The 115,343-nt window shown below is 61.7% G+C and carries 96 protein-coding genes (2 of these 96 running past the window's edge); 31 read left to right on the top strand and 65 right to left on the bottom strand.

The window, feature by feature from the left end:
- The 4 genes from P3T17_RS04755 to P3T17_RS04740 all read left to right on the top strand — a co-directional run.
- On the top strand, window positions 1–637 hold the 3' portion of the coding sequence (locus tag P3T17_RS04755; protein ID WP_429405009.1) for an HvfC/BufC family peptide modification chaperone. Its footprint begins 143 nt before the window's first position; 637 of the gene's 780 nt are visible here — the last part of the coding sequence; its start codon lies beyond the left edge, outside the window; its stop codon occupies window positions 635–637.
- A 68-nt stretch (window positions 638–705) separates the two neighbouring features.
- Complete coding sequence (locus P3T17_RS04750) at window positions 706–1,149, top strand: DoxX family protein (RefSeq protein ID WP_429405510.1); 444 nt, start codon at window positions 706–708, stop codon at window positions 1,147–1,149.
- A 45-nt stretch (window positions 1,150–1,194) separates the two neighbouring features.
- Window positions 1,195–1,836, top strand: a complete 642-nt coding sequence (locus tag P3T17_RS04745) for a DUF1109 domain-containing protein (protein WP_429405007.1) — start codon at window positions 1,195–1,197, stop codon at window positions 1,834–1,836.
- Between the two features lie 121 nt (window positions 1,837–1,957).
- Window positions 1,958–3,544 carry a methyl-accepting chemotaxis protein gene (locus P3T17_RS04740; RefSeq protein WP_429405004.1) on the top strand — a complete coding sequence of 529 codons (1,587 nt, stop codon included), beginning with the start codon at window positions 1,958–1,960 and terminating at the stop codon, window positions 3,542–3,544.
- 42 nt (window positions 3,545–3,586) lie between these two features.
- Here the strand turns inward: P3T17_RS04740 and P3T17_RS04735 are convergent, their stop codons facing one another.
- The 4 genes from P3T17_RS04735 to P3T17_RS04720 all read right to left on the bottom strand — a co-directional run bounded on the left by P3T17_RS04735 (window position 3,587) and on the right by P3T17_RS04720 (window position 9,801).
- Window positions 3,587–4,999, bottom strand: a complete 1,413-nt coding sequence (locus P3T17_RS04735) for an efflux transporter outer membrane subunit (protein WP_429405002.1) — start codon at window positions 4,997–4,999, stop codon at window positions 3,587–3,589.
- Window positions 4,996–8,172, bottom strand: a complete 3,177-nt coding sequence (locus P3T17_RS04730) for an efflux RND transporter permease subunit (RefSeq protein WP_429405000.1) — start codon at window positions 8,170–8,172, stop codon at window positions 4,996–4,998. The genes P3T17_RS04735 and P3T17_RS04730 overlap by 4 nt, the downstream gene beginning before the upstream one ends.
- Before the next feature lie 11 nt (window positions 8,173–8,183).
- Complete coding sequence (locus P3T17_RS04725) at window positions 8,184–9,329, bottom strand: efflux RND transporter periplasmic adaptor subunit (protein ID WP_429404998.1); 1,146 nt, start codon at window positions 9,327–9,329, stop codon at window positions 8,184–8,186.
- Between the two features lie 163 nt (window positions 9,330–9,492).
- On the bottom strand, window positions 9,493–9,801 hold the full coding sequence (locus tag P3T17_RS04720) for a PadR family transcriptional regulator (RefSeq protein ID WP_429404997.1): 309 nt from the start codon (window positions 9,799–9,801) through the stop codon (window positions 9,493–9,495).
- 337 nt (window positions 9,802–10,138) lie between these two features.
- Here P3T17_RS04720 and ampC point away from each other — a divergent pair, with 337 nt between their 5' ends.
- Together ampC and P3T17_RS04710 are read left to right on the top strand one after the other, a co-directional pair.
- Window positions 10,139–11,308: a class C beta-lactamase gene (gene ampC, locus P3T17_RS04715; protein WP_429404995.1), complete on the top strand. Its 1,170-nt coding sequence runs from the start codon at window positions 10,139–10,141 to the stop codon at window positions 11,306–11,308.
- A gap of 38 nt (window positions 11,309–11,346) precedes the next feature.
- Window positions 11,347–11,934 carry a hypothetical protein gene (locus P3T17_RS04710; protein ID WP_429404993.1) on the top strand — a complete coding sequence of 196 codons (588 nt, stop codon included), beginning with the start codon at window positions 11,347–11,349 and terminating at the stop codon, window positions 11,932–11,934.
- Here P3T17_RS04710 and P3T17_RS04705 read toward each other — a convergent pair.
- Window positions 11,925–12,809, bottom strand: coding sequence for an SDR family oxidoreductase (locus tag P3T17_RS04705; RefSeq protein ID WP_429404991.1), 885 nt, complete (start codon window positions 12,807–12,809; stop codon window positions 11,925–11,927). The two genes, P3T17_RS04710 and P3T17_RS04705, sit on opposite strands and share 10 nt — an antisense overlap.
- 114 nt (window positions 12,810–12,923) lie before the next feature.
- Between P3T17_RS04705 and P3T17_RS04700 the strand changes: the two genes are divergently transcribed.
- Window positions 12,924–13,568 (top strand): TetR/AcrR family transcriptional regulator, encoded by a 645-nt coding sequence (locus P3T17_RS04700; protein WP_429404989.1) that lies wholly within the window; start codon window positions 12,924–12,926, stop codon window positions 13,566–13,568.
- Between the two features lie 77 nt (window positions 13,569–13,645).
- Here P3T17_RS04700 and P3T17_RS04695 read toward each other — a convergent pair whose 3' ends face one another.
- From P3T17_RS04695 to P3T17_RS04680, 4 genes are all read right to left on the bottom strand, one after another.
- Window positions 13,646–15,940, bottom strand: coding sequence for a phosphocholine-specific phospholipase C (locus P3T17_RS04695; protein WP_429404987.1), 2,295 nt, complete (start codon window positions 15,938–15,940; stop codon window positions 13,646–13,648).
- Between the two features lie 243 nt (window positions 15,941–16,183).
- Window positions 16,184–17,065 (bottom strand): MurR/RpiR family transcriptional regulator, encoded by an 882-nt coding sequence (locus P3T17_RS04690; protein ID WP_429286998.1) that lies wholly within the window; start codon window positions 17,063–17,065, stop codon window positions 16,184–16,186.
- Window positions 17,066–17,122: 57 nt separating this feature from the next.
- Entirely contained in the window at window positions 17,123–18,568 is a 1,446-nt protein-coding gene (locus P3T17_RS04685; RefSeq protein WP_083611408.1) for a cytochrome c peroxidase, read from the bottom strand.
- A 137-nt stretch (window positions 18,569–18,705) separates the two neighbouring features.
- Entirely contained in the window at window positions 18,706–20,487 is a 1,782-nt protein-coding gene (locus P3T17_RS04680; protein ID WP_429404985.1) for a phospholipase C, read from the bottom strand.
- A gap of 461 nt (window positions 20,488–20,948) precedes the next feature.
- Between P3T17_RS04680 and P3T17_RS04675 the strand changes: the two genes are divergently transcribed.
- Window positions 20,949–21,341 (top strand): NUDIX hydrolase, encoded by a 393-nt coding sequence (locus P3T17_RS04675; protein WP_429404983.1) that lies wholly within the window; start codon window positions 20,949–20,951, stop codon window positions 21,339–21,341.
- 2 nt (window positions 21,342–21,343) lie between these two features.
- On the opposite strand, the gene P3T17_RS04670 is transcribed toward P3T17_RS04675, so the two are convergent.
- The 32 genes from P3T17_RS04670 to P3T17_RS04515 form a co-directional block, all read right to left on the bottom strand.
- Window positions 21,344–21,745: a transposase gene (locus P3T17_RS04670; protein WP_429404982.1), complete on the bottom strand. Its 402-nt coding sequence runs from the start codon at window positions 21,743–21,745 to the stop codon at window positions 21,344–21,346.
- Window positions 21,746–21,750: 5 nt separating this feature from the next.
- Window positions 21,751–23,415: an ABC transporter substrate-binding protein gene (locus P3T17_RS04665; protein ID WP_429404980.1), complete on the bottom strand. Its 1,665-nt coding sequence runs from the start codon at window positions 23,413–23,415 to the stop codon at window positions 21,751–21,753.
- 21 nt (window positions 23,416–23,436) lie between these two features.
- Window positions 23,437–23,880, bottom strand: a complete 444-nt coding sequence (locus P3T17_RS04660; protein WP_429404978.1) for a GNAT family N-acetyltransferase — start codon at window positions 23,878–23,880, stop codon at window positions 23,437–23,439.
- A gap of 132 nt (window positions 23,881–24,012) precedes the next feature.
- A complete protein-coding gene (locus P3T17_RS04655) occupies window positions 24,013–25,053 on the bottom strand; it encodes an LLM class flavin-dependent oxidoreductase (protein WP_429404976.1) in 1,041 nt (346 codons plus the stop codon).
- A 41-nt stretch (window positions 25,054–25,094) separates the two neighbouring features.
- Window positions 25,095–26,036: a transporter substrate-binding domain-containing protein gene (locus P3T17_RS04650; protein WP_429404974.1), complete on the bottom strand. Its 942-nt coding sequence runs from the start codon at window positions 26,034–26,036 to the stop codon at window positions 25,095–25,097.
- Between the two features lie 40 nt (window positions 26,037–26,076).
- Entirely contained in the window at window positions 26,077–27,909 is a 1,833-nt protein-coding gene (locus tag P3T17_RS04645; RefSeq protein WP_429404972.1) for an amino acid ABC transporter permease/ATP-binding protein, read from the bottom strand.
- Between the two features lie 31 nt (window positions 27,910–27,940).
- Window positions 27,941–29,263 carry an LLM class flavin-dependent oxidoreductase gene (locus P3T17_RS04640; protein ID WP_429404970.1) on the bottom strand — a complete coding sequence of 441 codons (1,323 nt, stop codon included), beginning with the start codon at window positions 29,261–29,263 and terminating at the stop codon, window positions 27,941–27,943.
- A gap of 43 nt (window positions 29,264–29,306) precedes the next feature.
- Window positions 29,307–30,308, bottom strand: a complete 1,002-nt coding sequence (locus P3T17_RS04635) for an LLM class flavin-dependent oxidoreductase (protein ID WP_429404968.1) — start codon at window positions 30,306–30,308, stop codon at window positions 29,307–29,309.
- A gap of 140 nt (window positions 30,309–30,448) precedes the next feature.
- Complete coding sequence (locus P3T17_RS04630) at window positions 30,449–32,977, bottom strand: TonB-dependent receptor plug domain-containing protein (RefSeq protein ID WP_429404966.1); 2,529 nt, start codon at window positions 32,975–32,977, stop codon at window positions 30,449–30,451.
- 157 nt (window positions 32,978–33,134) lie between these two features.
- Window positions 33,135–34,076 carry an ABC transporter substrate-binding protein gene (locus P3T17_RS04625; RefSeq protein ID WP_429404965.1) on the bottom strand — a complete coding sequence of 314 codons (942 nt, stop codon included), beginning with the start codon at window positions 34,074–34,076 and terminating at the stop codon, window positions 33,135–33,137.
- Window positions 34,077–34,134: 58 nt separating this feature from the next.
- Window positions 34,135–34,683, bottom strand: coding sequence for a GNAT family N-acetyltransferase (locus P3T17_RS04620; RefSeq protein WP_429404964.1), 549 nt, complete (start codon window positions 34,681–34,683; stop codon window positions 34,135–34,137).
- Window positions 34,684–34,922: 239 nt separating this feature from the next.
- Window positions 34,923–35,915, bottom strand: coding sequence for a succinylglutamate desuccinylase/aspartoacylase family protein (locus P3T17_RS04615; RefSeq protein ID WP_429404963.1), 993 nt, complete (start codon window positions 35,913–35,915; stop codon window positions 34,923–34,925).
- Window positions 35,916–35,932: 17 nt separating this feature from the next.
- Window positions 35,933–37,279, bottom strand: a complete 1,347-nt coding sequence (locus P3T17_RS04610) for an LLM class flavin-dependent oxidoreductase (RefSeq protein WP_429404961.1) — start codon at window positions 37,277–37,279, stop codon at window positions 35,933–35,935.
- Between the two features lie 38 nt (window positions 37,280–37,317).
- Window positions 37,318–38,667 (bottom strand): LLM class flavin-dependent oxidoreductase, encoded by a 1,350-nt coding sequence (locus tag P3T17_RS04605; RefSeq protein WP_429404960.1) that lies wholly within the window; start codon window positions 38,665–38,667, stop codon window positions 37,318–37,320.
- A 121-nt stretch (window positions 38,668–38,788) separates the two neighbouring features.
- The gene (locus P3T17_RS04600; protein ID WP_074266061.1) at window positions 38,789–39,133 is read right to left on the bottom strand and encodes a DUF3088 domain-containing protein; all 345 of its coding nucleotides are present in this window, start codon (window positions 39,131–39,133) and stop codon (window positions 38,789–38,791) included.
- A 129-nt stretch (window positions 39,134–39,262) separates the two neighbouring features.
- Window positions 39,263–40,480: an acyl-CoA dehydrogenase family protein gene (locus P3T17_RS04595; RefSeq protein WP_429404958.1), complete on the bottom strand. Its 1,218-nt coding sequence runs from the start codon at window positions 40,478–40,480 to the stop codon at window positions 39,263–39,265.
- A gap of 189 nt (window positions 40,481–40,669) precedes the next feature.
- Window positions 40,670–41,392 carry a GntR family transcriptional regulator gene (locus P3T17_RS04590; RefSeq protein ID WP_217272807.1) on the bottom strand — a complete coding sequence of 241 codons (723 nt, stop codon included), beginning with the start codon at window positions 41,390–41,392 and terminating at the stop codon, window positions 40,670–40,672.
- Between the two features lie 131 nt (window positions 41,393–41,523).
- Window positions 41,524–42,288, bottom strand: coding sequence for an SDR family NAD(P)-dependent oxidoreductase (locus tag P3T17_RS04585; RefSeq protein WP_429404956.1), 765 nt, complete (start codon window positions 42,286–42,288; stop codon window positions 41,524–41,526).
- A gap of 33 nt (window positions 42,289–42,321) precedes the next feature.
- On the bottom strand, window positions 42,322–43,416 hold the full coding sequence (locus tag P3T17_RS04580; RefSeq protein ID WP_429404954.1) for an LLM class flavin-dependent oxidoreductase: 1,095 nt from the start codon (window positions 43,414–43,416) through the stop codon (window positions 42,322–42,324).
- A gap of 40 nt (window positions 43,417–43,456) precedes the next feature.
- Complete coding sequence (locus tag P3T17_RS04575) at window positions 43,457–43,963, bottom strand: flavin reductase family protein (protein WP_074264506.1); 507 nt, start codon at window positions 43,961–43,963, stop codon at window positions 43,457–43,459.
- Between the two features lie 98 nt (window positions 43,964–44,061).
- On the bottom strand, window positions 44,062–44,823 hold the full coding sequence (locus tag P3T17_RS04570; protein WP_429404952.1) for an SDR family NAD(P)-dependent oxidoreductase: 762 nt from the start codon (window positions 44,821–44,823) through the stop codon (window positions 44,062–44,064).
- An 82-nt stretch (window positions 44,824–44,905) separates the two neighbouring features.
- Complete coding sequence (locus P3T17_RS04565) at window positions 44,906–45,634, bottom strand: amino acid ABC transporter ATP-binding protein (protein ID WP_074264504.1); 729 nt, start codon at window positions 45,632–45,634, stop codon at window positions 44,906–44,908.
- Complete coding sequence (locus P3T17_RS04560) at window positions 45,631–46,287, bottom strand: amino acid ABC transporter permease (RefSeq protein ID WP_429287000.1); 657 nt, start codon at window positions 46,285–46,287, stop codon at window positions 45,631–45,633. The genes P3T17_RS04565 and P3T17_RS04560 overlap by 4 nt, the downstream gene beginning before the upstream one ends.
- A 3-nt stretch (window positions 46,288–46,290) precedes the next feature.
- Complete coding sequence (locus P3T17_RS04555; RefSeq protein WP_074264502.1) at window positions 46,291–46,953, bottom strand: amino acid ABC transporter permease; 663 nt, start codon at window positions 46,951–46,953, stop codon at window positions 46,291–46,293.
- Window positions 46,954–46,999: 46 nt separating this feature from the next.
- Window positions 47,000–47,821 carry a transporter substrate-binding domain-containing protein gene (locus P3T17_RS04550; RefSeq protein WP_074264501.1) on the bottom strand — a complete coding sequence of 274 codons (822 nt, stop codon included), beginning with the start codon at window positions 47,819–47,821 and terminating at the stop codon, window positions 47,000–47,002.
- Window positions 47,822–48,007: 186 nt separating this feature from the next.
- Window positions 48,008–48,427, bottom strand: coding sequence for a DUF1801 domain-containing protein (locus P3T17_RS04545; protein ID WP_074264500.1), 420 nt, complete (start codon window positions 48,425–48,427; stop codon window positions 48,008–48,010).
- 116 nt (window positions 48,428–48,543) lie between these two features.
- Window positions 48,544–48,879, bottom strand: coding sequence for an L-rhamnose mutarotase (locus tag P3T17_RS04540; RefSeq protein WP_429404950.1), 336 nt, complete (start codon window positions 48,877–48,879; stop codon window positions 48,544–48,546).
- A gap of 43 nt (window positions 48,880–48,922) precedes the next feature.
- The gene (locus tag P3T17_RS04535; RefSeq protein WP_074264498.1) at window positions 48,923–50,041 is read right to left on the bottom strand and encodes a mandelate racemase/muconate lactonizing enzyme family protein; all 1,119 of its coding nucleotides are present in this window, start codon (window positions 50,039–50,041) and stop codon (window positions 48,923–48,925) included.
- 7 nt (window positions 50,042–50,048) lie between these two features.
- Complete coding sequence (locus P3T17_RS04530; protein ID WP_429404948.1) at window positions 50,049–50,930, bottom strand: carbohydrate ABC transporter permease; 882 nt, start codon at window positions 50,928–50,930, stop codon at window positions 50,049–50,051.
- Window positions 50,931–50,935: 5 nt separating this feature from the next.
- The gene (locus tag P3T17_RS04525; RefSeq protein WP_083611514.1) at window positions 50,936–51,877 is read right to left on the bottom strand and encodes a carbohydrate ABC transporter permease; all 942 of its coding nucleotides are present in this window, start codon (window positions 51,875–51,877) and stop codon (window positions 50,936–50,938) included.
- A 75-nt stretch (window positions 51,878–51,952) separates the two neighbouring features.
- Window positions 51,953–53,284 carry an ABC transporter substrate-binding protein gene (locus P3T17_RS04520; RefSeq protein WP_429404946.1) on the bottom strand — a complete coding sequence of 444 codons (1,332 nt, stop codon included), beginning with the start codon at window positions 53,282–53,284 and terminating at the stop codon, window positions 51,953–51,955.
- Window positions 53,285–53,380: 96 nt separating this feature from the next.
- Entirely contained in the window at window positions 53,381–54,445 is a 1,065-nt protein-coding gene (locus P3T17_RS04515; RefSeq protein WP_429404944.1) for an ABC transporter ATP-binding protein, read from the bottom strand.
- Window positions 54,446–54,690: 245 nt separating this feature from the next.
- Between P3T17_RS04515 and P3T17_RS04510 the strand changes: the two genes are divergently transcribed.
- Window positions 54,691–55,482: an IclR family transcriptional regulator gene (locus tag P3T17_RS04510; RefSeq protein WP_083611406.1), complete on the top strand. Its 792-nt coding sequence runs from the start codon at window positions 54,691–54,693 to the stop codon at window positions 55,480–55,482.
- 48 nt (window positions 55,483–55,530) lie between these two features.
- Here the strand turns inward: P3T17_RS04510 and pgm are convergent, their stop codons facing one another.
- Window positions 55,531–57,189 carry a phosphoglucomutase (alpha-D-glucose-1,6-bisphosphate-dependent) gene (gene pgm / locus P3T17_RS04505; RefSeq protein ID WP_429404942.1) on the bottom strand — a complete coding sequence of 553 codons (1,659 nt, stop codon included), beginning with the start codon at window positions 57,187–57,189 and terminating at the stop codon, window positions 55,531–55,533.
- A 61-nt stretch (window positions 57,190–57,250) separates the two neighbouring features.
- Entirely contained in the window at window positions 57,251–58,546 is a 1,296-nt protein-coding gene (locus P3T17_RS04500; protein ID WP_429404941.1) for an MFS transporter, read from the bottom strand.
- Window positions 58,547–58,960: 414 nt separating this feature from the next.
- On the opposite strand from P3T17_RS04500, the gene P3T17_RS04495 reads away from it, so the two are divergent.
- From P3T17_RS04495 to P3T17_RS04475, 5 genes are all read left to right on the top strand, one after another.
- Window positions 58,961–62,128, top strand: coding sequence for an efflux RND transporter permease subunit (locus P3T17_RS04495; RefSeq protein WP_074264493.1), 3,168 nt, complete (start codon window positions 58,961–58,963; stop codon window positions 62,126–62,128).
- Window positions 62,125–63,405, top strand: a complete 1,281-nt coding sequence (locus tag P3T17_RS04490) for an efflux RND transporter periplasmic adaptor subunit (RefSeq protein ID WP_429404939.1) — start codon at window positions 62,125–62,127, stop codon at window positions 63,403–63,405. Before P3T17_RS04495 ends, P3T17_RS04490 begins: the two co-directional genes overlap by 4 nt.
- Window positions 63,402–64,952 carry an efflux transporter outer membrane subunit gene (locus P3T17_RS04485; protein WP_429404938.1) on the top strand — a complete coding sequence of 517 codons (1,551 nt, stop codon included), beginning with the start codon at window positions 63,402–63,404 and terminating at the stop codon, window positions 64,950–64,952. Before P3T17_RS04490 ends, P3T17_RS04485 begins: the two co-directional genes overlap by 4 nt.
- Before the next feature lie 229 nt (window positions 64,953–65,181).
- Window positions 65,182–65,454, top strand: a complete 273-nt coding sequence (locus tag P3T17_RS04480; protein WP_074264490.1) for a DUF4148 domain-containing protein — start codon at window positions 65,182–65,184, stop codon at window positions 65,452–65,454.
- A gap of 90 nt (window positions 65,455–65,544) precedes the next feature.
- Window positions 65,545–65,703 carry a hypothetical protein gene (locus P3T17_RS04475; protein ID WP_167379385.1) on the top strand — a complete coding sequence of 53 codons (159 nt, stop codon included), beginning with the start codon at window positions 65,545–65,547 and terminating at the stop codon, window positions 65,701–65,703.
- 51 nt (window positions 65,704–65,754) lie between these two features.
- Here the strand turns inward: P3T17_RS04475 and P3T17_RS04470 are convergent, their stop codons facing one another.
- The 15 genes from P3T17_RS04470 to P3T17_RS04400 all read right to left on the bottom strand — a co-directional run bounded on the left by P3T17_RS04470 (window position 65,755) and on the right by P3T17_RS04400 (window position 89,160).
- Entirely contained in the window at window positions 65,755–66,054 is a 300-nt protein-coding gene (locus P3T17_RS04470; protein ID WP_429404936.1) for a DUF4148 domain-containing protein, read from the bottom strand.
- Window positions 66,055–66,238: 184 nt separating this feature from the next.
- Window positions 66,239–67,078, bottom strand: a complete 840-nt coding sequence (locus P3T17_RS04465; RefSeq protein ID WP_429404934.1) for a heavy metal-binding domain-containing protein — start codon at window positions 67,076–67,078, stop codon at window positions 66,239–66,241.
- A gap of 24 nt (window positions 67,079–67,102) precedes the next feature.
- Entirely contained in the window at window positions 67,103–67,987 is an 885-nt protein-coding gene (locus P3T17_RS04460) for a heavy metal-binding domain-containing protein (RefSeq protein WP_429404932.1), read from the bottom strand.
- Window positions 67,988–68,017: 30 nt separating this feature from the next.
- On the bottom strand, window positions 68,018–68,440 hold the full coding sequence (locus P3T17_RS04455) for a hypothetical protein (RefSeq protein WP_429404931.1): 423 nt from the start codon (window positions 68,438–68,440) through the stop codon (window positions 68,018–68,020).
- Window position 68,441: 1 nt separating this feature from the next.
- Window positions 68,442–70,010 (bottom strand): toxic anion resistance protein, encoded by a 1,569-nt coding sequence (locus P3T17_RS04450; protein ID WP_429404929.1) that lies wholly within the window; start codon window positions 70,008–70,010, stop codon window positions 68,442–68,444.
- Window positions 69,977–71,254 (bottom strand): SEL1-like repeat protein, encoded by a 1,278-nt coding sequence (locus P3T17_RS04445; protein ID WP_429404927.1) that lies wholly within the window; start codon window positions 71,252–71,254, stop codon window positions 69,977–69,979. The genes P3T17_RS04450 and P3T17_RS04445 overlap by 34 nt, the downstream gene beginning before the upstream one ends.
- Window positions 71,255–71,414: 160 nt before the next feature.
- Window positions 71,415–71,723, bottom strand: a complete 309-nt coding sequence (locus P3T17_RS04440; protein WP_429404925.1) for a hypothetical protein — start codon at window positions 71,721–71,723, stop codon at window positions 71,415–71,417.
- 292 nt (window positions 71,724–72,015) lie between these two features.
- Complete coding sequence (locus tag P3T17_RS04435; protein ID WP_429404923.1) at window positions 72,016–73,296, bottom strand: SEL1-like repeat protein; 1,281 nt, start codon at window positions 73,294–73,296, stop codon at window positions 72,016–72,018.
- 3 nt (window positions 73,297–73,299) lie between these two features.
- Window positions 73,300–75,306, bottom strand: coding sequence for a phospholipase D-like domain-containing protein (locus P3T17_RS04430; protein WP_429404921.1), 2,007 nt, complete (start codon window positions 75,304–75,306; stop codon window positions 73,300–73,302).
- A gap of 2 nt (window positions 75,307–75,308) precedes the next feature.
- Window positions 75,309–77,951 (bottom strand): type VI secretion system Vgr family protein, encoded by a 2,643-nt coding sequence (locus P3T17_RS04425; RefSeq protein WP_429404920.1) that lies wholly within the window; start codon window positions 77,949–77,951, stop codon window positions 75,309–75,311.
- A gap of 397 nt (window positions 77,952–78,348) precedes the next feature.
- The gene (locus P3T17_RS04420; RefSeq protein ID WP_429404919.1) at window positions 78,349–80,400 is read right to left on the bottom strand and encodes a S9 family peptidase; all 2,052 of its coding nucleotides are present in this window, start codon (window positions 80,398–80,400) and stop codon (window positions 78,349–78,351) included.
- A 62-nt stretch (window positions 80,401–80,462) separates the two neighbouring features.
- Window positions 80,463–84,671 (bottom strand): molybdopterin-dependent oxidoreductase, encoded by a 4,209-nt coding sequence (locus P3T17_RS04415; protein ID WP_429404917.1) that lies wholly within the window; start codon window positions 84,669–84,671, stop codon window positions 80,463–80,465.
- A 22-nt stretch (window positions 84,672–84,693) separates the two neighbouring features.
- Complete coding sequence (gene nirD, locus P3T17_RS04410) at window positions 84,694–85,041, bottom strand: nitrite reductase small subunit NirD (RefSeq protein WP_074264479.1); 348 nt, start codon at window positions 85,039–85,041, stop codon at window positions 84,694–84,696.
- Window positions 85,042–85,072: 31 nt separating this feature from the next.
- On the bottom strand, window positions 85,073–87,616 hold the full coding sequence (gene nirB / locus P3T17_RS04405; RefSeq protein WP_429405508.1) for a nitrite reductase large subunit NirB: 2,544 nt from the start codon (window positions 87,614–87,616) through the stop codon (window positions 85,073–85,075).
- 140 nt (window positions 87,617–87,756) lie between these two features.
- Window positions 87,757–89,160: an MFS transporter gene (locus P3T17_RS04400; RefSeq protein WP_429404915.1), complete on the bottom strand. Its 1,404-nt coding sequence runs from the start codon at window positions 89,158–89,160 to the stop codon at window positions 87,757–87,759.
- Window positions 89,161–89,383: 223 nt separating this feature from the next.
- Between P3T17_RS04400 and P3T17_RS04395 the strand changes: the two genes are divergently transcribed.
- From P3T17_RS04395 to P3T17_RS04345, 11 genes are all read left to right on the top strand, one after another.
- Window positions 89,384–89,506 carry a hypothetical protein gene (locus P3T17_RS04395; protein WP_429404914.1) on the top strand — a complete coding sequence of 41 codons (123 nt, stop codon included), beginning with the start codon at window positions 89,384–89,386 and terminating at the stop codon, window positions 89,504–89,506.
- Window positions 89,507–89,856: 350 nt separating this feature from the next.
- A complete protein-coding gene (locus tag P3T17_RS04390) occupies window positions 89,857–91,329 on the top strand; it encodes an MDR family MFS transporter (protein ID WP_074264476.1) in 1,473 nt (490 codons plus the stop codon).
- A 498-nt stretch (window positions 91,330–91,827) separates the two neighbouring features.
- Window positions 91,828–92,394, top strand: coding sequence for an acyloxyacyl hydrolase (locus tag P3T17_RS04385; protein ID WP_074264475.1), 567 nt, complete (start codon window positions 91,828–91,830; stop codon window positions 92,392–92,394).
- 142 nt (window positions 92,395–92,536) lie between these two features.
- Entirely contained in the window at window positions 92,537–92,902 is a 366-nt protein-coding gene (locus P3T17_RS04380; protein WP_074266053.1) for a hypothetical protein, read from the top strand.
- Window positions 92,903–93,352: 450 nt separating this feature from the next.
- Entirely contained in the window at window positions 93,353–94,579 is a 1,227-nt protein-coding gene (locus P3T17_RS04375) for a Crp/Fnr family transcriptional regulator (RefSeq protein WP_429404912.1), read from the top strand.
- A 63-nt stretch (window positions 94,580–94,642) separates the two neighbouring features.
- Window positions 94,643–95,407, top strand: coding sequence for a flagellar motor protein (locus tag P3T17_RS04370; RefSeq protein WP_074264473.1), 765 nt, complete (start codon window positions 94,643–94,645; stop codon window positions 95,405–95,407).
- 5 nt (window positions 95,408–95,412) lie between these two features.
- Window positions 95,413–96,096 (top strand): OmpA family protein, encoded by a 684-nt coding sequence (locus tag P3T17_RS04365; protein WP_429404910.1) that lies wholly within the window; start codon window positions 95,413–95,415, stop codon window positions 96,094–96,096.
- Between the two features lie 142 nt (window positions 96,097–96,238).
- The gene (locus tag P3T17_RS04360) at window positions 96,239–97,576 is read left to right on the top strand and encodes a TAXI family TRAP transporter solute-binding subunit (RefSeq protein ID WP_429404908.1); all 1,338 of its coding nucleotides are present in this window, start codon (window positions 96,239–96,241) and stop codon (window positions 97,574–97,576) included.
- Window positions 97,577–97,717: 141 nt separating this feature from the next.
- Window positions 97,718–99,106, top strand: a complete 1,389-nt coding sequence (locus tag P3T17_RS04355) for a cytochrome ubiquinol oxidase subunit I (protein WP_429405506.1) — start codon at window positions 97,718–97,720, stop codon at window positions 99,104–99,106.
- 82 nt (window positions 99,107–99,188) lie between these two features.
- Complete coding sequence (gene cydB / locus P3T17_RS04350; RefSeq protein ID WP_429287025.1) at window positions 99,189–100,187, top strand: cytochrome d ubiquinol oxidase subunit II; 999 nt, start codon at window positions 99,189–99,191, stop codon at window positions 100,185–100,187.
- A 21-nt stretch (window positions 100,188–100,208) separates the two neighbouring features.
- Window positions 100,209–100,403 carry a hypothetical protein gene (locus tag P3T17_RS04345; RefSeq protein ID WP_429404907.1) on the top strand — a complete coding sequence of 65 codons (195 nt, stop codon included), beginning with the start codon at window positions 100,209–100,211 and terminating at the stop codon, window positions 100,401–100,403.
- Window positions 100,404–100,468: 65 nt separating this feature from the next.
- Here P3T17_RS04345 and P3T17_RS04340 read toward each other — a convergent pair whose 3' ends face one another.
- Window positions 100,469–101,392 carry a LysR family transcriptional regulator gene (locus P3T17_RS04340; protein ID WP_429404905.1) on the bottom strand — a complete coding sequence of 308 codons (924 nt, stop codon included), beginning with the start codon at window positions 101,390–101,392 and terminating at the stop codon, window positions 100,469–100,471.
- A 155-nt stretch (window positions 101,393–101,547) separates the two neighbouring features.
- Between P3T17_RS04340 and P3T17_RS04335 the strand changes: the two genes are divergently transcribed.
- The 4 genes from P3T17_RS04335 to P3T17_RS04320 all read left to right on the top strand — a co-directional run bounded on the left by P3T17_RS04335 (window position 101,548) and on the right by P3T17_RS04320 (window position 107,607).
- Window positions 101,548–102,762: an MFS transporter gene (locus P3T17_RS04335; RefSeq protein WP_074264467.1), complete on the top strand. Its 1,215-nt coding sequence runs from the start codon at window positions 101,548–101,550 to the stop codon at window positions 102,760–102,762.
- A gap of 296 nt (window positions 102,763–103,058) precedes the next feature.
- On the top strand, window positions 103,059–106,196 hold the full coding sequence (locus tag P3T17_RS04330; RefSeq protein WP_429404903.1) for a CheR family methyltransferase: 3,138 nt from the start codon (window positions 103,059–103,061) through the stop codon (window positions 106,194–106,196).
- Window positions 106,197–106,213: 17 nt separating this feature from the next.
- Entirely contained in the window at window positions 106,214–106,582 is a 369-nt protein-coding gene (locus P3T17_RS04325; RefSeq protein WP_074264465.1) for a response regulator, read from the top strand.
- A gap of 149 nt (window positions 106,583–106,731) precedes the next feature.
- Window positions 106,732–107,607 carry a DUF3667 domain-containing protein gene (locus P3T17_RS04320; protein ID WP_429404901.1) on the top strand — a complete coding sequence of 292 codons (876 nt, stop codon included), beginning with the start codon at window positions 106,732–106,734 and terminating at the stop codon, window positions 107,605–107,607.
- Window positions 107,608–107,646: 39 nt separating this feature from the next.
- On the opposite strand, the gene P3T17_RS04315 is transcribed toward P3T17_RS04320, so the two are convergent.
- From P3T17_RS04315 to P3T17_RS04305, 3 genes are read right to left on the bottom strand one after another with little or no spacing between them, the layout of a single operon-like run.
- Window positions 107,647–109,020 carry an ATP-binding protein gene (locus P3T17_RS04315; RefSeq protein WP_429404899.1) on the bottom strand — a complete coding sequence of 458 codons (1,374 nt, stop codon included), beginning with the start codon at window positions 109,018–109,020 and terminating at the stop codon, window positions 107,647–107,649.
- 15 nt (window positions 109,021–109,035) lie between these two features.
- Window positions 109,036–109,740, bottom strand: coding sequence for a response regulator transcription factor (locus P3T17_RS04310; protein ID WP_429404897.1), 705 nt, complete (start codon window positions 109,738–109,740; stop codon window positions 109,036–109,038).
- Between the two features lie 10 nt (window positions 109,741–109,750).
- The gene (locus P3T17_RS04305) at window positions 109,751–110,569 is read right to left on the bottom strand and encodes a MipA/OmpV family protein (RefSeq protein WP_429404896.1); all 819 of its coding nucleotides are present in this window, start codon (window positions 110,567–110,569) and stop codon (window positions 109,751–109,753) included.
- A gap of 244 nt (window positions 110,570–110,813) precedes the next feature.
- Here P3T17_RS04305 and P3T17_RS04300 point away from each other — a divergent pair, with 244 nt between their 5' ends.
- Both P3T17_RS04300 and P3T17_RS04295 read left to right on the top strand, forming a co-directional pair.
- Window positions 110,814–111,161, top strand: a complete 348-nt coding sequence (locus P3T17_RS04300; protein ID WP_429404895.1) for a hypothetical protein — start codon at window positions 110,814–110,816, stop codon at window positions 111,159–111,161.
- A 252-nt stretch (window positions 111,162–111,413) separates the two neighbouring features.
- The gene (locus tag P3T17_RS04295) at window positions 111,414–111,713 is read left to right on the top strand and encodes a hypothetical protein (protein WP_074264460.1); all 300 of its coding nucleotides are present in this window, start codon (window positions 111,414–111,416) and stop codon (window positions 111,711–111,713) included.
- Between the two features lie 314 nt (window positions 111,714–112,027).
- Here P3T17_RS04295 and P3T17_RS04290 read toward each other — a convergent pair whose 3' ends face one another.
- The 3 genes in view from P3T17_RS04290 to P3T17_RS04280 are tightly spaced (at most 4 nt apart) and all read right to left on the bottom strand, a layout consistent with a single transcriptional unit that may run on beyond the window.
- Complete coding sequence (locus P3T17_RS04290) at window positions 112,028–112,222, bottom strand: hypothetical protein (protein WP_429404893.1); 195 nt, start codon at window positions 112,220–112,222, stop codon at window positions 112,028–112,030.
- Window positions 112,223–112,226: 4 nt separating this feature from the next.
- Window positions 112,227–113,507 carry an SEL1-like repeat protein gene (locus tag P3T17_RS04285; protein WP_429404891.1) on the bottom strand — a complete coding sequence of 427 codons (1,281 nt, stop codon included), beginning with the start codon at window positions 113,505–113,507 and terminating at the stop codon, window positions 112,227–112,229.
- A gap of 3 nt (window positions 113,508–113,510) precedes the next feature.
- On the bottom strand, window positions 113,511–115,343 hold the 3' portion of the coding sequence (locus tag P3T17_RS04280; RefSeq protein ID WP_429404890.1) for a phospholipase D-like domain-containing protein. 174 nt of this gene lie beyond the right edge of the window; only the last 1,833 of its 2,007 coding nucleotides appear in the window; its start codon lies beyond the right edge, outside the window; it ends in the stop codon at window positions 113,511–113,513.

Here is a 115,343-nt window from a genome sequence, read left to right as displayed (position 1 = left end):
GACGGTCAGCCTTATCGATGCATTGGCCGCCGTCTACCCCGCTGTGCAGAGAATTACCGGCGTCGACTTCTTCAGGGCCATGGCCCGTTTCCATATCCGCGCGACGCCTCCCGCTTCGCCGCTACTGTTCGAGTATGGGCGCGACTTTCCTGCGTTCATCGAATCGTACGAATACGCCCGTGACATGCCGTGGCTTGCAGACACGGCGCGCATCGAGCGCGCGTGGCTTGATGCCTATCACGCGGCCGACCTGCCTGCACTCGCTACCGAGGCGTTCGGAAGTATCGAGCCCGCGGCGCTGGCCGGGTTGCGTTTCAGGCCGCATCCCGCGGCGCAGATCGTGCGTTCGGTCTATCCAGCCGTCGCGATCTTCGCGATGAATCGCACTGACGGTCCTGTTTCTGCGGTGCATTCGAGCGAACCTGAAGATGCGCTCGTGACGCGGCCGGGATACGACGTCATCGTTTCCCGCCTGCCGGCGGGAGGTGCCGCGTTCCTGATCGCTCTTCTCGCGGGCGAGTCACTCGGCGAAGCAGTCACGTCTGCGTTTGAAGAAGCCCCTTCCTTCGATCTCCATGCCAACCTGGCAGGGATGATCTCGGCGGGCGTATTTTCCGCCGTTCAACATGGAGATTGACCCAAATGACGTCCGACACCCAACAGGCAAAACCGCCATTTCCAGGTGCGGTGATATCCGCGATTGTCATGGCGAAGAGGTTCATACAACATCTCGCGCAACCGTGGCTCGTGCAGCTCGTGCTTCGGATTGCGCTCGCCGTTCCTTTCTGGAAGTCAGGCATCCTTAAGTGGCACGGCTTCCTGCAACTGAACGACACGGCAATCGACCTGTTCACGCAGGAGTTCCAGTTGCATCTCCCTGGCGGCCCCTATCCGTTTCCCGCCCCTGCGGTTTTTGCGTTCCTGTCGGGCTGCGGCGAGGTAACGTTCCCGGTATTGCTCGTGCTGGGCTTCGGAACCCGGTTCGCCGCCGCCGGCCTGATACTGATGACATGCATCATCGAACTGACCGTCCCGGAAGGCTGGCCGATCCATCTCACGTGGGTGGCCATGGCACTGGCCATCGCCGCCTGGGGACCGGGCCGCATATCCATCGACTATCTGCTGGGTGACAGGTCGTTCAGGCCCTGACCCGAAGTTTTCATCGAATCGTTGGGCTGTTCTCCATTGGACACCATGAGAACTTCAGATCTGATACTCAGGCTGACCGAGCGTCTGACGACGATCGATCCGGACGCCGTTTCGAAACGGCTCAACCGGTCGCTGAGCGTGGGTCTTGCCGGCAGCACGGCTTTGCTGGTGGTCATTTACGGCATCCGCAGCGACATGCCGCAATTGCTGTTGACGACGATGTTCTGGATAAGACTCGCGTTTCCGGTCGCGATACTCATCACCGCGTTGAAACTCGCCGGGCGTCTTGGACACCCCGGCGTACCCGTCAAGCTGGCGTGGTTCGCGGTTGCGCTGCCCTTCGTTGCTGTGCTGCTCGTTGCTTCGTTCATGCTGCTCGCGACTCCGCGCGGCTATCGGCTGGAACTGATGCTGGGCACAACATGGCGAGTCACCACGGCCAATATCGTTCTGCTTTCCTTGCCTCCGCTTGCAGCCGTGATGCACGCCATGAAGGGGCTGGCCCCGACCCGCCTGGCACTTGCGGGCGCCGGCGCTGGGCTGCTCGCCGGCGCGCAGGGTTCGCTGGTGTATTGCCTTTATTCCTCGGAGATGTCCGTGCCGTTCTGGGGTATCTGGTACGTACTAGGTGTTGTATTAACCGCAGGCATGGGTGCTGTATTTGCTCCGTTCTACTTACGGTGGTAGCGGGGCAAGCCTAAGGCCAAGCCACGCCACAGGAAAGCAGGTCTCGAGATCAATACGGGTTGCACGCGCTGACCGGATAAGGAGTCAACGCCTGTTGCAGCCCATACGCAAAGGATAAATCGTGAAGGCTATTGGTCACCTCAGGATAGGCGTTCGCCTTGGAATCGGATTTGGCGCGACGCTCGCCCTGCTATGCCTCGTAGGCGCGCTTGGACTCGCGCAGGCTTCCCGCATTTACGACGGCACGCAGGAGCTCGCAACCGATCTCCTTCCCAGTGTCCAGCGGCTGGGCGATATCCGGGCGCTCGCCGACGAGGTCCGCCAGGCTTCCCTTAGTTATCTGATCGCCACCAGTTCCGCCGAGCGTCAGTCGCAGCGGTCGAAACACGACGCCGCGCTGAAAGAACTTTCGCAGGTGTGGCCCCTGTACGAGGCGGTGGTCGGATCTGCCGAGGAACTGCAACTCTCGAACCAGATCAAGGCAGCATGGACCTCCTACCTTGGGCTGGACAAACGGTTAAACGAGCTCTCCGACAGCGGAGATGAACATTTCAGCGACGCCCGCTCATTCGCCGGGGGCGAGTCTTCGAGCGCATTCAGCAAGGTCACCGCACTCATCGCGCAGGATATTGCCCTGAATAGTCAGGGCGCAAGCGACTCCAGTGAGCAGGCTGCGGACGCCTTCCACAGCGCCTCGCTGTTTACCGGCGCGCTGACCGGAATAGCGATCCTGTTGAGCCTCGTGATTGCGTTCGTCATTACCCGCTCCATTACGGTTCCCATTGGCTCGTCCGTGAAGATTGCCCAGACGGTCGCGCAAGGCGATCTCACCTCGCAAATCGAAGTGAGCGGCAAGGACGAAACGAGCCAGCTACTGCGAGCGCTCAAACACATGAACGAAAGACTCGCTGAACTGGTAGGCCAGGTGCGTTCGGGCAGTGACAGCATTGCGACGGGCGCTGCGCAAATCGCAGCGGGCAATGCCGATCTGAGCCAGCGGACCGAAGAACAGGCTGCGTCGCTCGAGGAAACCGCAGCAAGCATGGAGGAACTGGCTTCCACCGTCCGGCAAAACACCGAAAGCGCCCGGCAAGGCAACGCACTCGCGGCAAACGCGTCCGATATCGCGCAGCGTGGTGGCGACGTCATGGGCCGCGTAATCGGCACCATGCAGACGATATCCGAAAGCTCGGCCAAGGTGACCGATATCATCGCGGTGATCGAGGGTATCGCCTTTCAGACCAACATCCTCGCGCTCAACGCATCGGTCGAGGCGGCGCGTGCGGGGGACCAGGGGCGCGGTTTTGCCGTTGTCGCTGCAGAAGTGCGGACCCTCGCACAACGAAGTGCCCATGCTGCCAAGGAGATCAAGGAGCTCATTACACACTCGGTCGAGCGTGTGAAGGCTGGTTCGAATCTCGTCAACGAAGCCGGCGCGACCATGGACGAAGTCGTCCAGGCGGTCAAGCGTGTCTCCGACCTGATGGGAGAGATTACTGCGGCATCGCTAGAGCAGGATGCCGGTATCGAACAGGTCAATATCGCCGTGGCTCAGATGGACCAGGTGACGCAGCAGAACGCTGCGCTGGTTGAAGAAGCTTCGGCCGCCGCGCAGTCGGTGTCGGCACAATCCAGCACACTGCGCGAGGTCGTGTCGATCTTCAGGCTGGAAGCGGAGCCTGCGGTGAACAGCGCGTCGCTCGCGTAGCAGCACTCGTCCCGCGTTTGCGCGGTTGGTCCCGAACTGTATCTACGCCTTCCAGCCTCCACCCAGGGCCTTGTATAGTGTGATCAGATTGCTCAGTTCTGCAAAGCGGTCGTTGACCAGTTGCTGCCTTGCCGTATACAACGTGCGTTCGGCATCCAGCAGGACCAGAAAACTATCGGTCCCCGTGCGATAACGGGCTTGCGCCAGATCGTCGTAGTGCGTCGAAGCCGCCACGTACTCGCGATCCGCCGCCACCTGGTCCACGTAGGTGGCGCGCCCGGCCAGCGCGTTCGCCACTTCCTTGAAGGCAGTCTGAATCGCCTTTTCGTAGTTGGCGACTTCGATCTGTGTCTCTATCTTCGCCGCGTCGAGCGTAGCCCGATTGTTCCCGTAATCGAAGATGGGCAGCGTCACCGTAGGTGCGAAGGTCCATGCGCCGGTCGCTGCCTTGAACAGGCCTGACAGCGCGGTGCTGGACGTCCCTGCCGCCGTCGTCAGCTGGATGGATGGAAAGAAGGCCGCGCGGGCCGCGCCTACGTTCGCGTTAGCGGCCTTCAGCGTATGTTCCGCTTCGACGATGTCGGGGCGCCGGGTCAGCAGGTCGGACGGCACACCGGCACTCACCGGCGGCAACTGCGAGGCTTCCAGCGCTTCGCTGTGAAGCAGTCCGTCCGGAATCGGGCAGCCGATCACCGCCACCAGATTGTTGAAGTCCTGCGCCACTGCACGCTGGTCGGCGATCAGGCTCGAACGCACGCTTGCATACTCGGACTCAGCCTGCCGCACATCCTGCATTGAGGCCGTACCGATCCGCTCGCTTTGCAGATTCACCTGATAGGTTTGCCGGTCGGCTTCGGCTGTTGCTGTCGCCACCTCGAGCAGCGATTGATCGGTCAGCCACTGAAAATAATCGGTTGCGACGGTCGCAATCAGGCTGATGCGTGTGCTGGTCTGCGAGGCGTCTGTCGCCAGATATTGCTCGAGCGCCTGATGCTTGAGGCTGCGTAAACGCCCGAAGAAATCGACCTCCCAGGAAGTCTCGCCAAGCGTCACGCTGCTGTCTTTCGTGGTGACGCCGATCTCGCGATAGTTGTCCACCGCTCCTGTTGCATCGATTGTCGGCAGGAGTGCCGAACGAGCGATGCGGTATTGTGCCTCGTATTGGGCCACCTTCAGCGCAGCCACCCGCATGTCGCGATTGTTTTCAAGCGCCAGCGCGATCAGATTCTGCAGCGCGGGATCCTGGAAGAAGGTGTGCCAATCCACGTCTGCTGCGAGAGGCGCAGGGGATTGCGCAGCCACGCCGGCCCCGGAGGCTGACGCACTAGCCGCCACGCCCGCCGCGTCCGTCCAGGCCGCCGCCACTGGCGAAGGCGGGCGCGTGTAGGCGGGCTCCAGGGTGCAGGAGCACAGGCTGATGACGCATAACACGCTGCCAAGAATATGCCGCTTCATTGCTCGGTCTCCGCCGGGTTCGTCGTGTCGGGATGCAACTTGCGCTCCTTGAATACCTTGCGCACCAGAATAAAGAAGAGCGGCACGTAAAAGACTGCCAGCAGCGTCGCGCCAAGCATGCCGCCCGTCACTGCCGTGCCGATCGCGCGCCGGCTCTCGGCGCCGGCACCGCCACTGAAAACCAGCGGCAATACGCCGAACACGAATGCAATCGAGGTCATCAGGATCGGCTTGACCCGCAAGCGCGCCGCTTCGAGTGCCGCATCCATCAGATCGCGGCCCTGTTCATGCAGCTCCTTGGCGAATTCGATGATCAGAATTGCATTCTTGGTGGCGAGGCCTATCGTCGTGAGCAGTCCTACCTTGAAGTAAATATCGTTGGGCATGCCCCGCAGCGTCACGGCAAGCACTGCGCCCAATGCGCCGAGCGGCACCACCAGCAGGACCGCGAATGGCATGCCCCAGCTTTCATACAGGCCGGCCAGACACAGGAACACGATCACGATCGAAATGCCGTAGAGATACAGCGACTGCGAGTTGGACAGGACCTCCTGATAGGATTGGCCGGTCCATTCCACGGAAAACCCCTTGGGTAGTTGCGTGGCAATTTTCCCGATCGCCTTCATCGCGTCGCCGGTACTTGCGCCCGGCCCTGTCTGCGCGGTCATTTCCATCGCCAGCATATGGTTGTAGCGCTCGATCTGCGGCGACCCGAAAGTCCAGCGGGTGGTCGAGAAGGCAGAAAACGGCACCATCTGGCCATCGAAATTGCTCGGTCCGGAACCGGAGACCAAAACAGCTCCGTCCGCCGCGGCGGTACGCACATACCATTGCCCGATATCGTCCGGCATCATCCGGTACGGTGCATCAGCCTGCACGAACACGCGCTGGATTCGCCCCGTGTCGATGTAGTTGTTCACGTAGGACGAACCGAAGGCGATTTCGAGCGTGTTGTTGATGTCGGCGATCGACAGACCAAGCGCGCTGGCCTTCTCACGATCGATATCGACATGGAACTGCGGCGTGTCATCCAGTCCGGCCGGATGCGTCATCGCCAGTGCGGAATTTTTTGCGGCGAGACCCATCAACATGTTGCGAGCCTGAAGCAGCCGCTCGTGTCCCAGCCCCGCCCGATCCTCGACCTCGAAATCGAGGCCGCTCTGGTTGCCGAGGCTAGGAATCGCCGGCAGGTTCACAGCAAATACCTGTGCGTCGCGCAAAGAGGCGAAATGGGCATTTGCGCGGTTCAGGATTGCATGCGCCTGCTGATCGGCGCCGTCACGCTGACTCCAGTCCTTCAGGCTGACAAACAGGATCGCATTGTTCTGGCCTTGTCCATTGAAGCTGAATCCGTCGATCGCCAGTACCTTGTCGGTGCCTGGTTCATGATGCAGAAAGTAGTCCTCAGCGAGCCTGACCGTGCGGTCCGTCACGGACAGCGGCGTGCCGACCGGCGTCGACACCAGCACCACCACGACCCCTTGATCCTCGTCGGGCAGATAGGATGTGGGCAGCCCACTCATGAGCCAGGCGAGCGCCGCGACGATCACGACGAAAAGAAACAGGAAGCGCAGCGGGCGCGCGAGAAAAGCAGCCAGCCAGCCGCGGTAACGTTCGATGCCATGCTCGATAAAGCGGGCAATCCGCCCGCTGTGAGCGGCATCGCCGGCACTGACCGGCTTGAGCAACGTGGCGCATAAGGCGGGCGTCAAGGTGAGCGCCAGCAGCAACGAAAGCACCATCGCCGCTACGATCGTGACGGAGAACTGACGGTAAATGCCTCCGGTCGCCCCGGAGAAAAAGGCCATCGGAATAAACACCGCGGTCAGCACGGTCGTGATCCCAATCAGTGCGCCGGTGATCTGCTTCATGGCCTTGCGTGTCGCTTCGCGCGGCCCCAGACCTTCCTCGCGCATCATCCGGTCGACGTTCTCGACCACCACGATGGCGTCGTCCACCAGCAAGCCGATCGCAAGCACCACGGCGAACATCGAGAGCACGTTGAGCGACATGCCGGCGACCCAAAGCACGATACAGGTGCCAAGCAGCGCAATCGGAATCACCACGGCCGGAATCAGCGTGGTGCGCACACTGCGCAGGAAAACCAGCATGACGAGAAACACGAGGACCACCGATTCGATCAGGGTCTTCATGACGTCCACAATCGAGATCTTCACGAACGGTGTCGTGTCGAACGGGTAGTCGACGTCGACGTCCGCGGGTAGTTGCGGTTTCAGCTCGTCCACGCGTGCGCGCACGGCCGTCGCCACCGCCATCGCGTTGGCGCCTGTGGCCAGCTCGATGGCAAGCGCTGCGGCCGGCCTGCCGCCCATGCGGGACACGATGTCGTAGGTGTCGCCGCCAACCTCGACGCGGGCAACGTCCTTCAACCGCACCTTGGCGCCGCTGCTATTGACGCGCAGCAGGATGTCGCCGAACTGGTCAGCAGTGCGCATCAGGCTCGATGCGGTGATCGTCGCGTTGATCGCCTGGGACGCGGTCGCCGGCGTCCCGCCCAGTTCGCCAACCGAGGTCTCGACGTTCTGGTTGGCGATCGCGGTCGTCACATCGCTCGCCGTCAAACCGAAGCTATGCAGCTTGATCGGGTTCAGCCAGATGCGCATCGCGTGCTGCGGGGAGAACAGGTTCACACCGCCGACGCCGTTGATTTCGGTGATAGGGTCCTGCAACTGACTCGCCAGCAGATTGCCGAGTTCGATCGAGTTTAGCCGTCCGCTTCGCGAAGACAGCGACACCACCATCAGGAAACTGCTGCTTGCCTTGGAAATGTTGATGCCCTGCTGCTCGACCACCAGCGGCAACAACGCGGACACCTGGCTCACCTTGTTTTGCACCTGCATCTGCGCGATGTCGGGGTTGGCCCCCGGATCGAGCGTCAGTGAGATCGTGGCCTGGCCCGCATTGCTGCTGGTGGACGACATATAGAGCAGATGGTCGATGCCGCTCAGACTCTGCTCGATCACCTGCGTGACGTTGGCCGCCACCGTATCGGCCGAGGCGCCCGGATAGGTCGCCACGATCTGGATCACGGGAGGAGCGACCGACGGATATTGTTCGATCGGCATCGTGCGCAGCGCCAGCACGCCAGCGATCATGATGACGAGCGCGATGACCCAGGCCAGTACCGGCCTATCGATGAAAAAACGTGCCATTTCGTCCCCGCTTAACTGTGTACGGCTGCACTGCTAGCCGCGGGAGCGTTAGAAGCCTGGGTGTCGGTCACCTTGACCGGCGCGCCATCCTGAAGCTGGCTGGCTCCGCTAATCACCACCCGATCGCCGGCCTTCAGGCCCTGCGAAACGATCCACCGGTCGCCGTAGGCCGTATCGGCCTTGACGGGCGCCTCATAGGCCTTGCCATCGTGACCGGCCACCCACACCGTCGCCCGGCCGTCCGCGGTCCGCGTGACGGCCAGTTGCGGAACCAGCATGGCCTGCTCGTCGACGCCCTCTTCCAGCTCGGCCCGCACGAACATGCCCGGCAACAGTTCGTGCTCCGGATTGGGCACGACCACACGCAAAATGACCGAGCCGGTAGTCTGATCGACGGTGATGTCCGAGAAGGCCAGCGTCCCCGGCTGCGGATAGTCGGAACCGTCCTCCATGACGATATGCACGGTTGCGCCCTGGTTACCCGCCTGCTTGAGACGGCCAGCATTGAACTCCTTTCGGAGTCTTAACCAGTCGACGCTCGGACGGGTCACGTCGAGATACATGCGGTCGATTGTCTGGACCGTGGCGAGCGCCGTAGTTTGCTCCGCGGTGACGAGGGCGCCGGCGGTCACGCTGGACACGCCGATCTGTCCCGAGATCGGACTCGTGATGCGCGTATAGCCGAGATTGATGCGCGCGGATTCGAGCGACGCGCGATCAGCCAGCACGTCAGCCTGATCTTCGTTGACGACGGCGATGGCGTCGTCGTAATCCTGCTTGCTGACGCCGTTAATCTTGACCAGTTCCGCAAAGCGGCTCGACTTCGCCTTGGCGTCCGACAACGTGGCCTCGGCTTTCGCGAGTACACCCCGGGCCTGATCATAGGTGGCCTGATACATCGCCGGATCGATCTGATAGAGCGGCTGGCCAGCCGTTACCTCAGCGCCTTCGGTAAACAGACGCTTTTGCACGATGCCGGAAATCTGCGGACGCACGTCGGCCACATTGAGGGCAGACAGGCGTCCTGACAACTCGGTCCGCTCGACGATTTTTTGCGGCGTCATGACCAGAACGCCGACTTCGGTTGCAGATGCGGCGTCGCCCGCGCCGCCGGCCAGATGTTTGCCGCAGCCACCTAACGCCAACAGGAGCAGCATCGCAGCGAGGCATGAAGCTGGGCGCAGCGAAACTCGCCCGTACTTATCAGAACACGCGAAAAGAACCATATCACCTGCTCGCTTTTACTTTTTTTGACTGAATGAAAAACGACCGGATCCCGATACCCAGGATCCTTTAACCGTTCTCCGCTACCGCGCCGCCTTACTGCCCCAGGACGCCTTGAACCTCGTCGACAAAACTGCGCCATTCCGCCCGCATTTCGAGTAACCGGCGACGGCCGATGCCGGTCAGCGAGTAATACTTGCGCGGCGGTCCCGAGGCCGATTCGACCGTATAGGTCGACACCCACGCCTCGGCCTGCAGACGCCGCATCAACGGATAGATCGTGCCCTCGCCCACCTCCATCGCAAGCGAGAGTGTCGATGCCAGTTCATAGGCGTAACTATCCCCGCGGGCCAGAACAGCCAGCACGCACATATCGAGCGCCCCTTTCTTCAACTGCGTTTTCATCTATGTCCGGAGGAATAATGCATAACAAGGAACCTTGCTATGCATAATACATGAGCCGGGCCGAAACGCCTGTTGCAACTGGGCGTGACAGTATCAGCCTCTATTTGTTTATGCAAGGTACCGATCAAAAATCATGCATACGATGTGCTTACGGAAGATTAACAGGACCTTCGGGCGATGGCGTATCCGCTCATGCTCCTCCGAGGATAGTTGGGGACGCTAACCATCCCATCCGAAAGTTTTTCTATTTCCTAAGGCAAGATTTGCTCGATAGTCGATGAACGGCAGAGGCGTCATACTCCGTCGTCAAAACACGCCCCACTCAAGGACCAGGCAAATGAATCGACGAGCCGTAAGCCTCATGACGATCACCGCTATTGCATGCACGATCGCGACCGCCAGCCACGCAGCGGACGATCAGAAAGACAGAATAAAAACCGCGGTCGACCACGCCATGGCACCCGTCATCGCGCACAACGGCATTCGCGGTATGGCGGTCGGCATCGTCGATGGCGATGAGCACTACGTGTTCAACTATGGCGTGGCCTCGACGGAGACAGGAAAACCGGTGACGAACGAAACCTTGTTCGAGCTCGGTTCGGTCAGCAAGACGTTGACGGCGACATTAGCGTCGTATGCGCAGGTTCGCGGCTATCTGTCTCTGTCTGACCCGACGAGCAGGTTCCTGCCGTCGCTGCAGAACAGCCCCTTCGGCAACGTGACGCTCCTCAATCTGGGCACGCACACTCCCGGCGGCCTCCCCTTGCAGGTGCCCGACAACATCAGCAACAATGAACAGTTGATGCAGTATTTCAAGGCGTGGCAACCGGCCTACGCGCCTGGTACCCATCGGACTTACGCCAATCCCAGCATCGGAACACTCGGTTTGATCGCGGCAAAAAGCATGGGGCAAGATTTTGACGGGCTGATGCAAGGTCAACTGTTCCCCGCGCTCGGCATGAAAGACACCTACATCAAGGTACCTGCGGCGAAAATGCCCGACTACGCGCAGGGCTACACAAAAGATGGCGCGCCGATCAGGATGGCGCCAGGCGTGCTGTCTTCTGAGGCATACGGTATCAAGACGACCGCCGCAGATATGAATCGCTTTGTCGAAGCCAACATGAATCTGATTCGTGTGAACGAAAAACTGCAACACGCGATTGCCAATACGCACATCGGCTACTTCAAGGCAGGGCCCATGACACAGGATCTGATCTGGGAACAGTATCCGTACCCGGTCACGCTCGAGTCGCTTCTGTCCGGCAATTCGCCGGCGATGATCTTTAACGCAACGCCGGTTACCGAAATAAAGCCACCGCAAGAACCACAAAACAATGTCTGGATCAACAAAACCGGCTCGACGAACGGCTTTGGCGCCTACATTGCCTTCATTCCGCAGAAGCGACTGGGGATCGTGATTCTCGCCAACAAGAACTTCCCGATTGATGAACGAGTCACCGCCGCATACCGGATTCTCACGTCGCTGGAGAACAGCGAACATTAAGAGCTGTCGCCGCGGCCTTCTCATCCTGACGAGACACCATGAATTCAACCATAGCATTCAAGGCGGCTGAGCAAACCATGTGGCGACTAGTGCAGCGCTACACAGGTCGGGTGGGATATCGGCGCGGCGTGAAATCCGAAGGGCTATCGCTGAGTCCGCCGGTCATTGACTGCTCGGGATGGACCACCCTGCTCCTGACGCAGGCCATGCAGGCGGAAAACGAAGCGACCGGCCGGGCAGTGTTCAACGCAGACGACATGCTGGCGTTGCATGCCTGGTCGGATCGGATCATCGAGGAGATTGGCACACGCACGGGGTTCATTCTTGAGGCGAGCAAGATCACAGCCGACACCTTCCCTCGATACGCCACGATTGGGCTGAAAATGGGTGAGCCCGCGTGGGCGAACAACCATCCCCGCTCACGCGGAATCACCCACATCGTTCAGGTGGTGTGCAGCCCGGAGGACGGTGCGCAGTTCGTTTCGGAGTCCTACGGCGGATCCGTCTCTCCGGGGATAAGCCTCACGCCGCTGACGGAGTGGCTTGCTTCATCAGAAAACCATCTCCGGGCCGGCGAAATGTGGGTTGTCGACCCTTTCCGGCTGGCCTCGGAAGCTCAAGGCTGAAAGACGGCGATGTTGTCCTTCAACCACTCCGTCAACGATCGCGGCGCTTTTCCCGTGAGTTCCTCGACCGTCGACGTCGTCTCTCCCAGCACAGACTCGCGGAACATCTGATCAAGGCCCAGCAGCAGATCGACCGCGAAAGGAGGATGCCCCGCGGCGAGCAAGACCTCTCGTTGTTGTGCAGGAGTGCGATTAATGTAGGTAACCGATCTATCGAGCAGGCGCGACAACTCCTCGGCAACCTGCGCCATCGTCCATGCCCGAGGACCGGTCAGGTGGTACGCCCGCTGCGATTCGGGTTCGATATCTTCCAGCAGGGCAACGCGCGCGACGTCGGCTATGTCGCGCGTATCGATGAAATTCGCACGCCCTTCCTTTGCCGCGCCGCCCCACGAACCGGCGGCCACACCCGCGCCCGCATACTTGAGAAGATAAGCAAAAGCACTGGGGCGCAAAACAGTAGACGCTACCGGTTGATGCGCCAGGTGCGCCTCGATCTGCATGTGCCAGGCAAACGGGATCAGTCGGCTGGCGGGCCCAAGGGCGGACAGCTTGACGATATGCCGGACACCCGCGGCAACGGCGGCATCGATCAATGCAATCTCGTTGTCGACCTGCCGGCCCGAGGTGCCTTGCGAGATGAACAACCGGTCGACACCACGCAACGCTTCCCGCAGGGTGTCCGGGCGTTCAAAGTCGACACCAACCGCCGTCGCACCGGCAGGCAATCGTGCGCCATCGGGCTGGCGCGTGAGCGCCACGAGTTCAACCGGATCGGCGGCGAGCAACGTGCTCAACGCCAAACCAACGCGACCTGTGGCCCCGGCAATGGCGATCCGCGGCTTCTGTGTATTCGGGACTGGATGACTGGACATATCGGTGCCTTTTGGAGGTATCATGGAACGAACGATCCAAATATCCTGGAACGATCGTTCCCATAATGGAATGATCGTTCCTGATTGTCAACCTGTTTTGTCAACGAGGACCGAGTGAGCGGAAAACCGCAATATGACGAAGCCGCAGTCATCGACGCGGCACTGGAAGTTTTCTGGCGCCACGGCTATGCGGCTGCGTCGATCAATGATCTTTCGGAAGCCACGGGTCTGTCCCGATCGAGCCTTTATCAACGCTTCCAGGACAAGGACGGCCTGTTCCAGGTGGTGCTTGCGACCTACACGGACCGGGTGCTAAGGAGGATGAATTCGACCGAGGGCAGCACAGGACGCGCTCGCCTCGAAGCATTGCTGCGTGGACTTCTGCCGGGCGTCCGGCAACGCCCTCCGGGCTGCCTGCTGGCGAGGAGTTGTGCCGAACTCGTCGACCTGTCCGAAGCAGGACAACAGGCAGCCGTCGTCGGGATGAACGCGCAGCGCGAGATGTTGGCGAATCTGTTGCGCGAAGCAATAGCGAATGGCGAATTGCAAGCCGACGCGGATGTCGATGCCCTGGCCTGGCACTTTCTCGGTGTTTCCCAAGCAGTGCTTAACCTGCCTCAGGCGGGCGCAAGTGCAGACACCCTGGACCGCATGATCGACCTCGCCATGCTGGCGTGGCCGAGCGCGCGCGTAGCCAGAAAGCAAGCCGCAGCTCGAGGCAAAAACAAACCTCGAACAGCGCCTCGCCGACCCAGTTGAACGCAGGGCAATCCGGCGTAAAAAGCTGGCCACCAGTATGCCTCACAGCACACCGGTGGCCTTCGTCTTTACTACGGCTACGCTAGTTCACGATCGGACATGGCACCCAGCGCCGGATCGCTAGTGCCTGCGGCGGCGCTCTGGTGAGCGAGACCGCTGCCCATCGCCGGATCGCTGATGCTCGGCCGGCCGGTTTCGACGCGGCCCGCGAAGCGCCGCGTGAAACCGCTCGCGGTGGCCGTGAAGTCGTACCAGCCGCCGAGTGCCGCCATTTCCCAACGCTGCACGGTCGACCGGCGGGGCGACACGAATAGCGTCTGCGGACGCAGGAACGCGCTCGCATAGGCATTGGCCGCCAGCGTGACCTGCACGTCTTTCGAACCGTTGTTGGTGAAAGTCGCCGACACCGCCCCGGTCAGCGCCTCGTAGCCAACCTCGATTTCCACCTGTGCGCCCGTGAGCGCGTTGCCGCTGAACTGGCGCACGAAGCCGTTCGGCCCATACACCCACAGGTTGTAATTGCCGCTCGTGCTGGCGGTCCATGCGCTGTCGTGCAACTGCTTGCCGGCTTCGACGGTATAGCGCCGCGGGATCGTACTGAGATTGTTCTGGTCATAGACATGGAATACCGCGCCCTGCTTGCCGGTATTGCTGAACAACAGCTCGATCGTGCCGTTCGGCGACACGCGCGCGCTGGTGTGCAACTCATAGGGCAGCGCACGCGACGGCCGGAACCCGGGTTCCTGGAACAGCGGCTCGGGCGAGCTCGGCGGCGTGACCGCCGGCAGCGCCTGCTGCGCAGCGTCGAAGGCCGCGGTGTTGGCGGTGCTCGGCAGCCGCGAATAGGTAGAAGCATTCGCGTCCGGACGCCGGAAGTCGAAGCAGCCGGTCAGATCGCCTGTGATCGCGCGGTTCCACGGGCTCACGCTCGATACCGTAATACCGAAGCGCTTCTCCAGGAACATCGCCATCGACGTGTGCGAGAACACTTGCGAATTGACCCAACCGCCGGCGCTCCACGGGGAGATGACGAACATCGGTACGCGTCCACCGAGGCCCCACGGGCGCACCGAACCGCTGATCGTGTCGGCGGATTCCAGATAGGTCGAATACAGTGCGGGTGTCGTTGCAAAATACTCACCGGCTAGCGGCAGCGTCGAGCCACCCATGACGTTGCCGCTCGCGTCGTAAGACGGCACCGCTGGGCGCAGCGCGTGATCGAAGACGCCGTCTTCCTCGTCGTAGGTGATGAAGAACGCGGTCTGGCTCCAGACGGCCGGATTGGCCGTCAGCGCGTCCAGCACCTGCGAGATGAAATTCGCGCCGTCGCTCGGGAAGTAGCTCGGGTGCTCGGAGACGTTCGGCGTCGGCAGGATCCACGAGACCTGCGGCAGCGAGCCGCTCTTCACGTCGTTCGCGAACGACGTCACAAAATCGGGGCTGCCGGTCATGCCATTGTTGTAGATGGTCGAGCCCGGCTGTGCAGTACGGAAGCTTTCGAATGCGAGGCAGCCGTGCAGCAGCCCGCCCCAGTTGTTGTTCGGATCCTGATAGATCTTCCACGTCACGCCGGCCTGCTGCAACAGTTCCGGCAGCGTCGGCCACGTGAATGCCGTGCCGCCATAGGTGTACTGATACGGCGGGGTCGTGGCCGAAATCGTGCCGCCGACCGAGCAGCGCACGTTGGTCGCTTCGGCGTTCGCATCGGTCGAATTGACGCCGCTGCTGCCAAGCTGCGGATTGAAGTTCGAGCCAGAAAAAAACGCGATGCGGTTCGGATCGGTCGGCGCAGTCAGCTGGCAGTGGTACGCGTCGCACAGCGTGAAGGCTTCGGCCAACGCAAAGTGAAACGGAATATCGGCCCGCTCGTAATAGCCCATCGAGTACTGCGACTTCCAGTACGGCCAGTGGCCAAATTGCCCCTGGCTCCACGCCGCCTGCCCGGTGCCGTAGTCATGCGGACAATCGGCGACACCCATCGCGTTCATCGTCGCCGTGTTGAGGTGAAACGGCGGGATCACGGTGGTCGTGCTTGCACCAGGCGCTGACGACGCCTCCTGCCACACCGTCTGGCCGTTCGGCAGCGTGACCGGGAAGCGATCGCCAAAACCGCGCACGCCCTTGAGCGTGCCGAAGTAGTGATCGAAGGAGCGGTTCTCCTGCATCAGGATCACCACATGCTTGATGTCCTCGATCGTGCCGGAACCATAATTGGCCGGAATCGCAAGCGCCTTGCGAATCGATGCCGGCAGGATCGTGGTGGCCGCCAGTGCGCCAGCGGTGTTCACCGAGCGGCGCAGAAAGTTGCGGCGGGAGTCGTTGTGCTGGGTGGACGGGGTCGGGGTGTCGTCGTTCTGTTCGATTTCGCTCATCACGTGTCTCGACGTAGTAGGGACGGGCAGCACCCGGCACTCCGGGCCAGCGTGGCTTGCCGGCGGATTACGGGGCGCAGTCAGGACCGGGAGCGCTGTCGTGCTCGACGCTGGGTGGAAAGGCTGCCGCGCCCGATCTCCTGTTCAGGTTACGAGGCCTTCGTGACAGACGAGTGAAGTTTATTTATCGAATATGTTTCCACTTTTGAACATTATTCAATTTTGCTTCCACCGCCCTTCCCTTCAGTAACGCTTCAGCGAGAGGACGTCGAAGGTGTGGCGAATGGTATCCACCGAGCGCTCGTAATCCGCTAGCGCGAGGCAGGCGATCAGCGTGTCGACGATCGCGAGTTGCGCGATCCGGCTTGCCATCGCCTCGGTACGAAAGTGCGTCTCGCGCGCCATGGTCGTGAGCACGATGTCGGAATACGCGTGGATGGGCGAGCGCCCGAAGTTGGTGATGCAGATCGTGCGCGCGCCCGCTTCCTTCGCCAGCCGGGTGCTGGCGACCGTCTCGTGGGTGGCGCCTGAATGCGAGATGGTCAGCGTGGCAACACTCGAATCGCATAGCGACGCACTCACCGCCTGGATATGCGGGTCGACCGCGACGCGCGCATCGAGACCGATGCGCAGCAGCCGGTAATGCGCGTCCTCGGCGATCGGCGCCGAGCTGCCGACACCGTAGATTTCGACGCGCTTCGCACTGCGAATCGCCATGACGGCCTGCTCGAGCGCATGCACGTCGAGAGTCGCTTCGGTTTCGTGCAACGCCTGGACGTTCGAACTGAAGATCTTCGCAACCACGGCCGCCGTGCTATCGCCGCGCGCCACGTCCTCGTGAATCAGTTGCACCGGCTGCACGATTTCCTGCGCGAGCACGATTTTCAGCTGCAGGAAACCCTTTGCACCGAGCGTCTTGCAGAAACCTACCACGCTGCCTTCGCTCGCGCCGACGCGCTCGGCCACTTCGCTGACCGACATATGCACGACTTCGTGCGGGTATTCGCGGATGAAATCCGCAATGCGCCGGCTCGCGGCGCCATAGGTCGGATAAAGCTGTTCGATGCGCGACAGGATGGCCGACACGGTGATCGCGTCGGCCCGCGCTGCTGGGTTGTTTGCCACACGGTTTCCTTGCAGGGGGCGTCGATAGTGCAAGTATGCCCCCGACAATACAACGCATCACTTCGGGTGGTAGCCGTCGTTTAACGTGCCGATAAACGCGATGATGTCCTGGATATCCTGATCCGTCATCGCAGGCTTGTCGGTCGGCTTGACATCGAATGGCGCGTCGGCGAAGTCGATGTTGGGCTGGTATTGCTTGGGCACATCGTCGAACATCACCACCTTGCCCGACGCATCGTGCGAGTAGATCTTCTCGGGATTGGTATTGCGCAGGTTGTAGAAGTCCATCACGTGCTTCAGGTCGTGATAGACGCCGTTGTGGAAGTAGATGTGGCGTGCTGCACTATTGCGTAGCGTCGGCGTGAGGAACATCGAGCAATACTGCGTTTGCTGCGCCAGATCCTTGCGGATCGGACCGCACAAGCCGATGTCGAAGGCCTTCGGATCGCGGTTCTGCGCCAGCTCAGGGTTGCGCGGTACAGCAAGCGCTTCGTATTGCGTGTCGGTGAAAAGCGGCGGCAGGTTGTCCGCAGTCGGCGCACTCAGGTGGCAGCCGGCGCAGTTGGCCTTCTTCGGATCGTTGAACAGATGCAGGCCTCGCAGTTCCGTTTGCGTCAGACGTGCCTTGCCTTGCAGCCAGTAGTCATACTTGCTGGTGAACGCGTGGAACGACGGTTCCTCGAACTGATAGCGGCCCACTGCGAACATGGCTTCTGCCGTGAAGCGTTGCGGATCCTTGAGGATCTGCGGACCGAAAAGCTTTTCGAATGTTTTGACGTAAGGCGCCTTGGCAAGTTTGGCGGCCACGTCCTCCACGTTTGTATTGGCCATTTCGTTCGGATCGAGCAGCGGTCCGATGGCCTGTTTTTGCAACGTATCGGCACGGCCATCCCAGAACAGGCCGCCCTGCGGCACCATCGCCGGAGCAGCGGGCGCGAGGCCCGCGACCTTGTCCGCACGCTGCACGCCCTTCGCGGCCGAGGCAAGCGCAGCGAAATCGGGCGGCGCCTCGGCATCCGCCGCATCAGGCCCGATGCTGAAAACCGCCTGACGGTACAGGTAGGCGAGCGAAGGCGGCGGACGGTAGCCCGGCCGGTCCAGATGCGGACCGCCCAGCTGCACGGACAGATCGTTTGGCGGTCCGTACGAATGCGCCGGGCTGTGGCACGACGCACACGACTGCTTGCCGGACGCGGACAACGACGTGTCGTAGAAAATCTGCTGGCCCAGTTGGGCGACAGCACTCAGAGGAGCAGACGGCGGCAAAACCAGTTGCACCGGATGCGGGTTCGCGCCGGTGATACCTCCCACGAATTCACCTACGGTGTCGGGCATCTGCTCGGGGTAGGCGAACGCGTAGCCGACCAGGCCCGCGACGGCTAGCAGCACGACCACACATCCTGCCAACAGGGGCCCGCGGCCGCGTGGCCTGCTTTGTCCGGGTGGCTGGGGGGCAATGGTTGATCCGGCTGATGGCGAAGTGGACTGTGGACTCGTAGACATGTGAATGTAGTGAGAAACGCAGAGGTATCAAAAACGCATAGGGCCCGGCCTAAGCCGGGCCTCTCCAAAAACACTCGTCCCGGTAGCGTGAGCTACCGGGACGTGAACCGGCTATGAAGCGTGCCGGCTGATGCTGCTTAGACTGCCGGTGCCACTGAGGAAGCGGCCGCCGGCGGCGTGGCAACCTTCGTACCCAGGTTCTGGTCGAGGAACAGCGTCGGATTCGGCGTCGTCGTCGAGAAGTTGAACAGGCTCATGATGCTGCCTGCGCTGGCATCGTTCGAACCCTGGCCGATACGCGTACCATTCAACCAGTTGTCCTCGATGAAGCGCACCACCGATGCCTGTGTGATCAGCGTATGGTCGACGTAGTTCGGCTTGGCATACGGCGAGATCACGAGCAACGGAATGCGCGTACCCGGGCCGCAGCGGCCGTTCACTGCACCACCGTTGACACCCACGCCCTGCACCGCGCCCGTCGCGTTACATACACCGGCGCTGACGATCTGGTCGGCACCCGTCACACTACGTTCGTTGTCCGAGCTATTGCCGGCGCTTTCCACCGTGGTGCTGTCGAACGACGAGGTCGTCGGCGTAGCGAACTGGTGGTCGTACCAGCCGTCCGAATCGTCATAGGTCACGATAACGGCGGTGTTCTTCCAGTCCGGCTGCTGCTCGAGGAAGTTCACCACGCTGGTCACGAAAGCCTGCTCGTCGAGCGGATCGGAATTACCCGGGTGCGCATCGGCAATCGAAGGCGCCTTCAGGAAGCTGACCGACGGATAGTTGCCGGCGTTCACAGCGGCAAAGAAGTCGTCCACGTCGTACTGGTGGTGCACCGGCGTCGCCGTGCTATCCAGCGGATCGGTATGACCGATCACCGAAACCGAACTCGGGCGGGTGTGTGCCAGGTTCTGCGTGCTCGCGTAGTACTGGAACCACGCGTGATGCTGAACATAGTCGGCTTCGTTCGCGCCCAGCACGCCCGAGAAGGTCGAGCGCTTGCAGCCCGTCGTGCCGTTCGGGTTGACTCGCGTCAAGTCGAAGCCGCCCATGAAGCCGCCCCAAGTGATGTTGGCCGAATTCAACAGATCGCCAATGTTCTTCGAGGTCATCGTTGCCGTCGCCGTCGAAGCCGAATCGGCCGCGACTGTACAGGCATCACCAGTCGGATCCAGGTCGCCGATCAGCGTCCAGCCGCCCTGCAGGTCATAGACCACGTTGGACGACGGATTGGCCGACGCGCTGGCCGCTACCACCGCGCCGTTTTTCGTAACCACGGCACCATTGTGCTGGCCCGACACCACGGCAATCGCGCCCGGCGTCGAAGGACCGTACGTGTCCGTGTACATGTTGTCGCTCATCGCGAAGTTCTGCGCGTAGTTCCACAGAGCCGTCACGGTATTGCCGTCGTAGTAACCCATTACGAGGCCGAGCGTGCCGAATTCACCAGTCGTGCCCGTCGCGTTGTTACCCGTGTTGAGCGGGAACAGGTCCATCTTGCCGTTGTCGGAAGCGAGCTGTTCCGCCGTGTAGCCGTGGTTCTGACCTTCCGTGCCGGCCTGGGTACGGTCGAGGCGGAACGGATTGATATTGGTGCCAGCCGGGTTCGCCGTGTTGGAGACCGTGGGATTCGCAGTGAGCAGCGCCGTCGTCAGACCGTTGACCGTCGGCGTGCCGGCTGCCGCGGTGAACGTCGGTTCGCCCGAGGGGTTCGTTGCGTTCGGGTAAGTGCCGAAGTAGTGGTCGAAGGATTCGTTCTCACCGAAGATCACGACGACGTGCTTGATCGGCGTCGCGGTATTCAGTGCATCCTCTGCCGACGGCGCTGGCGTGTTGTGGCTGCTGCTGCCGCAAGCCGCCAGCGTCAGCATCGTCACCGCCAACGAAATCGGCAACAGGGGTTTTCTACGTAACATATGGGGCGCTCCGGATATTCTGCGACGGATCCATCGTTTGGGGATAGGAAGCCGCTTTGTTAAAGGAGTACAGCGTGTTATCAGCTCGATTACGCCGACGCATTGGAGCATTCGAATATGAAGGTTTTATAAACGCACTGAAAGATACGGACTTGAAGCGGACGATTGGCTGAAATCACAGGTAATCGGAAGTTCGTCGAAAGCATTTTGTATTATTTCTGTTGTGCGAACCGGCTGGGCCTTGATTCACCTGCATCGCAAGCACAGGCTGCGTGCACTCGCAAAGGCAACCGGATACAGGGCAGCGGCCCGCTCTTTTTTAAGGCGCGTTTTAGCCTGGTTTATTACGAAATTGTGATCGACAGATCCGGATTAATCGAAGACAGTATTTCGTCAATTCCGTGAATCGCCGGTGCTGGCCGGTCAACGAACGCGCCGCCGCGCGACATGGCATACCGCAGATGAACAACGACCGCTTTCCGGTATCAGTTAAAGGCGTGGCATTCAGCGCGCCCGGCCAGGTCATCCTGCTGCTGAACGAGCGGCAGGAGTGGGAGCTGCCCGGCGGCCGGCTTGAAGTGGGCGAAACTCCCGAGCAGGCCGTTGCCCGGGAGTTCGAAGAAGAGCTGGCGGCAACCGTCACGCCCTGCAGGATTCTCGATAGCTACCTGTTCGAAGTGATCCCCGAGCGCTTTGTATTTATCGTGACGTATGGATGCCGGATCGACGGGACGTTCTCGCCTTCGATCAGCGAAGAGCATTTGCAGGTGGGGACATTCGACGTGGATGCATTGCCGGAGCCGCTTCCCTCGGGATACCGCCGCTCGATTCTTGCGTGGCACGCGCAAATCTAGTTTCAGATCACGTCGACCGGCGCGCGCCACGTTTGCGGACTGCTCCACGACAGACGTTTCAGACGAGCGTGATCCGGGTTCGCCGCACGATGTTTGAACGCATCGCCAATTGCACCACGCGGCGACACTGTCCGGCCGCCGGCATTGAGCCGTCTGACGATTTCGGCAAGCGTGCCGTCGGCCTGCCACTCGTCAAAGCGACGCACGCAGGTCGGGCGTGATGGATACCGGCCGGGCAACCTGGACCAGCCATGCCCGGTCGATAGTCCCCACAGCACCGCATTGACCACGGTGCGCGGCTCCACTCGCCGTCTTCCTGAGCGCTCGGGCGGCGCCACTTCGTTGCAGAACAATCCCTCGATCAGGGCCCATTCGCTGTCGGTCAACTCCTCAAACTGGCTCATGTCGTTTACTCCAGCCAGACGCCGTCGAACCGGTGACTTCCGAGCGGCGAAAATACGAGCCCTTTCACGCGCTTCGATGCAGGCAACGACACGATCGAATGTGCGATCGGCGTATAAGGCACCTGCTGCTTGAAGATTACCTGGGCCTGCTCATAAAGCGTCGTGCGTACTGCGGTGTCGGAGCTCGAGCGTGCCTTGACGATCAAGGCATCGAAGCTGGGATCGCACCACTTCGACACGTTGCTGCCATGCACCGCATCGCAACCGAGCAAGGTGCCGAGCCAGTTGTCGGGGTCGCCATTGTCGCCCGACCAGCCGTAGAGGATCGCGTCGTGCTCACCGCCCTGCTTCGCGCGGCGATTGTATTCACCCCACTCGTAGCTGACGATTCTGGCGCGCACGCCGATGTTCGCCCAATCCTGCTGGATGAGTTGCGCCATCAACTGCGCATTCGGGTTGTAGGGACGCTGCACCGGCATCGCCCACAGCGAGATGTCGAAACCGTTCGGGAAGCCCGCCTGCGCCAGCAATGTCTTCGCCTTCGCGGGATCGTACGGCGCATCCTTTAACTGTTTGTCGTACGACCATTGGGACGGCGGCATCGGATTGGTCGCGATGGTCGCGTTGCCTGCGAAAACGGCCTTGATAATGGCGGGCTTATCGATCGCCATATCGAGCGCGCGCCGCACTTCGACGCGGTCCAGCGGCGTGTGCTGCGTGTTGTACGCAACAAAGCCTACATTGAAGCCCACGCCTGTAATCAAGGTCAGGTCGGGGTTGCGTTTGATCACCTCCAGATCCGCGGGACGTGGGTACACCGACACCTGGCATTCGCCGCTCGCGAGCTTCTGGGCCCGCACACCTGGGTCGGGCGTAATGGCAAAGATCAGGTGCGCGAGTTTCACGTCTTCCGGGCGCCAATAGTCGGGATTGGCGTCGTAACGGATCAGGGCATCCTTCTGATAGGAACGGAACACGAACGGACCAGTGCCGACCGGCAACTGGTTGATATCGGCCTCGCGATGCGCAGCGCTCAGTTGTGCTGCGTATTGCGCGGACAGGATCGATGCAAAGCTCATCGCGACATTGCGCACGAAGATCACGTCCGGCTGTTTTAGCTGGAAGCGCACCGTGTAGTCGTCCACTTTGTCGATCCGCTCGAGGTTCTTGTCGAAGCCCAGATCGCTGAAATACGGGAAACTCGTCGGATAAGCCCGGCGAAACGGATCGTCGGGATTGAGCATGCGGTTGAAAGTGAACAGCACGTCATCCGCGTCGAAATCGCGAGTGGGCTTGAACCACGCCGTCGTATGAAACTTCACACCATGCCGCAGATGAAACGTGTACGTCCGCTGATCTTCGGACACCTCCCAGCTCGTCGCGAGCGCTGGCTCGAGGTCGAGCGTGCCGGGGCGAAATTCCACCAGTTCGTTGTAGACCGCGCTGCTGCTGGCGTCGAAATCGGTACCGGTTGTGTGCTGACCCGGGTCGAACCCGGCCGGACTGCCCTCAGTGCAGAACACCAGGGTCTTGCCGCTGGCTGCATACGCCGGCGTGGCAACCGGCAGTGTAGCCGTCAACAGGCTGAACGATGCGACGCAGAGGGATATGGACGCAAGCGCAACGCGCCGCACAGCAAGCGCTGATTTTTTCAAGGAACGGTTGATCATTGATAGGTTGGGTAGAAAACGCTACAGGTACTTCTCGAACAGATATCCCGGCGGCTGGTCCTCACCGAAGTCGTGTGCGGACATCAAGGTATAGCCATTGGTCTGATACAGGGCAATGGCCTCTGGCTGACGCGGTCCGGTACTGAGGAACACGCGCGTATAACCCAGACGAACCGCATGCGCCTCCAGTTCGATGAGAATGCGCCGTGCGAGACCCTGACGCCGATGCTTGCGGCTCGCCCAGATGCGTTTGAACTCGGTAGTGCCCGGGTCGGCATGGCGCATGAACGCGCCACCCGCTATGGCCTGCCCGTCTCGCAGCAAAAGCAGGAACGCACCGTGCGGCGGCGCGAAAGCCTCCACCGGATAGCGCCGCATCTCTCTCGCGATCTCGTCGGTGTCGATCAGGCCCGCGTAACGACTGCTGTATTCGTAGGCGAGCTCTTCAAAAAGAGGACGCGCCAACGGGTCGTTCCCCAAAACATAAATGAGGCGGTCGTCGGGCACGGTGTGAATCTGTGTCGGAACAGTGGAAACGGATGTGGCTTCGGCTTGTGTCATAAGGTCAATCAATCGATACGGCAATATGTGTGGCTGCTACGCCGCGACAGGTTCTCGTGCGGCCTCGGGCCGCCAGCCCAGTTCAGGTGCGATGCGTGTCACGAAGTCCTCGAGAATCTGCTGATAGTTCTCAAACGGAAGGTCGTAGGGCAGTTCGAGGCGCAGTTCGCGAACCTGTCCAACGACCGGATCTTCAAGCAGGCGCGCGACAATCTCGTCTGCAGTACCAACCAGATCGGGCGCAAACAAGGTGCGGCGCTCGCCATGCGCAGTCAAAGTGCGTGCGTGGCGTCCCTCGGCGAACTCTCGATATCGTTGCCGCGTCCTGGCATCGGCGCCATCGGTCGGCACGATCACGCGGCCCAGCGCGATACGCGGCGAGCGCGCTTCGCGCCAGTGCGAGTGGAACAGTTCGAGCTGGCGCAGCTGCGCTTCGCGGTAATCGTCAGTTCCCTCACCGGTTGTGATGTTGCCGATCAGCAGATTGAAGCCATTGCGGCCGGCCCATTCGATCGAGCGTCGCGAACCGCCGCCATACCAGAGCCGCTCGGTGAGACCCGCCGCATAGGGCGTCACGCGAGGCCGCACGCGGCCCGCCGCCGATTCGATGAAGGTGTCTTCCGCGCCGAGCCATTCACCGGCGAGATTGCGGCGCAGACGCTCGACTCGCGCATGTGAGAAGTCGATCAGTTCGGGATTCGCATCGAAAAGCCGTTCACCGAGCAGGATGCCGTGCGCCGGGGCACCTGCGCTGAGCCCGATGTTGAGGCGGCCGCGCGACAGCACATCGACGGTGGCAAGGTCCTCGGCAAGACGAAATGGATTCTCGTAGCCCATCTGGATGACCGCGGTGCCGAGGCCGATCCGCGTCGTACGCTGGCTGGCAGCCGCGAGGAACGTCGCCGACGAGGAGACCGCTCGTTCCAGGTGGCGCTGACGCACCCACGCGCTGTCGTAGCCAAGCGCCTCGCCGACGCCAAACAGTTCCAGCGTCCGCTCGAATCCGGCGAGCGGCGCATCGTCGGCATAGTTGCCCGGCGTGAGGAAAGCAAGGTGATCAATGCGGACCGCACACATAAATGCCCTCTCTGGTTGTTCTGGCTCGTAAGCGCCTTCGATCACGCATCCGGAAAGCCGGCAGGATTGGTCTCGGAGTGCTCGACGGCCTCTGTTTGCAGGCCCCAGCGCGCGAGCGCCGCGCGATACTGGCCGCCGCGGATCAGCCCATTGGTCGCCGCCGTCAGCGCCGCCGCAAGGCCACTGCCCTTGCGGCTCGCGATCGCGACGTCCGCGTTGTTCGGCCAGCCCGCGTTGACCGTGCCTACCTGGCGGATCTGTCCTTGCGTCGCGGCCTCATAGGCGAGCGTCGGATCTGGATTGAAGATGGCATCGGCGCGGCCCGACAGCAGCGCCAGCCGGTTAGCGGCGCTGTCGTCGTAGTACTGCAGGCTCGCCTCTTTCAGCCCATGTGCGGTGTTCCTCTGATTCCATTCGAGCAGGATCCGCTCCTGGATCGTCCCGGAACTGGTGATGATGCGCAGCCCCGCGATATCCTTCGGTTCGCGGATCGACCTGATGGCGCTGTCCGACTTCACATAGAACCCATGCAGACCCAGCCTGTACGTCGTAAAGTCGAACTTCTGCTTGCGTTTCCCGGTGACGCCGACGTTCGAGATCACCGCGTCGTATTTACCTGACACGAGACCCAGCGGCCAGTCGGGCCACGCGACAGGCACCAGCAGCAGACGCAGGCCGAGCGCATCGGCGACGAGCTGCGCGTAATCGGGATCGGAGCCCACGATGCTACGGGCGTCGGTCGCGTACGACGCGATGGGCGGATCGAACGGCGCTATCGCCACCGTGAGCACGCCTGGCGTCACGAAACGATAGCCTGCCAGCAGGCGCTGCGCGTCCAGATCCCTGGGCGCGCGGATACGCTCTTTCTGCTCAGGGCTGAAGTCGTAAACCTGTGTTGCCGCATACGCTGGTTCGGCAGACCATGCAAACGGCAACGCAGCCAGCGCGGCCATCTCCATCATGAACGTCCGTCGGCCGGTCATCAGTGATCCTAAGCCGTTGTGTTTCATTCGTCGCATCCGCTCACAGCACCTTCGAGAGGAATTCACGCGTGCGAGCCTGCGCCGGATCGCCAAGCACGCGCGACGGCGGCCCCGCTTCGACTATGCGTCCACCGTCCATGAATACGATCGTGTCGGCGACCTCGCGCGCGAAGCCAATTTCATGCGTGACAATGATCAGCGTCGTGCCCGAACGTGCAAGCTGGCGGATCACGTCAAGCACCTCGTTGACCAGTTCCGGATCGAGTGCGGACGTTGGCTCGTCAAACAGTAGTACTTTCGGTTTCAGTGCAAGTGCACGCGCAATCGCCACACGTTGTTGCTGACCGCCCGATAGCTGGCGCGGCCATGCATCGGCCTTGTCGCCGAGTCCTACGCGCGCGAGCAGTGTGCGCGCCTCAGCCTGGGCCTGCGCGCGCGGCACACCTGAGGCCAGCGGCGCCTCGATGACGTTGTCGAGCACGCTCAGGTGCGGAAACAGGTTGAAGCTCTGAAACACCATGCCGACATCCGCGCGTCGCCGCTGCAGGATGTCCTTCTCCTTGAGCTCGTAGAGCGTGCGTCCGTCGCGGCGATAGCCGATCAGCTCGCCGTCGATATCAATGAAGCCATCGTCCACGCGTTCGAGGTGGTTGATCGAGCGCAGCAGCGTCGACTTGCCCGAGCCCGACTGACCGAGAATCACGGTGACGCTGCCCGAAGGAAACGCCAGCGAAATGTTATCGAGAACCTTTAGGGTGCCGAAGCTCTTCGAGACATTATGGATGCCCACCCTGCCGCCGATCCGTCGCTGCGCCCAGCCGGCCTTGCCCGCTTCGCTGCTGGATTCGCTGCTGGTTTCTGCCCCCACGCCAGATCGGCTCCCACGCTCGCCTGCGCTTTCACCAGGTGCAGCGCGCGCATTACGCCACCGGCCGAACAATGCAGTCAATGGCGACAACGCCACCTGCTCGCGCGTCGCACCGCGGGCATAGTACCGTTCGATGTGAACCTGAATCGCCGACAACACCGTGAGGATGATCAGATACCAGATCGTCGCGACCATCAGCAGCGGAATGACTTCCAGATTGCGGTGATAAATGATCTGCACCGTATAGAACAGATCCGGCATCGCGAGGATGTAGACGACGGAGGTGCCTTTCGCGAGACCGATTACATCGTTGAACGCTGTCGGCAGAATGGCGCGCATCGCCTGTGGCAACACGATACGACGCACCTGGCGGCCACCCGGCAGACCCAGCGCCGCACCGGCCTCACGCTGCCCGTGGTCGACGGAGAGAATCCCACCACGGATAGCCTCGGCCGAAAACGCCGCGTGGTTCAGCGTGAGTCCAAGCACGGCCGCGAAAAACGGACTGATCAGATCGGTGGTCGATTCATTCAGTAGTGCAATATGCGTAAACGGAACCCCGATCCAGATCGTCTCGTACAGATAGCCAAGGTTGTTTAACAGTAGCAACAGCACGATCGGCGGGATCGAACGGAATAGCCAGATAAACGCCCACGCACAGCCGGCCAGTAACGGCGAACGCGATACTCTCGCCAGCGCAAGCGGTACCGCGAGCGTGAAGCCGAACAACGCGCCGAGCCCCGTCAGCACCAGCGTACGCCCTAGCCCCTCGAGCACGGGCCCAGCAAAAAGCCACTGCGCGAAGACGCCCCAGCCCCAACGCGGATTGCCGAGTACCGAATTCGCCACGATCGCGATCAGCGCGATCGCCAGCACGGTTCCTGCCGTGCGCGCATGGTGCCTTGCGGGAACGATCCGATAGTGCGCGTATTCGGGACCTGCTGCGTCGTCGCTTGCGTGGCCTGCGTGAGCCGTGCCGGGAAACCGCTGGGTGGTGTCGCTCATGATTCTGCCCTCCTGCCTCGCGCTACGTCAGTCATGCCGTTTCCGCGGCAGCGTAGCGGCTTTCGCGTCGCGGCAACCCAAGATGATCACGCAGCGTTTGGCCGGCCAGCGTTCGGCTATAGCGGCCACGCGCCTCCAGCGCCGGGATCACGTAGCGCACAAAGTCGTCGAAACCTTCGGCCTGCACCGGAAAACCAAGGATGAAACCATCGGACGCACCGGCGTCGAACCAGCGAATCAGTTCGTCCACGATCTGCTCGCCTGTGCCGATGAATTGCGGCTTCGGTGTCGTCACTTCCAATGCGACCTCGCGCAAGGTCGAGCCATTCTTCTTCGCTTCGGCCTTGATGCGGTCGGTGGTCGAACGGAAGCTGTTTTTGCCGAGGTCACCGAGTTCGGGGAACGGCTCGTCAAGCGGGTATTGCGTGAAGTCGTGATGTTCGAAGAAACGGCCCAGATAGGCGAGCGCCTCCTCTATCGAGATCAGGTCGCGGATCACGCGGTACTTCGCTTCCGCCTCCTCTGCGCTCGCGCCGACGATCGGCCCAATGCCCGGGAATATCTTGACGTCGCTCGCCGCGCGCCCGTGCTCGACTGCGCTCTGCCTCACGCTCTCCGCGAACGCCCGCGTTTCTTCGAGCGATGGCGAATGGGTAAACACCGCATCCGCATACTTGCCGGCAAGCGCAATGCCGGAATCCGATGAGCCTGCCTGGAAAATCACCGGCTGTCCCTGAGGTGAACGCTGGATATTGATCGGGCCCGCCACCTCGAAGAAACGGCCCTTATGGTTGAGCGTATGCAACTTCTCGCGATCGAAGAAACGTCCGCTCTCGCGGTCGCGCACGAATGCATCGTCATCCCAACTGTCCCATAGTCCCTGCACCGCCTCCAGATATTCGTCGGCGATCTGATAACGCAGTTCGTGATCGGGATGCTCGCCGCCATAGTTCTTCGCGGAGCCTTCGAGCGGCGAGGTCACGACGTTCCATCCCGCGCGTCCGCCGCTAATCAGGTCAAGCGAAGCGAACTGCCGTGCCACCGTAAACGGATGGCTGTACGAAGTCGAGAGCGTGCCCGCCAAACCGATCTTCGAGGTGGCGGTCGCCAGGGCCGACAGGATCGAAATCGGCTCGAAACGGTTCAGGAAATGGGGAATCGACTTCTCGTTGATATAAAGGCCATCGGCTACGAAAGCAAATGCAACGCCGTTGGCCTCCGCCTTCTGCGCGATACCCGTGATGAAATCGAGGTTGACGCTGGCATCGGCGGGGCCAGCCGGATGCTTCCAGGAATTCATATGGCCGCCTGCGCCATGTAGCATGATGCCGAAAGTAAGATTTCGCTGGGTCATGATTGGATCCGGTAAACGAAAATGAGCGTGAATGTAGGAACGGTCAGACGCGCGCGGCCTGTTCTACAGGGGATAGTGCTTCGAACGAAGCGAGTCGCAGCGCATAGTCCGCTACGGGGGTGTCGATCACGAATTCCTCGATGCCGAAGCGCTCGTGCAATGCGTCGAGTTCCTGATGCACATCGTCTGCGGTACCGGTCACGACGTGCGGATGCAGTTCGTCGAGGCGGTAATCGCTCACGCCGGTTTGCCGCGCGAACTCCGCTGCGGCCTCGGGGCTGGGAAGATTCACGCTCTGCCCGGTGGCGAGCCGCAGTTTGAAAATACGCAATGGACCAACATGACGTTGAGCCTCTGCTTTGGACTCCGCAGCAAACGCGTAGAGCGCGAGCAGCGGCGTACGTCCTGTTGCATCGCGGTACGTATCAATGGAGCGGCCGATGCTGTCGCTATCGCCGTTAAAGTGACCGGCATAGCAGAATTGCCAGCCGTGTTTCGCGGCAAGCGCAGCACTTTCCGGGCTGCCGCCTAGCAGGATGCCTTGCGGCGCTTCGGGCGGCTGGGGCAACGCGATTGCTCCAGCCAAAGGATGATCGACGTCCATGCCCGCTTTGAGGAACGCGTCCAGTTCGGCAAGCTGATGGGCGAAGTCAGGCTTCTTTGCCTTGTCGTGAAACCATTGAAGCGCGCGCGTCGTCAGCGGCAAGCCGCCCGGCGCCTTGCCGACGCCCAGGTCGACGCGGCCCGGCGCCAGAGAGGCGAGCACGCGGAACGCTTCGGCCACCTTAAAAGGGCTGTAATGCTGCAGCATCACGCCACCGGAACCCACGCGGATGCGCGACGTATGTGCGAGCAGATGGGACACCACAATCTCAGGCGCGGAACTGGCGAGCCCTGGCGCGCCATGATGCTCTGCAATCCAGTAACGCTTGTAACCCAACGCTTCCGCACGTTGCGCGAGCCGGACGGTAAAGCGCAGCGCGTCGTGAGCATTCGTTCCGTCGGCAATCGGACTTTTGTCGAGAATCGAAAGGGAATAGGACATATCGATACCTCCCCGCGCACTAAAACTCGCGCGGGAACAGAGTTACGGGAAACTTGCCGGGCGACATCCGCTTGTTCCATTATCGCCATCGCAAGCCGATGTCGTTCGAGCAAATTTTGCTATGCATATGACGAATTACGTCAGAACGTGTAGCGGGCACGCAGATAATAGAAACCGCCGTCCTCGCCGATCGTCGAAGCAAACGCGTCGTATTGCGCGCCTTCGAGCTGAGCCTGGTACGGGAGCTTCGACGGATAGACGTTGAACAGGTTGTTCGCCCCCGCCGCTATCTGGAATCGCTTCGTCACGTCGTACCGGACCTCGAGGTCGGTGACGTATCGCGCTGCGTTCTCGAAGTGGATGAACTGCGTCGTCGAGAACGCATTAGGCCCCACGATGTAGGTTTCCTCGCTCGAGGTCGACCCAAAGCGCGTCTCGTGCAGACTCACGCCCCACTTGTCGAGATGCCAGGTGCCGCCGATGATGATCTTGTTCTTCGGCGTCGCCGTGGTCAGCCACGCGATCTGCTGCGCGTTGAGTTCTGGTTGACCATTCGCCCCGTTCGCCACGTGCGTGACCGACGTTGTATTCAGGTTCACACCGAGATCCCAGTCCACCTGTCCATATGCACCAAAGCTGGTGTGCCAGGTGCCGGACAGGTCGAGGCCACGGGTACGCGTACTCGCACCGTTCGTGAAGTAGCTCGCAGACACCGCTGACGCTGGCACCGAACTTGGCACCGACAACCCTGCGGCCTCCATTGCTGCGATCGCCGCCGCGCCAGAGGCCGTGCCGCCTTCGACGATCCGGTTGCGAATGTCGATCTGGTAAGCGTCGATCGTCACATTGAGGTTCTTGACGGGCGTCAGCACGAGGCCGATGTTGTAGTTGGTCGACTCCTCTGGCTTCAACGGCTGCGCGCCGATCAGCTTCGCCGCTACCGAATTGGCCGCCAGAAGGCCGCTAACCGATGCCGGCGATTCGTTGACGTTGCTGTAGTACTCCTCAGCGAGAGACGGCGCCCTGAATCCGGTACTGACACTGCCGCGCACTGCAATCTGCGGCGTGAAGTCGTAACGCGTCGAGATCTTGCCGTTCGTCGTGTCGCCGACATCGCTGTAATGCTCGAAGCGTCCCGCCAGATCGACCGTCCACTTCTGCGTCAGGTGGGTAGAGAGGTCGATATACGTGCCGAGCACGTTGCGCGAGTTGTCGCTGGCGCTAACGGGCGCAAGCCCCGGCAACGCCTGTGCCCCACCTAACAGATAGGAATACTCATCGCCGGGCCCCACGCTGTAGGTCTCACGCCGCTGTTCAAGACCAAACGACACGTTGACCGGCGCCGGCAGCAGCGGCAATTGGAACGCCCGCGAAAAATCCAGATTGTTCGTCAGTTGCGTGTTGCTGACGGTGGCAAGGTGGAAACTGGTCGGCGTAAATCCATCCGCCGCGTACAGTGCGGTGTTGGCCGAGTTGACCAGGCCTATGCCTTCATTGTCGCCGCCGTAGGTCGTGCTCAGATCCCAGGACCAGCCGAACAGATTCTGGCCTTTGGCGCCCGCGGTGACGGAATAGTCGTTTTCGTTGACCGTCTCAGTGGGCACGAAGCCGCCGGGATACACCTGCGGCAACACTGAACGCGGACGATAGTTCTGGTAAGCCTCGGCATCGCGGTGAGCGTAGGTGCCAAAGCCATACAGTTCGACGTCGTCGCCGAGGTAATACCCCGCATTGAAGCCCACTGACTCCCGTGTGCTGGCCGGGTCGCCCTCGATCGGGTTGTAGTAGCCATGCCCCGGCTGGAAGGTTCCGAAATAATCGTCGGGACCGGTGCGGACCGTATGATTCTGGCGATCGTATTCTGCTGCGAGGTCGAGAAAGCCATGATCGCCGAGATTCAGGCCGATATTGGCGGACTCGCCGTTCTTGAAGCCGTCGCCGTCGTAAGTCTGGCCGCTTGTCGTCTGCAGCGAGCCCCCGTGCGAGGCCGACTTCAGGATGATGTTGATCACACCGGCAATCGCGTCCGATCCGTACTGCGCCGAAGCACCGTCACGCAGGATTTCGATGTGATCGATCAGCGCGACCGGGATCATGTCAATGTCGACGCCCGTCGAACCCTGGTTGAGACCACCGTCGAGTGCGATATTGGCTGTCGTATGGCGACGTTTGCCGTTCACCAGCACGAGCACGTGGTCCGGCGTCAGGCCGTGCAGCGACAGCGCATCGGTCAACTGCGCCGTATCCCCAGCGTAGGTTTCCCGTGTAATCGACGGCGACAGTTTGACGAGTGCGTCCCGCAGGTTGCTCTGCCCGGTAGACTGCAACTGCGCACCGCTGATCACGTCGATCGGGGTCAGGCTCTGGCTCGCCTTCGTACTCGTGCGTGTGCCGGTCACGACGACGGTGTCCTGCTGCACGGTACCGTTAGCGACAGCGTGTTTCGCTGCCGGAGCTGTTTTCTCGGACTGCGCCGCGTTAGGGACTGTTGCCGCGGGCTGGGCTCCGGCCGCGGTCGCTGCGGCATCGCTCGCCTGCGCCGGCGCAGTTGCGCCCTGTGCCCATGCCGCGCCGTTGCATGTAATCGCCAGAACGGCGGCCGAGAGCAACTTTATGCGAACTCCGGTGGCTGCCTCGGCAGCGTTATTTTTCCTGTTTTTCTTGCGCATCGAACTGTCCGTTGGTGGTAGGCGAAGACAACGCTCCGCCACACCGGCTGATTTCAGCAGTGTGAGGAGCAATCTATTAGTTCTTAGCAATACTGATGAGATACGGCGAAGAGATAAAGCAGAGCTTCATCCGGGCAGCTCGCGCTGCCCGTCCAAGCTAGCTTTTCGGCAGACCTGGCGGATTCGTCCGGGCCTTGTCGATCGCTTCGGAGCCCAGACTCCAGCGGTCGAGAGCCTGTGTGTATTTCCCGCTGCTAATGAGGTCGTTCAGCAGCAGCGTGAGCGGCGCAGCGAGTCCGCTACCCTTGCGGGTGGTAATCGCGACATCGGCCAGGATCGGCCAGCCGCCGCTGATAGTACCCACCGCCCGTATGCCGCCCTTCTGCGCGGCCTCGTAGGCGAGTGCCGAGTTGACGCTCAGAATCACATCGGCACGTCCCGAGCGCAGCGCCACATCGCGCACGGCGATGTCGTCGTAGTACTGAACCTGGACCGGCTTCAGACCATGCGCGACATTTTCCTTGTCCCACGCGAGCAGGATCTTTTCCTGGTTCGTTCCAGAATCGGTAATGACGCGCAGTCCTGCGACGTCCTTCGGTTCACGGATCACCTTGATCGGGCTCGAATCCGCTACGTAGAACCCGAGCACATCGCGACGATAGGTCGAGAAGTCGAATTTCTCCTTGCGCTCTTCGGTCACGGTCACGTTCGATAAAACTGCATCGACCTTGCCCGACTGCAAGGCGAGCGGCCAGTCTTCCCAGGCAAGCACGACGATTTTCAGCTTGCGGCCGAGGCCGTCAGCCACCAGTTGCGCGAGGTCCGGGTCGAATCCGACCACCGTCTTTTCGTCCGTTGCGTAAGCGCCAAGCGGCGGCCACGCGACTGCCATACCGATCACCAGTTCGTCCTTCGAGGCGAACTGAAACGAAGGCGGCACGGCCTTGATCGCCGCCGCATCAGGCGTGGCCCGGACACGATCGTGCTGATCCGGGCTCAGATTGAACGTGCTCGCGGCCCACGCCGTACCGGCCACGCCCAGTGCCAAAGCGAAGAACGTTCCGGCCACTGCCAATAAGACTTTCCGACTTTGCTTCATGACTTGATATGCCTTGTTGAAATAGACGATCTGATCGACGGGTAATACGCGTGCTTTCCTACCGGCGGCCGAGCGGCCCAGGGTGGATCAGATCGCGTAGCGAATCGGTGCGGCCCGGCTCCAGCAAATCCTTGCCGAACGGAAGACGAAAATGGATCTCCGGTGCGATCGAACGATCGAACAGGGGTTCGTAGCCAGCATGGGTATAGAGTCCAGCAGCCTCCGGCTGCCGGAAACCAGTAGTCAGATACACGCGGCGATAACCCTGGCGTATCGCACGTGTTTCGAGCTCCTGAACGACGCGGCGCGCGAGGCCCTGACGCCGCTGACTCGCATGGGTCCAGATGCGCTTGAGTTCCGCAGTCGTCGCGTCATAGCGCTTGAAAGCACCGCCGCCGACCGTCTCTCCGTTGCGCAGGATCACAATGAACGCCCCTTCGGGCGGCACGAACAGTTCGGCCGGATAGCGTGCGAGCTCTTCGCTCACCGTGGCAGACCCGGCGGCCCGAAACTCGCTATAGCGGGTGGTGTACTCGACATTCAACGCATCCAGCAAAGGCTGCGCAACGGGATCCAGCAATGTGGTATCGATGATTTCGTATGTCATAGCAGACAGGGGAATCGTGTTTCCCCTTTTTTGTTGAATCTTTTTTCCGTCCGACCTTGATGTCCGTCGAATTAAAAAGAAGATAACAGGCTGCTATTGAGGATCGAACCAAACAATTTACGTATGGTTATTCCAGGGAGTCCATATATATAATTCGCGCTGCATTAACGGATTATTCGATCGAGAATAAAGCGTTAGAATTGCCGCAATATTGGCGGACTATTTATTTCGGATTGCTTTCAAACGGGTTCGGCGAGATGGAATAGACAGTCGCCACGCTCTACTGCGGCCGGCACGCGCTTGCAGACAACCTCGCCCGCTGCCGCGAAGAACGTCGTGACCGGCTCACGCAGCGGCGTATCCGGGAAATGAATGCGTGCCGCGGGCTGGCCGGCCACGACCTGGTCGCCGAGTTCGACGAGCGGCTCGTACACGCCGCGATCGTAGGCATACACGTAATGACGTGAGCCGGACACAGTAAAGAAGCGTGTTTGTGCGGGTGGCCCGTCGGGCACGAGCGGGCCGCTCAGCAGTCCGATGAAACCCAGCAGACTCAGCAGGCCTTGCCGCGCATCGCGCAGCAGCCTGGCCTGCACGGTACCGCCGCCTCCGAGTTCAGTGAGAATGGAGATGGCGCCCTGGCGGCGCGCTGCGGTCGCTGCATGGACGGGATTCGGCCGATGCAAAAACGCTCGCGGTAAGCCGAAAGCGGCGAGCAACGCTTTGAGCCGCTCCTCTTCCTCAGGATCGCGCGGCTCGATGGCCAGCATATTGGCGCCGTCGTAGAGCAGCGAACTGCCGCCCGAATGCACGTCGATCAGATATTGCGAGCGCGCTAGCAGCGTGTGCTCGATGTAATCGGCGATCGCCGCCGTTGGCGAACCTTGGGCATCACCTGGAAAACTGCGGTTCAGATTGCCGCCATCGAGCGGCGAAGTCCTGAGACCCGCCGCAGCCGCCGGAAAATTCGCCATCGGCAGGAAAATCAGTTGACCGCGCACCCACTGAGGCTCGATCTCGCGAATCAGGCTGGAAACGAGTACCTGTCCTTCGTATTCGTCGCCGTGGTTGCCACCCATGAGCAGCACGACGGGGCCATCGCCGTTGCGCACCGACGCGATCGGAATCGGCACCCATCCGTACGCGGAGCGATGCACCGAATAAGGCAGGCGCAGATAACCGACATGACGTCCATCGGCATCGAGATCGACTTCATTGTGGATGGTGCTCATCGGGTTCCCTCGTTGCATCACGCGGCTCGAGCATGGCGGTTGACCGGTCGTCGAAGTCCCAGATTGTCGCGCAACGTGCGGCCCTCGTATTCGCTGCGGAACAGGCCGCGTCGTCTGAGTTCGGGGATCACGAGTTCGACAAAATCGTCCAGCCCGGCCGGCAGGACCGGCGGCATGACGTTGTAACCGTCGGCACCGCCTTTCACGAAGCGCTCCTCGAGCTGATCGACAATCTGCGCCGGCGTACCGACGAGTTGCCAGTGCCCTCGGGCACCTGCTACCCGCAGATACAACTGCCGGATCGTCAGATTCTCGCGCCTCGCCAACTCAAGCGTCAACAACTGACGGCTCTTGCTCGCATTCGTCTCGGGCAATTCGGGGATCGGACCGTCGAGCGGATAGCCGGATAGATCAAAGCCGCCAGTCAGCCCTGACACCAGTGCAAGGCCCACCTTTGGATCGATCAGCGCCTGCAACTGCTCGAATTTCTCCCGCGCCTCGCTTTCACTGCGGCCCACGATGGGAAACACGCCAGGCATGATTTTCAGGTCGTCCGGGTGCCGGCCATATTGTGCGAGGCGTCCCTTGACGTCCGAATAGAAATCGATGGCGTCCTCGAGCGTCTGCTGCGCTGTGAAGATAACCTCCGCCGTGCGGGCTGCAAGGTCGCGCCCCGCCTCCGACGATCCAGCCTGCACGACGACCGGATGCCCCTGCGGCGAACGGGCTACATTCAGCGGGCCCCTGACCTGGAAAAAGCGCCCCTTGTGATCAAGGACGTGCCGCCGCTCCGGATCGAAGAAGCGTCCTTGATCCTTGTCGCGCAGGAATGCATCGTCCTCCCAACTGTCCCACAGACCCTCTACTACCTCGGCAAATTCGATTGCGCGCTCATAGCGCTCCGCGTGTTCGAAATGCTTGTCGCGGTTGAAGTTCTTTGCCTCATGCTCATTGGACGAAGTGACCAGGTTCCATCCCGCGCGCCCGCCGCTGATGTGATCGAGCGACGCGAATTTGCGGGCGACGTGGTACGGCTCGTTGAAGCTGGTGGAGGCCGTTGCGACCAGACCCACATGTTCCGTCACGGCCGCCAACGCGGATAGCAAGGTAATAGGTTCGAACTGCGCGACGTAGCTATGCGCCGTGCGGCTGAGAAACTCCACATTGTCGCCACGCGTACCGACACCATCCGCGAGAAACACCAGATCGAATTTTGCCGCTTCCGCCGCCTGGGCCAGCTTCACGTAGTGCCTGAAATTGACGCCAGCATCGGCCTGCGCTTCGGGATGACGCCACGCTGCGATATGGTGTCCTGAGGGATAGAGAAAAGCGCCGAGGCGCAATTGGCCAGTGCGTTGGGTCATGGTGATGGACGGAGAAAATGAGGAATCGACGGGCGGCCCTAGGCGCTCTCTTGCCAGACACGTCCGTTATCGGGGCGCGCGAGCCCGAGGTGCTCGCGCAGCGTGCGGCCTTCATAGTCGGGGCGAAAAATGCCGCGCTGTTGCAGGAGCGGCACGACGCCATCGGCAAAATCCTGCAGGCCGCCCGGCAGAACGTCGGGCATCAGGTTAAAGCCATCGGCGGCGCCGGCGTTGAACCAATGCTCGATGTCATCGGCGATCTGCTCTGGAGTCCCGACGATCACGCGATGCCCACCGCCGCCCGCAAGCGAACGGATCAGCTCTCGCACCGTATAGCCATGCCGCCGGGCCTGCGCGATGGTTGCGTGAAAGAAGGTATGGTTACCATTGCCGCCACCCGGTAGCGTGAGATTGTCGGGTAGTTGCTCGTCGAGCTTGAGTTTGTCCGCGGGAATACCTAGTGTGCCGGCGAGGCGCGTCACACTGTAGCTCCAGGGAATCAGATCGACCAGTTCGTCGCGTCGCCGCAAGGCTTCGCTTTCCGTGGCGCCGATAATGGTCGTCAGGCCTGCCAACACCTTCACTGCATTGCGCCCGTAGCTTGCTGCGCGGGCCTTTAGCTCGCGGCCATAGGCGAGCGACTCTTCAAACGACTGTGAGGCAGAGAATACTGCTTCAGCATGGCGTGCCGCGAGATCGCGGCCATCCGGCGATGCTCCGGCCTGCACGAGTACCGGATGCCCCTGCGGCGAGCGCGGCAGGTTCAACGGCCCTTGCACATCGAAATATTTTCCGCGGTGGGCGACGGGATGAACCTTGCCGGTATCGACGAAATGTCCACTGGTTTTATCGCCGATGAACGCGTCGTCTTCCCAGCTATCCCAGAGCGCCTTGACCACCTCGGTGAACTCGGCCGCGCGCGCGTAGCGCTCGGTGTGGTCGGGCACCGCCTCGCGGCCGAAATTGCGCGCCGAGGCCAGGTCGGCGGTCGTGACGACGTTCCAGCCGGCGCGCCCTGCGCTGACGTGATCGAGCGTCGCGAAACGCCGCGCAATGTTATACGGCTCGTTGTAGCTGGTCGATGCCGTCCCGATCACACCGATGCGCGAAGTAGCAGCCGCGATGCTCGCCAGCAGCACCGTCGGTTCGAGCGCGGTGATCGGACGAAAGTTAATCTGATCGGCAATCGAAGCGTTATCGGCGAGGAACACGGCATCGAATTTCGCTGCCTCGGCAATCTGCGCGACACGGACGTAGTGACCGGCATCGATGAACGCATGCGGATCCGCCTCCGCGATTCGCCACGCTGACGGGACGAAACCGGAGTGCAGGATATTGATGTTCAGATGCAACTGGCGCGGCGCTTGCCGGCCGGCAGCGTGGCTCATGAGAAAGTCTCCGTAGCGGGATCGTCTTCGCTCGCCTCGCGAGCGCAAGTGCAAGCGGCGTGTAACGCAGCCCCGCAACCGGCTCGACTGCGCGGACCGGTGGAGGGCCCGCCAGACAGCGTCAATGGACCTTCGGGAAGCCGTGACGTTCGGCGAGCAGCGCAAGAATGCGGTTGGTGTCGGTGACGAAACGCTTGCTGCCTAGCGTCTGCGCGTCGTCGGGCACCGGCGCCTCGTCGCCGAGGATCAGCACGGGCAGGCCCTGATGATCCGCATCGAGCGCCTGGATCGCCACCTCGCGTGGACGCGCAAACGGCAAACGCTGGATGTCGAGGCTGGCGCTCTTCGATGGGTCGCTTGCAAGAAGCCCTTCGATGGGCGCGCCATGGGGGCAAATGAAGCGCTCGCCAGGATGCTTCGGATCGGTAAAGCCCGGTTCGAGGAGTAAGAGAAGGTCTCGGCTCATGATGTGCGGCGGATCCATAGGGGATGAGTCGAACGATTCTCAACCCTCGAACGGCATCACGCCACGAATAAATCTGCACAAGGATATGCGGCCAGCAACTTAAGGAAATCAGAACCGATTTGCAAGCAGCTAGAACACCCGCCCTTCAGTCAGATGAGTGGTCACGCCATTCAACTCGTAATCGCCGATCACGCGCGCCTTGTGCAGCAGTGGGTTGTGACTGAAAATCGTGCGCAGGTTGCGCCAGTGACGGTCGAAGTTATGCGAGCGCGCCGTGGCTGACGCTCCGCCGACTTCGAACAGACGTTCGCCTGTATAGAGCGCGAGTTTGCTCACCACCAGTTGGGTCTTGGCCGTGGCGAGCGCACCTTCGAGCACCAGTTCTTCGGCATTGCTCACGCCTTTGCGGATCGCGTTCGCCGAGCGGTCCAGCGTGCGCGCATTTTGCTGCACCAGGGCGTCGATTGACAGACTATGCGCTGCGAGGTCGCCGATCACCTGTTGCACGAAACCATCCTCGCGCGCCGAGGGCGCAGGGCTATGCAACACGGGCCGGCCGAACTGCGTCACGTAGCGTCGCGCATCGGCCACGATGTTGCGCACAATCCCGGCAGCCACTGCCACCAGATGCAACTGCCGCAACGCGCCGCCGTGCCGTCCTGCCAGCGTGGTGCTCCCACGTGCGGCGATTTCATGCGTATAGACGCGCACATTGTCGAGCACGAGACCGCCGCTTGCCGTCATGCGCTGGCCCATGCCATCCCAGTCATCGAGAACCTGCAGACCTTCACGTGTCACCGGAATCACGATCTGCATGGTCTCGTCATTCTCATCCTGCACGTTGATGCGCGCATAGTCGGAAAACGCGGTTCCCGTCGAATAGTATTTGCGACCCGACACGCGATAATGTCCGCCGTCGCGTACCAGTCTGGTGGCGATTTCGCCAGGACGTGCGGTTCCGAGTTCAGTAGATGCTCCGCCAAAGATCGCACCCTTCTGCAGGCGTTCGATCTGAATATCGTTGAACGTAGAGCGCGGCGAGAGCACCAGCGACTCGGTCAGGTCGTAATGAATCCGCAAGGCGTGCGCCACATTGGACTCATGCGCAGCCAGAGTGGTGACGACATGAAACAGGTCTTCCAGCGTCCCGCCTAAACCGCCCCACTCCAGCGGAAGACGCAAGACACCCAGCCCCGACTCGCGAAACAGCGTGAATGCGTCAAACGGCAACTCACGCCTGGCTTCACGCTGCGCGGCGTCTTCGCCGATCGCTTCAGCCAAAGCCGGCAACGCGGATAAAGCCGCCTGAAGCCGCGACTGTGCGGCGGTGTCGTTGGAGACCTGCATGCCTTCATTCCTTTTTGAAAACGCACGGACCGGGCGTGTCCGGCTGCAAGGCGGCGATCGAAACGATCGAGCCGCGGATTCAGTTTGCCGAAGCAACGGGTCAGTATAGGAATGTGATGCGCAGCGCAGAACCACAGATTTGAGCTATGGATATGCGTGAGTATGGATTGGAGGGCGTTGCAGGTGCCGTCAGCTCGCGTTCGGCGCTTTGGCGTGATCGTCGCCCATGCGTTCAATGAACCGCTCGGCCGCTAACGTGAACGAGTGTTGCCAGATCTGCTCAGCCAAAACGAAATCCTTGTCCTTGATTGCCTTTGCGAGCGCCTCGATCCTCTCGAGCGCGTCCTTCTCGCGATCTGTATAGGTCATGCTCAACAGATTGTTGAAGCGCACCACCTCGGCCGTCAACTCCTCGAAATAGCGCGCGGTCTTCTCCAACTGGCTCGCCTTGACAATAGCGTCCTGAAACTCAAGGTGATTGTTGATCGAGGCGTTCTGGTCCGGCTCCTTGGCAAAGCGCAATGCGTTGCGCGTGAGCCGCTCGAGATCGCGGATGACGCTGCCCGTGAGCAGTTCAGGTTTCGATGCCAGCGCGCGCAGTGCAATCGTCCCTAACGCCGAGCGGATTGCATACACCTCGAGAATGTTTTCCGGATTGATCTCGGCGACGATTGCACCACGGTTGGGCCGTACCTCGACGAAGCCCTCCCGGCTAAGACGCTTCAGCGCCTCCCGCACCGGGTGCCGCGAAACGTTTAGCTGGTCTGTCAACCGGCTTTCAATCAGCCGGGTGCCTGGCGCAAAACGCCCCGAGACGATCGCGTCCCTGATCTGCATCGCGGCATACTCGACGCTATCGAGCGCCACTTTCGGAGCGAGGCCGCCCACCTGTGCCTTTGTTTTCAGAACCACCGCGAGATGCCTTTAAAAAATGTCGATAATCGACATTGTACGGCAGTTCGGCAACAGCGCAGATAGCGAGATTCAACGCCTTCAGGCGCCACGTGGGACGCCAAAAATCAGATCCGACACCGGCGGCCGTATCAACTCCAGCCGCCATCCACCACAAAGCTCTGGGCGCTGCACATGCGGCTGTCGTCGGAGGCGAGCCAAAGCGCCATCCGCGCGATATCGTCCGGCATGACCAGATCCTTGAGGCACTGACGCCGTTGGATTTCGGCCTTGCCTTCGTCTGTGACCCATAGTTCGAGTTGCCGCTTCGTCATCACCCAGCCCGGCACGAGCGTATTCACGCGGATTCCGCGCAGACCGAGATCCCGTGCGAGGCCGCGCGTCAAACCTTCGATAGCCGCTTTGGCCGCAATGTAGATCGGCATCCCGCCAAGTCCTACGCGCCAGCTGAAGGAGCCGACATTGACGATCGACCCGCCGCCGGAGCGGACCATGCCGGGCACGACCGACTGCGCGCAAAAGAACAGGTGCCGCAGATTCAGCGCGATGCGTTCGTCGAAATATTCGACGGAGACGCTTTCCAGGTCGTGCCGCTCATCGTGCGCGGCGTTGTTGACCAGCACCTCGATATCGCCATGCTGTGCGCAATGACCGGCGATCGCGCTCTGCACTGCGGCTATATCGCAAAGATCGACGTGCAAAAACACCGGTTTCCTGTTTTCAGGCGCGTCCAGCTTGTCGAGCAGCGAGCGTGCCGCCGCTTCGTCACGTTCGATAAACACAACCCGCGCGCCCTGGCGCCAGAACTGCTCGACGTGCGAGGCACCGATGCCGCCACCGCCGCCTGTCACCAGCACATGGCGATCTACAAGACTGGGATATTGTGCGAATTTCATTGGAAACCCTCCTGTTCAAGCAACACGCCAGGATCAGGCCTTGACGAGCACCTGCCCTTCAAGCCGCTCCTGGCCGATCCGCTCGATCGGACCCAATTCCTTTTCGACCAGCGGTAAAACCTCAGAAACAAACCGTTCCAACGAACGACGTGCCCGTTCGAGCGGCATGCACCCAAACTGGAAATTGCAGGCGTAGTGCGTCGGATTCAGGCGGCGCAGATCCTGGACGATCCGCTCGGCCACCTGTTCTGGAGTGCCAACGACTGTGTTCGCCGCATACTGTTCAATCGTCTGCTCCCCGTCGAATGGCTCGTCGCTGATGAAGCTGCCATCCATCGGGAGATCGTTAAAACGAAGGTGGTTGGCCATGCGACCCACATAGCGTGCACGCTCGCCGGCCTCGAGTGCTTCCGCGCGGCTGTCCGTGACATGCACGTACTGCATGATGGCCAACGGCTTCGTTTTCGGATCGACACCGACCGCCTGCCAGTTCTGATCGAGCTGATCGACCATCTTGTACAGCACCGGCGAACCGAGCGTACTGGCGGCAAGAAACGGTGTGGCGTTGCTGTTGCGGATCCGCTCCAGCAGCGGAATCTGGCTGCTCGTGACATACACCGGCGGTATCGGACTCTGCAGAGTCCGCACGGCAAAGGTCGACCTGGGCACCGTGATGTATTTACCTTCGAATTCGACCTCGCCATTGAGCAGCGCGCTCTCGACGACGTTCCAGTACTCCAGGAACATCTCCACTTTTTCCTCGATAGGCAGGCGGAAACGCTCGAATTCGAACTGCTGGTAGCCCGTGCCGACTCCGATTACCGCGCGCCCTTCCGACTGGATGTCGAGCAGCGCGATCTCCTGGGCAACCCGCACGGGGTTGTAGAGCGGCAATACGATCACCCCCGTACCGAGCTTGATGCGTTTGGTCCAGCCCGCGGCGTAGGACGCCATCATCAGCGGCGACGCACACATCGAATAGTTGCAGAAGTGGTGCTCCGCGAACCATGCCGTGTCGAAGCCCAGATGTTCCGCGGTCTGCACCATCGTTTTCGTGTCGCTCATCACACCAGCGGCCCCTTGCGGATGATCACGCAGGGTCATGAGGCTGAAAATTCCGAATTTCATCCAACTCTCCAGATTACGTTCCAATCAAAACCGCTACCGTTCATGCTGCTGCGGCTGCGAGCGCCGCCGTAGTGACGTAGGTCCCGTCCTGGTAAATGAGGGGACTGACCTCTTCGGCAAACCGGACCTCTTCGACCTTGCCGATCACGACCACATGGGTCCCATATCTGATGGTCTCTCCGACGCTGCAGAGCAGATTGGCCTGCGCGTCGGTGAGGTAGGGGATACCCAGAGTGTCGCCTTCCCAATGGCCCGCGCCAAAACGCTCCGAACCCTTGAGCTTTCCCCCAAACGCACTCGACACATCCGCATGCGAGCGTTTGAGGACGTTCACATAGAAGCGCCCTTCGGCCATCAGCGGTCCGATCACCGACGACGACGTATTCAGGCACACCACCATCGAGCAAGGCTCCAGGGAGAGCGAGGTAACGGCCGTGGCCGCCATGCCGAACCACCCACCGTCGCGAGCGCAACTGATCACGCTGACGCTGGCAGCCAGTCTGCGCATGCATTGACGGAATCCATCGTTAAGCTCGCCGGTACTCATGACATCTCTCCACAGTGGATCGGTTTCCTTAAATATTGCAGATTATCTACAATCCGTCAATGCGATTCTGGGCCTTGTTACGGGGCCCGATCGCGAAGTTAGAGGGAAATTCCGCCGTCGATAATGACCGTTTGACCCGTCATCATCCGTGCGCCGAAGCCCAGGTAGGCAATCGTTTCGGCGACGTCCGCCGTGGTTGCCCAGCGCTTGAGCGGCGTCTTTTCGATCGATTCCTTCCTGTGTTCCTCAGTCCAGCCGATCCCCCACGAACTTTCCACTACGCCCGGCGCAACGGCATTCACCCGAACATTGGGCGCAAGCGAACGGGAGAGGTTTTTGGTCAGATTGATCACCGCCGCCTTGGACGCGCTGTAACAGATGCTGCTGCTCACCGAGCCGAACCCGGCAATCGAAGCCGTGTTGACGATCGCACCTTTCGCTTCGGCCAAAGCCTTGGCAGCGAACTTCGAGCAGCGAAACACGCTCATGAGGTTGGTATTCATGATGACCGTCCAGAGATCCTCGGTGACAGAGTCGAGATCGGCGATCGGAATCGGTTTGCTCACGCCCGGTACGCCGGCGTTATTCACCAGAAGATCGAGACGTCCCAATTGTTCGATGGCCGTTCGGACCATCTCTTCCGCGCTACCCGGGTTGCCTACGTCGCCTGGCGCCGCAAACGCCGTGCCGCCGCTTGCCCGAATGCTTTTCACGGCCTCCGGACCACGCGGATCGTTCGGTAGAAAGTTGATAGCCACGGTGGCACCGGAGCGTGCGAGCAGCCTCGCCGTCTCCAGGCCTATGCCCGACGCGGCGCCGGTGACCAGTGCCGCGCGATTTTTAAGGTCAAACGAAATCATGGCGCTCCTTGGTTGTGCAGATGGATGTTGCCGGGCGAATGCACGCCCTTCGTATTTCTGATTGATTACCTTTCGACTGTCGTCACGCTCTCGAATCGCGCTGCAAAAACCGCTGGGTTCTCTCATCGCGAGGACTGCCGAGCACTTCCGCCACCGTGCCAACCTCGCAGACCTGTCCCGAATGGAGAAAGGCGACGCGGTCGCCGGACTGGCGCGCAAACGAAATGTCGTGAGTCACGACGACCATGGTCATGCCTTCGGATTTCAGCAGACGCATCGTGTCGAGCACTTCGCCAACCAGTTCCGGATCCAGTGCCGACGTCACCTCATCGAACAGCATGTACGCCGGTTCCATGGCCAGTGCGCGGGCAATTGCCAGACGTTGCTGCTGACCGCCCGACAGCCGCGTCGGCAACAGATCCGCCTTGTCGCCGAGACCCACGTGCTCCAGATGCTTCTTCGCGATCGCGCGGGCGTCGCTACGGCTGCGTTTGGCGACCAGCCGCAGCGCAAGCATGACGTTCTCCAGTGCAGTCAGGTGCGGAAACGCGTTGTACTGCTGAAAGACAATTCCAAGCTTCTGTCGCAGGCGATTCAGGTTGGTGTCCTTCGCATGAACATTGATACCGTCGACCGTGATCGATCCCCCCTGAATCGGCTCCAGCCCATTGATGCACTGAAGCAAGGTCGACTTGCCCGAGCCACTGGCGCCCAACAGGCACAGCAGCTCGCCTTTTTTTACGTCCAGATCGATCCCTTTCAGGATCTCGACCTCGCCGAACTTCTTATGGACCGAACGGATTTCGATCATGATGCGATGCCTCTTTGCAAATGAGCGCTGTAACGCGACACGGGATAGCAGATCACGAAATAGAACAGCCCGACCCCAAGCAGCAGCGGCAAGGTTTCATTGGTACGCGAGATGAGTATCTGCGCCGACTTCATAAACTCGACGTATCCGACGACGCTCACCAGCGCCGTATCTCTCGTCAATCCAAGCAGAAGCCCGATCCATGCACTCAGCCCCGTGCGCAGTGCCAGGGGCGCGGAGATATGGAAGAGCGTCTGGAAATAGCCCATGCCGAGCGAGCGTGCCGCACGGATGTATGCGTACGGCACCGATCCGAGCGAGCCCCGCACCACTTCGGAGGTCACCACGGTCATGGACGAACTCAGGACAATGATGCTCAACCAGAACGTGCTGAACGCGTTGCCAGACATCGAAAGCGCGCTGTTGACAAGAATCAGCTGGATGAGCAACGGAACGCTGCGCGTGATATCGACGTAAGGAGTGGTGACGACACGGATTCCCGGCGACACATGTCGAAGCCAGCCGAGGACGATGCCTCCGCACGTTCCGATCCCCCCCGCAAGGACCGATACGAGCAGGGTATGGAGCGCTCCGATGAGCAGAAACTGCGCGTCGCTCCAATGAAAGCCCTGATCCGCCAGAATGAACTGCATACGCTAGGTCCTCAAGGCACGGCGAAACACGATCTTCGAGCCGAACTCGATGGCCTTGGCAAGCACGTAGTAGATACCCGCGGTCACCAGGAAGAATTCGAAACTCCGGAACGAGACTGACTGTGCCGCGTTGGCCGCACCGGTCAACTCCCTCAAACCGATCAGCATGCCTAAGGATGAATTCAGCAGTGCCCACACAGCCTGATTGATGAACGCCGGAAACACGTGGCTGAAAACCTGCGGGAAGATCACCTTGCGGTATGCCTGCCACTGGCTCATGCCCAGTGAGCGAGCGGCTCTCAGTTGTTGCGGAGGAACGGCAACCAGGCCCCCGCGGAAGATCTCGGCGAGGTAGCCCGCGTTGTTGAAAGTCAGCGCAATCAGCACCGAGGCGAAACTCGAGATGTTGATGCCGAGGGCGCCGACGCCGAAGTACATCATGTACACCTGAAACAGCGTTGGTGTATTTCTCGCCACCTCGATCCATGCCGACGAAAATTTTCCGGCGACGCCCCGCCCATTCTGTCTTGCAACCGACAGCGGCATGGCCAGCAGCGTTCCGAACAAGACGGAGAGACACGTGATCTCGACTGTCAGCCGCACTCCGCTCAACAGTTCGGGCCATGCATCCCACACGAGAGACCAGTAAAAGGTATAACCAGACACATGTACTCCCAATCAGACGCAGTCCCGACGTGCCGCAATCGCGGGTTCAGTAGTCGACGCCCTTGAGATTGAGCGGTGCCGGCTCGCCCGGCGCGATGTACTTGTTATACAGTTCCTTGTACCGGCCCGATGCCACCTGATTCCAGACAAACAGCTTCACCCACTGCAGAAACTGATAGTCGTCACGCTTGACGGCGATCGAATCCATGTCGGACAGGTCTGCCGTTCCGCCCACGACGAACGTCGGAAACTTTCCGCTCTTCACCAGCAGGTCGGCGGTGGACGCCGAGACCAGGATCGCATCGACCTTCCCCTGCTGGAGCGCCAGATAGGCCTCGGTATCGGAGGCGAAGCCGGTATAGGTCGTCTTCGGGTTTTTCCACTGGGCGATGGACTTGTTCAGAAACTGCTCGGTCGAGGTGCCATTGACGCCGCCCAGAGCGTGTCCCTTCATACTGTCATACGACTGAATGCCTGCGCCTTTCCGGGCCAGCACGACGGTCACGTAATTGATGTACGGCTGGCTGAAGGCCACGCTGATGCCGCGCTGCGCGGTATTCGTGGTCGACGCAATCAGCACGTCGATCCGGTTCGACACCAGCGCCGGGATACGGTCAGGCGACGGCGTTTCGACAATCTCGGCCTCGGCGCCGAGCGCCTTCGCCATATCCTGGCAATACGCCACGTCGAAGCCATCGGGCTTGTTATCGGGCGTCCGGAAACCCGCGGGCGGTGAGTCGAGCATGACGCCGCAGCGCAGCTTCTTCGCCTGGATGACAGAATCCAGCGTCGATCCATAGCCCGGCATCATGAGCGCCGCAAGGCCAAGCGCGACCACCGCGCGGACAACCATACTAACTTTTGACATGTCCTATCCTTTGCTGGGTAAGCAAACCGCTAGTGATCGCGGCGCACTTCACTGGGATTGAGAGGCAAACGCACGACCCGCCACCGCCCGTCCAGACGGTCAACCAGTCAGGCGACACATCTAAATTAAGTAGATTGTCTACAATTGTCAACCAGACAAAAACCCCATGCAGGGGTTCGCCGCGCCTCAGGGCTTTTTAGTTTCAGCCGTTTTCGCCCGAGGCCTTGCAGGCGCGTTCTTCTTCAGTTTGGTCTGGTTATATTCGATCGCGGCGCGTACAAGGGCTTTCAAAGCACGGTCATTGACCTTATCGCCCTCAAGAAAGTCGATCGCCCGTCTCATGTTGCCTTCGAGCCCCGCGTTGAAAAGCTTGTCCGGATCCGCCAGACTCGCCCCGTGGGCAAAGGTGACCTTCACCTTCCCTTTGTGGGCATTTGCCACCGCGATCATTCCGTCGCGCGACCACACCGGGCTGCCCATCCACTTCCATTCCTCGATAATCTCCGGGTCCGCCCCAAGGATGCTCTTGCGCACGCTGGCAAAAGTCTTACCGCGCCAATCCGTCAGCCCTGCGATCAGTTCGTCAATGCGTTCCGATGGATTCATTGGCTCTCCATGCCTCCAGTTCCGGTGTCGTCCCGTTCAATCACAATCGTAAATGTAGCGGCTACACTGGAAGATTGTAAGCGAACGCTGGTACGACACCCGTCGCGGCGGCCTGGTCAGATCTGTTCGCTCAGACGAAACACACTCTCCATCGGCTGCCAAGCGGTTTTCTCGGCATGAGGCAAGGGCTGCTGGAAGCTCGCCATCAGCGTCTCCCATTCTTTCACTCGCGGATGCGTGCCCGGCCCGATGACCAGCTGCTCCGGCGCAAATCCGGGATCGGCGTCGATTAGCATGACCAGGCGGTTCTCGCGCCGCCAGATGGTCATGTCATGAATACCCGAAGCCCGAAGATGTTCGAGCACCTCGGGCCAGACCTCCCGGTGATAGCGGTCGTACTCCGCCATCACGGCCGGGTCGTCGCGAAGATCGAGGGCGAGACAGAAGCGCATGCGACACTCCATAACAGGGGCAAACGGCAGGCTACGCGTGTACTCAGGCGTTGACCGGCGTGTCGAGCTCTACGTGCAGACGCTGTTGCGCGCGAATCGCGTCCCAGTCCCAGTCGATACCGATTCCTGGCGACGCCGGCGGTGTGGCATACCCCTGCTCCACCACGATCGAAGTGCCAGTCAACGAGTCCAGCTGAGGAATGTACTCGAGCCAGCTTGCATTGGGTACGGCCGCGCACAAGCTTACGTGCAGCTCCATCAGAAAGTGCGGACAGATCTCAATGTTCATCGCCTCGGCAATATGCGCAACTTTTAACCACGGCGTAATGCCGCCCACGCGGGCAACATCCGCCTGAACGATCGAGCATGCATCCGCCTTCACATACTCGGCGAACTGCGCCGGGTGGTAAAGCGATTCGCCAACCGCAACCGGCACCGTCGTCGCAGCACACAGACGCCGATGCGCGTCGAGGCTTTCGGCGGGCATCGGTTCCTCCAGCCACGCGAGCCGTAGCGGTTCAAACGCGTGCGCCCGTCGCAGCGCCTCGGCCAGCGTGAATCCCTGATTGGCATCGACCATCAGTTCGAAGCCGTCGCCCACAGCCGAGCGCACGGCAGTCAGGCGGGCGGCGTCCTCCGACACATGCGGGCGCCCTACTTTCAGTTTCGCCCCGCGGAACCCTTCGGCTTGTGCCCGCAGCGTCTGCTCGACCAGCTCGTCTTGCGACAGATGCAGCCAGCCCCCCTCGGTCGTGTAGGTGCGCACACGCTGTTGCGCGCCGCCGGCAGCAATCCACAGCGGCAGGCCCGCCACGCGCGTATTGCGATCCCATAGCGCCGTATCGACGGCGGCCAGTGCGAGGCCGGTGATCGCGCCCACCGCGGTTGCATGCGTATGGAAGAACAGATCGCGCCAGATTGCTTCGTACTCCGCGGGATTGCGGCCTATCAGCCGAGGCACGAGATGATCGTGCAGCAGCGCGACGATCGACGAGCCGCCGGTGCCGATCGTGTACGTATAGCCGGTTCCGCTACTGCCGTCGCTGCAGCGAATCGTCACCAGAATGGTTTCCTGCACGACGAACGACTGGATGGCGTCCGTGCGCCGCACTTTCGGCTGCAGGTCGACCTGCCGGATTTCGACGTTTTCGATAACGGTCATGGTAGTTTTATCCTTTGACGCCGCCGAGCGTAAGCCCCGCAATCAGGTGTTTCTGAACAATGAAAGTCAGCACGATGGCCGGAACGATGATGATCACCGCCATCGCGCACATGCCGGCCCAGTCCACCGTGAACTGCGCGGTGAAGTCCATCAGGCCGACGGGGAGTGTTTTGGTATCGGGACTGCGGCACAGTTGCGAGGCCAGCGCGAATTCGTTCCAGCTCGTCAGGAAGGCGAAAATCGCCGCCGACGCCACGCCCGATTGCGCGAGCGGCAGCTCGATATGCCAGAACGCCTGCCAGCGGGTGCAACCGTCTATCTGGGCGGCCTCGGCGAGCTCCGCCGGCACTTCGCGAAAGAAACCATCGATCAGCCAGACGGTAAACGGCACGTTCATCGCGAGATACACGATGATGACGCCGATGCGCGTATCGAGCAGACCTGTCCACGCCCACAGCATGAAGATCGGCAACGAAAGCGCGATGCCGGGAATGGCCCGCGTGAGCATCAGGACCACGAACAGTGTCTTCTTGTGGCGGAACTCGAAGCGTGCAAACGCATAGCCGCCTAACACGCCGACCACGATCGCGGCGCAGGTGCTCGCCAACGAGATCAGCATCGAATTCACAAAGTACTGACGAATCGGCAGCGAGGCCATTGCACCGAAGCCGAACATGTTGCGGAAGTTGTCGAGCGTATAGCTGCTGGCATCGGAGAGCGGCTGGTTCGACAGGATCGCCACGTTCGAGCGAAATGCGTTGAGCACAACCCACAGGCCGGGCAGGCAGATCACCGCCATCACGATGAAGACGGCGAACCACAACGCGGCCCGCCTGAGCGGCGCCCCTGGCGAGGAAACCCGGTAATCGCGTTCAATAGTCGTGCTCATGATGTTCAGGCGGGTCCCATATGTCTGCGTGCGGCATTTAGCTTGCGGAAGAAGTACAGCGTGAACAGCACGGAAACGAGCACCGACACATAGCCGATTGCATTCGCGTAGCCCATATGCGAGTCGTCGTAGGCGATACGGCCCACCATCGTCCACAGTAGTTCGGTGCGCCCGCCGGGACCGCCGTTCGTCATGATGCGCACAATGTCGTAGGCCCGGCCGACATCGAGCGAGCGGATCGTCATCGCAATGTAGACGAACGGCATCAGATACGGCAGCGTCACATAACGGAAGGTTTGCAGCGGCGTGCAACCGTCGACTTTGGATGCTTCGATCGGATCTTTCGGCAACGCCATCAGCCCGGCAAGCAGGATCACGGCGAAAACGGGTGTCGAGTTCCAGACCTCGGCTGCGACCAGCGAGGCCAGCGCCGAATTCGCATTGACCAGAAAGGGAATCGTGCTTTTCAGGCCGAACAGTGTTTGCAGAAGATGATTGACCACCCCGGTGCTGTCGTTGAGCATGAACTTGAACTGAAAGCCGACCAGCACCGGCGAGAACATCATCGGGAACATCATGATGGTGCGCAAAATACGCTGGCCTTTGGTGACCTCGTTGAGCAGGAGCGCGATGCCGAGGCCCAGCACGAGTTCCAGATTCAAGGCAATCGTCAGGAACAGCACCGTGCGGCCGAATGCGGCCCAGAAATCTTCGTTGGCAAAGGCACGCAGATAGTTGCGCAGGCCAATGAAATGCCAGATCGTCTCAGGCTCGATCAGGCGGTAGGCGGTGAAGCTCGTGTAGAGCGAAAACAGCAACGGCAGCACGACAACGATCGCCACGGAGAAAAACGCCGGCAGCAGCAGCTTGAGCGGCAAAGCAATACCCTCATGAGAAACCGGCACGAGAGCGGGTACGGCAGACGAATCTTGAAGGTTGGATCGCATGGTGTCGTGGAGCTGGAAGCAGATCGCCCCGCACGGCGCAGCGTGCATCGTGCGGGTCGTGCGGTGCCTTTATCGCTAGTCGGAGGCGTCCTGCATGATGTCGGAGACCTTCTTCGCCGCGTCGTCGAGCGCCTGCTGGGACGACTTGTCGCCAATCAGCGCCTTCTGCAGTTCAGGCCACAAGGCATTCGAGATTTCGTCCCACTGCTGGATGCGCGGCGGTGTAAAGGCATCCTGACGTGCCGCCGTGCTAAACACGGCGATGGCATTCGCCATGTACGCATCGTTCTTCGCCTGGAACTCCTTCACAACGGCCTGCTGCGCATCGACGCGCGACGGAATCGTGCCGAGGCGCGCCTCCACCATCTGCGAATCGAAACTGGTCAGGAATTGGACGAAGCTCGCGGCGACCTCCGGACGATCGCAGCTCTTCGTGATCGAGAAGCTATGCGATCCGGACCAGCCAGGCCGCTTGTTGGCGGCACCGAGCGGCGCCGGCACGACGCCCACATTGCCCGCGATTTTGGAGGTCTTCGGATCGTTGTAGAACGACGCGAAGCCAGGCCAGTCGAGATCCAGCGCCACCTTGCCGGCGGCAAAGTTATTGCCGAGGTCGTCCCAGACGTAGCTCGGCACGCCCTTGGGCACCGCACCGGCCTTGTAGAGATCCACGAACCAGTTGAGCGTCTTGACGCCAATCGGCGAGTTGAACGCGGCACGGTTCTTTGCATCGAGCAACTGTCCGCCATTGGCGATCAGCAGCGAATAGAACGTACCCGTAATCGCTTCGTCCTTGCCGGGAAACTGCGTGCCATAGAAGTTCGGCGCCTTGGTAAAGAACTTGGCCTGCTGGGTGAATTCCGCGTAGGTTTTCGGTGGCGCGAGCGTCTCTCCGAACTGCTTGCTATAGGCGGCCTGGTTGGCCGGATCGCCGTACGCAGTCTTGTCGTAGTACAGCGCTTCGATATCGACCGAGCGCGGAATCTGCACCAGATGTCCATTGATCTCCGAGGCCTTCAGCAGGCTCGGCGAAAACGCGGCCAGATAACTCGCAGGAAAGAGTCCCTTCAGATCACGGAAGATCGGGTATTGGGCCGAAAAATTGGTGTGATTCGACGACACGCAATAGTCGATATGGCCAGATGCGATGTCTTGTTTCAGTTCGCGATCCAGCTCGAAGTGGCTCTTGCGCGAGATGATCTCGACTTTCGCACCAGTCTGCTTTTCCCACAGCGGAATGCGCGTATAGAGCGCCTCGTACTGCACACCGCCGATCAGCTTGACCCGCAGTGTGTAGCCTTTGTATTCGTCGTCGGCATGAGCGAGGCCGGACGCAACGATGCCCGCGAGCGCGAGCACCGAAGCGGCGAGCCTGAACATGGTCGGCATGGTTAGATAGCGCATCATTGTCTCCTCTTTTATGAGTTCCGCCGTGAGACCGCGCGGCTTGCCGGCGGCCAATACTTCATGCGAGCCCCGCGGCGGGACGGCTCGCACTCCTGTTCATCGCAAGCGCCTGCCGCTGGCGCGATCGAATACGAGTACCTTGCCGAGGTCGGCGCGCAGCGCAATCTGGCTGCCGGCGCGCAGATCGGTACGGCCGTTGAGCATCACGCAACAGGTCTGCCCAGCAACCGTGCCGAACAACTCGGTTGCGGCACCCGTGGGCTCGACCACGTCGAGCGCGAACGGCATGCCGTCCTCGCCTGCGAGGCCGAGATGTTCGGGCCGCACGCCGTACACCACCTGCTGGCCGTGCGCGGCATTGACAGGCGGCACCGGCAATGCGAGTTCGCCGACGCGAACGCATGCGCCATCGCCATGCTGTTCATACACACCGTTGAAGATATTCATCGCCGGCGAGCCGATGAAACCCGCCACGAAGAGATTGTCAGGATCGTCATAGAGCGCGAGCGGCGTGCCGACCTGTTCAATTTCGCCACCGTTGAGCACGACAATGCGATCAGCCATCGTCATGGCCTCGATCTGGTCGTGAGTCACGTAGACCGTGGTGGCGCGCAAGCGCTGGTGCAGCGCCTTGATCTCCGCGCGCATCTGCACGCGCAGCCGCGCATCGAGATTCGACAGCGGCTCGTCGAACAGAAAGACCTTCGGGTCGCGCACGATGGCACGGCCCATCGCCACTCGCTGGCGCTGGCCGCCTGACAGGTGGCGAGGATGTCTGCCGAGCAGCTCCTGCAAACCCAGCAGCGCCGCCGCCTTTTGCGCCCGCGCCGCAATCTCCTTGGCGTCGTGGTTACGCAGCTTGAGCGCAAACGTCAGGTTTTCGAGCACCGTCATGTGCGGATAAAGCGCGTAGTTCTGGAACACCATCGCGACATCGCGATCACGCGGCGGCAGCGCGTTGACGATCTGCCCGTCAATCAGGATGCGCCCGTGCGTAACGCCCTCAAGCCCTGCCAACGCGCGCAGCAAGGTGGATTTGCCGCAGCCGCTCGGCCCGACGAGCACCAGAAACTCGCCGTCCGGTACAGCCAGGTCGATCTGCCTGAGAACCTGAACGGCGCCGAACGACTTGCGCACCTGTTCGAATGCAACGGCTGCCATTCCCCTCGCCTCCACGTGATTGCCATGTCCGCGGCCTGCTGACTGGTGGCCCGGAACACGCTCGTTCCGCGACTCGTTAAATTTTAGGTATGAAAATGCATTTCATGTATGAAATTTACTAGGTGTTTTCCCCGTCTGCGGAATGGCCGCCAGGATCGCTCATTTCGCCTTCTCCGGCCCTACAATCCCTCTGGTTATCATGTGCGCCATCTGATCGGGCATCCGTTGGCATTGCGGGAGGAAAATTGAACGACAACGCGACACGCTACTCGGCGCCGGCCCTGGAAAAGGGCCTCGACATCATCGAACTGCTGGTGGGCCACCCCGAGGGCTTATCGCTTGCGGAACTCGCCAAGGAACTGGGCCGCACCACCGCGGAGATCTTCCGCATGGTGGTCACGCTGGAAACGCGCGGTTATCTGCAGGCTGCCGGCGACCGCTACGTGCTGTCGCTGCTGCTGTTTCAATTGGCGCACCGGCATCAACCGGTGCGCTCGCTCGTATCGACCGCGCTGCCGCTGATGACGCAACTCGCCAAGCAGGCCGGACAGTCGTTTCATCTGTGCGTGTATCAGAAGGGCCGCGTGTTGATCGTGGCCGGCGTCGAGAGTCCCGAGCGCTGGGGTTTCTCATTGAAGGTGGGAACCTTGATCGGTCTCACCGATACCGCATCGGGGCAGGTGCTGCTGGCGTTCCAGGAAGAGCCGCAGCGCCTCGAGATGCTCGAACTGCACGTGCCGGTGGAAGGCGAGCAGGCCGTGGATCCCCAGCAGTTGACGAAGGACCTGGCGCAGATCCGCAAACACGGTAACGCGCGGATGCCGAGCCGCCAGGTCAAAGGCGTGAAGAACCTCGCCTATCCGGTATTCGGCCGGGATGGGCACGCCATTGCAACGCTAACCTCGCCGTATATCGAGCGGATCGACAACGCCCCTGTACCGTCGATGAGCGAGGTGGGAGAAATGATGAAGCAGGCGGCGCAGACGCTGACCGCGCTGATGGGGTTCAACGTGTACTGGGACGCGTCGACGCAGTAACGCGCATGCGTCAAACGCAGTCCCTGCCACACCCAGCGCTAACTGACCTCAGGGCGTCGCGCCCTGCTGCGCAAGCGTACTGTCCACCATCGTCTGCGCTTCCTCGACGATGCGCGTCAGATGCTCCTCGCCGAGGAAACTCTCTGCGTAAATCTTGTAGATATCCTCAGTACCTGAAGGACGCGCGGCAAACCAGCCGCTCTGCGTGATTACCTTGATGCCGCCTATGGCCGCGTCGTTACCCGGCGCACGGTCGAGCACCTGCAGGATCTTTTCGCCAGCCAGTTCGGTATGCGGAAACTGCGAGGGCGACAACCGTCCCAACAGCGCTCGCTGCGGCGCCGTGGCGGCCGCCTGCACGCGGCGTTCGACCGGCTCACCCAAACGCTGGGTCAGATCCCGGTAGATTTCAGCAGGGTCGCGGCCGGTGCGTGTCGTGATTTCGGCCGAGAGCAGCGCGGGCACGATGCCGTCCTTGTCGGTAGACCACGCCGTGCCGTCGAGCCGCAGGCAACTCGCTCCCGCGCTCTCCTCGCCACCGAACCCCAATGAACCATCGAGCAGGCCGCTAACGAACCATTTGAAGCCAACAGGCACTTCGTAAAGCGTGCGCCCAAGCTTCTCGCTGACCCGATCGATCATCTGACTGCTGACGATGGTTTTGCCCACCGCTGCACGAGTTGGCCAGTGCGGTCGATGCGCGAACAGGTAATCGACGAGCACGGTGAGATATTGATTGGGCGGCATCAGGCCCGCTGCGCGCGTGACGATGCCGTGCCGGTCATGATCCGTGTCGCACGCGAAGGCCACATCGAAGCGGTCCTTCTGGGCGAGCAGCGGTTGCATCGCGTAAGGCGAAGACGGGTCCATGCGAATCCGCCCGTCCCAATCGAGACTCATGAAGCGAAAGGTCGGATCCACTTCATCGTTGAGCACGGTGAGGTTCAGGTGATAGCGATCCGCAATCGGCCCCCAGTAGTGCACGCCGGCGCCGCCGAGCGGATCGACGCCGAGGCGGATCGGCGCACCACGGATCACATCCATGTCGAGCACGTTGACGAGGTCGGCGACGTACGTGTTCAGATAGTCGTACCGGTGCGTGTGCGACGAGGCCAGTGCCTTCGCCAGCGGCACACGCAGCAGGCCATCGAGACCGGCCTCGAGCAAGCCGTTCGCGGCCTTTTCGATCCAGCCGGTGACACTGCCGTCAGCGGGGCCGCCATTCGGCGGGTTGTATTTGAAGCCGCCGCTATCGGGCGGGTTGTGCGAAGGCGTCACCACGATGCCATCAGCGAGGCCCGCGGTGCGGCCACGGTTATACGTGAGGATTGCGTGGGAAACCGCGGGCGTAGGCGTGTATTCGCCGTTCTGCGCGATCATGACGTCGACGCCATTGGCGGCCAGCACCTCTAGCGCGCTGACGTTGGCGGGTTCGGAGAGCGCATGCGTATCGATGCCGAGAAACAGCGGCCCATCGATCCCCTGCTGCTTGCGGTAATGACAGATGGCCTGCGTAATGGCGAGCACATGCCATTCATTGAAGCTGCGTTCGAACGGCGAGCCACGGTGCCCCGAGGTGCCGAACGAAACGCGTTGTGCGGGGATCTGCGGGTCCGGCGTTTCTGAATAGTACGACGTGACAAGCCGGGGGACATTGACAAGCATTTCATGCGGTGCGAGCTTGCCGGCGAGCGGATTGATGTTCATGGATGCCCTCCCGTTCTTTTGAGTATCTCAGCATACTCTGCCTGGGCGGGAACGGACAACGCTACGCGCTCGCGGCGCGCGCCACCTGCGCGCTGGCACGGCGCTCAGCCAGCACAGGAGGCACCAGACTCCAGATCAGCGCCACGCCCACCAGATCGCCGAGGCCCAGCGCCACGAAGAACGGTGCATAGCCGATGGTCATGACGAGCGCGCCCATCACCAGGGTAAAGCCGAGGTTGCCGATACCGGCGCTGAGCGCCGCGAATCCCGTCACGGTCGCCACCTCATGACGCGGAAACAGATCCGCGGACATTGAAATCACTGTCACCGATAGCGTCTGATGTGCGAAGCCGCCGAGGCACAGCAGGAAGATCGCCATGGCCGGATCCTTCACATAGCCGACGCCTGCCATGGCCGTCATCAGCAGCGCGCCGAACGTGAAGACAACGCGCTTGCCGTTGATGATCGAGAGATTGAAGTGACGGTTCAGAAAGAACGACACGGAGCCGCCCATCAGGCAGCCGACATCGGCTGCAACGAACGGCAGCCACGCGGTCATCGCAATCGCTTTCAGATCGAAGCCGCGCGCCTGATGCAGATACAGTGGCATCCAGAACACCAGGGTGCCCCACACGGGATCGGCAAAAAAGCGCGGCAGCGCGATGCCCCAGAAATTACGCGAGCTGAAGATTTCGCGCAGATTCGGTTTCGAACCGTCTTCGGCAAGACCAAGCGCCTTGCCGTCGACGATATATGCGGCTTCCCGCTCGCTTAGCGCAGAGTGCGCGCTCGGGTGACGATAGAAGGCGATCCACAACACGGCCCAGATAAAGCCGATGCCGCCTGCGATCACGAAGGCAGCTTGCCAGTTGTAGCGCAGGATCGACCACGCGATCAGCGGTGGCGCGGCAATCGCGCCAATCGACGTGCCGATGTTGAACACGCCCGCGGCAATCGCACGTTCGCGCAGCGGGAACCAGAACGCTGCGAGCCGCATGCCGGCCGGAATGAACGACGCCTCGACGAGGCCAAGCATGCCGCGCAAAACAAACAGACCGACCCAGCCAGTGGCAAAGCCGTGCGCCATGCAGATAACGGACCACGCGAGGCCGCACAGCAGAAAGCCAAAACGCAGGCCAATGCGATCCATCAGGTAACCGGTGAGCGGGCCACCCAAGGGGTACATGACGAGAAACGCGCCGGTAATCCAGCCGTACTGACTGGTGGTGATGTGCAGGCTTTGCATGACCGTCGGCGCGGCGATGGCGAGCGAACTGCGCGCCAGATAGTTCATGACCGTGCCCAGTGCCAGCAAGGCGATCATCCACCAGCGTAGCCCTCGTACCTTGATTCCCATGATGGCGTCTCTCTCCACTCGATATGGTTTTTAAAAGCGGCCAACGCACGTCGGTACCGCTCGCCTCGCGGTAGACATCGTATGTCCGTCAACCTGTCGGGATCAAGGAGGAGATCACGGGTGTTTACCCGGTGTTCGGCGCAAAGCCATGATACGACTAGGAAATAAGGCTAGGCATGAGGTCGGGGACGCGCTGAAGCCTATCAGACGCCACACCCAGTTGTACGACAACTAACAGCATAGGATTGCATTCGCGGCCTGCTCCACTCCGTCTCCCGATGTCAAAACCATAAAAAATGCTTAATCGGTCTGGCGATGCCGCGTTACGTCGCCTCACCCATCATGCGTTCAAGGCCCCAGCGTCGCCCACGGGCTGCCCACGACTCGACTCCCTTGCATTTTGAACGGCACCCAATGAACGCCATTGTCCTTGTCGCGTTACGCAGACCTTTGACTTTTGTAGTGATGAGCATCCTGATCGTGCTGTTCGGCGGTATGGCGGTGCTCAGGACCCCGACCGATATTTTTCCGAACATCCGTATTCCGGTGGTGGCTGTGGTCTGGACCTACAACGGTCTGACGCCGCAGGACATGTCCGGCCGCGTGATCTACTACTACGAGCGCTCGCTCACCTCGACCGTCGAGAACATCGAGCATATCGAGAGTCAGTCGCTCTACGGGCGCGGCATCGTCAAGGTGTTCCTGCAACCGGGCACCAACGTCGCCGCAGCACAGGCGCAGATCACCGCGGCCTCGCAGACCGTACTCAAGCAGATGCCCGCTGGCATCACGCCACCGCAGATCCTTTCGTATAACGCCTCCTCAGTGCCGGTGCTGGACCTGCAGGTGTCGGCGGCCGGCATGACTGCGGCGCAGGTCTACGACATGGCGTCCAATCTGATCCGCCCGCAACTGGTCGCTGTGCCCGGTGCTGCGATTCCAACGCCGTATGGCGGCGCCTCGCTGAACGTCGAAATCGATCTCGATCAGACCAGGCTGCTTGCACACGGCTTGTCGGCGGTCGACGTAGCGCACGCGCTCAGCTCGCAGAACGTCGTGCTGCCCGCCGGCGACCAGAAGATCGGCGCGCTGGACTTCATGGTCGAAACCAACGCGAGCCCAATCGCCGTTTCCACCTTCAACAACCTGCCGATCAAGACCGTCGACGGCGCCACCGTCTATCTGCGCGACGTGGCCTATGTGCACCGCGGCTCGCCACCGCAGATCAACGCCGTGCTCGTAAAAGGCAAGCAGGCGGTACTGATCCAGATCCTGAAGAGCGGCGATGCCTCGACGCTCGCAGTGGTCGACGGCATCAAGAAAGCACTGCCAGGCATTATCCGCACCCTGCCGCCCGGCGTGAAAATCACTACGCTCAACGACGCCTCGGGATTTGTGCGCGACTCGGTGGATGAAGTGGTGCAGGAGATGATCACCGCGGCCATTCTGACCGGCCTGACGGTGCTGCTGTTTCTCGGCAGCTGGCGCTCGACGCTGATTGTCGCCACCTCGATCCCGCTCGCCATTTTGTGCTCGGTGCTGGTGCTCTCGTGGCTCGGTCAGACCATCAACGTGATGACGCTCGGTGGTCTGGCGCTAGCCGTGGGGATTCTCGTGGACGACGCGACCGTCATGATCGAGAACATCGATTCGCATCTGGAGGCCGGCGCGGAGCTTGAACCCGGCATCATCGACGCGGCTAACCAGATCGTCGTGCCCACGTTCGTCGCGACACTGTGTATCTGCATCGTCTGGCTGCCGTTGTTCCAGTTGAGCGGCGTGGCCGGTTATCTGTTCCTGCCGCTTGCCGAAGCCATCATCTTCGCGATGATCGCCTCGTTCATCCTCTCGCGCACGCTCGTGCCGACCATGGCGGCCTATCTGCTGCGCGGCCAGGTGGAAGCGCACAAGCACGGGCATGCCCCCAACCCGGGACCGTTCACGCGCTTTCAAAGAGGCTTCGAACACCGCTTCACGCGTTTTCGCAACCAGTACAAGGTTTTGCTGACCGGCATCGTGGCGCACCGCGGCCGCTTCATCTCGATCTTCGTGGCGGGCTCGTTCGCTTCGCTCGGCCTGCTCGGCTTTCTCGGCCGCGATTTCTTTCCGAGCATCAAGTCGGGTGAGATCGACATGCATATGCGTGCGCCGGTCGGCACCCGTCTCGAGGAAGCGTCGCGGCTTGCGGTACTCGTGAATGCCTCGATCCGCCAGATCCTGCCCGGCGAAGTCACCAACGTCCTCGACAATTGCGGCCTGCCCGCCAGCGGCATCAACGAGGCCTACAACTCGACGGGGACCATCGGTCCGCAGGATTGCGACATCACGATCAGCCTGAAAAACGACCGCTCGCCCGTCGACGATTACCGGTTCAAGCTGCGGCGTCAGTTGCCGCTACTGTATCCGGGTACCGCTTTCACATTCCTGCCCGGCGACATCACTGCGAAGATTCTCAACTTCGGCTTGCCGGCGCCGATCGACGTACAGGTTGCCGGCCGCGGGCAAGCTGCGAACTTCGCCTACGCGCAGGAACTGGCCGCACGCATCCGGCGCATTCCTGGTAGCGCGGACGTCAACATCCAGCAGGCGTTCGACGAACCCACGCTGAAGATCGCGGCATCGCGCTCGTTCGCTTCGGGGATCGGGCTGACGGAAGCAGATATCGCCAACAACACGCTCGCCACCTTGTCGGGTAGCGGTCAGACGGCGCCGACGTATTGGCTCGACACCTCGAGCGGCGTCTCGCACCTCGTCAACCTGCAGACGCCACAGGATCAGCTGAGCTCGATGAACGATCTGGAGACCATACCAATCGACAAAGGCGATGGCGATCCTAACGACCACGGCGTGCAACTGCTCGGCGCACTCAGTACCATCAGCCAGACCGGCACGCCGTTGCTCGCCTCGCACTTCAGCATCCTGCCTGCCATCGATATCTTCGTGAGCAATCAGCGGCGCGACCTCGGTGCGGTTCACGACGCGGTCGAGAAAGTGGTCGCCGATATGGCCGATCAGGTGCCGCACGGCGCGTCGGTCCACCTGCGCGGCCAGGCCCAGACCATGAGCAGCGCCTATTCGCAGTTGCTGGAAGGACTCGCGCTGTCGATCCTGCTCGTATATCTCGTCATCGTCGTCAACTTCCAGTCCTGGCTCGACCCGTTCATCATCATCACCGCGTTGCCCGCTGCGCTCGCGGGAATCGTCTGGAGCCTGTTTCTGACGCACACCACGCTGTCGGTGCCGGCGCTCACGGGCGCCATCATGTGCATGGGCACGGCGACCGCCAATTCGATTCTGGTGGTGTCGTTTGCCCGCGAACATTTCGCAGTCCACGGCGACCCTGTCGCGGCCGCTATCGAAGCCGGCTTTGCCCGAATCCGTCCAGTACTGATGACGGCGCTCGCCATGATTATCGGCATGCTGCCGATGTCCTTCAGCAATACCCAGAACGCCCCGCTTGGACGCGCCGTGATCGGCGGCCTGCTGGTCGCCACCTTCGCCACCTTGCTATTCGTACCTTGCGTGTTCGCGCTGCTGCATCGCGACCGGAAGACCCAGACAGACAGGGAACTGCACGCATGAACACCCTTCGAGATATCTCCCTCCCCGGCCGTCCGAAAGTGCGGCTGCTGACCGGCGTGGGCCTGCTGGTCGCGCTCGCCCTCGTGGCGCTCGGCATCGTCCAGCGGCACGACAACCTCGCCGATCTGCGCGACGTCGCCAACGAAGATTCGGTCCCACCCGTGCAGGTAATGTCGCCGATGCCCGGCCCCGCCTCCCGCACCATGACGCTGCCCGGCAACATCCACGCCTGGTACTCGGCGCCGATCTATGCGCAGGTGTCCGGCTATGTGTCGAAGTGGTACAAGGACTACGGTGCGGTGGTCAAGGCGGGCGATCTGCTCGCGACCATCGACGCGCCCGCTGTCGATGAACAATACGAAAGCGCCCAGGCGAATCTCGATGTCGCCCGCACCAACTACAACCTCGCGGCGGTGACGGCCAAACGCTGGACCGCCCTGCAGGGAACCGAGGCCGTCTCGCAGCAGGAAGTGGATGTGCAGGTGGCGAATGCCGCCGCACAGAAGGCCCAGGCACGCGCAGCAGAGCACCAGGTCGCGCGTTTCAAGGTGCTCGAAGGCTTCAAGGCAATCGTTGCCCCGTTTGACGGCGTGGTGACGTCGCGCAACACGGACGTCGGCAACTACGTCAATGCGGCCGGCGGCGACGTCAGCTCACAAGGCGCGGCCGACGAGCTATTCAGCGTCTCCGATATCCACGAGATGCGTGTGTTCGTCTCGGTGCCGCAGGACTATTCCTCGATCCTCAAGCCTGGCCTGACCGCCACGCTCTCGCTGCCGCAGTATCCGGGCCGCAGGTTCGAGGCCACCTTCGACACCACCGCGAATGCCTTCAACCCGCAGACACGCACGGTCGTAACCGAGTTGCTGGTGAAGAACCCCGATCATCTGATCTGGCCTGGCACGTATGCCGACGTGCATTTCGTCATACCATCCGATCCCAACGTGCTGATCATCCCCGAACAGGCCTTGCTGTTTCGCGCGGAAGGCATGCAGGTCGCGCTGGTTGGGGCCGACGACAAGGTTCATCTGCAGGACGTCAAGCTCGGCCTCAACCTCGGGCAGACCGTGCAGGTGGTCTCCGGTCTGACGCGCAGCGACCGCTTGATCGTCAATCCCTCAGCCGGGATTCTCGAAGGCGAGAAGGTGCGAATCGTCACCGGTGCGCCTGGCGTCGCGCTCTCTCCGCAGTTCCACGCCGCCACCCCTGTCCCCGCCAACCTGAGCGCTGAGCAGCGCGCCAAGATTGAAGCCGCACGTAACGATTCGGGGAAATGATGCGCTGTACTAACCGGCAACCTGGCCGCCAATTTACCCGCCTGTTTGGCCATCGGATTTTCCGCGTGAGGCCGATCGCCTGCCTGGCAATGCTCACCGTTCTTTCGGGCTGCGATCTCGCACCCACCTATACGCCGCCCAAAATGATCCTGCCGGCCGACTACCGCGGCTCGGGACCGTTTGTCGAAGCGACTCCGCAGGATCAGCTCGCACGCGGCCCATGGTGGCAGATGTTCAACGACCCCGAGCTCGATCGCCTCGAAGCTCAACTCGATGCGGCTAATCCCGATCTGCTGGCCGCGCAGGAAACCTATACCCAGGCGCGGGACGTCGTCGGCGAGGCTCAATCGGGCCTGTTTCCGCAATTGACCTCGCAGGCGTTCGTCAGCCAGAACGGAGAATCCGCGCACACGCTGTTTCATAACAGCACCGGCCTCAATCACGAGCAGTCGAACGGCTACGGCGCCGCAGCCACCTGGGAGCCGGACTTCTGGGACGAGATCCGCAATAGCGCGAAGTCGGCGAAGGAAAGCGCCCAGGCCACGGCGGCGCAAGTCGCGTCAGCCCGGCTTAGCCTCGAGATGGAACTGGCCAGCGATTACATGGCCGCTCATGGCCTCGATACCGAGCATGCGGCGTATCAGCAGGCCATCGCTTCGTATCTCGACGCGGTCAAGATTACGCAGATGCGCTATGCCGGCAAGATTTCCTCAGGCCTTGACGTCGAACGTGCCCAGAATCAGCTCGCTTCGGCACAAGCCATGGATACGGACGTTGAAGCACAACGCGCCGTTCTCGAACATGCAATCGCAGTGTTGAGCGGCGCGAACCCCACCACGTTCAGCTTGCCGGTGCGCACCGACGCTCATATCGCGCTACCGGAAGTGCCGGCCGGCGTGCCCTCGGCTCTGCTGCAACGGCGTCCCGATATCGCTCAGGCCGAACGCGCCATGGCGGCTGCCAATGCAGCGATCGGCGTCTCGCGAGCGGCTTTCTATCCGAACATTCGCCTCAACGCGATGGGCGGCTTCGAGGACACGGGCTTCGCCCTGGCCTCGCTGCCCAATACGCTGTGGGCAGTGGGTGCGTCCGCCATGCTGCCGCTATTCGAAGGGGGTTTGCGCAAGGCTGAGGTGCAGGCGAGCTGGTCCAGGTTTGCCCAGACCGGCGACAACTACCGGTCGACGGTGCTCACCGCGTTCCGGCAGGTCGAAGACAATCTGGTGCTGACCAGCAAGCTCGCCACCGAGGCGGCCCAACAGCAGGCCGCCCTGCAGGCCGCCCTCAAGGTGCAAAACATCTCCATGAGCCTGTACCGGGATGGTCTGGACAACTACCTGAATGTCACCGTGGCCCAGATCGCGGCACTCACCGCGCAGATTACGGAAGTGCAGGTGCAGACGCGACGTCTGCAGACCGCGGTGGCGCTCACGGGCGCTTTGGGCGGTGGCTGGAGCACGGCTGAGCTCCCCACTGCGGACCAGACCCGGCCGTTCAATCCAGTGAGCCTGAGCACCGCGCCTGGCGATGTGCACGAGCCGCAATAACCACGGATTTTCCTGGCCAGACCGAGACGATGTGATTTAAATATCTCTTCATTTTCATGCACCCGCTGCGATAAATCGCCCGCTTTATTCTGTATCTAACCGGCAAACTCAGCGGCAAATACAGCGGCAAATGCAGCGGCAAATACAGCAGCAAACGCAGCAACAGGCGCAGCACACCTACGTTGTATCGCCGGGCCGCTTAAAGCCATATACGCATGGAGATGAAACGATGAAACTCATGACGCTCGCCGCATTAGCCGGCGTATTCGTAACCAGCGCAGCGTTTGCGCAAACGACCTCCTCGCCAAACGGCGCTCCCGCTAGCGATTCCAGCAGCGCCATGACGGTCGCTCAGCAACAGCCGCAAGACGGTCAATGGGTGGCGCCGTACGGTCAGCCGGTCGCCGGCAAGACGCGCGCCGAGGTTTATCAGGAACTCGTGCATGCCGAGCAGGATGGGCAACTCGCCTACCTCAACAAGACGGTCTACGCACACCATTAACGACGCTGATGTCCTCTCGCGGTTACGCATCGCGCTGCATCCAACGGGTGGGCCGGTGCGCGCGCACCTCTCTGTAAAACTGGCGGAACCATGAAACTACGAAGCTTGACCATCAAGATCGTGCGGCTAGCTGTTTTTGTCGCGGCTGGCGCGACGCTGTGCGGATGCGCATCGCTGCATCCATCGCCTAACGGACCCGGCGACTGCATGGGACCACCCGACTTCTGCCAGCCGTTCTTTGGCTCATAGACGGCTTGCAGGCGACGCATAGGGCCGCGTAGCGCGGCCCTATGCGTCGCATCAACCATTGATGTTGCCGCCACGATTACCGTGCATGCAATCGCGACGGTATTCGACCTGCAGCTTCTTCTCCGCCCGCTCGATTCTGTGCGGATAGTACGGATCGGCCGGGGCGGGCCGATAGCCGACGTCCTCGAGCTCCTTGAGGTTCTGCATGACTTGCGCGTGGGTGAGATCGCCCGCCGGTTGCACGAACGGATAATCGTTGCATTCCTGCGGCGTGAGTGTGGGTGCCGCCATTGCAGCGACGCTTGCGCTCATCAGAATGGTGGATGCGATGGCATGAAGATGCAGTTTCATGGTGCCTCCGGACAAGACGGACTATTAAAAGATTCAGGCTTCCCGATTGATAGAGGAGTCTTAACGATCCAGATGCTTCGACTCGTCCATCCACGATTGCCCGATGTCTTCAGAATAGCCCGGCGCCGCGTAAACGCGGACTCATCACCATGAAGATTGCTTCATGCAAACGTCACATTCCCCATCAGTCGTTCACTGACAACACAAGCGTGGGCGCAGGAATATCCTTTGCATCGATTTCCACATTTAACGGCGCCACGGCCGTTCCGATGGCGAAGAACTCGATCACATGGCTCTCCCAGCGATACGACTTCTCGTGGATCATCGTGCCGATCACCCCTTCGGCCCTGGCGGTTTGCGCTTCGATCTGCATGCGCTCGATCGCCAGTTCGCGTGCGCTGTAAATGGCCTGGGTGAACTGCTCCAGTTCGACGTTGCGGCCGGCCTGGTTGAACGCCTTCAGCATGCCGCGATGCGCGACGTGATACACGCAACTGCCCATGACGAGCTCGATAGGCCGGTAGCCGGAATTCAGCAGCGTGTAGAAGTCCTGACCTGACAGGTCCGAGGTGAACGGACCGCCGTCGTGAGCGCGAAAGCCTTTGGTGTCGTGATTGTGGACGACGCCTGTGCCGATCGCGACAAACTCCAGGATGTCCGCATCCCACTCGACGTGCTTGATCTCGAGGCGCACGCCCACAATGCCGTCCGCGCCCATGCCGCGGGCTTCCTCACGCATGCGCGACATCGCCAGCTCGCGAGCGTGGTACATCGCCTGGGACAGCACTTCCAGTTCCTGGTTCTTGTTCCACGAGCCGTACTGGATTCCAACGTGATAGATGCTGCTGCCCACGCACAGGCCGATCGGCTCGAAGCCGGCCTTGCGAACCAGCAGGAACTCGTTGACCGACAAGTCGGAGGTGAACACCGAGGTCGGATGGGCCGCGCTGCGCAGCCCCTGAAGGCGCGCCTTGGCGTTCGCGGGAAGCTGGGCGGTGACGTCTTGCATCGTGTTTTCAGGCATGTTTTTCCCTGAGGAGAAGAAGGTTCAGATACCGTCGCTATAGGCGTTGTGGTGCTCGGAAGTGGAACGCAGGTTGTCGCGCTTGTCGCTCAAGTCGAGCACGAATTCGATTTCTTGAGGTACGGGAACGCCGCGCGGGCAATCGACCACCGTGCCCATCACAATGTGCCGGCCCAGCAGCGGGTTATTCCTCGACTCGCTTTCCAGACGGATCAGCTGGCTAAACTGCAGTTGCGCAAGCACGCCCGAACCCTGGCGAGCCGCATCTGCGCGAAGATCGGCGTGAGCGTGGCGGCGGATCCGTTCCCAGAACGCCGTGGTCTGCAGCAAAGGCTGGTTGCCCCACCAGCCGCCACCGGTATCGAGCGGACCGTTGCTCCACTCGAAACGCGCGCCGACGGCAAGGCCCACCGGGATGATGCCCGCCTCCAGCAACTGCATGAATTCCAGCGCCGGTACGGTCGAGATGACGGGCTCGGTGCTCGGCGACAAGCCTTCGATACGCACCGCCGTGCCGACCAGCGAGTAATCCATGCTGTTTTCAAGGTACAGGTCGACGGTCACCATCCTGACGTCGATCACCGCGTTGGCGCCCAGCGCAACTGCTTCCGCCTGCAGGCGCTTGATGGCAGTGCGCCAACCCTGCGCGTGCCCTTCCGTCCACGAAAATCCGTAGTGCATCCAGCACGTTGCCGCGATCGGCGCGAGCATTCTCAGGCCATGGCTGCGTGCCAAGGCCATCTCTGGCGCGGTCAGCGTGGATACCCACGGCAGCGTGCCGCTTTTCGAATCCGCGAGACGCTGGTGCACCATGTTCGGCACGCCGTCAGCGTCGAAGAAATCCGGCGCCGGGCCGCGCGGCGTATTGGAGCTATTGCTGGAACCAAACAGCGAAGTCAGCCAACCCATCGGCATCTCCTGCGTAATTGTTCGAGTGGATCAGAGTGCGGCCAGCAGCTCGGCCATTGCGCGCGCCTTCTCGGTGCGTTCGTGGACCTGCGTCATCAGGCCAGCCATCCACATGTGAGGATCGATTTCGCGGGTCGACAGCACAACGCCTTTGACCTTCTTTTCGATCTCGGTCGCGAGGTGCCGGCCATCTCTGAGGCGCATGGTATAGGTCTCGTTGTCGAACGCCACTGAGACGCCGACAATTTCCTCAGTTTTCCGAAACAAACCGTGCCGGACGCGATGAACCTGCGAATGGTTCGGCAACGCCTCGGAGATAATCAACGCGAAGCGCGAGAGGAAGTCGGCGCGATCGGCTTCGGCGTGGCGCAGCCATGCGGCAGCAAGGTCGAAGCTCAAGGGCGACGAGCCCGCGGCGAGGCCGCCGTCAAGGTCGGATCTGGATTCGGACACGTCACGCTCCCGGCGGCGCGGCGAGCGCCTGGGCCTGCACCCCGCGCATGCCTTCTACCAGCTTGTTGCGCACTTCGATAAGCTTTTGCTCGCGCTCGCGATCTTGCGCGAGAACCTGCTGCTCGATCGCGAGCACTTCTTTCATCGTTTCGATCGACTGGGTTGCCGCTGCCGCCAACGATTCCAGGTTGCGCGGGTCGCCGCCCAGGCTGTGCGCGGCATCGACCGCCGCATCATGTGCGCCTTGCACCGCGAGCTCGGTGATCCGGCGGGCCGCCTCGTCGAGCTTTTCGCTTTCTTCACCAGCGCGACGCGTGTCGGCCTGCACCACGGCCTGCGCCGCCACGGCCATCAGGCGCGGAATCGTCACCATGATGCCGGTCGTGAGCTTGCTCACTCGCGTCTCGGCCGCCTTGCGGTTGGACGCAATCAAGGGAATCAGCGTCGCCGCGGAAATCATCGCTTCGCGAAGATCGCTGATCCTGCCGCGGAAATTGCCCAGCGTGTTGCGGTAGTCCATGGCGATGGCGGCGTCGCCTGCCGTATTGGTGCGCAAGGCCACCTGGCGCAGCTGTTCCGCTTCGCTGACGCCACGCTCCAATGCCAGTTGCATCGCGGCAATGCCGATCGACAGACTGCTGACACCCTGCCGCACTGCTTTCGACTGTTCGTCGAGTTGTTGAATCGTGATCATCAGATCAGCCTTGGCGCGCCGTGCGCGAGCCTCCTCCGCGTCCATCAGACCGAGAAACTGCTTGCGGTTCTCTTGGAACGTTTTGGCCGCGCTGTGCGCCACCTTGCCCAGGCGCCCCAGCTTGCTGAGGAAGCCGACGGCTTTGGGCGCAACTTCACGCGCCTCTTCCTGAAGCTCCTCGATACGCAGGATCTTGATGCCGTCGATCACAGCGGCAGCAATGCGACCGATCTCGCCCGCTTCACCCACGGTGGTATCGGCGAGCAGGCGGCGTGACGCGAGCGCGAGCGGCTGCAAGGCCGTATCGACGAAGCTTAGCGTGGTCGTGGTGTCGTCGAAGCGGATGCCGTCGGCCAGCTTCTGGGCGATCGCACGTTGTTCCGGCGCCAGCGAGGAGAGGTCGACCAGCCGCTCTGCGGGCGCCATCGGCGTCAGCACCTCGACGGGAAGACTGGAAGTGGCTGTAGCGGGCTCGGGCGTGACCTGCAATGCGCCGGCTTCAGCGGGCTCGTCTGCTGCGTTCAGGAAGGCCGCCAGATCCAGGGGCTGCTCGGTGGGTCTGGACGGGTCTTTTGAATTGGGATCGCTCATGGGAAGCCGGACGGTAATTAGGGTGGCGAATGAAGAAGCGCATAAAGAGGCAAATAACGTCCCCGATGGCCCAACAGCATAAACCCGAACCGGTCTGTCGAGAACAGGCTGTCGTGCAATAAATCGCCGGTGACGCGGGCTCTTCGCGGACTTGTCATGCCGGGGGTGCAGGCCGTCGCGCCCTGTCCGCGGTGCCAGCCGCAGCCAGGTGTGGTTGTCCGTGCCCTGGTACGCGTCACGCGTGCTGTGCGCTACGCATCGTGGATGTAAGCCTTGCGGATCCATTGCGCATCGGTACGATGTACGCGCATGTCTGGGAGCCAGTTCACGGCAGGGGTGGACAGGGGATCGTTAAGCGCGGGTTGCGGCATCGTCTCGTCTTTCCTGAAACGGCGCATAGTCTCGAGGCTATACATATCGAATGCCTCCGCACACCAGACGCCGTCCTGCGGACAGACATTGCCTCGGCTGACAAGCGTGCCCAACGGCACGCGCTCAGCCTTCGCACTTTTGACGGGTGCCACGGGAAGCCCTGTCGCTGGGTCGAGGTTCTTCTCGCGGGTCAGCTTTTCAACCAGCGCATCGGAGGGTTTCTGCGGCGGTACGGCTGCGGCCTGTTCCTTCTCCCACTGGAACGTGCCGTCCCACGACGGTAGTTTCGCGGGCGGCAATGGCACGATCTGGTCGACGTCGGGGACTTTCGGGTTCAGACCTTCGTTCCTGTCGAGGAATTTACGGATCGCTCTGTAGCGACGCGAGCGTTCGGGGTCGTTTGGGACAGCCAGATAATTCAGGCGATCGTCCGGTGGGGGGCCCTTGAAGCCGTCTTCAAGAAACGACGCAGCCATGCTGTTTCCCGCCATGACGCCTTGCTGGAAAGCCTTTACTGCTTCGGCGTAGAACTTGTCTACCGCACGACCAATAGCCATGGAGGTCGCGGCCTTGCCATGTCCCTGATCCGCTGAACACCGGTACATCTGCAGCGCAACCTCAGGTGCGGCGTCAACCGGGTCCAGTTTCTCCGCGAGGTAATACTGAGCGTCCGGACTGCCCAGATCCGCCGCCTTGCGGAAATAGCGCAACGCGGTCTCGCTGTTCTGCGTCAGCCCGTAACCGAGTTCGAGGTAGTGCGCGATGTCGTAGTAGCCGGCTGGCACGCCCTGTTTCACCAGTTGCACTGCCAGGTCGATCGTCTCTTTCGGTGCATCCGGAGAATCGGCCAGCCCCGTCGACACCAGCGCCTGAAGGTTGGTGTTGGCCTTGTAGTGATCGTGGGCCGCCGCGATCCGGTAATACCGTGCGATATCGTCGAAGTCCTTTGGGCCGTCCTGCTTCTGCAGCCAGCGGCCGTATCTGAACAGCTGGTCCGCTGCAGGATCGAGCGGCGGCAGGTGGTCGTCCTCGTGTACGCAGGTAAAGGCGAGATTCGCGCGTACGGCGCTCAGGTCAGGTAGCGAAGACAATGGATTCACCTTGGTACAGGCACAGACAAGACTCGCCAGCAGGGCGACAAGCATGCCTCGTCTCATGGGTCAATCCTCGTAAGCGTGTTTGAGAGAAGTGCGCAGGAAATCCGCAAGGAACGCCGACGGGGTGGCTTACTGCCCAGGTATCTGCTGTTTCCTGAAATGATCCGGCTCCATTGCTGATACGTAAGCGCCGCACCCACTGCCTTTCTGTCCTTCCGTCCTATGCACGGCGAGCAAAGGCCCAGCACCAGAACCGGTGCACCCGCGCGCTCAGAAGCAAGGGGACGGCCACCGCTCCACCTATCGCCACAGCCAAGAGCACTGGCAAGCCAAGCCCGTCGAACGCGACCAGGCCACCCGCCAAGGCCCCGCCGACCAGCGCCGACGCGAGCCGGCACGTGTTGACCCTGAACCGGCGGGGGCCGAGCAGGATCGATGCAATAAAGGCCAGCAGTACACAGCCTTCCATACTAAAGAGGAAAGTGACCAGGTCTTGCATCCAGATCGGCGCATGGATCATTGCCATCATTTTCAATTCCTCCCGTTTATTCGCGGACGCGAAAAGTTTCCACTGACATCGGACGAGCCCGATGTCCTACGCCAGATCAAGGTAAGCCGCCACGGTCCATGCCCTATCGGACGTGCAGGTGCGCATGCCAGGCAACCAGTCCAGTCACCGAATGAGACGGGGATTGTCCATGACGAGGTGCGGCATCGTCTCGCCCTTGCTGAAACGACGCGTTGCCTCGAGGCTATCCGACGCGTCAGCGCCGCCCGATAACTAAATGGCGGGCGGCGCATGTTCTCCCGGACTCACGCCTTTATGCCTCGTCGACGTATGCCTTGAGGCTCCATTCCTCATTGGTGCGGTAGACGCGCATACCGAGCAGCCAGTCCAGGCCAGGAATGGGACGGGGATCCTTCAGGGCGAGTGGCGGCATCTTCTCGCCTTTCCTGAAACGGCGCGTCGCGTCGTAGCTGACCGAAGCAAATCCCCGGACACACCACACGCCGTCCTGCGGGCAGACTTCGCCGGGGCGAACGAGCGTGCCTAGCGGCACGCGGCTCTCCAGCTCCTTTTCATGCGCGGTACTGACCCGAAGCCCTGTCGCCGGGTCGAGGCTCTTCTCGCGGGCCAGCCTTTCAACCAGCGCATCCGAGGGTTTCTGCGGCGGCACGGCTGCGGCCTGTTCCTTCTCCCACTGGAACGTGCCGTCCCACGGCGGCAGTTTCGCGGGCGGCAGTGGCACGATCTGGTCGACGTCGGGGACTTTCGGGTTCAGACCTTCGTTGCCGTCGAGGAATTTACGGATCAGTCTGTAGCGATGCGAGCGTTCGGGATCGCTCTGGACAGCCAGGTAGTTCAGGCGATCGTCCGGTGGGGGACCCTTGAAACCGTCTTCGAGAAACGACGCAGCCATGCTATTTCCCGCCACGACGCCCTGCTGGAAAGCCCTGAGTGCTTCGGCATAGAACTTGTCCGTCTTGCGATCAATCGCCAGGGAGGTCGCGGCCTTGCCATGCCCCTGATCCGCTGAGCACCGGTACATCTGCAGCGCAACCTCAGGTGCGGCGTCAATCGGATCCAGTTTCTCTGCGAGGTAATACTGCGCGTCCGGACTGCCCAGGTCCGCTGCCTTGCGGAAATAGCGCAACGCGGTCTCGCTATCCTGCTTCAGCCCGTAACCGAGTTCGAGGTAATGCGCGATGTCGTAGTAGCCGGCCGGCACGCCCTGTTTGACCAGTTGCACTGCCAGGTCGATCGTCTCTTTCGGTGCATCCGGAGAATCGGCCAGCCCCGTCGACACCAGCGCCTGAAGGTTGGTGTTGGCCTTGTAGTGATCATGCGCCGCCGCGATCCGGTAATACCGCGCGATATCGTCGAAGTCCTTCGGGCCGTCCTGCTTCTGCAGCCAGCGGCCGTATCTGAACAGCTGGTCCGCTGCAGGATCGAGCGGCGGCAGGTGGTCGTCCTCGTGTACGCAGGTAAAGGCGAGATTCGCGCGCACGGCGCTCATGCTGGGTAGTGAAGCCAAGGGGTTCTCCTTTGTACAGGCGCAGGCGAGGGCCGCCAGCAGGGCGACGAGCATGCCTGGTCTCATGGTTCAATCCTCGTAAGTGCGTGTGGGTGAGGTCCGCAGGAAGCCTACAAGGGACGCCATCGGCGCCAATTTCTTGTTCTGATTTTTGGTGTTCTGGGCAATGACCTTGCCCCATTGCTGATACGCCTCCGACACGTCATCCTGAGCACCCAGATTGTTCGTATGCAGCGCCCACATCTGTTTGCGCAGCGCGGACGTCAGGCCGCCATGCTCATGGCAGATATTCAGTTCGCTATCCACCTCCATGCTGCGCCGGTTGACATTGGCCGAGCCGTGCGTCGTAAACACGTCGTCGACGATCATCAGCTTCTGGTGGACATAGACGTAGTCCCACGCCTTGCCTGCAGGCGTGTCCGGTGCGACCAGGGTACAGACCAGCACCTTCATCCCCGGCATATCCTGCGGCGGCACCAGCTCTCCCTCCTTCGTCATGCCGTCCGGGCTCACGCTCGCCACCCGCCGTTTCTCCTGCCTCGTCTGCTCCAGCTGCTGCCCGATTTCCGCCTGCCGGAGCTGGCCGCCCTGCAGGTAATTCGCGAGCCCCTGCATCTGCGAGAAACCCGCGCCCTGCATCATCGCGCGCTGGCTGGCCGCCTGTTCGTCAGCAAGCTGCTTCTCCAGCGTCTGCTCCTGCTGCGTAAGCTGGTCGTTCTTCTCCAGTGTCTCGACCCCCGGCATCCGGTCGCCATATCCGAGCGCCGCGAGCATCTGGTAGCTGCTCACTGTCCCGCGGCCGATGCCGTCGTCGTTCGAGTTCGTGACCACGAACAGATACACCTCACCATGCTTCGCCGGGTTGCGCCCCCCCTTGATCTGCGCGTTGACGTTCTCCCGCAGCCTGTCGGCCACCGGCATGTAACGGAAATACTGGTTTTCGATGTACACGAATCTCGTCGTGTTGTTCACCGCCTGCAGGTACAGCGACGCGATGTCCTTCGTGCCGTCCTTGCCGTGCTGCGACTGCGTGCGAAGGATCTGCGCCATCACCGGCGTACCGTGATCCGGGCGCAGCTTCAGCCGGCAAGCCAGCGCCGCCCGCGCCTGGGTCAGGTTCTGCCCGGTCGCGTCGTCCCAGGCCTCGCAGAAATTCTCGTTCAGGTACTCGAGGACCGGACCCGTCACCTTCGCGGACATGTCCTGCCGCGGATGCAGGCCGTTGCGTCCCATTCGCGGCGCCTGCCGCTGCCAGGTGTGATCGTCCCGGTCCCAGTATTCATCCAGCGTGTTGTGCCCCATCACGAACCCGATGGCCCGCTCGGGAAGCTCGTAGTCGACAAGCACCATCTTCTGGTGATGCGAGGGTTCCGCCGTCATCGCCGCGGTGTTCCGCTCTCTCAGCGTGGGGTCGCCCGCCGGGCCGCTCATCCATGTGCGCCAGGCGATTTCGGCACGCTCCCTCAGATCGAAATCGCGCGTGGCGAATTCAATGTTTGCCAGCGGCCTGGGCGCACCCGGCAATGCGTTCAATGCCGCGGTCACCACCGATTTCGCTGCGGGGAACGGATTGGCCCTCGTCCCGGCCGACATCCGCGTGACATTGTTCCGGTTGGCCCGCCAGTACCAGAGCTGGTCGAATTCCCGCTGGGCGCGGGTGCGCCCGTCCTGTGCAGCCCCCGCCAGCCCGACTGGCCCGTGGTTGCCTGGCATCATGTCTTCCGAGAAGGACGCCACGTGCAGTGAGTCGCTCCAGACCAGCAGCCGGATCCTGATGTGAGGTTTTTCGAGGCCCTTGTATTCGAGCAGTTCACCGATCGACGGCGAACCCGCCGCGTCGCTGCCCCGTCTGAAATACATGGACGGCTGGAAACCCCAGCACAGGATATCGATGCTGTGCTCCGCGTTTCGTATGGCGTCGAACACCGCCGCGAAGGCCGTCTCGCCATTCACGAGCGGCAGGTACGTGGCCTGCGCGGGGTTGTATTCGGTGCGCTGCACGAACCATGGGGAGGTGAGCGTTGCGCTTCGCGTGCAGGAAAGCGCGAGCGGCGTGGTAGCGCTCTGCTGTTTCATGGTCAGGCGTCCGTATCAGGGTTGAGCAGCGGGTTGTAACTGGCGCGGTGTTCGGCGCGATCGACAGTACCGGACCTGGCGCCCGGCAGACCTTCATGAAAACGGATGCCCTGATTGGCCAGTGCGCCGTTGACGGCATCACCGCGATAATTCTCTGCAACCGGGATGTCATGCGTCACGCCATTAGCCTGTTGCAGCGTGTACTTATGCGTAGTGGGATGGTGATCGATCTGGATCAGGCCTGTTTCATCGAACACGCCCTGCTTCATCAATGAACCATCAGCAAAAAGCTTGTACGGCATGCCGGTTGGCACGGCCGTCCTTGCCGCCGGAGACCCAGCCACATCCAGGGTAAGCGGTATGGTCGGCAGACCGGCGAGCGCCGGGTGGTTCCGGTCCAGCGGCATGTTCAGCGACGCCTTGCTCTTCTTCTGCACCGTGATCGTCTTGAGGAACAGATCGCCAGGACCACCGAGGGTGATGCTACCGTCCTTCATCTGGACGAACGCACCACCGCATTCCAGGATGATCTCCTTTGCCGCCGCCAGGTTGACCTTTCCATTGACGCTGGCAAGGTCGAGATCTTTGTCCGCGATGAAAGACATCGGCCCATCTTGCGCCTGAATCTCGACCGGACCCTTTGCCGCAAAAATCCTGGCACCGAACTTCTGCGCGAACAGGGAAATCTTTTCGCCTGCTGCGACCGTGAAGCGTTTCAGCACGCTCCAGTCGGCGTTCTTCCCGGCTACAGCGTTGATGCTGTCCTGCACCGCAAACTGCACGCCGCCGGCCGCGACAACAGCCGCCGATGCCGGGGTGCTCATCAGCAGACCCGGCTTCTTCAGCCCGTCGAAGTCTTCCTTCATCTGCTTCTGCGCATCAGTGTCGGCAGGCTCGGCCTTGGCGCTTTGCGCCGATGCCGCCAGCGCCTTCGCAGTCGCCAGCGCGCTTTCCAGTTGCGCGATGGTTTCCTGCATGTCGAGCTGCTTCCCGCTCGCGCCTGGACGGTCATATGCCGTGACCATCATTCCCTTACCTGCGCGGCTCACTCCGTAACCGGATGTGCGAAGCTCATAGCCTTCGCCGCGCTTTTCCAGTTTGTTGTCAACCAGGTAGCCGAGATTCAGTTGCGATTTGCCCGAGTGCTCCGTGCTGAGCTTGACGCCTTCCTGGCCCGCCCAGTCCTCAAAGCGGATCTTGTTGTTCGCCTGGGTGCGGATCACATTCCGTGAGAGCCAGCGCCGGTCATTTGTCACCAGGTCGCGCGCCTGGCTGTGATGGTGGAACGCAACGATTTCGGGCTTGTCCGGGTCGCCGTCGCGGCAGGTAATCACGGCTTCGGCATCGTCCAGCGCCGGAAAGTGCATGCCGGTTTGCAGCTTGCCCGCGAACGGCTTTGCGAGGCGTAGCGGAACACTTTCTCCGCCGTTGGGCCACGTTTCGAAGTCCGCATCAAAACGCACCGTATAGTGGCCGTTTGCGGTTATGTATGCGTATTTGTAGGAGTCCGGGCTGGTGACGCGTGCGCTGAGCGTGCCGGTCACTTTGGCCCAGGTTTGCGTCTCAAGCCTGAGACGGAAGCGCCGGTCAGCGGGGATTGCCTTGTAGCTGTTCGAGTAGGGCGTATCGCGCGCGCCGCTGTGCGTGACCTCGACAATCAACTGGCCTTTGGGTGCATCGGGCAGAACAAGATCTGTTTCCAGCACGCGCCCCGGCTGCAGGTTCAGCACGTTGCTGTCGCCTTCAAAGACTACCTGCCAGGCGATGGCCGCTTCGTGGCGAAGCTGCGCTTCCCACTTCGCTCCCGCCTGGTCCAGGTGGTGAGTGCCATAAATATAGGACTGGCCGTAAGTGGTGGGATCGCTGGGCGCAATGTTGGACGTGTCGCGCAAACGCTCCCAGGCTTGCTCCGGGTTGTAATCCGCGACCATGAACGACTGCGGCACCGTCGCGGAGTGCGTCTTTATCGCCGTCACCGCCTCGACGCCGCACGCCTCAAGTCCCGTTGCTTCGCGGTACGGCACGACGCGTTGCGGTTCGTCGTAGATGTAATGATCTACGTCGTCCCCGAACACCACCTGGTCGCCGTATTCCGTCTCCTGGATATAGCTGTAGATGCCCGATTTCTCCTGCTGCATATGCGCATAATTCTGGTCGCTCATGCCGTGCTGCATGCGAAAAGCATGCTTCGGATACTGGCGGCGTAGCCGGAAACTGAACTGGTGCTCAAGCATTCCGTGACCGCGCAACATCTCCGCCAGAATCTCGGGCGTTGAACCATGCTGGAAGATCCTGTTTCGGGTTACTGCTGCCAGCCGCCCGAAATGCGACTGCAACACGACTTCATACTTGACGTAGTCCTTCGTGTTCTGGATCGTTGAGAAGCGCACGATGAAGCCGGAGAATTTCCGGGGTGGCCCATCGTCCGGCACGATGGCAAACGACGCGTCACGGCTCAGGTATTCGGAGCGCGCAAGCTGTTGCGGGTGGGTCAATACGATACGCACCTCGGTCGGTGCACCCATCTTCTCGGTGGCCTCGAACGACACCACAGAGAGCGCCGCCGCGCTGTCCGTACCGGGTACGTCAAGGTGGTACGCCTGTCGCCCCGGTAGGACCTGAAGTGCGCCCTGCAGGTCTGTCATTGGCCTGGCCTCCTTGCGATTGTTTGAGAGGCGCGGCCTGATTCAGCAGGACTACAAAGATTGGGAGGCCGCGATGCGGAGCTTATCTAGCTCCTAAGGGTTTTTACCCTGCGTGCCGCCCAAATTCGTGCGGAAAAGTCTGCAAATTGGTCGTTAAAAGTCGAAGCACTATTCGGCGCAGTGGGAGGCAGCGGCGGACGCACCCGCGGTGTTAGCGAACAAACCTTCAGCAAGGCGCGACGGGTTTATCTGCCGAACTGTTCGAGCACGCCCATGTCCGCGCTGATTGCGTTGGCCCAACCTCATATCAATTCGATGTGTTGGCACCGCCAGAGGCAGGTCGCCGCTGACAGCAGCCGGCCGTGCGTGGGCACGCGTCGCCATGCGATCTGCCTAACTACCCCTCGCGGCGCGCGGGCAAATCGAGTAGCGCCGCCCCTTCCAGGATCTGTGCAGTCGAGCCGTCCCATTCGTCCTGCCGCATCGGCTCCGCACGGCCACCCAGATGCCGTTCGAGAAACGCCTCGGTGATCGCGTAGAACGAGATGTTGTTTTCGGGTCGCGCGAAACCATGCCCTTCATCCGGATACAGAACGTAGGTCACCGGAATACCATTGGCCTTCATCGCATCCACCATCTGATCGCTCTCAGCCCGCTTGACGCGCGGGTCGTTCGCACCCTGACCGATCAGCAGCGGCCGGCAGATGCGACCGGCACGATGCACCGGCGAGCGCTCGCGCAGTAGCGCCCGGCCATCCTCCGTCGAAGGGTCTCCAATCGCTCGCACGAACTCCTTGCGGAACGACTCCCAGTAAGGCGGGACGCTCGCCAACAGTGTTTCCAGATTGGACGGCCCGACAATCGCGACCCCGCATGCATACATCTCGGGATTGCGCGTCATGCTCGCGAGCACTGCATATCCACCGTAACTGATGCCCATGATCGCGACACGCGACGGATCTGCGATACCGCTTTCAACGGCCCACGCTATGGCGTCGAGCAGGTCGTCATCCATGCGTCGGCCCCATTCACCGTCTCCAGCATTGACGAAGTGCTTCCCGAACCCCATCGAACTGCGGAAATTCACGCTCAGCACGATATAGCCGCGGTTAGCCAGCCATTGATGCTCGGGTTCGAAGCCGAAGATATCCCGGGCCCAGGGGCCACCGTGAACCAGCAACACCAGTGGACCCGGCTGCTGCACGCCGTTGGGACGCGTGAGATACGAAACCAGATCGAAGCCGTCGCGCGAGCGGATCACCACCGGATGCATTGGCGCGAGCGGCGCCGCGCTGAGGACGGGGCGATGTTCGAACAGAACGTGCAGCGACTGGCTCTGCCGGTCATACAGATAAGTCGTGCCGGGCCGCAGATCGGAAATTGCATCGATAAGCCATAGCCGGTTGTCCTCGGTATCTCCTTGCAACCGCCATTCGCCGAGCCCTGCGCCGTTCAGGAAATCAACGTCGGTCTGAATTTTCTGGTCAATCGCGACATAAGTGGAGCGCTCCAGATTGAGCCTGTAAGCCAGTGGCTCAAATGTTTCGGGATCCATAATGAAATCGAAAAGGTCGGCGCGCGAATCGGCCGCCACCACTTCGGTCGTGCCGCTGGCAAGATCGATCCGCGTCATGGCGGTCGTATTGCGGCCGCGACTGTCGAGTACGAACAGTGCTGAGCCGTCGGCACTGAGATGGCCCGGGCCAGATGTCCTGGTCTCTTCCGGCGCAAACCGCATCCATTCGTCCCAGCTACCGTCTGCATTGCGCCTGAGCACCTCCTGGGAGCCGTCGCTCGCGAGGCGAGTGGCAAAGTGCGGGCGGTAATGCTGGTCGACAATAAAACCTGCAAAGCCGGGATTTTCTTCGACGAGCACAAGTTCGCCGGTTGCGAGGTTCAGCGTGTACAGGTCGAAGAACTTTGGGTCACGGCGGTTCATACCCACAAGGATGCGATCGCGGATAGTTCGGCTCACCCTCTCGATCGATACCGTAACGCTTTCGAAAGGCGTCAGGTTGCGGCAGGTGCCAGCATCCAGATCGACTACATGAACATGGAAGTCCTCGTTGCCCTCGACGTCCTGCAGATAGACGATATGACCGTCGTAGGTCCAGAGATGAAACCGTAGACCTCGGTTTGTATCGTTCGTCACCGCGCGGGCGAGTGACAGGTCGTCGAGCGGCGCGACCCAGACATTCAATACGCCGTTGACCGGCGCCAGCCAGGAGAGAAAGCGCCCGTCCGGACTGATCTCGACATCAGTGCGCTCTGGATTGCCGAACAGATCGGCGCGGGGGATGAGAGGAACGTCCGAAGCGGTCGATGTCACCTGGTAGTCTCCTTGCATCGAGTAGGCCGCTGCGCGGATCACGCGGACGGCCTGAAGGAGAATAACCGGAATCGACGCGGTAGAAAACGAGCGAGCAAACGTATGCGATGCATGTGGCATATCGGTCCGATCCGGTATGCGCCAAGGTGCCTTCTGCGCACGACATGTCTCACCGAGTCACTTCAATAAACATCCCGCACATAGCGCTTGTCTCTCGCGAGCCGGTTGACGTATTCGAGCGCCTTCTCATCGCTCATACCGCCATGGCTGACCACGACCGCCTTCAACGCCGCGTCGACATCTTTCGCCATGCGGCTCGCATCGCCGCACACATAGAAATGCGCGCCGGACTCGAGCCATGCCCACAACTCGCCACCGTGTTCGCGCATGCGATCCTGGACATAGATCTTCTCGTGCTGGTCCCGCGAAAAAGCCAGATCGAGCCGCGTCAGCAGCCCTTTCGTGCGCATCGTCTCCAGTTCGTCACCGTAATAGAAGTCGGTCGCAGCATGCTGCTCGCCGAAGAACAACCAGTTGCGGCCGGCATCCCCGTGCGCCAGCCGTTCGTGCAGAAAGCCCCTGAACGGTGCGACGCCGGTGCCGGGGCCAACCATGATCATCGGCGTGTCGCCGTCGCGCGGCGGGCGGAAATGCGCGGATTTCTGCACGTACACCGGCACGCTGATGTCCCCGGCGCGATCGGCGAGGAAGGTCGAGGACACCCCTTTACGCTGGCGTCGGCCGTTGCTGTAACGGACTGCGGACACGGTCAGATGAACTTCGCCCCCGTGCGCCTTGGGGCTCGACGCAATCGAATAGAGCCGCGGTTGCAAGCGCTTGAGCATGCCGAGCAACTCCGGCGCCGTCAGTGTCACGGGAAACTCGTGCAGCACGTCGGCCAGTTGTTGGCCCCACAACCATTTCTTCAGATCGGCCTTGCGGTCTTCGGCCAGCAATGCGCCGAGCGCGCCGTCGCGACTGCGCGAGGCGATGAAGGCTAGTGCCTCGGAATTCGGCCGGGCAATTTCGTAGTGCCTGGCGAGTGCATCGGCAAGACGCATATCGCCGATACCGCTGACATTCACCGGCGCATCCGCTGCCAGCCCGCTCAAACCGATCAGTTCGTCTACCAGTTCGGGACAGTTGCTCGGCCACACACCGAGCGCGTCGCCAACCTCGTATTCGAGGCCCGAATCGCCGGTCGACAACGAAAAATACCGCGTATCCTTCGACGCACCGTGCTTGTTGAGCCGCAAATTCTTCACGAGGCGCGAGGCGGCGGGATGAGCCTTGGTGGGCAACACGCCGGGTAACACCGAGGGGATCATGCCATCGGCCGGCACCTCGTGTAATGCGGCGTCCTCCTCCTTGATACGGGCGACGATCCGCTCGAGCCATGCATCGGCGGCGGGTTCGAATTCCGTGTCGCAGTCCGTGCGTGGCAGCAGACGCAGCGCGCCCTGCTCGGCGAGGCGCGCATCGAGATTGCGGCCATGACCGCAAAACTGGTCGTAGTTGCGATCGCCGAAGGCCAGCACGGCGTAGCGCACGTTGTCGAGGCGCGGCGCGTTGGCGGCCTTGAGTGCGCTCCAGAAGCTCTCGCCGTTATCTGGCGCATCGCCGTCGCCGAACGTGCTCGACATCAGCAGCACGTACTGCGCCCTCGCCAAAGTCGCCACGTCGTAATCGGCCATGCAGGAAGTGCGGATCTCGAAGCCCGACTCCATCAACTGTGTCGCGTAGCGTTCCGTCAACGACTCGATATTGCCCGTCTGCGATGCCCACAGCAGCAGCACCTTTGGACGTGCCCGCGCGATTCGCACAGCGGGGGCAGCGAACGCAGCATCGGACGAGACGCCAGAAGAGTTATCGGCAAGTCCAGGCGCTGTCGTAGCCGCGCGGCTATACAGTCCAGCCAGCATCCCGTCGAACCAGAGCCGGGTGGCGGTCGGCAACGGCGCGCTGGCGGGCATCACGGGCACGCCGTCCGTCTGAGCCTGCGGACCCGCGCTCGCGCGCAGGCCATTGATAAAACCGGCCACGTAGGCACGTTGTGCATCGTCGAGCAGCGGCACAGGCATGTCCTGCATGCCGAGCATGGCGGCGAGAGCGTCGATACGGGACATGTCCCCTTCCTTGATCGAACCGGCATCGGCCGCCAGCTGCGGGGCCGCGGCATCCATACCGGAGGAGATAGCGTCGGCGTCATCGGCCGCCGCACTGGGTTCGGGTGCGACGCGGCTCAACGCAACCGCGCAGAACTTGAGTTCCGGTTGCTGTGAGATCGGATCGACCGCATCGTTGGTCAGCGCGTTGATGCAGAGGTCTTCGCCGAATACGTCGTTCCAGTGCATCGGCGCAAAGCAGGCACCCGCCTGCACACGATCGGTCACTACGGCGGGCAGTACCGCACGGCCACGACGCGAACGCACTTCGACGCGGTCTTTGGCCTCGATGCCAAGCGCGGCTGCGTCTTCCGGATTGATCTCCACGAAGGGCCTGGGATTGAGCTTGTTCAGCATGGGCACCTTGCCGGTCTTCGTCATGGTGTGCCATTGATGCTGCAGGCGCCCCGTATTCAGGACGATCGGAAACTCCGGCACCGGCATCTCAGCCGGCTCGGTATGCGGCCGCGCGAAGAACACGGCTTTGCCGCTCGCGGTCGGGAAGACCAGCGCCGGACGAACGCCGTCGGACACTTCCCTGAGCGGCTGACTGATGCCATCGTTCAGATAACGCACGGGATTGCGGTCTCTTAACAACCCCGACGCATCCGGCGAACAGGGCCATTGCAGCGGCGACTCACGCAGCCGCGCGTGGCTCGCGCCGCGCAGGTCGTAACCGGTCTTCGGGTTCGAGGCTCGCGTGATCTCCGCGAACACTTCCTCTGCCGACGCATAGCTGAACGCGTCCGCAAAACCCATTTCGCAGGCCACCCGAGCGATGATCTGCCAGTCGGGCAGCGCCGCACCCGGCGGGTCAATCGCCTTCTGCATGAGCGTCATGTTGCGCTCGGAGTTGATCATCACGCCTTCCGCCTCAGCCCACAACGCGCCAGGCAAGAGGACGTCGGCATAGCGATTGGTTTCGGTGTCGAGAAACGCGTCCTGGGCGATTACCAGTTCCGCGGCCTGCAATCCGGCAATCACAGTCTGCCGGTTGGCGACGCTTGCGACCGGATTGGTGCAGATAATCCAGCACGCCTTAATATCGCCGTCCGCCATGCGCGAGAACATGTCGATAGTGCCCTGCCCGACTGCCGTCTTCAGCGTCCCGGGCGGCACTTGCCACAGGTCCTCGATAAACGCCCGGTCTTCTTCCACCAGCACGGAGCGCTGCCCCGGCAAACCCGGCCCCATGTAGCCCATCTCACGGCCGCCCATTGCATTGGGCTGGCCCGTCAGCGAAAGCGGCCCGCTACCGGGGCGGCAGATCTTGCCCGTCGCCAGATGGAGATTGCAAACGGCGTTGGTGTTCCAGGTGCCGTGCGTGCTCTGGTTCAGACCCATCGTCCAGCAGCTCATCCACTCCGGTGCTTCGCCTATCCATTGCGCCGCGGTGCGGATATCCGCCTCGGGGATGCCGGTGATTGCCGCGACTTTTTCCGGCGTGTAGTCGTCGAGAAAGGCCGGCATCGCCTCCCAGCCTTCCGTTGCGGTGGCGATGAACTCGAGGTCCGTATGACCGTTCTGATGCAGCAGATACAGCAGGCCGTTCAGCAACGCGAGATCGGTGCCCGGTTTGATCTGCATGAAGAGATCGGCCTTGTCCGCGGTCGTATTGCGGCGCGGATCGACCACGATCAGTCTGGCTCCGGCTTTGACGCGATCCATCATGCGCAGATAGAGGATCGGGTGACAGTCGGCCATGTTGGCGCCGATCACGAAGAACAGATCGGCCTTGTCGAAATCCTCGTACGAGCCCGGCGGACCATCCGCGCCCAGCGAGAGCTTGTAGCCGCTGCCGGCGCTTGCCATGCACAGACGCGAGTTCGATTCGATATTGTTGGTGCCGACAAAGCCCTTCGCGAGCTTGTTGGCGAGGTACTGCGCCTCGATCGACATCTGGCCCGATACGTAGAACGACAGCGCATCGGGGCCATACGTGTCCAGGATTTCGCGCAGACGGCGGCCGGTGTCGGCAATCACCTGGTCGACCGGCAGTGGAATCGGGTCGCCGTTGCGCTCGCGTCGTTCATAGGCGTTTTCGAGGCGTCCGGACTTGCTTAGCGCGACATGGGCCGACGACCCCTTGGTACACAGCCGGCCGAAATTGGTGGGATGTTCCTTGTCGCCGGCAATCTTGACGACCTGGCCATCCTCGACCTGCAGCACCATTCCGCAGCCGACGCCGCAGTAGGGGCACACCGTCTTGACGCTTGCGCTGCTCATTGCGTGAACGCCCCCGGCCCGATTAGACCGCTACCCATACGCGGCCATCCCTGACCTGCGCGGCGAAGGCGCTGACCGAATGCTCGGGCGCTTCGAGACACTCGCCGGTGCGCAGGTCGAAGTGCTGCTTGTAGATCGGCGAAGCCACCACGATGCGTTCACCGAGGTTGCCAATCAGTCCGCGCGACAGCACCGCCGCCTGCGAACAGGGATCGTAGTTGTCGATGGCATACACCCCACCCTCGCCGCGCGCGACGTTAAACACCGCCACCTGCCGTCCGGCCACCAGCGCGCAGACGCCGGTATCGGGCACGATGTCGTCGAGCGCGCAAACCGGCACCCAGTCAGGCGTATTTCGATCGTTGTTCATCAAGGACTCCTCGAGATGCATGACGCTGGATTCAAACGGTCTCGACGACCACGGGAACTGGAAACTGCCTGGCGGTCTCGCGCTCTGTCGGTGTCGCAGGACGGATCTGGCCGCGTTCCTCGACAAAGGTCACGTTCTCGTCGAGCTTGTCGCTGTTGACGAAATGACGGAAGCGCTTACGTGTCTCGGGATCGGTCACCGCCTTTTTCCACTCGCATTCGTACGTATCGATCACGTTCTGCATGTCCGCTTCCAGTTCCGCCGCGAGACCCAGCTTGTCGTGGACAACGACGTCGATCAGATAGTCGAGGCCGCCTTCGAGGTTGTCGCGCCATACGCTGGTGCGCTGCAGACGGTCGGCCGTGCGAACATAGAACATCAGGAAACGGTCGATGTAACGCGTGAGCGTCTCGCGATCGAGATCCGCTGCCAGCAGTTCCGCGTGGCGCGGCTTCATGCCGCCGTTGCCGCATACGTAGAGATTCCAGCCCTTCTCGGTGGCGATGATGCCGACATCCTTGCCTTGCGCCTCCGCACATTCGCGGGTGCAGCCCGACACGCCGAACTTGAGCTTGTGCGGCGAGCGCAGACCCTTGTAGCGGTTTTCCATCGCAACTGCGAGTCCGACCGAGTCGCCGACGCCATAGCGGCACCACGTCGAGCCCACACACGACTTCACCGTGCGCAACGACTTGCCATAGGCGTGACCCGATTCGAAACCGGCTGCGATCAGTTCTTCCCAGATCAGCGGCAACTGGTCGACACGGGCGCCGAACAGGTCGACGCGCTGGCCGCCGGTGATCTTCGTATAGAGGCCGTATTTCTTCGCCACCTGCCCAACGGCGATGAGTCCCTCTGGCGTGACCTCGCCACCCGGCATGCGCGGCACTACGGAATAGGTGCCGTCGCGCTGGATGTTGGCGAGGTAGTAATCGTTCGAGTCCTGCAGGCTCGCGTGTTCCTTCTTCAGCACGAACTCGTTCCAGCACGAGGCGAGAATGCTGGCGGCGACGGGCTTGCAGATATCGCAGCCCAGACCGTGGCCGTGCTTTTCGAGCAGTGCGCCGAAGCTCCTGATGCGCTCGACGCGCACGATGTGATGCAGTTCCTGGCGCGAGTACGGGAAGTGCTCGCATATGTGGTTGTTGACCGCCATGCCCTGCTTCTTCATTTCGGCTTTCATCACCTGCGTGACGAGCGGTACGCAACCGCCGCACGAGGTGCCGGCACAGGTCGCCGTCTTGAGGGCGCCGATGCTGGTGGCGCCGGCACACACTGCCGCGCAGATTTCGCCCTTGGAGACGTTGTTGCACGAGCAGATCTGCGCGCCTTCGGGCAATGCGTCAACGCCGAGCCCTGGCTTCGTCTTGCCGTCGCTGGCGGGCAAAATCAGGAATTCCGGTGCTTCAGGCAGCTCGATGCGGTTCAGCATCATCTGCAGCAGCGTGCCGTATTCGGCCGCATCGCCCACCATCACCGCGCCGAGCAGTTGCTTGCCGCACTCGGATACCACCAGCTTCTTGTAGACCTGCTTGCGCTCGTCGCTGAACTGGTACGAGCGGCTACCCGGCGTCTTGCCGTGCGCATCGCCGATGCTCGCCACATCCACGCCCATCAGCTTAAGCTTGGTGCTCATGTCCGCGCCTGCAAAGCCGGCCTCGTCGCCGAGCAGTTGCCGTGCCGCGATGCGCGCCATTTCGTAACCCGGCGCGACGAGGCCATACACCATGCCGTTCCACGCGGCGCACTCGCCAATGGCGAAGATGTCGGGGTCGCTGGTCCGGCAGGTGTCGTCGATCGCAATGCCGCCGCGCGGGCCCAGTTCGAGGCCGCAAGCGCGTGCGATCTCGTCGCGCGGACGGATGCCTGCGGAAAACACGATCATGTCGGTGTCGAGATGCGTGCCGTCGGCAAACTGCATGCGGTGCGTGCCCGCTTCGCCGTCGACGATCTCGAGCGTCTGCTTGCCGGTGAGAACCTGCACGCCCAGTTCCTCGATCTTGCTGCGCAGAACCCGGCCGCCGCCGTCGTCCACCTGTACCGCCATCAGGCGCGGTGCAAACTCGACGACGTGTGCCGCCAGCCCCATATCGTGCAGCGCCTTGGCGCATTCGAGCCCGAGCAGGCCGCCGCCCACCACCACCCCGGTCCTGGCGCGCGCACCGCAAGCCTGCATGGCTTCGAGATCTTCTATGGTGCGATAGACGAAGCAGTCCTGACGATCGTTGCCTTTAATTGGCGGCACGAAAGGTGTCGAACCGGTGGCGAGCACCAGTTTGTCGTACGACAGCGTTTCACCGGTCGAGATTGTCACGGTGCGCGCCGCGCGATCGACCGCTACCGCCTTCGCGTTGAGCTTGAGCAGTACGTTCTCGCGTTCGAAGAAGCCGGGCTTGACCAGCGACAGGTCTTCAGCGGACTTGCCCGAGAAGAATTCGGACAGATGCACGCGGTCGTAAGCAGGGCGCGGCTCTTCGCACAGCACGGTGATGTGCAGCGCGCAACGCGCGTCATCCACCAGAGATTCGAGGAGCTTGTGTCCCACCATCCCGTGGCCGACGACCACAACGTTCATGACAGGGGTTTCGTCAGTTTCCAGCTCGGTTCGCGACATGATTTTCGTCCGGCAAATAAAAAAGCGTCCCGTGGATCATCCAGCCGTTCAGCGGTTGAATTCGGGGCAACAACTGTCCATACGTTCCACTTCCCGCTCGCTCACGCACCGCTATCGGCGCGCACACCCGCCGGTGTCGAAAGCGGATTGGCCACCACCAGACCCTCGGCCGGTAGCGCCCATTTGAGCCAACGGGCACGATGCAGCACGACCAGCGCGAAGGCGAGCGCCGAGATCACGCCAAAGGTCGCGAAGCCCATCTGGTAACTGCCCGTGCTTTCCTTGGCCATCCCCATGATGACCGGCAGATAGAAGCCGCCGATCCCGCCGGCCGCGCCAACGATCCCCGACATCAGGCCGGTCTTGCCCTTCCAGCGTTGCGGCACGAGCTGGAAGGTGGCGCCGTTGCCAAGGCCGAAGCACAGATAGGTGACCACCAGCAATGCGATGCCGGCTCCGAGCGGCGGCATCCATGCGGCGAACGCGAAGTCGCACAGCGAAATACCGGCAAGCAGCAACACGAGAGCGCGCACACCGGAGATGCGGTCGGCGATCAGGCCGCCAATCGGACGCACCAGTGCGCCAGTAAACGCGAGCAGCGACATGAAGAGCCCCGCTTCGAGCTTGGGTAACTGATAGAGCGACACCAGCAGCGTCGTCACGTAAGACGACATGCCGACGAAGCCGCCGAAGGTGATGCTGTAGACGAGCATCACGACCCACGTGTCGCCTTCAGCCAGCACGCTGCGGTAATGCTTCGGCAACACCGCGATGGCAAGCAGCGCACCCAGCACGGGCAGCAGTAATACCCCCGTTTTTCCGCCGCCAAAAACACCCGCATGCACGGCCAGAACAAGCGCGATCAGTCCGCCCAGGGTGACGCAGAAACTGCGGAAAGCGCGCGGCGCGCTACCCGTTTTCGCGCCGAGGTCCTTCGCCCAGAAGAACAGCGCGACCGCCGCGAGAGCCAGCAACGGCAGCGCCGCGCCGGCCGCTTTGGCCCACCCGAAGTGGTCCGCGAGACTGGGGAACATGAAGCCGTCGAGCACCGCGCCGATATTGCCCGCGGCGGCGAGGCCGAGCACGAGGCCTTGCACCTTCGGCGGATAGTTGCTGCCTGCCATCGGCAAGGCCACGGCAAAACTTGCGCCGCCTACGCCGAGGAACACGCCGAGCACCAGCAGCGTCACGTAGGACGGCGGCGTCGGCGACAACAGTAGGACAACTGAAGGCAGCGCGGAGAGCGCCACACCAAGCAAGGCGATACGGCGGCCGTCGTAAGCCTGGTACAGGTTGCCGAGCGTCACCCGCAGAATGGCCGCACCCAGCACCGGCACCGCGACGAGGAAACCCAGTTCCGCGGGCGACATCGCAATGTCCTTGTGGATGAACGGTGCCAACGGGCCAAACATCACCCACACGGTGAACCCGGTGTCGAAGTATAGAAAGCACGCTAACAACGCACGCCAGTTGCCGCTTTTTAACGAATCCAATAGGTGTTTCATGGGTCTCTCTCGCAGGGTGAAGGCGTTGAAAAATTCGCGGCAAAAAAAATGGAGTGCAAAAAAAAAGCGTCCCGAGTGCCCAGTGCGCTCCGATATCTCGGTGGCTTCTGGGTACTCGGGACGCCGTTGTCCCTGTGGGCCGCTTTAGACGGGCAGCCCCTCAAGTGTGCGATACGTTGAGGCCGTCGTTGGCCTCGCTACGTTGCAATGCAATAGATATGCCATGAGCGCAGCCGGGCTGACGATGCGAACCGCGCCGACGCTCGCGGCCGATGCTCGCGTGATCCTGGCGAAGCGCTGTGGAATAAGGCTGAGCGACGCACCGGCCAAGGACCTGAACCAGTGAATTTGCGCGTGAAAACAGGGGTTTCTTCGCGACCGCGCTCTGCGTTCTCGCGATGAGTCGCGCGCTCTTCCGGCGCAGCATGAATTGAGTTGGTGCAACGTTGTGGTGCGTCGCACCATCTTATTGCACCGCCGTGCAGTCCAAGTCCCTGGCACGGCGCAAGCAGCAGCACCGATGTAGCGGTAACATCCGTACTCGCGCTTAAGCGAACGCTGCGTAGTGTCGCGTCAAGGCCGGTGTCAAAGCGTTCAGGCCCGCACCTTCCAGAAAGCTGACACCCCGGGCAAACCGCCTGCGCGTTCGAGCGGCCTCGAGAAGCCGCGCGATCCCCATTCTTCTATATAGACGGCATGTCACAGCACCCCAAGACAGTACGGCCCCTGGTCATCGCCGCGGTGATGGCCTCCATGGCAATGGTCGCCATCGAAGCCACCATCGTCTCCACCGCCATGCCGCAGATCGTCACGCAGCTCGGCGGCCTGCATCTCTACAGTTGGGTCTTCTCGTCATTCCTGCTCGCGCAGACCGCGATGACGGTCGTGTTCGGCAAACTCGCGGACCTGTACGGCCGCAAGCCCATTGTCCTGATCGGCATCGTCATCTTTCTGGTGGGTTCGGTGCTCGCGGGCTTCGCGTGGTCGATGCCGGCGATGATCGTGTTCCGACTGATACAAGGCGTCGGCGCCGGAGCCATCCAGCCCGTCACGCTCACGATCGTCGGCGATCTGTACCCCGCACGCGAACGCGGCAAGATCCAGGGCTACCTCGCGAGCGTCTGGGCCATCGCTGCCGTGATCGGTCCGATGGCCGGTGGCCTGCTGATTCGCGACCTGTCGTGGGCGTGGATCTTCTGGATCAACATTCCGATCGGACTCGCCTCCGCGGCCGGCTTTCTTGCGTTCCTGCACGAACATGAAAGGCACGGGCGCCCGTCCATCGACTTCGCAGGCGCCACCCTCTTCACCGTATCGATCGGCGCGCTGATGATGGGCCTCACCGACGTGGGCAGTTCCAGCGACGCGCTGGTGGCATTCGAATTCGCGCTGTTCGTCGTCTGCGGGGTCCTGTTCGTGTGGCAGGAGCGCCGCGCCGCCGACCCGATGATTTCATTTGCCTTGTGGGGTCACCGGCCCATCGCCGCCTGCAATGTCGCCACCGTGCTGTCGGGCATGGCGCTGATGGGCCTGACCAGTTTTCTGCCAATGTACGTGCAGGGTGTACTGGGCCGCTCGCCAGTGGTCGCCGGCCTCGCCTTAACCATGATCATGCTGGGCTGGCCGAGCGGTGCAACGCTGGCGGCCCGCTCGTTTCATCGGCTCGGCTTGCGGCGCACGCTGATCGGCGGCAGTGTGTTTTTGCCGCTCGGGGGCGTGTTCTTCGCGACGCTGAACCCGGACAGCAGTCCGGTGCTCGCGGGGATCGGCTCGCTGGTAATCGGCTTCGGCATGGGGATTGTCAGCGTCAGTTCGCTGATCCTGATCCAGGAAATCGTCGAGCCGTCGGAACGCGGCAGTGCGACTGCGTCGAATCTGTTCTCGCGCAATCTCGGCAGCACGCTCGGCGCTGCCATGTTCGGCGCGGTGCTGAATTACGGGCTCGCGCATTCATCCACGATCGCCGCCGTGACCGCGGACCAGCTCCGGCAGATTCTCGACTCGGCGCCGGGCAATACTGCAAGTGGCGCGGCCGTGCGGCTCGCGCTCCATCAATCGCTGCATCTGACTTTCACGTCCATTCTGGTCATCACCGTGTTTTCCGTACTCTCGGTGATGCTGGTTCCTGCGATCAAGCTGAGTCAGGCGCGCGCAGCTTCAGCAAATTGAAGCGACGGAAAAGGCCGCATCCTTAAAGCATGGCGTCGAGCATGCGCGCAGTAATAACGCGCGCCGAAAATGCACGATTCTCGCGGCTCGGCTAGACTGCAAAAAATCGCCAAATAGAACGGCAGTGCTCATTCCCAGGTGGTTCAGTCAAGCCGCCGCGGGTCTGATGCTTGCTAGCGCAACCAGATTAATGCTCTGACGAATATGCGAACGGATTCTAGAGACAACTCCATCCCGATCGTTGCCACATTGAACACAGTGATTTGCCGCGGCGCGAATATTCAGCCCGCCCGTATGGCTCTAGAATGCCCTTCGTCTTTCAGACAGCGAATTCATCGCGCAAACGGCCGATTGCGCAATTAGCACGAGGCAGGGCCCGTAAAGGGCAACACGTCGACAAGCAGCAGCCATGAGACGATTAACGGCGAGCTTGCAGCGCGTGTCTAAACAATAAGCATCTGCCGATAAAACAATTTACTCGAGCGGTCGGAAATCCCAATGCGAACCAGCAAGCAACCTCTGCCAGGAAAACTTTTCCGCGCCTTAGTGTTTTGCGCGCTAACTGTCGGTGCAGCAGCGGCTCATGCCGACGAATTCGGTGTGCAAATTTCCGGAGGCGTCGCGGACCATGATGTAAAAAAAGCCGATCTCGGCTTTGTCTGGGACCCCGGTTTAACCTGGTGGGAAATCGGCGGATATCACTTCACCGTCGTCGGCGAGGCGCACGTCGCCTATTGGGACATCCGGGAATCCGATGCCGCCCACCCCGACATCTGGGAATTCGGTCTGACGCCGGTGTTTCGCTTCATCAAGAGCTCGGGATGGTTCCGGCCGTATATTGAAGGCGGTGTCGGAGTGCGCCTGCTGGACCATGTACGGGAGACGGAGGACCGCACCTTCTCGTCGTCGTTCCAGTTCGCCGATATGATCGGCGTGGGTGCGCAGTTCGGCGGCCATCAGCAATACCAGGCCGGTTTCCGCTTCCAGCATCTGTCGAACGCGGGCCTCGAGCACCCCAACCCTGGCGTCAATTTCAGCGAAATTTACCTGCAATACAACTTCTGAGCACAATCGCCGTGGCCGCGTTGTGGCCGATAAGCACAAGGTGTTCCTGAATCCGGCCACCGCGTGCTATCGTTGGGTTGCATCTCAGGACGGTTCGCGCACCGTCGGGAACCGAACGCAACTTGTCGTAGCGGGTATCGCCATGAGTGATGTACGCCTCCATCTGAGCCCACGCGATCGCGTGGAACTGCTTTGCTGGCTCACCTGCGGGAGCCTCGGCGCCTATTACCTCAATGAGACCTGGCCGGAACCCTCCTTCCACGTGCAGGCGGCCCACAAGTGGCTCGACCGTCACTTACGGGAAGCTGACTGGCTGAGCGTCGCCAAACTCTCCGCGATGGCGCTGGAGATCGCCGCCCGGCACGCACACTTTGTCGAAGCGGAGTGGGCCCGTGACGCTGTCGAAGAAATCCTCGACACCGACGACCTCGACTTCCAGGCGCGGCTCGTCACCCAGGTGCTGGGTGACTGCCAGTATGCGCTGGCGGACAAGCGCATCGCGGACTGAGCGCAAGCGGGCGCTGTCGGCCCGCAGGTTTTCGCGTCACTCGCCGCGGCGCCGACGCAACGGTCGAAGAATTCCATCCGGCCAATGCAGCGCATCAGGCTTATCCCCCTGATTAATCAGGATTACTTTGCATTCGTATGATGCACTGTGTATCACCCTGCGTTGACTCCACCGTCCGGCAAAGCCGTCGTCACAGGCACTCTACGAGTAGAGCCGAACGCCAAACGTTTGCGTAAGGGACCGAAAGGATTTTCTGCGCATCGCGCGCCCTCCTGTCCTCGCACAAGCCCGCCCCGTCTGAGGTTGCGGCATTTATTAAAGTGTATCCCCGCGCTAAAGAAATCGGCAAAAAAGTCGTTATACACGGGTAAGCGGCAGCAAAATATGCCGCCAGTCAGCGAGTCCGCAGAGACCGCTTGAGCAGGGCCAAACACTCCGCAGGGGAACACATTGAATCAGCAACAGTCGTCAAGGTCGCGGACCGCGGCTCCGGGCGAAGTCATCTTCTCCGAGGGCTATGTCGGGACCTCAGCCCTCTACGTCATTGCCGACGGCAAAGTCGAAATCTCCACACAGTGCGACGAAAAGCGGGTGATCCTCGCAACCCTGGGCAAGGGCGAAATCTTCGGCGAATCGGCGCTACTGCCGTCCGAGCCACGTGGTTCCACCGCAAAGGCGCTCACCTTCTGCCGTTTGACCGTCATCGAAACCAGCGTCGTCGAGGAGGAAATGGAGCGCGTCTCGCCTCTGCTGCGCCATCTGGTACGCACGATGATTCGCCGCACGAGGCGCAAGGACGAATTGCTCGCAACCTATACGCATGCCGACTTCCTGCCCGGTGTTCTCTCCTATGCGCACGTGCTGGCTCTGATGGCCGGCGCCGATACCCAGAGCCGTGCGCGCCGCGCGCCGGGCGAAGAAGTGTCGGTGCCGCTCGCCGAGGTCATCAGGAAGTGCCGCGCAATTGCAGGCCATTCCCGTTTGCACGTAATGGCCATGCTCAAACGGATGGAAAAACTCAATCTGGTGAGCTTCGATGCAGGACGCCCCGAGTACATCGGCAAGGGCGGGGTCGCGAGCGAAGACGGTGCAGCGGGCCGACATATGGTCAGTTTTGACCCGATCCGCCTCATCGAGCGCGCCCAGCAAGTGGCCGATCACGAACTGGATCTCGCGATCACCGGTGAACTCGAGCTGATCGAACTGTCCGATCTGGAAGCGTTGATCGGTGTCGAAAAGCAGCTGATTCTCAAGAAGCTTTCCCACTCGGAAATCGCTGAGGATATCTTTGCGTTTCGCAAGAGCAAGGTGCTGAACTACGTCGAAGAGCACGGCACGGCCTATTTCTCGAAGCGAAAAATACGTACCCCCAGCCAGCTCGAATCGCTAGGCGATCTCGAGTTTGTCGACCAGCGGACGCTGTTCGACGCCGTGAGTGCGTTCGACACCTACGACCTCGCCAAGCTGCTTGCCACGATGACTGATCAGACGATCGCCGACCGGCTGCTCTCGGTCATGACGCAGGCGCGCCAGAAGGAGATTTCGTGGATCATGCGACGCGACATCAAGATCGATCCGCTCGAGATCCCGGAGATCGAGCAGCGCTTTCTCGAGCTGGTGAAGAGCATCAAATCGCCTTCAGTGAATCCATCGGTCCCGATCGGGTCGCCCATCTAGCCCGCCGCGTGCCATTGAACCGGTCCAACGCACAATCCTTCAATTGAATTGTCGAGGTCTTGTATGGATTTCCTGACGCTGTGTGGCGCGGTTGTGGGCATCGCGGCCATTGTGCTGGGCTTTGCGCTGGAAGGTGGACGGTTTGCGTCGCTGTTCCAGCTTGAGGCGCTCGTGATCGTGCTGGGCGGCACGATCGGCGCCGTGATGGTTCAGAACAGTTGGGGCCGCTTTGCCGATGGTGTCAGGCAGCTTCGCTTCGCCTTCATCGCCGCCAAACCGGTCGATCAGGAAAACCTCTCTGTGCTGCTCGAATGGGGACACAAAGCCAAGCTGAACGGCATGCTCGCGTTCGAATCGATGGACCCGGCAGGCATTCATCCGTTTGCCAAACGCGGGCTCGAGCTGATCGCCAATGGCGTCTCCACCGCTGTGATCGAAGACGCATTGCAACGCGAACTGGATGCCTACGAGCGCAACCACATGGCCGCGGCGCGGATCTGGCTGCAAGCGGGCGGCTACGCACCGACCTTCGGCATCCTCGGCGCCGTGCTAGGCCTGATCCAGGTGACGGGGCACATTCTCGAGCCCGAGAGACTCGGCCAAGGTGTGGCGGTCGCCTTCGTGACGACGCTCTACGGCCTCGCGCTCGCCAACATACTGTTCCTGCCCATCTACGGCAAGATCAAGGCGCAGGTGGATAGCGAACTGCGCTACCGGAAACTGTATTTCGATGGACTGCTTGCCATCTCGCGCCGGGAGTCGCCGCAAACCATCGAGACGCGCCTCACCGGCGACGTGCGCGAGCGCTCAAAAGCATTGCTGGCATAGCACGCATGGCTCTCGCAGGCGAAAAGCCCAATCCGAAGCTGGACGATGACGCCGAGGCTCGCCCCGAGCGCTGGCTTCTCTCGTACTCGGATCTTGTCACCACGCTGATGGTGCTGTTTCTGGCGCTGTATGCGATCCAGCTGGCGAAGTACCACGAACTGGAAATCAAGCTTCTCGAATCCGCGCGCAGCGTCAAGAACGACAGGAGCGCTGCCGGCATCGCTGCACATGGCGCGGCGAACGGCAAACAGGAAGCGGTGCGGGCCGGGTTGTTGTCGCTCCTGAGAGCGCTGCGCGACAGAGGCCAGATCAATATCGACGAAGAATCGGGCAGCGTGGAAATCAGCATCAATGCAAAAATCCTGTTTCGCGCGGGCGATGCGCACTTGCTGCCGGACTCGACCAGCGTGCTCGATCAGGTGGCTGCGGCGTTGAAGGGCTACTCCACTCACAACATCCTGGTGGAAGGTCACACCGACAGTTCACCGATCTCCAACGCCAAATACGAATCCAACTGGGAACTGTCGTCGGCACGCGCCGGCGCCGTGGTGCGGTTCCTGGTGGACCGAGGCATCGAACCGCAGCGGCTGGCGGCCATCGGCCACTCCGACAATATCCCTCTGTTGCTTGGCGACGACGCGGCAGCTCGCGCAGCAAACCGGCGCGTGACGATACTGGTGCAGTATTAGCTATCCGGTGCCTGTTGCGGCGCCACCGCGCATTTCCACACTTTCCAGGCTCAGACGAAAGCCAGTGCTGCTACGCTATACGTGCAGACACCGCGCGCCGCGCGCGCCATAAGACCTGCCCCGCCACCCGTACGGAGCTTTCATGAGACACCATCGCCCGCGACCACCGAGTTTTCAAGGCGAGCATTCCCATGCCGATCTGCGCGATCTAACCTTGACGTTCGCACCGATCGCCGTGTTCGTGGTGCTGGTGATCACGCTGGTGATCTGGCTGGTGGATCCGGCGCCGCCACGTACGATCGTCATGAGCGCCGGCCCGCACGACAGTTCGTTCCTGCAGGCCGCCAACGAATACAAAAAGATTCTCGCCCGTAACGGCATCACGCTGAAGGTGCTGGAATCGGACGGCTCGCTGCAGAACCTGCAACGGCTGCTGGACCCAAAACAGCATGTGGACGTCGCGCTGGTGCAAGGCGGCGTAACCGATGGGCTCGGGGCTTCCTCGTTGATGTCGCTTGGCAGCGTGTTCTATGACCCGATCGTGGTGTTCTATCGCGGCAGCGGCATTACGCGGCTCGCGCAACTCGAAGGCAAACGCATCGCCGTGGGCCGCGAAGGCAGCGGCACGCGGGTGCTGGCGCTTAACCTGCTGGCCGCGAACGGCATCGTGCCTGGCCAGAACACGACGCTGTTGCCCGCCGACGGGCTGGAAGCCGCCACGAAGCTGGTCTCGGGCGACGCCGATGCCGCGATCCTCAACGGCGATTCGGCCACCCGCGCCCTGATGCTGCGGCTATTGCGCGTGCCCGGTATCTCCGTGATGGACTTCGAGGAAGCGAGCGCCTATACGCGGCTCTTTCCGTATCTGGATGAAATCGACCTGCCGCCCGGCGTGCTCGACCTGCGCCACAAAATCCCGAACGACACCATCCATCTGATCAGCCCGACCGTGGAAATCATCGCGCGTACCAGGCTGCACCCCGCCATCTCCGATCTGCTGATCGAAGCTGCGCAGGAGATTCACGGCATGCCCGGCCTTCTGCAGCACGCGGGACAATTTCCGAGCCCGATCCAGCACGAGTATCCGATCAGCGACGACGCGCAGCGCTACTACAAGACCGGCAAGAGCTTTCTCTACCGCAATCTGCCGTTCTGGCTGGCGAGCGTCGGCGATCGCACTCTGGTTCTGCTGCTGCCAGTCGCCGTGCTGCTGTTCCCCGCCATGCGGCTGGTGCCGGCACTGTACCGCTGGCGTGTCCGCTCGCGCATCTATCGCAACTACGGTTCGCTGATCGCAATCGAGCGCGAGGCGCTGAAGGATCCGTCGCAGGCCCAACGCGATGCGCTTGTCGAGGAGCTCGACCAGATCGAAGACTCGCTCAACAGCCTGCGCATGCCGCTCGCCTACGCCGATGCGTTTTACGTATTACGCGAGCATGTCGGCTTCGTGCGCTCGCGCCTCGTTCAAGGAAACGCATAGCGGCGAGCTGCACTTCCCTGCTCCGTCACGTTCTGCGAACGCAGGTTAGCGACACCGCGGCGAAAAAAAGTGTATGTTGCCATGTGCCTGCGGAGTCGCTCCGCCAACCCAGCCAGCCCTCGTCTTCGGGAGACCGCAATGATGAACCTCAGCGCGCTGGACCTCTCGCGATTGCAGTTTGCGTTCACGGTATCGTTCCACATCATCTTCCCGGCGATGAGCATCGGCCTTGCCAGCTTCATCGCCGTGCTGGAAGCGGCGTGGCTGAAAAGCGGCAAACCGCACTACAAGGAACTGTGCCTGTACTGGTCGAAGGTCTTCGCGATCGGTTTCGGTATGGGCGTCGTCTCCGGTGTGGTGATGGCGTACCAGTTCGGCACCAACTGGGCCGGCTTTTCGAAATTCGCCGGGCCTATCACCGGACCGCTCCTCACCTACGAGGTGATGACCGCGTTCTTTCTCGAGGCCGGCTTTCTCGGCATCATGCTGTTCGGCTGGGATCGCGTGGGACGCAAGGCGCATTTCGGGGCGACGCTGCTGGTCGCCACCGGCACGCTGATTTCCACCTTCTGGATTCTCGCCTCCAATAGCTGGATGCAGACCCCGCAGGGCTTCACGATCGAGGACGGTCACGTAGTGCCGCAGGACTGGCTGAAGATCATCTTCAACCCCTCGTTCCCCTACCGGCTCGCCCATATGGCGATCGCCGCGTTCATCGTCGGCGCGCTGGTTGTTGCTGCCACCGGCGCGTGGCATCTGTTGCGCGGCCGGCGCGACCCCGCCGTCAAAACCATGTTTTCGATGGCGCTCTGGCTATTGCTGGTGCTCGCGCCGATCCAGGCGCTGGTGGGCGATCAGCATGGCCTGAACACGCGCAAATACCAGCCTGCGAAGATCGCGGCTATCGAAGGTCTGTGGGAAACCGAGCACGGCGGAACCGCGCTCAACCTGATCGGCTTTCCGGACATGCAGGCCGAAGTGACCCGCTACGCGATCCAGATTCCGCATCTCGGCAGCCTGATCCTGACGCACTCGTGGGACGGCGAAATTCGCGGCCTGAAAGAGTTTCCGAAAGAGGACCGGCCGAATTCGTCGATCATCTTCTGGACCTTTCGCGTCATGGCGGGCCTCGGCATGCTGATGATCTTGCTCGCGTTGATCGGACTGGTGCTGCGGCGCCACGGCCGTGTTTACGAAAACCGTCTGTTCCAGCGCATCATGGTGGCCATGGGGCCGGCCGGATTCGTGACGCTGCTTGCCGGCTGGGTGACGACCGAAGCGGGCCGCCAGCCGTGGGTGGTATACGGCGTGCTGCGCACCGCGCAAGCGGTGTCGCCAGTGACCCAGCAGGACGTGAGCGTGTCGCTGATGATCTTCGTGATCGTGTATTGCCTGGTGTTCTGCACGGGCATCTACTACATCCTCAAGCTGCTGCGCATCGGCCCAGCCTACGAGGACGCAGGGCCGCGCAATGCGAGCGCCGCCGATACGAACAGCAGCGGCCGGCGGCCGCTCGCCGCAGTCGAATGATGCGCCCGGTGGAGCAGGAACCGGCACCCGAGGCAAACGGCAACATCCCGCGAACCTCTACTCACCTGAAGCGGAGCACAGCATGGACGTGACGACGATCTGGGCCGCGATTATCGCCTTAGGGCTCTTCATGTATGTCGCCCTCGATGGCTTCGATCTCGGCATCGGGATGATTTTCCCGTTCTTCCCCGACGACGGCGAGCGCGACCTGATGATCGCGACCATTGCGCCAGTCTGGGACGGCAACGAGACCTGGCTGGTGCTCGGCGGCGCAGCGCTCTTTGCGGTGTTTCCCGCGGTCTATTCGATCGTGCTCTCGGCGCTGTATCTGCCGATCGTCACGATGCTCGTCTGCCTGATTTTTCGCGGCGTTTCCTTTGAAATCCGCGAGAAGGCAACCCGCACCAAAAACCTCTGGAACCTCGCCTTCATCGCCGGATCGGGTGGCGCGTCGTTTTTTCAGGGCGTCATTCTGGGCGCCTACCTGCAGGGTATTCCGGTGACGAACGGCGTGTTCGCCGGGCCGCCGTTTTTCTGGCTGACACCATTCAGCCTGCTCACCGGCTTTGGCCTGATGGCGACATACGCATTGCTCGGCGCCTGCTGGCTCATCATGAAGACCGAGGGCGACCTGCAACATCGTCTGCACGAGGTCGTGCGTCCCCTCACTTTCGTGCTGCTCGGCTTCATGGTGGTGGTGTCGATCTGGACGCCGCTGACCGACGCGAAAATCGCGGCGCGCTGGTTCGATTCGGGCCTGCTGCATCGCTTGCTGCCGGTGCCGTTTCTCGTCGTGATTACCGCGCTGTTTATGCTCCGCGCGCTGAGACGCCGGCACGACAACACGCCGTTTCTGCTGACGCTGCTGCTGATCCTGCTCGGCTACATTGGCCTGCTCGTTAGCATCTGGCCGTATGCGATACCGTACGCCATCACGCTCCAGGACGCCGCTGCGCCGCGCTCGAGTCAGCTCTTCACGCTGGTGGGTGCGGTAATCATCCTGCCGGTGATTCTGATCTACACGACACTCGGATATCACGTGTTCCGCGGCAAGTCTGCGCCGGGTGCGAAGTACCACTAAGCTTTGACAAGGTACGCTGCAATGCGACTTTCCTGGCCCCCGACTACACAAAAGCAGACCGCTTCTTCGCTCGTGCAACCAGGCACGGCGAAACGCCCTGCTCCTACGCGGCTCAAGCGCGTGCTCTGGTTCGTCGCCCTGTGGTGCGCAGGCGTGGCAGGGGCAATGTTGCTCGCGCTGCCATTCCGCCTGTTGATGCAGGCTGCCATGCGCTGAGGCCGGCAACACCGTAAGTACCGTAAGTAGCCTGAGCTGACGCAAAGCGAGCCGTAGCGCTCGGCTCACGCCTCCCGAACGCCTTGCACGCGTTCCTGCAGGAACTGCACAAAGGTGCGCACCTTGCTCGAATGGCGGCGATTCGGCAGGTAAGCCGCGTAGACCGCCGACCGGCCGGCATGCGGATTGATTTCGGCGTCGGCAAACAGGCGCACGAGGCGGCCCGCGTGAATCTCCGCTGCGACCAGCCATTCCGGCAGCAAGGCGATGCCGCGGCCCGCAAGCACCGCTTCCAGCAGAATGTCCGGATTATTGGCAATCATGCGGCCCTCCACTTCGACGCGCACCTCGGTCTCGCCCCGCAGGAAAGTCCAGATCTGGCGCGCGGGCCGATAGGTTCCGCCATAGCCGAAGCGCAGGCACTCGTGCGCGGCCAATTCCTGCGGCTCGGACGGCAGGCCGCAGCGCGCGAAATACGCGGGACTCGCGACCACGAAGCGCGCGTTATCGGCCAGTTTTCTGATGACCAGGTGTTCGTCACGCGACGGCAGGCCGATCCGGACCGCGACATCGATCCGCTCGGCGGCAAGATCGACGTAATAGTCGCCGACCACGACGTCGAGCACCATGCGCGGATAGGTGGCGAGAAAGCTCGCCAGATGCGGCGCGAGTTGCAGCCGGCTGTACGCGGTCGGCACGGAAATGCGTAGCACCCCGACTGGCGACGCCCCGCTATCGAAGATGCTGTCGTCGGCCACCGCGAGATCGTCGAGTACCTTGCTGATCTGCTCGACGTAGGCCGTACCGGCATCGGTCAGGCTGACGCACCGCGTCGTGCGGGTCAGCAACGCGGTACCGAGCGAAGCTTCGAGCGCGTCCATCAAACGTGTGACGGACGAAGTGGCAACACCCAGCCGCTGGGCCGCTTTGGAAAAGCCACCCGCCTCGGCCACTTCCAGCAAGGTATTCAAGGCAACCAGCTTGTCCACTTCCCGACCTCCTCCGGTAACGTCGAGGCCGGACCCAAACGGTACAACTCGACGCCTGGCGTTGCGCTGCACGCAACGCCAGGTTGCTCAATGGACGTATTCTACTCACGTATCGCAACCGATATCCTATGCGGGTTCGTCAATCAGGATTTGCCATGACCTCCAACTCACCCGCCGCCAGCGCAAATGGCGGCACCGTCCAGATGACTCGCGGCCTGACCGCGATGTTCGCCTTCTGCTGCGGCGCGATCGTCGCCAACATCTACTACGCCCAGCCGATCACCGAACTGATCGCACCGGACATCCATATGACGGGCGGCACGGCCAGCCTGATCGTCTCGCTGACGCAGATCGGCTACGCCCTGGGACTGTTCTTCCTCGTCCCGCTCGGCGATCTGCTGGAAAACCGCAAGCTGATGATCACAACGGCGCTCGTCGCCATCGTCAGTCTCGCGCTGGCCGCCGTGACACGTCAGCCGAGCGCGTTTCTGGCGATCTCGCTACTGGTCGGGTTCAGTTCGGTTGCGGTGCAGATCCTGATTCCGTTGGCGGCGCACCTCGCGCCCGACGAAACGCGCGGCCGCGTGGTCGGCAACATCATGAGCGGCCTGCTGCTCGGCATCCTGCTGTCGCGGCCGCTCTCAAGCGTGGTGGCCGGGCATTTCGGCTGGCGCGTCGTGTTCGGCGCGGCCGCTGTGGTGATGGCGATCGTGACAACCGTGCTCGCGCTGACGATTCCGCCGCGCCAACCCTCGCACCAGGCGACCTACTTCCAGTTGATCCATTCGCTCGGCGAACTGGTCGCTACGTTGCCGGTGCTGCGTCATCGTGCGCTGTATCAGGGCTTGATGTTCGCTACCTTCAGCCTCTTCTGGACCACCGTGCCGATTGAGCTGACACGTCATTACGGGCTGTCGCAGAACGGCATTGCGCTGTTCGCCCTGGTCGGCGCAATTGGCGCCACCTCCGCGCCGATTGCGGGACGCCTTGCCGATGCGGGCCACTCGGTTAGCGCAACACTGGTCGCGCTGGTGATCGCCGCGCTCGCCTTTACGCCCTCGCTGATTCATCCCGCGTGGGGCGTTGGCGGTCTCGTCGTTACGGGTGTCGTGCTCGACTTCGCCGCGCAGATGAACATGGTGATCGGCCAACGTGCGATCTACGGCCTGCATGCGGCGAGCCGCAACCGTCTGAATGCCCTGTATATGACGAGCATTTTTATCGGCGGCGCGCTCGGCTCGTCGCTCGCGAGTACGCTGTATGAGCACGGCGGCTGGACCTTGACCGCCATCGTCGCGAGCGTGTTTCCGCTGCTCGCGCTGCTGCATTACCTCACGATCGGCAGGCCGGTCGCGGTCGCAATGGCCTGACTGGCAATCAGCACACCCCGCTTTACCAGGACGAATACAGCGAGCGCAGCCTGGACCGGGCACAAGGAATGCTGCGACAACGTGGATGAACACGCCGGAAGCTTCGCTTGCCGGCGCCTCGACGCAAAATCCACCCGGCCCGAAACCAACTAACGGTAACTGCAGGCCAAATCAAGGTAGGATTATCGACTACTCTCAATCCGCCCCGCCGCCAGGAATCCCATGCCAAGCCAACACGCAGCCAGCGTCTCGCTGACTGTATCCCCGCGCCAGTACGCCGTCGCGCGAATCGCACGATGAGCACGCCAGCGCGATTTCCGGTAGTTGGCATCGGCGCCTCCGCGGGCGGTATCGAAGCGCTTGAAGGGTTTTTCCGCGGTATGCCTGAAGAGCCGGAGCTGGCCCTCGTGATCGTTACGCATCTCGGTCCCGCACGCGACAGCCTGTTGTCCGAGATTGTCGGGCGCTATACCACGATGCCGGTGCATGTGGTGGTAGACGGCGAGCCGGTCCAGAAGAATCATGTCTACGTGCTGCCCTCGGACGCCATGCTCGGCGTCGAAAAGGGGCATCTGCGTCTCCATCCGCAAAACGCGTTGCACCGCGAACGCAAACCGATCGATGTGTTTTTCAGCTCGCTCGCCGAAGACCAGGGCGAGCTGGCGGTGTGTGTGGTGTTGTCCGGCGGCGACTCGGACGGCACGCTTGGCCTCAAAGCCGTCAAGGAACGCGGCGGCCTGACGATGGCGCAGGTTGCCGACGGTTTTGGGCCGCAACACGCCAACATGCCGGATAGTGCCATCGCCACCGGGCTCGTCGACTACGCGCTGCCAGTCGAGGCAATGGGCAACAAGCTGGCGGAGTTTGCCCGCAGCGCTTACGTGCTGGACGACATTGCGTTCAGCGCCAGCGCCCAGGAAGAGCTGCAAAAGATCGAGCAGGCGCAGGCGGAGATCTACGGCATTTTGCGTGGCCAGATCAGCCACGACTTCAGCGGCTACAAGCTCAAGACCTTCATGCGACGTGTGCAACGGCGTATGCAGGTGGTGCAGATCGGTCATCTGGAAGCGTACGTTGCACACCTGCGCGATCATCAGCAGGAAGTCAACGCGCTGTTTCGCGATCTGCTGATCAACGTGACCAACTTTTTTCGCGACGCCGAAGCGTTCGATGCGCTTGCCGAACTGGTCGTGTCCAGGCTCTTCGAGGCGCGCGGCATCGACGATATCGTGCGCATCTGGGTTCCCGGTTGCGCCACCGGCGAGGAAGTGTATTCGCTCGCCATCCTGCTGCGCGAGCATATGGATCAGCTCGCGGTCGTGCCGCGCGTGCAGATCTTCGCCACCGATATCGACGACCGGGCCCTCGCCGTCGCACGCGCCGCCAGGTATCCGGCCGCGTTGCTCGGCAGTGTCTCGCCCGCACGGCGCCGGCGCTTTTTCATCTCCGACGGCGGCAGCTTCGCAGTGGCCAAGGAAGTGCGCGACCTGTGCATTTTCTCGCCGCACAACGTGATTCGCGACCCGCCCTTCTCCCGTATCGATCTGGTCTCCTGCCGCAACCTGCTGATCTATTTCGGTCTGGACCTGCAAAGCCAGGTGATTCCGACCTTCCACTATGCACTGCGTCCGGACGGTTATCTGTTCCTCGGCGCCTCGGAGAGCGTGAGCCAGTTCGACGATCTGTTCGTGCCGCTCGAGAAAAAACATCGTATCTTCCAGCGCCGCTCGGATGTCATGCCACGCGTGCGTCTGCCGCTCACGGTGTCGGCCTTGCGCCCAGGGCAAACGCACGAACTCACGCCGCGGCGCGTCCAGCCCGGCGGCGCGGCGTTGCGCCAGATGGTCGACACCCAGGTGCTCGAGCGATTTGCCCCGCCCCATGTCGTGGTGAACCGGGAAGGCGATGTCGCCTACTATTCCTCGCGCACCGGCAAGTATCTCGAAGCGGCGCCCGGTGCGCCGACCCGGCAGATTTTCACGATGGCACGCAAAGGCATCCGCCTTGAACTGCGCACGGTGTTTCGCGAAGCAGTGGAATCGGGCCGCACCGTCACACGCGACGGTATTGCGGTCGAGGAGGACGACGGTCGCGTGCAGGTGGTCAGCCTGACTGTGGAGCCGCTTGCCACCCGCTCCGGCGCCGATCCGCTCTATCTGGTCCTGTTCGTCGATCAGGGTCCCGTGCTGAGCCGCGAGGAAGCGTTAAACCGCGCGCAAGCCACCACCACCGGCACCGCGCTGCAGATGGAGCGCGAGTTGCGCGAGACGCGCGAGCGCCTGCAATCGATGATCGAGGAATATGAAACGGCGCTCGAAGAGCTGAAGTCGTCGAACGAGGAACTCGTTTCGGTCAACGAAGAACTGCAGTCGACCAACGAGGAGATGGAGGCGTCCAAGGAAGAACTGGTGTCGCTCAACGAAGAGCTGCACACCGTCAATACCGAACTGAACGGCAAGATCGAAGCGCTCGACCGCGCCAGGAGCGACCTGCAGAACCTGTTCGACAGCACTGCGGTCGCCACGGTGTTTCTGGACAACAGGCTGGTGATTCGCAGCTTCACGCCGGCCATGTCCGAGGTGTTCAATATCCGCGCGGCCGACCGCGGCCGGCCCATCACCGATCTGGCGAGCCGCCTGCGGCTCACCGGCTTCGACGAAGCGATCGCCAGGGTTGTGGCCAGCGGCGAGGTTATCGAGCGCCGGGTCGACAGCGACGATCACCATATGCATTACCTTGTACGCCTCGCGCCCTATCGAAACGGCGATGACAAGGCGGAGGGCGTGGTGGTCACCTTCCTGAACGTGACGAGCCTCACGCGCGCCGAGCAGCGCCAGAAGATCCTCGTTGCCGAACTGCAGCATCGCACCCGTAACCTGCTGGCCGTGGTCGAATCGATCGCCATGCAGACGCTCGTCAAAGGTGCACCGCTGGAAGCATTTACCAGCCGGCTGGGCGCACTGGGGCGTCTACAGGGACTGCTCGGCCAGGCAAGCGACGAGCAGATCGAACTCGGTGAGATCGTGCGCATGGAGATCGAGACCATTGCCGGCAGCGCCGCCGAAAACGTCGCCATCTCCGGTCCGACGGTTCCGCTCGGCCTCGAATACGTGCAGAACATCGCTCTCGCAGTTCATGAACTCGCCACCAACGCCGTGAAATACGGCGCGCTGAAGAGCGGCCAGGGCTATCTCGACATCAGTTGGCGTCTGGAGGATCGGCAACAGGACCATTCCTTGCTGGTACTGGAGTGGCGGGAAAGCGGTCTGCCGCAGCCCCCGGAATCGACGCGCCGCGGATACGGGAGGCAGTTGATCGAGCAGGGCCTGCCTTTTTCGCTCCGCGCGAAAGCCGAACTCGTCTTTGGCGAGGATGGCGTTTCGTGCCGGATCGCCATGCCGCTGAGGCCGGAGCGGCCCACGGGTCACACTTGAATCTTTCGGAGACAGCCATGGGACAAAGCGCTGAGCTGCAGGGGCGCCGCATTCTCGTGGTAGAGGATGATTATCTGGTCGCGCAGAGCCTGTGCGCACTGCTCGAGGAAGCGGGCGCCACCATCGTCGGTCCGTTCGGCTGGGCAGACGAAGCGCTGAAGTTTGTCGAAGCCCACCGGGATGCCTTCGACAGTGCCGTGCTCGACGTCGACCTGCATGGCGAGAAGTCCTATCCGATTGCGGACTGGCTGGCCGGACGCGACGTCCGCTTCGTCTTCACCACCGGCTATGGCGCCGATGCGCTCGATCCCGGCTACCTGCGCTATCCGCGCTGCGAAAAACCCTTCGATGTACGAAATCTGTTCGTAGCGCTCACAAGCAGCTAGCCGACGACGCCGGTCGACACGGCAGATCGGCTCTTCCGCAGAAGCCTTTCGCATCCCTTACTTCCCCGCCGCTTATTGACAGATCCTTGACGGTGCCTCGCCGCCGCGGTCAGAATGCTGCCTGTCATAGCTTCCGGCCCCGCATCCGCATGTCGCAAATCACGCATAGCCACGATGCCGCACACGAACTGCCCGACGCCTGCCCCAACTGCGATGCGCCGGTGCATGGGCCGTATTGCGCGCAATGCGGCCAGGAAACCGTGCACGAAATGCCCACCTTGCGCGAATTCGCGCATGAGTATCTGCATCATTACGTGGCCGCGGAAGGCAAACTCGTCCCCACCGTCAGGATGCTGCTGCTCAAGCCGGGGCAGCTCACGATCGAATATCTCCAGGGGCGCCGGCGCCGCTATGTGAAGCCGCTGTCGCTGTATGTGACGTTCAGTTTTGTGTTTTTTCTGCTGCTGGGCTGGACCACCGTCATGACGCCCACGCCCACCGTTGTAACCCTCGACGATAACCGCACCGTACCCGCCACCCAGGTTTTCTCCACCCTCGCCGCCTCGGAGACCGATCCGAATGGCAAAGCGGTGCTGGGGTTCCTCGACAGGCACATGAACTGGGTGTTTCAACCGGGCAAACTCGCCGCATTCAACGACCACGTTTTGCATCGCCTGCCGTATACGGTGTTCGTGCTGATGCCGGTGTTTGCGGCGATGTGTGGGTACGTCTACCGGAAGAGGCGCCAGAACTACGGCATGCATCTGCTATTTACGGTGCACCTGCATGCGTTTATTTTCCTGGTGTTTCTGCTTTGCCTGATTCCCGGTGTGCGGAATTTTGGCGGCTGGGTCATGCTCGTGGTCCTGATCTATCTGATTCTCGCGCTCAAGCGCGTGTACGGCGGTCGCTGGTTGCCGCAAGTGGCGCGAGGCGTGCTGTTGTGGACCGGTTATGGGGTGGTCACGGGCCTCGCGCTGACGGTGCTCGCATTCGTCTCGACCGATCTCTGGCATGCGTCCTGAGCGCATGCCAAGCGTCGTGCCCGTTGCACGCGCCGGCATCTAGAAGCCGACGATAAAGCGCGTCCCCGCGGCCAGACGGCTCACGGTCAGCCGCCATTCGTGCGCGACCGCGATTTCCTTGCAGATAGCGAGCCCGAGGCCAGCGCCATCGTGTCTGACGCCGGGCGCCCGCCAGAACCGCTTGAACAGAAAAGGCAGGTGTTCCTCGCGGATACCGGGCCCCGCATCGCTAACCTCGATCGAAGCCGCGCCTATGACAAGCCACACGACGCTATTGGGCGGCGACACGTTGATCGCGTTTTCGACAATGTTTTTCAGCAGGATGAAGAGCGCACTGCGATCCGCCCACACAGAGGCCGGCGCGCCCGATGAGTCGAGCTCGAGTTTGACCTGCTTCGTATCGGCCTTGCGCCCGAGGTACGCCAGGACGTCGCGTGCCACGTCGACCGTACTCACCTCACCGAACGTGAAATTCTGCGCCTCGCTGACTTCGGCCAGATGCAACAGCTGGCGGACCTGGCGCGCCATCAGATCGATCTCGCGAAGCAGGAGTCCCTTGTCCTCGATACCGGGCTGCAACTCGATCTGACCGCGGACCAGCGTGAGCGGCGTCTGCAGTTCATGCGCCGCCGAAGCGAGAAACTGCTGCTGCACGGTGAAGCCGTTTTCCAGTCTGCCGAGCGCTCCGTTGAACGCCTCGATCAGCGGCTTGATCTCGCTCGGCATGCCTCGCAACGACAGCCGTGTCGTCAGGTTGCGCGGCGTAATCAGCGCAGCTGCACTCGACGCCTCCCGCAGCGGCTTGAGTAGCCGATGCACCGTGACCGTCAACGTCAGGCCGAAAATAATCGCGGCGATGGAGGTGATGATTCGCACATTGGCGGGAATCTGCCGAACCTTCGTACCGATCATTGCATCGAGAAGACGTGCGCTCGTTGCGATCTGCGCATAGAAATGCGCCGGTCCCTGCCGCAGCTGGAGCGTCGTGATGTCGAACGATCTGCCGTCCATCTTTACCTGCTCGATATGGCCGACAGCCGCAGCAAGGTCGCCCGGAACCCAGGCCGGACCGTTCTGCGCGTTCGCCGAGGCGAACAACACGTGGCCCTGCTCGTCGAGTACCCGGTAGTGAATCTCGGTCGGTGCCGCCGAAAAAATCCAGGCTTGCTCCGCGGGCAGATTGACGGAGACGGGACGGCCAGCGCCATCGAAGCGGACGCCGCTTGCGAGCTCCTTCGTGTGCTGAATCAGGTCGTGCCGCCCCAGCATCTGTTCCGGGTAGTGGTTGAACGCATAGGTGACACCCATGGCCAGCACGGTCAGCGTCAGCGCCAGCGCAACGATGCTGGTCACCCATAAGCGCGCGGACAGACTTCGAATCCAGCGATTGAGCATGGTGAAGAAGGTGAACATGGTGAGCGGGCCGCCTCAGGACAATGATGGTGCGCCGGTCGACGCGGGCGTGGCCTGCAGCGCGAAGCCCGCACCCCGGATGTTGGCGAGCCGCAGCCTCGTCCCCACCGTCGTCAGCTTCTTGCGCAGCCGGTGTACGGTCACCTCCAGGGCGTTGGGCGTAACGGCTTCGCCGAGGCCCCAGGCCGCATGTTCGAGCGCGGCATGGCGAACGGTCTGGCCGCCGGCTTTTACGAGGCACAGCATGATCTGCAATTCGGCCTGCGCGAGCTGAACCGAGCGGTGCGCGCAGCGCATGGCGTGCTGCTGCGGGTCGACCGTGATATCGGCAAACTCGGCAACCAGCGCCGACAGTGCCGGCGGCCGGCGCATCAGCGTGCGCACGCGCGCCACCAGTTCGCTCATGGCGAACGGCTTGGTCACGTAGTCGTCCGCTCCGCTCTCCAGTCCGTCGACGCGGTCGTGCAGCGCATCGCGTGCGGTCAGCATCAGACAGGGCATCATCTGGCCCGCTGCGCGCAACGTGCGCAGAAAGGCGAGGCCATCGCCGTCCGGCAAACCGCGGTCGACGATCAGCACGTCATAGTCGGCTCGGCTCACGCCGTAGCTCGCCTCGGAGACGGTGTGGAACAGATCGGCCTCGATTCCGGCCGCCGCGAGCGCCTGGCGCACCATCTCCGCGAGGCGCTCGTGGTCTTCGACAATGGCTACCCGGGACATGATGGTGCGCTCATTTGAACTGATAGAGGTAAGCGAGCCGCACCGCAGGAAGGTAACTGCGTCCTACGATGGGGCTGTCGGAGATACCGCTCGTGAAGTGCTTGACGCCAACGTCCAGCACCAGTTTCTGCTGACGCGTGATGCTGTAGTTGGCGCGCGTGCCGAGCGATACGTCGTAGGCGGCGGTGCCAGTGTACTCGGGGCGTCCTGCCCGCGCTTCCGACGCTCGCACGCCGTAATAGTAGTTGACGTAGTCGCTGCTGAGCCATTCGACGCCACCATACGGTTGCAGCGAGAACTTGCCGAAATCGTACGACTTGCTGTAGTCGATCTTGGCCCGCTCGCCGCGGTTGCCGCCCAGCAGATAGTCGGCCGACAGCGTGCCGAAGCCGGTCTTCCAGGCGAGCGCCGGGCCGTACCAGAACGTAGGATTGCGATTCTGCATGCCGTTCAGGATGGGCGCGTCGTCGTTCCTGTAGCCATCGGCTAGGGCATAGTCGCCGCGCAAGGCGACGCTCACGTTGTCCCAGGTGCCGATCTTCAGGTCGATCGTGGTGCCGAGGGCATGGATCCATTTGTCGTCGAAGGAAATCAGCGGAATCGGCGTGTATTTGGTGTCGCCGCTTTTGTACGGCGATGCGGCGACGCCGGCTCCTACGCCAAGGCCCCAATGCGTCACGTTGGTCGCGTTGCTCAGGACGGTGAAGCCGGAGTCGTCGGGGCCGGATTGGGCGTCGGGGACGCCCTGTGCCCATGTGCTCGCCGAATACAGCGCCACGGACGCAAACGTCAGCAGCAGAGGATACCTTCGACAAAAAGGTCTTTTCACGGTTGTTCCTAAAGTAGTGGGATCAGGCGGTCTCGACTTTAGGAGCGGGCGACTTACCCGTTACTTACTCAAACAATCAGTGGCTCGTCGATGCGATGCGGTGCGATGCGGCGCCGCGCTCGCCGCGGCGCATAGGCTGGTCCGCGAACGCTCGCAACGACCGGTAGCCGCCGGTAAGTCTTGGGTAAGTCGCGTGCGTGCAGCATGGATGCCCTCGTCCCCTTCTCTATCCGACGGCACGGTCATGCCCCTGAAACCCCGTCTTGCGACCGCGCTGCGTGCCAATCTCCTGCTGTTCGCGGTGTCGATGGGCGCTGCGGCTGTGCCGTGTCTTGGCCTGATCCTGATGTTCGGCATGAGCGAGGCCGGCACGCCGGCGCTGGTCTATCTGGGCGGCATGCTGCTCGGTGCAGGAATGATCACGCTGGTGGTGCGCGTCAACGCAAGGCGTGCGTTCGAAGATGCAGATCTTGCCCGCAAGGTTCAGGTGTATGAAAAGCCGGCTTTCGAAGCGTCGATTGCCGGCGACTGCGCACAACCGTGGCTCGTGCAGTTGCACCTTGAATTGCGGGGGCTTCGGTGCCGGGACTGATTGCGCACTTCTCAACGCGAGGTGCGGGCGTTTTGCGCCCCTCGTCCTGTTGCAAAGCGTTTTACGGTTATTACCATCTGTTGCCGCTCGCTTGCGCCCGCTCACGCCTGCGCCAGACACCGCGCCCGAAAGCGTCTATTGGCGCGCAATGGTGAAAATTTCAAGCTTCACGCTTTGTTGCATTTGCGTAACTCAAGGGTTCTTTCGCAGCGCTACAGTTAAGCCGTCATCCCCACACGTTTGGAGGTCAACATGAAAAGCAAACTCTTGATCAGCCTCGGTCTCGGGGCAGCTATCTTCGGTGTCTCGCAGTTCGCCAATGCGGGTGTCGGTATCGGGATCAACCTGGCGTTGCCGGCGCCGGTTTATGTCGCGCCTGCTCCGGTTTATGCACCGCCGCCTCCGCCGCCTGCTGTCGTAGCCTATCAACCGGTTGTGGCGGCACCTGTTGTCGTTTCGCCGTCGCTGGTTATCGGTTGGCATAGCGGCCAGTACTGGGACGGGCATCGCTGGTGGTCGCGGCATGACTACTATGGGCATCGGCACTGGTAATGGCGCGTGGTTTTAACGCGTGATTATCCGGTCTTTCGTTGGCCTTTCCCTGATCTGTTCGTGATCCTTTAGTGTCGCCCCTGCGCGGGGCGACACTTACTTTAGCGCGTCCGACGTCGTTGCGTGGACAGATGCATTTTCTATCCGGAAGAGACAGCAAACGCTAGCCGTCCTGTCCTGCCCTGAAATGGCGGGCGGCATGTGACAAGACGTCAGTCTGCAAGGATGCGATGGTCGTGCAAGCCGTGCTGTGCGTCGAGCCCGCGAAATGCGGCACTGACCTATGGATAATTCGGCTTCGTTGCCAATCTACTCTAGTGCGTGAGATCCGGATTCTGTTCAGTCGCACACGCGCGCAATGACGCCGCGATGGCGGGCTTTTTTATTTTGTCAAAGACATCCGCCATCTGCGCCTGTGCAACCGGATCGCCTTCGAGCGCAGCACGCCAGCGCGCCAGCGCAACGATTCGATCGTATTGAGCGTGCCGTCGCTGTTCGCCCGGACTCACGCCTTTATGCCTCGTCGACGTATGCCTTGAGGCTCCATTCCTCATTGGTGCGGTATACGCGCATACCGAGCAGCCAGTCCAGGCCAGGAATGGGACGGGGATCCTTCAGGGCGAGTGGCGGCATCGTCTCGCCTTTCCTGAAACGGCGCGTCGCGTCGTAGCTGACCGAAGCGAATCCCCGGACACACCACACGCCGTCCTGCGGGCAGACTTCACCAGGGCGAACAAGCGTGCCTAGCGGCACGCGGCTCTCCAACTCCTTTTCATGCGCGGTACTGACCCGAAGCCCTGTCGCCGGGTCGAGGCTCTTCTCGCGGGCCAGCCTTTCAACCAGCGCATCGGAGGGTTTCTGCGGAGCCACGGCTGCGGCCTGTTCCTTCTCCCACTGGAACGTGCCGTCCCACGGCGGTAGTTTCGCCGGCGGCAGTGGCACGATCTGGTCGACGTCGGGGACCTTCGGGTTCAGACCTTCGTTGCGGTCGAGGAATTTACCAATCACTTCATAGCGGTGCGAGCGTTCGGGATCGTTCGGAACAGCAAGGTAATACAGGCGATCATCGGGTGGGGGACCCTTGAAGCCGTTTTCCAGAAACGACGCGGCCTGACTGTTTCCCGCCATGATGCCCTGCTGGAAAGCCTTGAGTGCTTCAGCGTAGAACTTGTCTGTCTTGCGACCAATCGCCAGGGAGGTCGCGGCCTTGCCATGTCCCTGGTCTGCTGAGCACCGGTACATCTGCAGCGCAACCTCAGGTGCGGCGTCGATCGGATCCAGTTTCTCCGCGAGGTAATACTGCGCGTCCGGACTGCCCAGGTCCGCCGCCTTGCGGAAATAGCGCAACGCGGTCTCGCTATCCTGCTTCAGGCCGTACCCGAGTTCGAGGTAGTGCGCGATGTCGTAGTAGCCGGCCGGCACGCCCTGTTTGACCAGTTGCACTGCCAGGTCGATCGTCTCTTTCGGTGCATCCGGAGAATCGGCCAGCCCCGTCGACACCAGCGCCTGAAGGTTGGTATTGGCCTTGTAGTGATCGTGAGCCGCCGCGATCCGGTAATACCGTGCGATATCGCTAAAGTCCTTCGGGCCATCCTGCTTTTGCAGCCAGCGGCCGTATCTGAACAGCTGGTCCGCATCGGGATCGAGCGTCGGCAAGTGGTCGTCCTCGTGTACGCAGGTAAAGGCGAGATTCGCGCGCACGGCGCTCATGCTGGGTAGTGAAGCCAAGGGGGTCTCCTTTGTACAGGCGCAGGCGAGGGCCGCCACCAGGGCGACCAGCATGCCTCGTCTCATGGTTCAATCCTCGTAAGTGCGTGTGGGCGAGGTCCGCAGGAAGCCCACGAGGGATGCCATCGGGGCCTGCTTCCTGCTCTGGTTTTTGGTGTTCTGGGAAATGATGTCGCTCCACGCCTTGTACGCTTTTGACACATCATCCTGAGCACCCCTATTGTTCGTATGCAGCGCCCACATCTGTTTGCGCAGCGCAGACGTCAGGCCGCCATGCTCATGGCAGATATTCAGTTCGCTATCCACCTCCATGCTGCGCCGGTTGACATTGGCCGAGCCGTGCGTCGTAAACACGTCGTCGACGATCATCAGCTTCTGGTGGACATAGACGTAATCCCACGCCTTGCCTGCAGGCGTGTCCGGTGCGACCAGTGTGCAGACCAGCACCTTCATCCCCGGCATATCCTGCGGCGGCACCAGCTCTCCCTCCTTCGTCATGCCGTCCGGGCTCACGCTCGCCACCCGCCGTTTCTCCTGCCTCGTCTGCTCCAGCTGCTGCCCGATTTCTGCCTGCCGGGTCTGTGCGCCCTGCAGGTAATTCGCAAGCCCCTGCATCTGCGAGAAACCCGCGCCCTGCATCATCGCGCGCTGGCCGGCCGCCTGTTCGTCAGCAAGCTGCTTCTCCAGCGTCTGCTCCTGCTGCGTAAGCTGGTCGTTCTTCTCCAGTGTCTCGACCCCGGGCATCCGGTCGCCATATCCGAGCGCCGCGAGCATCTGGTAGCTGCTCACTGTCCCGCGGCCGATGCCGTCGTCGTTCGAGTTCGTGACCACGAACAGATAGACCTCACCATGCTTCGCCGGGTTGCGCCCCCACTTGATCTGCGCGTTGACGTTCTCCCGCAGCCTGTCGGCCACCGGCATATACCGGAAATACTGGTTTTCGATGTACACGAATCTCGTCGTGTTGTTCACCGCCTGCAGGTACAGCGACGCGATGTCCTTCGTGCCGTCCTTGCCGTGCTGCGACTGCGTGCGAAGGATCTGCGCCATCACCGGCGTACCGTGATCCGCGCGCAGCTTCAGCCGGCAAGCCAGCGCCGCCCGCGCCTGGGTCAGGTTCTGCCCGGTCGCGTCGTCCCACGCCTGGCAGAAATTCTCGTTCAGGTACTCGAGGACCGGACCCGTCACCTTCGCGGACATGTCCTGCCGCGGATGCAGGCCGTTGCGTCCCATTCGCGGCGCCTGCCGCAGCCAGGTGTGATCGTCCCGGTCCCAGTATTCATCCAGCGTGTTGTGCCCCATCACGAACCCGATGGCCCGCTCGGGAAGCTCGTAGTCGACAAGCACCATCTTCTGGTGGTGCGAGGGCTCCGCCGTCATCGCCGCGGTGTTCCGCTCTCTCAGCGTGGGGTCGCCCGCCGGGCCGCTCATCCACGTGCGCCAGGCGATTTCGGCGCGCTCCCTCAGATCGAAATCGCGCGTGGCGAATTCAATGTTTGCCAGCGGCCTGGGCGCACCCGGCAATGCGTTCAATGCCGCGGTCACCACCGATTTCGCCGCCGGGAACGGATTGGCCCTCGTCCCGGCCGACATCCGCGTGACATTGTTCCGGTTGGCCCGCCAGTACCAGAGCTGGTCGAATTCGCGCTGGGCGCGGGTGCGGCCGTCCTGTGCAGCCCCCGCCAGCCCGACTGGCCCGTGGTTGCCTGGCATCATGTCTTCCGAGAAGGACGCCACGTGCAGTGAGTCGCTCCAGACCAGCAGCCGGATCCTGATGTGAGGTTTTTCGAGGCCCTTGTATTCGAGCAGTTCACCGATCGACGGCGAACCCGCCGCGTCGCTGCCCCGTCTGAAATACATCGACGGCTGGAAACCCCAGCACAGGATATCGATGCTGTGCTC

Source organism: Paraburkholderia sp. GAS82, assembly GCF_050436285.1.
Classification (GTDB): domain Bacteria; phylum Pseudomonadota; class Gammaproteobacteria; order Burkholderiales; family Burkholderiaceae; genus Paraburkholderia; species Paraburkholderia phenazinium_B.
The sequence above is the reverse complement of the archived record's forward strand: the minus strand, read 5'-3'. Positions and strand labels throughout refer to the sequence as shown.

Excerpts from the sequence above, each read along its gene's own strand:
- P3T17_RS04750 (WP_429405510.1), top strand. The coding sequence starts at position 706 with ATGGCGAAGAGGTTCATACAACATCTCGCGCAACCGTGGCTCGTGCAG.
- P3T17_RS04385 (WP_074264475.1), top strand. The coding sequence starts at position 91,828 with ATGCGAACCAGCAAGCAACCTCTGCCAGGAAAACTTTTCCGCGCCTTA.
- P3T17_RS04395 (WP_429404914.1), top strand. The coding sequence starts at position 89,384 with ATGAGCGCAGCCGGGCTGACGATGCGAACCGCGCCGACGCTCGCGGCC.
- P3T17_RS04605 (WP_429404960.1), bottom strand. The coding sequence starts at position 38,667 with ATGAGCCACGCTGCCGGCCGGCAAGCGCCGCGCCAGTTGCATCTGAAC.
- P3T17_RS04620 (WP_429404964.1), bottom strand. The coding sequence starts at position 34,683 with ATGACATACGAAATCATCGATACCACATTGCTGGATCCCGTTGCGCAG.
- P3T17_RS04330 (WP_429404903.1), top strand. The coding sequence starts at position 103,059 with ATGAGCACGCCAGCGCGATTTCCGGTAGTTGGCATCGGCGCCTCCGCG.
- P3T17_RS04335 (WP_074264467.1), top strand. The coding sequence starts at position 101,548 with ATGACCTCCAACTCACCCGCCGCCAGCGCAAATGGCGGCACCGTCCAG.
- P3T17_RS04345 (WP_429404907.1), top strand. The coding sequence starts at position 100,209 with ATGCGACTTTCCTGGCCCCCGACTACACAAAAGCAGACCGCTTCTTCG.
- P3T17_RS04310 (WP_429404897.1), bottom strand. The coding sequence starts at position 109,740 with ATGTCCCGGGTAGCCATTGTCGAAGACCACGAGCGCCTCGCGGAGATG.
- P3T17_RS04355 (WP_429405506.1), top strand. The coding sequence starts at position 97,718 with ATGAACCTCAGCGCGCTGGACCTCTCGCGATTGCAGTTTGCGTTCACG.
- P3T17_RS04360 (WP_429404908.1), top strand. The coding sequence starts at position 96,239 with ATGAGACACCATCGCCCGCGACCACCGAGTTTTCAAGGCGAGCATTCC.
- P3T17_RS04445 (WP_429404927.1), bottom strand. The coding sequence starts at position 71,254 with ATGAGACGAGGCATGCTTGTCGCCCTGCTGGCGAGTCTTGTCTGTGCC.
- P3T17_RS04600 (WP_074266061.1), bottom strand. The coding sequence starts at position 39,133 with ATGAGCCGAGACCTTCTCTTACTCCTCGAACCGGGCTTTACCGATCCG.
- P3T17_RS04475 (WP_167379385.1), top strand. The coding sequence starts at position 65,545 with ATGAAACTACGAAGCTTGACCATCAAGATCGTGCGGCTAGCTGTTTTT.
- P3T17_RS04480 (WP_074264490.1), top strand. The coding sequence starts at position 65,182 with ATGAAACTCATGACGCTCGCCGCATTAGCCGGCGTATTCGTAACCAGC.
- P3T17_RS04490 (WP_429404939.1), top strand. The coding sequence starts at position 62,125 with ATGAACACCCTTCGAGATATCTCCCTCCCCGGCCGTCCGAAAGTGCGG.
- P3T17_RS04390 (WP_074264476.1), top strand. The coding sequence starts at position 89,857 with ATGTCACAGCACCCCAAGACAGTACGGCCCCTGGTCATCGCCGCGGTG.
- P3T17_RS04580 (WP_429404954.1), bottom strand. The coding sequence starts at position 43,416 with ATGAAATTCGGAATTTTCAGCCTCATGACCCTGCGTGATCATCCGCAA.
- P3T17_RS04530 (WP_429404948.1), bottom strand. The coding sequence starts at position 50,930 with ATGAGCACGACTATTGAACGCGATTACCGGGTTTCCTCGCCAGGGGCG.
- P3T17_RS04680 (WP_429404985.1), bottom strand. The coding sequence starts at position 20,487 with ATGTTACGTAGAAAACCCCTGTTGCCGATTTCGTTGGCGGTGACGATG.
- P3T17_RS04595 (WP_429404958.1), bottom strand. The coding sequence starts at position 40,480 with ATGCAGGTCTCCAACGACACCGCCGCACAGTCGCGGCTTCAGGCGGCT.
- P3T17_RS04615 (WP_429404963.1), bottom strand. The coding sequence starts at position 35,915 with ATGAGCACCATCCACAATGAAGTCGATCTCGATGCCGATGGACGTCAT.
- P3T17_RS04665 (WP_429404980.1), bottom strand. The coding sequence starts at position 23,415 with ATGATCAACCGTTCCTTGAAAAAATCAGCGCTTGCTGTGCGGCGCGTT.
- P3T17_RS04720 (WP_429404997.1), bottom strand. The coding sequence starts at position 9,801 with ATGAAAACGCAGTTGAAGAAAGGGGCGCTCGATATGTGCGTGCTGGCT.
- P3T17_RS04295 (WP_074264460.1), top strand. The coding sequence starts at position 111,414 with ATGAAAAGCAAACTCTTGATCAGCCTCGGTCTCGGGGCAGCTATCTTC.
- P3T17_RS04320 (WP_429404901.1), top strand. The coding sequence starts at position 106,732 with ATGTCGCAAATCACGCATAGCCACGATGCCGCACACGAACTGCCCGAC.
- P3T17_RS04745 (WP_429405007.1), top strand. The coding sequence starts at position 1,195 with ATGAGAACTTCAGATCTGATACTCAGGCTGACCGAGCGTCTGACGACG.
- P3T17_RS04550 (WP_074264501.1), bottom strand. The coding sequence starts at position 47,821 with ATGTCAAAAGTTAGTATGGTTGTCCGCGCGGTGGTCGCGCTTGGCCTT.
- P3T17_RS04685 (WP_083611408.1), bottom strand. The coding sequence starts at position 18,568 with ATGTCTACGAGTCCACAGTCCACTTCGCCATCAGCCGGATCAACCATT.
- ampC (WP_429404995.1), top strand. The coding sequence starts at position 10,139 with ATGAATCGACGAGCCGTAAGCCTCATGACGATCACCGCTATTGCATGC.
- P3T17_RS04560 (WP_429287000.1), bottom strand. The coding sequence starts at position 46,287 with ATGCAGTTCATTCTGGCGGATCAGGGCTTTCATTGGAGCGACGCGCAG.
- pgm (WP_429404942.1), bottom strand. The coding sequence starts at position 57,189 with ATGAACATCAATCCGCTCGCCGGCAAGCTCGCACCGCATGAAATGCTT.
- P3T17_RS04675 (WP_429404983.1), top strand. The coding sequence starts at position 20,949 with ATGAACAACGACCGCTTTCCGGTATCAGTTAAAGGCGTGGCATTCAGC.
- P3T17_RS04470 (WP_429404936.1), bottom strand. The coding sequence starts at position 66,054 with ATGAAACTGCATCTTCATGCCATCGCATCCACCATTCTGATGAGCGCA.
- P3T17_RS04585 (WP_429404956.1), bottom strand. The coding sequence starts at position 42,288 with ATGAAATTCGCACAATATCCCAGTCTTGTAGATCGCCATGTGCTGGTG.
- P3T17_RS04420 (WP_429404919.1), bottom strand. The coding sequence starts at position 80,400 with ATGCCACATGCATCGCATACGTTTGCTCGCTCGTTTTCTACCGCGTCG.
- P3T17_RS04655 (WP_429404976.1), bottom strand. The coding sequence starts at position 25,053 with ATGTGTGCGGTCCGCATTGATCACCTTGCTTTCCTCACGCCGGGCAAC.
- nirB (WP_429405508.1), bottom strand. The coding sequence starts at position 87,616 with ATGAACGTTGTGGTCGTCGGCCACGGGATGGTGGGACACAAGCTCCTC.
- P3T17_RS04645 (WP_429404972.1), bottom strand. The coding sequence starts at position 27,909 with ATGAGCGACACCACCCAGCGGTTTCCCGGCACGGCTCACGCAGGCCAC.
- P3T17_RS04705 (WP_429404991.1), bottom strand. The coding sequence starts at position 12,809 with ATGTCCAGTCATCCAGTCCCGAATACACAGAAGCCGCGGATCGCCATT.
- P3T17_RS04540 (WP_429404950.1), bottom strand. The coding sequence starts at position 48,879 with ATGCGCTTCTGTCTCGCCCTCGATCTTCGCGACGACCCGGCCGTGATG.
- P3T17_RS04460 (WP_429404932.1), bottom strand. The coding sequence starts at position 67,987 with ATGGGTTGGCTGACTTCGCTGTTTGGTTCCAGCAATAGCTCCAATACG.
- cydB (WP_429287025.1), top strand. The coding sequence starts at position 99,189 with ATGGACGTGACGACGATCTGGGCCGCGATTATCGCCTTAGGGCTCTTC.
- P3T17_RS04670 (WP_429404982.1), bottom strand. The coding sequence starts at position 21,745 with ATGAGCCAGTTTGAGGAGTTGACCGACAGCGAATGGGCCCTGATCGAG.
- P3T17_RS04365 (WP_429404910.1), top strand. The coding sequence starts at position 95,413 with ATGGCTCTCGCAGGCGAAAAGCCCAATCCGAAGCTGGACGATGACGCC.
- P3T17_RS04500 (WP_429404941.1), bottom strand. The coding sequence starts at position 58,546 with ATGGGAATCAAGGTACGAGGGCTACGCTGGTGGATGATCGCCTTGCTG.
- P3T17_RS04315 (WP_429404899.1), bottom strand. The coding sequence starts at position 109,020 with ATGTTCACCTTCTTCACCATGCTCAATCGCTGGATTCGAAGTCTGTCC.
- P3T17_RS04515 (WP_429404944.1), bottom strand. The coding sequence starts at position 54,445 with ATGGCAGCCGTTGCATTCGAACAGGTGCGCAAGTCGTTCGGCGCCGTT.
- P3T17_RS04370 (WP_074264473.1), top strand. The coding sequence starts at position 94,643 with ATGGATTTCCTGACGCTGTGTGGCGCGGTTGTGGGCATCGCGGCCATT.
- P3T17_RS04570 (WP_429404952.1), bottom strand. The coding sequence starts at position 44,823 with ATGATTTCGTTTGACCTTAAAAATCGCGCGGCACTGGTCACCGGCGCC.
- P3T17_RS04725 (WP_429404998.1), bottom strand. The coding sequence starts at position 9,329 with ATGCTGCTCCTGTTGGCGTTAGGTGGCTGCGGCAAACATCTGGCCGGC.
- P3T17_RS04625 (WP_429404965.1), bottom strand. The coding sequence starts at position 34,076 with ATGAAGCAAAGTCGGAAAGTCTTATTGGCAGTGGCCGGAACGTTCTTC.
- P3T17_RS04630 (WP_429404966.1), bottom strand. The coding sequence starts at position 32,977 with ATGCGCAAGAAAAACAGGAAAAATAACGCTGCCGAGGCAGCCACCGGA.
- P3T17_RS04285 (WP_429404891.1), bottom strand. The coding sequence starts at position 113,507 with ATGAGACGAGGCATGCTGGTCGCCCTGGTGGCGGCCCTCGCCTGCGCC.
- nirD (WP_074264479.1), bottom strand. The coding sequence starts at position 85,041 with ATGAACAACGATCGAAATACGCCTGACTGGGTGCCGGTTTGCGCGCTC.
- P3T17_RS04635 (WP_429404968.1), bottom strand. The coding sequence starts at position 30,308 with ATGTCCTATTCCCTTTCGATTCTCGACAAAAGTCCGATTGCCGACGGA.
- P3T17_RS04640 (WP_429404970.1), bottom strand. The coding sequence starts at position 29,263 with ATGACCCAGCGAAATCTTACTTTCGGCATCATGCTACATGGCGCAGGC.
- P3T17_RS04465 (WP_429404934.1), bottom strand. The coding sequence starts at position 67,078 with ATGCCTGAAAACACGATGCAAGACGTCACCGCCCAGCTTCCCGCGAAC.
- P3T17_RS04710 (WP_429404993.1), top strand. The coding sequence starts at position 11,347 with ATGAATTCAACCATAGCATTCAAGGCGGCTGAGCAAACCATGTGGCGA.
- P3T17_RS04730 (WP_429405000.1), bottom strand. The coding sequence starts at position 8,172 with ATGGCACGTTTTTTCATCGATAGGCCGGTACTGGCCTGGGTCATCGCG.
- P3T17_RS04400 (WP_429404915.1), bottom strand. The coding sequence starts at position 89,160 with ATGAAACACCTATTGGATTCGTTAAAAAGCGGCAACTGGCGTGCGTTG.
- P3T17_RS04545 (WP_074264500.1), bottom strand. The coding sequence starts at position 48,427 with ATGAATCCATCGGAACGCATTGACGAACTGATCGCAGGGCTGACGGAT.
- P3T17_RS04610 (WP_429404961.1), bottom strand. The coding sequence starts at position 37,279 with ATGACCCAACGCACTGGCCAATTGCGCCTCGGCGCTTTTCTCTATCCC.
- P3T17_RS04425 (WP_429404920.1), bottom strand. The coding sequence starts at position 77,951 with ATGACAGACCTGCAGGGCGCACTTCAGGTCCTACCGGGGCGACAGGCG.
- P3T17_RS04575 (WP_074264506.1), bottom strand. The coding sequence starts at position 43,963 with ATGAGTACCGGCGAGCTTAACGATGGATTCCGTCAATGCATGCGCAGA.
- P3T17_RS04300 (WP_429404895.1), top strand. The coding sequence starts at position 110,814 with ATGCCCCTGAAACCCCGTCTTGCGACCGCGCTGCGTGCCAATCTCCTG.
- P3T17_RS04325 (WP_074264465.1), top strand. The coding sequence starts at position 106,214 with ATGGGACAAAGCGCTGAGCTGCAGGGGCGCCGCATTCTCGTGGTAGAG.
- P3T17_RS04485 (WP_429404938.1), top strand. The coding sequence starts at position 63,402 with ATGATGCGCTGTACTAACCGGCAACCTGGCCGCCAATTTACCCGCCTG.
- P3T17_RS04435 (WP_429404923.1), bottom strand. The coding sequence starts at position 73,296 with ATGAGACCAGGCATGCTCGTCGCCCTGCTGGCGGCCCTCGCCTGCGCC.
- P3T17_RS04735 (WP_429405002.1), bottom strand. The coding sequence starts at position 4,999 with ATGAAGCGGCATATTCTTGGCAGCGTGTTATGCGTCATCAGCCTGTGC.
- P3T17_RS04695 (WP_429404987.1), bottom strand. The coding sequence starts at position 15,940 with ATGAGCGAAATCGAACAGAACGACGACACCCCGACCCCGTCCACCCAG.
- P3T17_RS04495 (WP_074264493.1), top strand. The coding sequence starts at position 58,961 with ATGAACGCCATTGTCCTTGTCGCGTTACGCAGACCTTTGACTTTTGTA.
- P3T17_RS04430 (WP_429404921.1), bottom strand. The coding sequence starts at position 75,306 with ATGAAACAGCAGAGCGCTACCACGCCGCTCGCGCTTTCCTGCACGCGA.
- P3T17_RS04565 (WP_074264504.1), bottom strand. The coding sequence starts at position 45,634 with ATGATCGAAATCCGTTCGGTCCATAAGAAGTTCGGCGAGGTCGAGATC.
- P3T17_RS04415 (WP_429404917.1), bottom strand. The coding sequence starts at position 84,671 with ATGAGCAGCGCAAGCGTCAAGACGGTGTGCCCCTACTGCGGCGTCGGC.
- P3T17_RS04440 (WP_429404925.1), bottom strand. The coding sequence starts at position 71,723 with ATGATGGCAATGATCCATGCGCCGATCTGGATGCAAGACCTGGTCACT.
- P3T17_RS04380 (WP_074266053.1), top strand. The coding sequence starts at position 92,537 with ATGAGTGATGTACGCCTCCATCTGAGCCCACGCGATCGCGTGGAACTG.
- P3T17_RS04525 (WP_083611514.1), bottom strand. The coding sequence starts at position 51,877 with ATGCGATCCAACCTTCAAGATTCGTCTGCCGTACCCGCTCTCGTGCCG.
- P3T17_RS04450 (WP_429404929.1), bottom strand. The coding sequence starts at position 70,010 with ATGGATCCGCAAGGCTTACATCCACGATGCGTAGCGCACAGCACGCGT.
- P3T17_RS04520 (WP_429404946.1), bottom strand. The coding sequence starts at position 53,284 with ATGATGCGCTATCTAACCATGCCGACCATGTTCAGGCTCGCCGCTTCG.
- P3T17_RS04650 (WP_429404974.1), bottom strand. The coding sequence starts at position 26,036 with ATGACCGGCCGACGGACGTTCATGATGGAGATGGCCGCGCTGGCTGCG.
- P3T17_RS04535 (WP_074264498.1), bottom strand. The coding sequence starts at position 50,041 with ATGACCGTTATCGAAAACGTCGAAATCCGGCAGGTCGACCTGCAGCCG.